Genomic DNA, 115343 nt, shown 5'->3' on the forward strand with positions numbered 1-115343 from the left:
GTTCAGTTGGTTAGAATACCGGCCTGTCACGCCGGGGGTCGCGGGTTCGAGTCCCGTCCGCTCCGCCAACATTTCGATAAGCCCTAACAGCAATGTTAGGGCTTTTTCGTATCTGGAATTTATCTATTTCAATCGTCGCGGAACAGCATCCCTGCTTAACAGCCCAGTTCGGCATCGCTACCTCACATTCGTCGGCGTAAAATTTAAATCTCAGCCTACTTTTGTCTAAGTTTGTCCCACTTATTTCATATTATGTCTTTCTCGCACAGAATGGCGCTTGTGCGCGACTTGGCAGTATTGACCTGTGACACTGATCTCGGACAAATTAAACGGTATAATGCCTTATGTCTTTCATGAGTAACGAAAATGAATTGTCGTCTTGGGTGTGGTGCTTGCTGTATTGCGCCTTCAATTAGCAGCTGTATTCCTGGTATGCCAAATGGTAAGGCTGCGGGTGAGCGTTGTGTGCAGCTGAGTGATGCCAATTTATGTTTGATCTTCGGCTCGTCCGATCGTCCCGCGGTTTGTAGTGATTTCGATGCATCGGAAGATGTATGCGGTCATTCGAACGAAGAGGCGCTTTGGTTGATTACCCAACTCGAAGCTCAAACCTCTCATTAAGTTTATCGCTGACAGGTGAAATATGCAGTTAACTCGTTATACCGATTTTGGCGTTCGAACCTTGATGTATTTGGCGGTTCAGCCAGACAGAACCACTTTATTTAGAATTGCTGAAATTACTCAGGTATTTAATCTGTCTCCAAATCATGTCTCTAAGATAGTGCATCATTTAGGCAAGATGGGTTACCTCGAAACCATTCGCGGTAAGATGGGCGGTTTCCGTTTGGGTAAGCCTGCGAGTGAGATTAACTTAGGTCAGTTAGTTCGGGTGTTAGAAAACTCGTTGGCGCCGATTGATTGCAGCAAACCTTACTGCCGATTCACGCCTGCCTGTAAGTTGAAAGGCGTGTTAGCACAAGCAGTTGAAGCCTATTTGAATGTGCTTGATCAATATACCCTACTGGACATTGTGAGTAATCGTGATGAGTTACTTGCCTTGCTGCCTGACATGTCTATCTCAGTGTTACAGCTGGATTAGTTCCATTTTTGTGTGCAATGCCGATGGGGAGCAAGCTTGATGCAGGTACTAGATCAATCCCCTCGGTTTTTAGTCTTTGTAGATTGGCCTTTAAGAAGCGCATTGTTTCTGGATAAGGATGGGCAATCGCCACTAGGTTACCTTGAGTATGTGCCTGACTTATCATTAAGCTAAATTGTCTTTCGAGTGCTTTAGCACTGATATCATTGTCTAGAAACAGTTGGCGTTTTAATAACGGCACGCCTAACTGATCCGCTGTCTCTCCCGCCTTAGTGAACCTTGTTGTCATACTATCGATAAAATACAGATGCTTTTGTTTGAGGGTTTCCATCACCCACAGCATAGGATCATCGAGTTGAGTCAGTAAGCTCCCCATGTGGTTATTGGCACCTTTAGCAAAAGGAACGCTGTTAATCGCATCGATAACACTGGCACGAATTTGTGCCTCAGTCATAGTATTGGTCAATCCACCGAGCCCTAACGCCTTACCATTAAGCGCTTGCATAGGCAGATGCAGCATGATTTCGTGGCCCTTTTTATGGCCAGCATTGGCGAGTTCTTTGCCAAGAGGTGTATGAGGCAACACTGAGAGTGTCACTGTGCTGGGCAGTGCCAGCACGGCTTGATCGGTATGACGATAACCTATGTCATCAATAATGAGGGCAATCTGAGCAGCATGACTTTGAGAAATGCTTAGGGCCAATAGGGCCAAGGAATAAAGTAAGCGCACAGTTTCTTCTTATTAGTCATGATGCTGTATCCATGCAATGGCTGAGGTCACTTGATGATCTTGGGCCAGAGATGCATGGGCGGATAGGGCGTCGATTATAGCCAAATTACCCGCGCCGGAACCAGTTTCTGCGGCAATTTTTATGTCTGGGACGATTCCTATGTTGTGAATGTTTTCACCTCTGGGGGTATTGTACTGAGCAATGGTGAGTTTTATCGCGTTACCATCTTCTAAGATGGGGATCAGGCTTTGGACTGTGCCTTTACCGAAACTGGTCTCACCTAAGAGCTTAGCCCGACCATTTTCCTGCAATGCGGCGGCGAGCACTTCGGATGCAGAGGCCGAGCCTTTGTTGATCAACACTAGCATGGGCACGTTAGTCAGCATGGTTTGTGGTGAGGCATAGTAGTCAGAGTTGGCATCGAAGAAGCGGCCAGAGGTTGAGACTATTCGGCCCTTGGCGAGGAATAGGTCAGCAATTTTAACGGCTTGGTCGAGCAGGCCGCCGGGATTATTACGTAAATCTAAGATGAGCCCGGCGAGCGGTTTGTTTTGCCATTGGCTGAGTGAGCGCACCATATCTTCGGTCGAGTTTTCTTGGAAGCTACTTAATCTGACATAACCAATATTGCCATCAAGCAGTTGAGTGGTGACAGATTTGATAGTGATAGTGCTCGGCTTGAGTGACACTTCGAAGGTCGCATCGTCATTGCTGTGCTTAAGCACTAACTTAATGCTTTGATTGGTGAGGCTATGTTTTTTTATCTCGGCAAGGATATTGGCGAGGTTAGTCTCGGTCGCCAGTGTGTCGTTGAACTTAACAATAATGTCGCCTGCGCGTATTCCCGCTTGTTCTGCGGGGGAATGGGCGAAGGGGGCGATGATGTTGATGTGGTCATTTTGGGTTGCGACTTCGAAGCCGAAACCAAAATATTCGCCGCGATTGGAGTCTTTGAGATCGAGTAATTCTTGGTGATTCAAAAAGCTAGAATAGGGATCTAAATGCTCAAAAATACCTTTGATTGCCGCTTGCACTAACTCTTCTTTTGAAACGGTTTTTACGTAATAAGTTTCAACGGTTTCAAGCACATCTTGCAGTAACGGATAGTCAAAATCACTGCGATAGGACTTAGCGTTCTCTTGACTAGAGAGGCTGATGGATAGGCCCAAAGTCAGGCCTAATCCAACGCAACTGATATAGCGGATCATGTGTTTCATAGCCGTCCCCTGTGATGAGGGGACCGTTATGATTAGCGACAGTATTTCGCTGGATCGACGGCTTGCCCCTTGTGCCTTATTTCAAAGTATAGGCCAGCCTCGCTCTGTCCACCCGAACGTCCGACTAAAGCTATCGCTTCGCCGCTTTTTACCATGTCGCCAGGGCTTTTTAATAGGGTTTGAGCATGGCCGTAAAGGCTCATATAACCTTTGCCATGATCGATAACCATCACTAAACCAAAACCGCGTAACCAGTCGGCATAAATAACCTTACCACCTGAAACGGCTCGAATATTTTGCCCTTCTGGTGCGGATAACATAGTGCCTTTCCACACCACTTGGCCGGAACGTTGGCTGCCAAAGCTGGCACTGACGCGACCTTTCGTCGGCCATTTGAGTTTGCCACTTTGTTTACCAAAACCTTCCATCGAAGGATTGTCTTTCATGGCTCGCAGCGCTTGTTCGACCACGCGCTTTAAGCTGGCCTCTTCAATTTGCAATTGCTCCAGCTCAGCGCCCTTAGAATTTAAGGTGCGCTGTAGCTCTTTGATGGTCAGTTGACGCTGATCTTGCTCTTGGCTCAAACGTTTGGCTTGGACCTGTTGTTCGGCCACGAGTTTGGTTAATTGCTTTTGCTTACTCGTTTGCGACACCTTGATCTCATCTAGCTCGGTCAAGGTTTGCTTTAATTCGTTGATCGACTTCATCCGCGCTTTATTGAGGTATTGGTAATAGGCCAACATACGCTCGATAGTCGCAGGACTTTGCTGATTGAGCATCATCTTAGTGTAATCGTGATTACCGGCAAGATAGGCGCTCGACAGCTGTTTTGACAGTGTTTGTTGCTGACTCACTTTAAGCGTTTCTAACACATCTTGACGTTGTTTCAGCTCGGTCAGCTTAGTATCGATTTGCGCTAAGCTATTTTTGGTGCTGTTGACTTTTTTGGCCGCTGACGCAATCGCTTCTTCATCGCTACGCAGCAATGACAGCAATTTTTCTCTTTGTTTACTGGTGTTTTTTAACGCGCTTTGTTGTTGATTTATTTGCGATTGGATTGATTTCAACTCGGACTGACGCTTCTCCAAATCAGAAGCGTTGGCCGAGAAAGATAACATCATAAAGCCAGCAATAATGCTGGCTTTAACAAGGAGTCGAGTGCTCACTAGGTAACGGTTACTCTTTAATGTGGATTAAGGGCTTGCCCGTCATCTCTGCTGGAATGGCTTCGCCAATCAAGGTCAAGATAGTCGGTGCGACATCGCTGAGTTTACCACCTTCATCTATGGTCGCATTGCGGCCCACAAAGACGAAAGGTACCAGTTCACTGGTGTGGGCTGTGTGCGCCTGACCTGTAGTTTCGTCCGTCATTTGCTCGGCGTTGCCGTGGTCGGCGGTAATAATGCACTCACCACCCACTTTCGCCAGCGCATCCACTACACGGCCGATACAAGCGTCAACCGCTTCACAGGCTTTAACGGCGGCATCGAAATTACCCGTGTGGCCAACCATGTCGCCATTCGGATAGTTACAGATGATCACGTCGTACTTGGTCGATTCAATTGCCGCCACTAACTTGTCGGTCAGCTCGGCTGAACTCATCTCAGGCTGTAGATCGTAAGTCGCCACTTTAGGTGAGTTGATTAGGATGCGATCTTCACCTTCGAATGGCTCTTCTTTGCCGCCGTTGAAGAAGAAAGTCACATGGGCATATTTCTCAGTTTCAGAGATACGCAGTTGAGTGCGACCTTGTTTCTGCAGCACTTCACCTAAGGTATTCACCAAGTTTTCAGATGGATACGCGATAGGTGCTTTGATGTCGCCGGCGTACTCAGTCAGAGTGACAAAGTGCATTTTCGGCACCACAGCGCGTTCGAAACCATCGAAGTCTGGGTTGATAAAGCTACGGGTGATTTGGCGGGCACGGTCGGCACGGAAATTCATAAATATCAGTGCATCGCCATCTTGCAAGGTGGCAACTTGGCCGTCTGCATCAGTAATCGCCGATGAAGAGACGAACTCGTCGTTCTCGTTACGCTCGTAAGCCGCTTCTAATGCAGTAACCGCATTGTCGTATTGGAATTTTGACTTGCCTTGGGTGATTAAATCGTAGGCTTGCGAGACGCGATCCCAACGATTATCCCTGTCCATTGCAAAGTAACGACCAATCATCGAGGCGATACGGCCATGGCCTAATGTAGTAAACAGATCATCAAAATGACTCAAGCTGCTCTTAGCGCTGCGCGGTGGTGTATCGCGGCCGTCGAGGAAAGCGTGCAAGTAAACCTTAGTTGCGCCACGGGCAACGGCCATACGGCACATCGCTTCGATATGCTCTTCATGGCTGTGAACACCACCGGCAGAAAGCAGACCCATAATGTGCACTGCGCCGCCGGCTTTAATGGCCGAGTCAACCGCATCACACAGGGCTGGATTTTGTTCAAACTCATGATCTGAAATGGCTTTACTGATGCGAGTGAGTTCTTGATACACCACACGGCCAGAGCCTAAGTTAATGTGGCCAACTTCAGAATTTCCCATCTGGCCATCAGGTAAGCCTACATCTAAGCCAGAACCTGAAATCAAACTATGGGGATATTGAGCGTTGAGACGGTCGAGTACCGGAGTATTGGCGTGGAAAATCGCATTGTTATGCGTGTTTTCACGGTAGCCCCAGCCATCGAGGATCAACAACGCGAGCGGACGTTTAGCTGTCGTCATAGTGATACCTTTAAGTTTTATAGAAGCGATAGAAATCTGAAATTGGTCAAATATTACTACGTTAGCGGGGTATGAAAAAGCGCTTTACCCCGATTAAGGTCATCGAATCACTAATTCGTCCGATTCTGTGGCTGGCTTGTAACAAGCACCTAGGCAATTGCGCTAAAAGTGCGATCTCGAACTGTGACTAAACTGCTGCAATCTGCCAAGGCAATCGGTATACTCTGTGCCCTTATCGAATTTTCGCCATTTATGCGGGCAATCATCATGCAAGAATATATCGAATTTTTTAAAGCTCACTCAATGTTAAGTCTGGCCTGGGTGGGATTATTTGTTGTGCTTGTCGCGAGTATCATCAAATCGAGCATGTCAAAAATCAAAAGTATTTCTCACCAAGAACTGACAATTATGGTGAACAGACAGGACGCTAAAGTCGTTGATGTGCGCTCTAATGACGAGTTCCGCAAGGGGCATATTGTTGATGCAATTAACGTTACGCTAGCAGATATTAAAAATAATCAGATATCTGCCCTTGAAAAGTTTAAAGCCAGTCCCATTATATTGGTATGCAATGCTGGCATGACCTCGTCTCAAGCCGCTCAGCTTTTAGGTCAACAAGGTTTCGAAAACCTGTATAACTTGAAAGGTGGTATGGGTGAATGGCAGGCAGCAAATATGCCTGTTTCAAAAAGCAAAAGATAAGTTGTCGGCGGCAGTTATGATTTAAGCTGCACCCTATCCTTTAGGCAGTGCAGCAATACAGTCATCATTGTTTGGCATACTGATCCTGCGGTCGCTAAGGGCTTAATGTAAGTTTTTAGACTGGTTCGATCTATACCCGAATATGGGTGCAAGTTGGGATGATACCGAGATCTGATACAGGCCTTGAGTAACATAAGCCCCGAGCCAATTTACGTTCAAAGATGAATTGGCTTTCAAATAATAATTGGCTTTCAACGAAAAGCCGATACAACATTGATAGGATAGGTAGGAAATTATGGCTGAAGTAGCAAACAACGAACAACAAGCCCCACAATTCAACATCCAACGTGTTTACACTAAAGATGTGTCTTTCGAAACGCCTAACAGCCCAGCTGTATTCCAAAAAGAATGGAACCCAGAAGTTAAGTTAGATTTAGACACGCGCAGCGCTAAATTAGCTGACGATGTGTATGAAGTTGTCCTGTCTTTAACTGTGACTGCACAAAACGGTGGCGATACCGCTTTCCTATGTGAAGTACAACAAGCTGGTATCTTCTCTATCACTGGTCTGACTGAGCCACAACTGGCCCATTCATTAGGTGCATACTGCCCTAACATCCTATTCCCATATGCTCGCGAAACCGTGGGCAGCTTAGTCGGTCGTGGTACTTTCCCACAACTGAACCTAGCACCAGTTAACTTCGACGCGCTGTTTGCCCAATACGTGCAACAACGTCAAGCTGCTGCGACTGCACCAGCTGCCGAAGAAGCTAACGCTTAATTACATGAAAAACTCTGCCGATATCACGGTATTAGGGGCGGGCTCTTATGGCACCGCCCTTGCCATTTCTTTAGCCAGCAACGGTCATAAGACCTTGTTATGGGGACACGATCCTGTCCACATGCAAACGCTCGCTCAAGACAAGTGCAACCAAGCATTTTTGCCTGGTATTGCGTTTCCTGATTGTTTACAGATCGAAGCCGATTTAGCCAAAGCCTTAGCTGCCAGTAACAATGTGTTAGTGGTAGTGCCAAGCCATGTGTTTGGAACTGTGCTTGAGCAAGCTAAACCGTTACTCCGTAGCGATGCGCGCATCGTATGGGCAACGAAAGGGCTCGAGCCTGAAACCGGACGTTTGCTGCAAGATGTGGCCCGTGATGTGTTAGGTGAGCAATATCCGCTGGCGGTGTTATCTGGGCCGACCTTCGCGAAAGAATTAGCCATGGGTTTACCTACGGCCATTTCGGTCGCGGGGACTTGTCCTACGTTCACCAACGATCTCGTCGAGCTGTTACACAGCCCTAAACGTTTGCGGGTTTACGCCAACGACGACTTTACCGGACTGCAACTTGGCGGCGCGGTAAAGAACGTGATCGCGATAGGTGCGGGCATGTCCGACGGTATCGGCTTTGGCGCCAATGCCAGAACAGCCTTGATTACCCGTGGTTTAGTTGAGTTAACTCGTTTAGGCGAAGCCTTAGGTGCTAATGCGGCCACTTTTATGGGCATGGCGGGGTTAGGCGACTTAGTGTTGACCTGTACCGACAACCAATCCCGTAACCGTCGTTTCGGTTTAGCCTTAGGTAAAGGCTGTGATGTGATGACAGCACAGGCTGAAATCGGCCAAGTGGTTGAAGGTTATCGCAATACCAAGGAAGTGTTTACGCTTGCGAAACGCCTTGGGGTTGAAATGCCAATCACCGAGCAGATTTACCAAGTCTTGTACCAAGGTAAATCGCCCGTCGATGCTGCGAAAGAATTGCTCAGCAGAGAAAAGAAATCAGAAACGCCCGCGCAATAAACCGCGAGCCGTGATGATGCTGAATAAAGGAAAGGGTGCTAAAATAGCGCCCTTTTTTGTGCCTAACGTTTGAGCTTATCTTTGCTCCGTTTAGCGGTTGCTGACTTGCCTGCTAAAGGTTCGCGAGTCCGCAAACTGCCTGTTGGCAGCCAATACCAATCAATTTATCTGTGTGGAGTAAGAGCGTGAAACATCATGATGTCATTATTATCGGAGCCGGCGCCGCGGGATTGATGTGTGCAGCGACTGCAGGTTACCGAGGCCGTGATGTACTCGTACTCGACAATGCCAAGCAAGCTGGGCGTAAAATCCTCATCAGCGGCGGCGGGCGTTGTAACTTCACCAACCTTAAAGTCGAGCCCGCTAACTTCCTCTGTGGTAATCCCCACTTTGTTAAGTCGGCACTCGCGCGTTATCCGTCGCAGCAGTTTATTGAACTGGTCGAGCGCCACGGCATTGAATACCACGAGCGCGATCACGGCCAACTGTTTTGCAATGACTCGGCTAAAGAAATAGTCACTATGCTACTGACCGAGTGTGAATGGGCGGGCGTGACCATTAAGCTGCGCACCGATATTCTGGCCGTTAAAAAGACCGAGGCAGGGCGCTTTGAGCTCAATACTTCTAACGGCGAACTGAGCTGCGACTCACTGGTTATCGCCACGGGCGGTTTATCCATGCCTAAACTCGGCGCCACGCCTTACGGTTATCAACTGGCCGAGCAGTTTGGTCTCAAAGTATTACCCACTCACGCAGGTCTGGTGCCTTTTACATGGCACAGTGAAGATAAAATTCGTTTCGAACCTTTGTCGGGCATAGCCGTGCCGAGCCGCATTACCGCCAAAGATGGCGCTGCATTTAGCGAAGCGCTGCTATTCACTCACCGTGGCTTATCTGGCCCTGCTATTTTACAGATTTCTAACTATTGGAAAGCGGGCGAAACCATAGAAATCGATCTCTTGCCCAATATGGATTTGGCGCAATTGCTAGAGCAGCAGCTCACTGCCCATCCTAAGCAAAGCCTGCGCAACACCCTCTGCCAATGGTTGCCTAAACGTTTGGTCGAAGTGCTATTTGATGAAGCTCTGTTGAATAAAGCCTTAAATCAGCTAGTGCACGCCGAGCGCGCAAAACTTGTGGATGATATACACCGCTGGACAATATTGATGAACGGCACTGAAGGCTACCGCACCGCAGAAGTGACCTTAGGTGGTATTGATAGTAATGAGCTGTCATCCAAAACCATGGAAGCCAGCAAAGTCGCAGGACTCTACTTTATCGGTGAAGTCATGGACGTAAGTGGTTGGTTAGGCGGGTTTAATTTTCAATGGGCCTGAGCATCCGGCGTCGCCGCAGGACAAGCGGTTTAGTGTAGATACCCACAATCGTTAATGCGCTATTTATTAAAATAAAAATATAGGGGGTCATTTTGTATGAGCCAGTGGATTAAGGTTTCACTCGTTAACTTAAAATCGCTAACTTAGTATGGGGCAACAATGAGTTAGGCGCTTAGCTCTAATTCGTGAGCCTCGCATTAATATTTGTATGGGACTAACATTTTAATTCACCAGCGCCGCGCGGCCTTATCGCGCAGCATCTGATGGGTAGACCGATGGGGCGTAAATTAAACAAGTGAAACTGCTCGAGCAAATTGAGTGCCAAACGCTGTGCGCTCCAATATGCCATGAGTGATAGTGAGCTTCTGCGTCTCTTTCTCGTAAGTTTGACGAAGCCGCATGACTTCAGGTCGTTGGTCTGCCCATTTATATGCAGCGACATCCATTAACTCTGTAGTGTAGTTAACATTGACAAGCCCTAGCCGGACCCAGTTGTCCACCATAGCTGGAAGAGCGGGAATTTCCACAGGATCTTTTGTTGTGCTGCTGGATAGATTCAGCAAGTGGCGGACTAGAATACTGTAGCCCTTTTGACCGACTGTAGTGAGTCTGACTTCGACTATTGCTATGGGGACCGAGGATTGAAGTGAGCCACGTATTAGTTGTGCATCTTCAGAGCTAAGTTGACGGATAATCTCAACGAAAGCAGGATGTGCGTCGGCTGCTACACGAGCATCCATAGCTGTCGCGAGGAGATTAAGATACATGTCTTTGAGGTTGGGTTCTTCATGGGTAAAAGCGAGTCCTTGGAGTGCTGGGCCTGCAATTGAGGCTTTTGGTTCTACAATCTGTTCAGGAGGAATTGTCGAGGTTTTTGCAGAAATATCTTGCTGAAAACTTTCTGAGAAATAGGCTCTCGCTTTGTCGAAGGCGAAATTGACGGCGGCAAGAGGTAACAGGGCATTGTTTATCGTCTTAGTGATGGTCAGTGCCGTTTGCCCGAGATGCTGTCCAGCTTCTTTTACATTTGGGTTGTCCCCAGCAGCCTTCAATATTTCGCTTACCAAAGCTACTCCATCGCGTGCGGTTTTGATTGCGTCATCGGTTGTCATCGTTTCTCCGTGAAATATCAGGCTGAGATGGGCAGAAGGATCTAACGTCTTAGTATTTAGAGCAGCGCTGTTTTCCTCATTAGACCAGTAAAAATGCGCATGAGCACAAATCCAGACATCCAAAATAAAGCAATAACATAATGCGCTTTCGGTTTGCCTTCAAGCAACAATGATGGAAGTTGCTTTAACGATAGTCATTAAAAGCAGCTGTATAGCAGATCAAGCACTAAATCGAGTTATTTCCTTAAAAATTGATGTATTTAAGTGATAATTAGCTCATTCGGCTTAGATTAAGCTTTTATCGTCATAAATTAAGAAGGTACAGTGATTTAATTGCGATAGCCCTGCGAAAAGTTACTGATTTTGAAGAGTTAGTCGTTATTTGACATTCTTGTCATTGAGTTGAACGAGTTAGGTGTAATGTATATAAAACTTGAAAAACTATACATGTTTTCTCTATCATGTATAATTTTTGAGTAAAACTATACATATTGAATCTCTTCAGTATAAAAAAGAGTGAAATTTATCTATGTTAGACTCGCTTGCCTTGCTTCCTCTTCCCAACATTGAGCTGTGGGAAACTCGTTCGGTGCTAAAAAAAACCGCCGAAGCGCATCGCTATTTGGCAGAACTTAAAGGTGTCGCTGCCAGCATTCCAAACGAAGCTATTTTAATCAATACGTTGGCACTACAAGAGGCAAAAGACAGTTCAGAGGTTGAGAATATCGTCACTACGCACGATGAGCTTTATAAGGCCAATTTATTTGAAGAGGCCATTACTAACCCTTCCACCAAAGAAGTCCAAGATTATGCCTTTGCTTTAAAGCAAGGGTTTCATATTGCACGGCAAAACAAAGTAATTCGTCTCAGCGATATTCTTTCGATACAACAAAATCTAGAGCACAACAACGCAGGGCTGCGCAAGTTACCGGGCACTGATCTTAAGAATGCTCGAACGGGTGAAGTTATTTATATACCGCCACAGCATGCTGATGACATTGCTGAGCTCATGGGCAATCTTATTCTGTTTATAAACAATGACGACCAGTGTGATGCCGATCCGTTAGTAAAAATGGCCATTATTCATCATCAATTTGAAAGTATTCACCCCTTCTATGACGGTAATGGTCGAACGGGGCGGATATTGAATATTCTGTATTTGGTCATTAAAGATTTACTTAACTTACCAGTATTGTATTTAAGCCGTTTTATTATTCAGCATAAGGCTGACTATTACGCAAACTTGCAAGCGGTAAGAGATACAGGTAACTGGGAGCCGTGGCTGCTGTTTATGCTTGATGGCATTATTGGCACTGCGCAAAATACCATTTCACTGATCACCGAAATGAAAACGCTCATGACTAACGTCAAACAAGGTATCCGTGAACAGCTGCCCAAAATCTATAGCCAAGATTTACTCAACAATTTGTTTAATCATCCCTATACCAAAATTGACTTTTTAGTCGAAGAATTAGGGGTGACGCGTATTACTGCCACTAAATATTTAGAGCAACTGGTCGAGTGCGGTTTTTTAACGAAACAAAAAGTGGGGCGCGCTAATTATTACATTAACGCCCCGCTGTGCCAGTTGTTGATCGCCCACAGCTAAGCTGAGTTGAACCAATAGCAGCACTGACTATTTTTCAGTGCCTGCCTTCCAACTAATTAATTTAACCAATCGCCAGTTTGGTTTCTGCGTAGCGAAGTTTTTTCACTCTTGGATTCGCGAGGAAATAGGCGAGCATGAGTGGGCCGAGGCGACCCATGAACATCATAAAGATGATGATGGCTTGGCCTAGAGTGGTTAAGTTACCTGTTAAACCTCGGGACAAACCGACAGTGCCCAGTGCGGATATGGCCTCGAAGACGATATCGATTAACGGCGCTTTCTCGCTTAATACCAATATGAAAATGGCCAGCCAAGATACGACCAGAGAGATAATGGTCAGTGCTAAGGCTTTGCTGACGGTGTCTTTGGGGATTTCCCGTTTAAACACATAGATGGCTTCATCGCGACGTAAATAACCATAAGTGGCCAAAATCAGCACCATAAATGTAACGACTTTAATGCCGCTGGCGGTACTTAATGAGCCGCCGCCGATAAACATCAGCACGAGTATGAGCAAGGTACTGGCGTCTTCGAGTTGGTCAATCGCTAGGGTATTAAAACCTGCGGTGCGTGGTGTAACGGCTTGAAACCATGAGGCTAACCATTTGCCGAGTTCGCTTAAGGGCGCCAAGGTGTTGGGGTTGTTGTACTCAATAAAGTAAATCGCAATCACGGCGACCGCGTTGATGACAATAGTGCCGGTGATCATCATGCGGCTGTAAACGCTGAGTTTTGACCAACGTTTGTTCCTACGCAGATCTATCCACACCGAAAATCCTAAACCACCAATGATAAACAAACCTGTGATAGTTAGGTTGATCACGGGATCGGCCACATAGGGCATTAGGCTGTCGGCACTGAGGGCAAAACCTGCGTTATTAAAGGCGCTAATCGTATAGAAAAAACCGTGGAATAAGCTGGTTTGCCAGCCGAGTTCATGGCTCCAATGCACTGATAAAATCAGCATGCCTACGGCTTCAACCAGTAGCGAAAACACAAATACGGCTTTGGCGGTCGAGACTAATGTCGATGTATCGGTTTGATTAAACGCCTCTTTTGCGACGGTTTGCTGTAGAAAGCCAATCTTACCGCCAAGGGCGATAAGGGTGACAATCGCAAAAGTCATCAGCCCCAGCCCGCCGCATTGGATTAGCAGCGCAATGACAATTTGGCCAAAGGGCGTAAAAACCGTGCCAGTATCGACAACAACCAACCCAGTTACAGTAACCGCTGACGTTGCAGTGAACAGGCTTTGCAGCCAAGTAATAGAAGATTCGGTCGCTATCGGCAGTTTGAGTAAGCAAGTGCCTAGGATGATCAGCAGTGCAAAGCTGACGCTGAGGATAAAAGGCGGCGCACCAATAAGCTTTTTACCGGGATTCGCTTTGTGCTCAATTGCCGTGACTGAGGGATGCCATTGAACCACCTTACACCAACCTTGGTGCGAGATATTGTAACTCGGTGCGGCTGCCACATAGCAGCAAAGCATCGTTGGTTTGCAGCACAAAACTGCTATCCAGCTTACTGATCACCGTCAGATCCCGCTTCACCATAATGGCCGCGACTTTGCCCTTGGGATTACGCTCCACATTGGTTAAGGTTGCATCCTTGTCGTCGAGTGCCGAGCCCAGCAACTTAGAAAGTACGGTTTGATCTAAATGCGCTTTAATATGGATTTCAACCACATACATACCATCGCCGATCGGTAAGAAATTACTCACCATAGGATAATTGAGCGACTGGGCGACGCGAATGCCCATTTCTTCCTCTGGATGTATGATGCGGGCAACGCCGAGTTTAGACACTATCGTGTGGTGCGCCTTAGTGCTGGCCTTGACCCAAATCACCTTCACGCCCAGATTCTTGAGTGCCAAGGTGCACAGCAAGCTAGATTGCATGTCTTCGCCGATGGCGACTAACACCACTTCACTGCTGGCAAGGTCTAACTCCCGCAGCGCCGTTTCGTCTGAGCAGTCGCAAATTACCGCTTCGGTGAGGCTTTCTACGTATTTCTCCACCATTTTGGGGTCGCTATCCACGCCTGTAACTGTGTGACCTAAGTGGATTAGCTCAAGGCTGGCGGCGATGCCAAATCGCCCTAAGCCAATAACGGTAAAATGCGCCATACAAACATCCTTTTACGATTTTTTTGAAAGTGTTGTTGATGATAAAAACGTTATTTTTGACTCATGTCAGTCAAGCGATAGCCGAGTCCCGCTTCTGTCTTGATCAGCTGTTGCTCTGTGCTGCCGTTGAGCTTTTTGCGTAACTGACTGACCAAGATCCGCAGATAATGACTGTCATCGGTATGGGTTTCGCCCCAAATATCCCGCAGTAATTCAGTTTGTTTCACTAACTGACCGGGGTGAGACATTAAGGTCTCAATCAGGGCGAATTCCTTTTTAGTTAAGGCGATTTCTTGCTGGTCGAGCCAAAGCTGGTGGGTACTTTTTTGCAGCTTAAGTGCGCCAAACTGCAGCACATCACTCAAGGCGGGTTCATCCACTAAGTCGCGGACTAATACCTTAATGCGCGCGATTAACTCCCTGATCCCAAATGGCTTGCTGAGATAATCATTTGCGCCTGCTTCCAATAGGCGGATTTTCTCTTCCTCTTGATCGCGGGCGGTTAAGATAAGCACGGGCACTTTGTCATGCTGCCGTAGGGTTTGCAGCAAGCTGATGCCATCGCCGTCGGGTAAGCCAAGGTCGAGCACTAACACGTGTGGCTTCTGGGCTTGATATTGGGCGAGGGCAGAGGCAATCGAGGCGGCACCATGATATTCAAAGCCTTCCGCTTCTAACGATATCCGCATAAAAGTATGAATTTGCGCTTCGTCATCGACAACCAGTACCTTGTAAGCCATTTATTGCTCTCCCTTTTTAATCGGCAAAGCGATACGAATAAGGCTGCCCTTAGCCACAGGTTCGGCGCTGATCTGGCCGCCATGGGCGGTAATAATGCCCTTAGCAACGGCAAGCCCAAGGCCTGCGCCGCCATCAGTTGAGGGATGCTGACGATAAAAGAGTTCAAAAATAGCCTGCGCTTCTGCGGAGGTGATGCCTACGCCCTCATCTTGAATATCTAACCGCAGCATATCGCCTTGTTGGTAAGCTTTTACTGTGACGGGTTTATCTAAGGGCGAATAGCGCAGCGCATTATCCAGCACATTAAAAATGGCCTGTTCAATCAAAGAACTGCTGATCATTAGTGGCGGCAGTTCAGCCTCGCTGTCGATAACAATTCGCGGCTGCGCGGCGGGAAAACGGCCGATAGCTTGGTGCAAAACATTCATCATGGCGTCTTCACTCAGGCTGAACTTGAGGGCGCCGTGTTGTAACTTAGTGGCCTGTAACAGGTTTTCGATATATTGATGCAGGCGATGGCTCTCGGCAGCCGCGCTATCAATCAGCTCAGTCTTTTGCGACGCACTGAGCTTAGGCATGTATTCCTTCAGGGTCGTCAGGGTGCCTATGATGGTTGAGAGCGGGGTGCGTAAGTCATGGGAAACCGACAATAAGATGCTGTTACGTAACTGAGCCTGTTCGAGTGCTGCTTGTTGGCGGCGATAAAGTTCGGCCAATTTGCTGGTGGTCAGGGCGACAAGTAAAAACACAGTTAGATTGAGAATGTCCTCAAGATTGAACATCTGTAGCGAATAGCGCGGCGTGGTAAACAGAAAATTAAAGCTGGTCGCCTCAAACACAGCCGCAAAATAGGCAAAGTTAGCGTTGCATTGTAGGGCCACAGCAACCACGGCCAATTGTAAGATCAGCAGCACGGCTATGGTGGAGCCTGCAAAATAATCGATAAAAGCACTGCTAAAAATCGCTATCACCAGCACTATGCCGGTAAAAAATGTTGGGTGCGAACGCCAGTATTGAGTCATGGGAGCCGCTATGGATGAAGTCATGGATAGAAAGACGCATATAAATAAAGTGTCTGTACTCTAGCAAAGCCATTTTAAGATAGCGCGTAAAAAATCCGTAAAATTTATAGCCCTGTGAGTGGCTTAGCGTGCAGTTTGCTCGGGCTGTTCTCGCGCACTCATATCAAGCTGCGAGCTAATAATCAGGCTTCCCCCATAGACTCATGGGGTAAGCCATTCTAGGCGTGGGCCGTTATCGGATTGATGCTAATGGGCTAGCTATCAAGTATTTGCCCATCGATTTATCTGCCTAAAGATCACCAAGGTATCGGCGGTGGCACTAAGCGCTTGCCGTCATAGCCGGGCACAGTATCAAAACGTGTCGAGTGGGCTTCCCAATCGGCTTGGGCCTTAGCAATTTCGTCTTTGCTGTGGCCGACAAAGTTCCACCAAATACTGACAGGGTCGGCCAGTGGTGCGCCGCCGATTAGCAATATGCGGCAACCCGCGTCGAGTTCGACAGTGACGCTTTCGCGTAACATCCCCAGATAGGCGAGATCGTTGTTGTTGAAGCTTTGGTCATCGATACGGAAAAAGCCTTCGAGTGGCATGAGGGCATATTCAAAACTCGGGTCGAGAGTCAGAGTGAGCTCAGTGTTTTCGGCGGCAAACAAATCCATCGCCACAATCGGCGAGAAGTGCAATGTGGGCGCCTGTTGATGCTGCCAACTGCCGATTAGGAGTGTGAAATCAACGCCCGCATCGTGCCAACTGGGGAGTTCGGGATAGTGATCGAATCTCGGCGCTGTATCTTTATGCTCAAGCGGCAGGGCAATCCACAGCTGCGCCGCGTGCATAGTGCTATGGCCTGCGACGGATTCTTCGGTGTGGGCGATACCGTGTCCGGCGGTCATCAAGTTAACTTGTTTAGGGCGGATCACTTGGGCGCTGCCGAGACTGTCCTTGTGCATGATTTCGCCTTCGAGCATCCAAGTAAAAGTTTGCAGCCCAATGTGCGGATGCTGGCCAACGTTTAGCTCAGGGCCGTCGGTGACTGGGCCAATATGGTCGAGGAAACACCAAGGGCCGATAAGACGCCGCTCTTTTTGTGGGATCGCCCGTGCGACGGGAATGCCGCCGACATCACTGATTTTGGGGGAAATTCGTTGAACTTGAATGCGGCCATTTTCAATAGGGCATTCCTTAGGGCCACCATAAAACTGTGCTTGAACTTCACTCATGTTCGCTCCTTATTCCTTTGCGAGGACACACTTAGTTAGTGTTAGTCTGGCATGCTGAACTGGTTTCAGATCCCATCTTGCATTCGAGCCGAAGGTTTTAGCTTCGGGTATTCCCGTGGATTTTGCAAATAGACGCTGTCATATGGCTGGGTAATTGAGCTGTTAAAATCGCCCTTCGATAACTCTGTTAACCCAATTCAAACGTGAATCTGTGACTGAGCCCGCGTGTATGGGAGTTTTTGCTGTCCTTTACTTTAGCAAGCCTGTATTTATGTGGGGCATTAGCGTTTGATGTTTTACTCGAGCCGTAAATAGCGGACGAGTTCAGGGTTAGTCTCGGTGATTTTTATCCTTCACGCGTTAAGTCAGATCTGCAAAATCGAGTCTATCTTTTATCGGTACAGGTGTTGGCGGCGACATTGCCAGCCTAAGCCGTAATCCATTCAGCATACTGCTTAACACTAACACAGATAGAATTCACATATAGAATTAGGCTGTCACTCAGCGTGATTGATTAAGGGGAAAGCGTGCTCGAAAATCAAATGATGTTACTGGCGGTATTTGAACGGGCGGCATTAATGCTGATGACCTTGTTCTTTTTAACCCGCACTCGACCGTTCCAGCGTTTATTCCAAAAGCGTAATCACACTCCCGCAGAGCTGGTCTCTGTGGCGGCGATATTTTGCTTATTTGCGGTGTTTAGTACTTATACCGGTATTGAGGTTGAAGGCGCGCTGGTTAACGTGCGCATTATCGCGATTATTTCCGGTGGAATTTTATTTGGCCCTTGGGTTGGTATTCCTGCGGGCGTATTGTCGGGGCTGCATAGATATCTGATTGATATGGATGGCGATACTTCTATCCCGTGTTTAATCGCCAGCATTATTGCCGGTCTAATGGCGACCTGGATTTACTACAAATGCCCCAAATCTAAGTTATGGATTTATGGCATTGTGGCGGGCATGTTGTGCGAAACACTGACCATGTTGTTGATTTGGCTGCTGACAGAGCCGCACCAAGTGGGTGTAGAGATTGTGAGCCATATTGCCTATCCCATGATTGCGGGCACTGTGTGTATCGGACTGATTATCAAACTAGTGCAAGACCTCGACGATGAGAAAGAGCTTATTGCCGCCAAGCAGGCCAAGCTCGCGCTGGATATTGCCAACAAAACCTTACCTTTCTTCCGCAAAATTGATCGCCATGCCTTAGAGCAAGTGTGCGGCGTGATCCGTAATGAAATCCATGCCGATGCCGTGGCGATTACCGATACTCGCGATGTATTAGCCTATATGGGCGTTGGCAAAGATTACTATGAGGTCGATGGTCATCAAGCGATTAGCGAGATGACTCAAAGGGCGATAGAGCTAGATCAAAACATTATTAACAACGACTTACGCCAATATCATTTATCGGATTTTCATTCGGTCATCATAATCCCGCTGCGTGAAAACGGCACTGTGAGCGGTACGCTGAAGATTTATTATCGCAATAACTATCGGATTACCAGCTCGCTGCGAGAGATGGCGGTGGGCTTGTCGCAGTTGATTTCGACCCAGATGGAAGTGTCGCGCATTGAGCAACTGCAAGAGATGACCCGCAAGGCGGAATTTACTGCGCTGCAGAGCAAGATTAATCCGCACTTTTTGTTTAATGCCCTCAATGCGATTTCTTCTTTGATCCGTATTCGGCCACAGCAGGCGCGGGAGTTGATTGCCAATCTGGCCGATTATCTGCGCTATAACCTAGCCAAGGGCGATGAGCTTATTGATATCCAAGAGGAAGTCAAACAAGTACGCGATTATGTGGCGATCGAGCAGGCGCGCTTTGGCGACAAGCTTGAAGTGGTGTTCGATGTCGACGATGTGCATTTTTGCGTGCCTTGCCTCTTGTTGCAGCCGCTGGTGGAAAACGCCATTTTGCACGGCATTCAGCCGCGCAGTGCACCGGGCAGAGTGACCATAGAAGTGAAAAAACTCGATTCTGGCATTCGCGTGGCCGTGCGTGACACAGGTTATGGCATCAGCCAAGAGGTGATAGATGGCGTCGCCGCGGGTCGCATAGAAAGCAGCAGTATTGGGCTAATGAATGTGCACCAGAGGGTGAAGTTATTGTACGGCGAAGGTTTACAGCTTAAACGGCTAGAACCGGGGACTGAAGTCAGCTTTTATTTACCGGAAAATGAGGCGCAAGTATGTTAAAAGCCATCATAGTTGAAGATGAATATCTGGCCCGTGAGGAGCTGGAGTATTTAGTAAAGAGCCACAGTGAGATAGACATAGTGGCAAGCTTTGAGGATGGCTTGGAGGCCTTTAAATATCTGCAGGATCATGAGGTTGATGTGGTGTTTTTGGATATCCAAATTCCATCCATCGATGGCCTACTGTTGGCGAAGAATCTGCATAAATCGACCCATCCACCCCATGTGGTGTTTGTGACTGCCTATAAAGAATTTGCGGTAGAAGCGTTCGAGCTCGAAGCCTTCGATTATATTCTCAAGCCCTACAATGAGCCGCGGATCATCAGCTTATTGCAGAAGATTGAACAGGTGGGACGACAAGCGCCAAAGCCGCAACATGAAGCCGCGAGTAATGCGAGTCGTACCGTGAACTTAGTCAAAGGTGAGCGGATTATCGTTACGCCCTGCGAGCAAATTTATTACGCCGAGGCTGATGAAAAACTCACCTATGTCTATACCCGCACCGACCGTTATGTGATGCAGATGACCATTAGCGAGTTTGTCAGCCGCTTGCCCGCCGAGGGCTTTTTCCGCTGCCACCGTTCCTATTGCGTCAATATCAACAAGATCCGCGAAATCGTGCCTTGGTTCAATAGTACTTACCTGATCCGCTTGCATGATTTGTCGTTCGAGGTGCCCGTTAGCCGTAGTAATATTAAGGCTTTTCGACAGCTGATGAGGCTGTAATTGTCATTCATTCCTGCAGATCTGTATTTCATGCCTTAATTGATCGGCGCGAATGGCATCTCTCTTATAGTGGACTCAATTCCTGATCCCCTAAAGCGAGATGCATCATGACTAAAGAGATGAACCGTACTCGGTACCTGACCTTAGTTGGTACTATTATCACCCAGTTTGCACTCGGCTCAGTTTACACTTGGAGCCTGTTCAATGCGCAGTTGGCCGCTAAGCTCGACGAGCCTGTCAGCCAAGTGGCGTTTGTATTTGGTTTGCTGAGTTTGTCTTTGGCCGTGGCATCTTCCATGGCGGGCAAATTACAGGAACGCTTCGGTGTGCGTAATGTCACCTTAGGCGCAGGCCTATTACTCGGGCTGGGATTCTTACTCACAGCCCAAGCCAGTAACTTGATGATGCTTTACCTGTGTGCTGGGATTTTAGTGGGCTTTGCCGATGGCACTGGCTACTTAATGACTTTATCTAACTGCGTGAAGTGGTTCCCCGAACGCAAAGGGCTGATTTCGGCGTTAGCGATTGGCGCCTATGGTCTAGGTAGCCTTGGATTTAAGTACATCAACGTGCTGTTACTCGAAAATACTGGCCTTGAAACTACCTTCCAACTTTGGGGCTTAATCGCCATGGCGCTGGTGTTGTGTGGCGGCATGTTGATGAAAGATGCCCCAGCACAATCAGCCGCAAGTCAGCTGGCCGAGAGCCGCGACTTCACCCTCGCAGAAGCCATGCGTAAACCACAATACTGGATGTTGGCATTGATGTTCCTGTCGGCCTGTATGAGTGGTTTGTATGTGATTGGTGTAGCGAAAGATATCGGCGAGAAGATGGTCGACTTGCCAGTATTGGTCGCTGCTAATGCGGTTGCGGTAATTGCCATGGCGAACCTCAGTGGTCGTTTGGTGCTGGGTATCCTGTCGGACAAAATTCCTCGCATTCGGGTTATTTCGCTGGCGCAGATCATCACTTTAGTCGGTATGGTGTTACTGCTGTTTGTACCTTTGAATGCTAATCTGTTCTTCGTCGCCGTAGCCTGCGTTGCCTTTAGTTTTGGTGGCACAATTACTGTTTATCCCTCACTGGTGAGCGACTTCTTCGGCCTGAATAACCTAACTAAAAACTATGGGGTTATCTACTTAGGTTTTGGTGTCGGCAGCATTATCGGTTCGATTGTCGCCTCGTTATTCGGTGGCTTTATTGCGACCTTCAACGTGATTTTAGTGCTGCTGGTGGTGGCGTTAGTGATGTCATTAACCATACGTATGCCAGAGCCTAAAACCCCAGTGTCAGCCAAGAAAGCGACTAAGAGTACACCGCGCTTAGTGAACATGACGGCAGAATCGGCTTAAGCACAAACACTTAGTCCGGCTTAGCCAAAAGCTAAAACAAAAATCCGCAGCTAAATGGCTGCGGATTTTTTGCTTTTTTATCACCTCAACAACAGGTAACTTGATAGCCATAAAGCGTTATTCAGGATGTGTTGATGTTAACGGACCCTCTTTTTTGGTTAGTGGCGATACCCGCAGTCTTGATTACGGGGATTTCTAAATCCGGTTTTGCGGGTGGTGTGGGCGGCTTAACTGTCCCGCTATTGGCGCTGGCCATTAGCCCTACCACAGCGGCGGCGCTTATGTTGCCGCTGCTGATTTATATGGATTTTTTAAGTGTGCGTTCTTGGTGGGGGCAACATAATCCGCGTCATTTATGGATATTACTGCCCGCGGCAATAGTGGGTATTTTTATCGCTTATCTGTTGTTTGATAGGTTGAATGAAGAATATCTACGGGCGATTTTAGGCTGTGTGTCCCTCGGTTTTGGTTTGTATGGTTTGATTCTGGGGGATAAAACCCAAGCATCACCTTCACCTCTAGTAGGACGCTTGTGTGGCTTAACAGCAGGATTTACTAGCTTTGTTGCCCATGCGGGCGGGCCGCCACTCAACGCTTATTTGTTACCGCTGCGTTTGGCTAAGGCAGAATTTTTAGCCACGGCTGTGGTATTTTTTGCTGTGGTAAATCTGGTCAAGCTTATCCCCTACAGTTTGCTTGGGCAGATTAACCAAGAGAATATTTTAGTTTCTCTGTTACTGGTGCCGCTGGCATGGCTAGGGGTAAAGCTAGGTTTGTTTATTCAAGATAAAATTAACGACAGGTTATTTAAACGCATCATCTTGATTTTAATGGTGCTGGTGGGCGTGCGTTTATTGTCGACGGCGTTATAGTTTTAAGCTTTGGGTTACATTAGTCTGCTAGAGTGCGCGGGTGTTGGGGCATTTTGATCCCCAGCCGCCCTGAATTTACCTGATAAAAACTCAAAATTACGTTACTGTGAAATCTGCCTGCAATGAGTTTGAAGCTATGAAACGATTATTGATAGTTATCTTAGCCTTAGGCCTTGGCGCTTGTGCTAGCGCGCCAGAACCTAACCCTGTGGTAAAGCAAGTTGAACCCGCCACGGTTTGGAACGATAGCAATATCTCCGAACTGCATTCTGAGTGGCGCGGTGTGCCCTATCGTTTAGGCGGTGGCACTAAGCGGGGCATAGATTGCTCGGCCTTTGTGTCGGTTGCCTATCAGAAGATGTTGGGTATGACCTTGCCGCGCACGGTTGAAGAACAGCAAGCCCTAGGGAAACCTGTGCCGAGAAATCAACTGCGCAAGGGCGACTTGGTATTTTTCAAGACAGGTTGGAGCACGCACCATGTCGGCATTTATGTGGGAGACGATAATTTCCTCCATGTTTCCACTAGCCAAGGGGTGAAGATTTCGAGCCTGCATAACAGTTATTGGGCGTCTAAGTATTGGAATGCACGGCGAATTTAGCACATCTTCTTTATGCACTTTCTTTTATGCACTTGGGCTGATGAGTTAGCGGAGACAATATGTCCTTAGAGCCTGCGTTATCCCAGAGTGACCCTTTACCGACTTCTGTTTTTCTCGCCATTTTCTCGGCCGTATTCTTGCCCATGTTTTTGGCGGCGGTCGATCAAACCTTACTCGCAACGGCGACGCCAGCCATAGTTGAAGATCTTGGCGGCCTGCGCCAAGCCTCGTGGATCACTATCGGTTATATGCTGGCGATGGCCGCTTCTGTGCCGATTTATGGCTGGTTAGGGGATAACTTCGGTCGCGCGAAAATCCTGATGATCGCCATAGTGATTTTTGCACTGGGATCCATCGTTTCGGCGAGTGCGGGCACTATGGATCACATGATCGCCGGACGTATTTTGCAGGGCATGGGCGGTGGCGGCTTGATGAGTTTGTCTCAATCTTTGATTGGCGAGTTAGTCCCCATTCGGCAGCGGGCGCGTTTCCAAGGGTATTTTGCCGCAATGTTTACCCTCGCGAGTGTTGGCGGCCCTGTCATTGGCGGTATTGTGGTGCACGCTTATTCGTGGCATTGGCTATTTTGGGCGAATATTCCACTGGCTATGCTAGCGGTATGGCGACTCAATGGGCTGCATAAGCGCAGCGTTAAACCCGTACGCCAAGGCAAGTTTGATTTAGTGGGCGTGGTCTTGTTTCCGACCATTATCACCGCACTGTTATATTGGTTATCTGTGGCGGGGCAAGAGTTTGCTTGGCTTTCTGCGACCAGCTTAGGCTTTGCCGTCTTTGTGGTGTTCGGCATTTTAGGCTTGTTATTGTGGGAGCGGCGATTGGCGAGCCCGTTTCTGCCGTTAGATTTACTGGCGAAGAAGGCCGTGTATATGCCACTGCTGACGGCGGCGTTGTTTGCGGCCTGTTTGTTTGCGATGATCTTCTTCCTGCCGATTTATCTGCAAGTGGGTTTACACACTAATCCCGCCAAAACCGGCTTGCTGCTCTTGCCTATGACCTTTGGTATTGTCACTGGCTCGACGATTGCGGGCCGACTGTTAAGCAAAGATGTCGCGCCTAAGTGGTTGCCGACCTTTGGTATGGGCTTAGCTTTCATCGGCTTGTTATTGATTAGCTTTGTGCCGCCTAATGCCAATGTGATCGGCGGCTTAGGTGTGTTGGTCGGAATAGGATTAGGCACTGTGATGCCAAGCGTGCAGCTTGTGGTGCAGAGCGTGTCTGGCAAAGCGCGACTCAGCCAGATCACGGCCATGGTGTCGCTGTGTCGTTCTATGGGTGCTGCTATTGGTACTGCGCTGTTTAGTGTGCTGCTTTATAGTCTGTTGCCACTCACGGGTTCAGAGCTTGGCATCGCCGCCATTAAAACACTGCCGACAGAGGTAGTGCATCACGCCTTCCAATATGGATTTATGGCCGCTGCGGGTGTGGCATTGTGTGCCGCGATAGTCGGTTTTCTATCCCCTGCAACGGCATTAAAAGATCACGATAGCGAAACTGCGCATTAAGCCTAGATTTGCAGGTGCACGACCCATTTAAGCCGTGTACTATTTGCGCTGAGCCGTATTTTTGTGGCCTTATTCGATTCCAGGACATAAGCATGACAACAACAAAACACTGGACCCTAAAGAGCATAGCCAACGAGTTGGGTGTCTCTAATGCCACTGTTTCTAACGCGTTTAATCGCCCCGACCAATTATCGGAAAAACGTCGTAACGACATTTTAGCTGCCTGCACTAAGTTGGGATATTTCGGGCCAAATAAAGCGGCTCAATCCCTACGCAAGGGCAAGTTCGATACTGTCGCCTTGGTATTGTCGGACAGCGTGGAATACATGGTGTCTGATCCCGTCGCCAGTAAATTTATGAAGGGCGTAGCCTCTGTCTTGGAGCAAGAGAAACTCAATTTGCTACTGTTTTCGGGCAGCTCAGACAGCGTGAATGCGGTGGCCGACTTTGTGGATGGTTTTATTTGTTATGGTCGCCCGCGCAATGCCCTGTTGGCCGAGCAATTAAAGCAGGTAAAGAAAAAGGTCGTCACGGTCGATTTTGATATCCACCGCAATGCATCTGTGAGCATAGACAATAAGTTAGCTGCCTATGAAGTAGCGAAACTGGCATTGCAGTCGCCCGCGGACAATGTGGCCATTTTGGGGCTACGTTTGCTTGATACCCACTTAACTTGCCGCGTTTATGATTTGAATTTGTTAGAAATCGACACCTCTGTTGCCCATCAAAGATTACAGGGTTACTTGCAAGCGATTGAAGAAGTGGGCGTTGTACTGGGGCAGGACCGCATTTGGAATATCCCCGAGAGCAATGCCGACTATGCGGCGATAGCGGCAAAAGAAGCATTGAACTCGACTCCACGGCCGAATGTGTTTTTATGCATGAGTGACTTAATCGCCTTGAGTGTGCTCGGTGAGGCGCAGGCCATGGGGCTGAATGTTCCCGAAGATGTGCGAGTCGTGGGCTTTGATGGCATAGATGAAGGCACACGTTCAAATCCGCCGTTAACGACTGTCTATCAATACTCTGAGCAGAAGGGCCGAAAAGCGGCGCAAATGTTTGTTAGTGACGCCGTGCATGCGGAAGTTTTGGGTTATGAATTACGTCTCGGTAAGAGCTGCTAATCGCTACATCTTTTAACTAAAAAAGGCGCATTCAATGCGCCTTTTTGCTATCTCAAAACTATACCGCTTAGCTTGAACTTAAACTCAAGCCCGAACAGGAACGCAAGCTTATGCTTGAGCCAACAGTTTTGATAACGACACTTGTGTCTCTTTACCTTGCTTATCTAAAAGGATAATTAGGCCATCTTTATTGGCAAAGTCGAGGGTGAGACTTGCCTGCGAATCGGCCGCTGTCCAAGATAAGGTTAACGTGCGTTCTGCTGATGCCATCGTAAAGCGGCCATCGAAGGCTGGGCTGCTATTACGCAGTTTAATCAGCTGAGTCAGCGCCTTAACGACAGGTTTCTGCATGGCTTGCTGCACTTTTTCACGGTTCAAGTAAGGACGATTAATATCGCGACCGACATGGGTGTTGTTGAGCAGCTCCATATCGTTTGGAATCGCCAGCAGACCCGCGTAATACACCTGCGGAATACCCGGTGCGAAAAACTGAATCGCCCGCGCCATCAAGTAATCTAGGTCATTCTGACCGAGGGCATCGTAATAGGTGCAGTTGATTTGATACAAATCGACGTTGCTGGCGGCCGCGCCTGTGGCTTGTAGACTCTCGCCCTTACTGTTGCCATGTATGGTTTCAACCAGATTATCGATTTGATTTTCGGTCAATAATCCGCGCAAGCCATCCATAGGGCCGACGTCGATAATACCGATGCCGTCGTGGGTGTCGAGTACGGTAATGCAGTTGCGTGGCGCCATTTCCAGCCAGTGGGTCAAGGCTTGGCAATCTTGGCTAAACAGCGTGTGCAAGATGAGCGGTGGGAGGGCGAAGTCGTACACCATGTCGACCCGCTTGGCGATTTCGACCTGAGTCATGTGGTGCGAATGGATTTCGGCCAGCGTTGTCATACCTAACGCATTGGCTTGCTTAGCTAACTTATCCACGAACTCGAAGGACTCTTCAATCATAAAGCAGCTAGTGCCGGGCTTTTTAATTGCATAACCCGCAGCATCTAAGCGGATCAGATTCACTTTACTGTGGTCGAAACGCGCCAGCACTCGGTTTAAATAATCTTTACCCGCGGCGGAATGAACGTCGATATCGATTTGATTGCGGGTAAAGGTGGTCCAAAACTCTTCGGTCGAGCCATCGGCTAAGGTGTAAGTGCTAAAACAACTGCCCGGACGCGGACGATAGATAGCGGCTTGATCTTGCTCGCTTAACCCCTCAGGAAATACCTTGTCTTTGGTTAAAAATAAATCCCAGTAAGCCGATTGTTTGCCGTGCTTGAGCACGTCTTTAAATTCTGGCGATTCGGCGGACATGTGGTTAACGATAAGGTCGGCCATGATGTCGTAGTCGTCACCAATGCGTTTAACGTCATCCCAATTGCCTAAGCGTGAATCGACTTGCACATGGTCTATCGGATCGAAACCCGCATCGCTGCCGTCAATGGGGAAATAGAAAGGCAAAAGATGTACGCCGCCGAATAGACCTTGCAACTCGTCATCGAGTAGCGCTTTGAGCTCCTTGAGCCCTGCATTGGTAATTCTGTCGACATAGGTGATCAGTTGCACTTGGTTTTTCATACTTTGCCCACGCTTGAGTTGTCTTTTTAGAGTAAAGGTTTATGGCAATCCTTTAATTGATTGCACAACTAAACTTAATCGATTAAGTTATATATTTAACCAATATGAAACATTATTCAAGTGGTTTGTTGGATTTTTGAGTTAGTCTCAAGTTTTGGGGGAGGCTGGCTCACTGCTGTACACAAAAGCCTAAACCCTTTCAGCATGCTGTTACTGAGCTGATGAGAGCGAGTAGGTATAATAACGATAAGGTGAAATGGTATGGTAAGTGATTCAAAAGGTTGCGATAACCGCAATCACACCCGTATTCGGGTACTCACATATTTAATGTTTTTCATGTTCGCTATGACCTCAGATGCCGTGGGCGTCATTATTCCTGAGTTGATATCCCAGTTTGGTTTGTCCATGTCGCAGGCCAGTGCTTTCCATTATATGCCGATGATTTTTATCGCGATGAGTGGACTGTTTTTAGGCTTCTTAGCAGATAAGATTGGGCGTAAGTTAACCATTCTATTGGGGTTATTATTATTCGCGCTCGCCTGTTTTATGTTCGCGCTGGGGGAGTCGTTTTACTATTTCTTGTTCCTACTCGCCTTTGTCGGCACGGCGATTGGCGTCTTTAAAACCGGCGCACTCGGGCTTATTGGCGATATCTCGACTTCCTCAAAACAGCATTCGAGCACTATGAATACGGTGGAGGGCTACTTTGGTGTGGGTGCCATGATAGGGCCGGCCATCGTCAGTTATTTACTGATCAGCGGCGTCTCTTGGAAATATTTGTATTTTGGCGCGGGTTGCTTCTGTTTAGTGCTGTGCTGGTTAGCTTACCGGGCGGATTATCCACAAATTAAACGTTCCTCGACGGATGCCATTAACCTTGGCAGCACCTTTAAGATGATGAAAAACCCTTATGCATTAGGGTTTTCACTCGCGATAGGTTTATACGTTGCCACCGAAGTGGCGATTTACGTGTGGATGCCGACCTTGCTGCAAAGCTATCAAGGTGATTACACCACCTTGGCCGCTTATGCCTTGACGATCTTCTTTACCCTGCGTGCGGGTGGGCGCTTTTTAGGGGGGTGGGTGCTCGATCGCTTTCCGTGGCAGCAAGTGATGTTCTGGTTTAGCTTCGCGATAAGTGCTTGTTATCTTGGGTCTATGATCTACGGCATTGAGGCCGCTGTTATCTTGTTGCCCTTGTCCGGGCTGTTTATGTCGATGATGTATCCCACGCTCAATTCTAAGGGGATTAGTTGTTTTCCCGTAGATCAGCATGGCTCTGTGGCTGGGGTGATTCTGTTTTTTACTGCCGTGTCCGCTGCCGTTGGGCCCTTGTTGATGGGGTTAGTGGGCGATATTTTCGGCCATGTTAAATATGGCTTCTACCTCGCCACTGGTTTTGCCATTTTGTTATGCCTCCTGAGCGGATTTAATCTCGTTAAAGATCCTGCTCGTCATTTGTTAACGGCTGAAGCGCACTAATTGGGGTTGTGACAGAAAATATTTTTCTGTCACATTTCTTTAATTAATCAATACTTTGACCTAATTCATCCAGAGTGCGAACCAAAACTGTGCAAAAAACGCACTTGCTTTTTGTTGTTAAGTTGCTAACTTGTTAACTTAATCGATTAAGTTAATTCGAGGTTAAGTTCGATATGGCCTTGAGCAATCACTAAGATGGTTCTTCGATTAATCACAATTCGGTAGATGCAGCCATGGGGAGATAGGGCTGCATCTCAAATATGGGTGGGGACATAAAAATGATAAAAAGCACATCACAGAAATTCTTGTTAAGTACATTGGCCGTGTTGGTGAGTTCTCACCTTTGGGCAGCCGAAGCACCACAACAGGAAGAAGCCAAGAAAGACGCGTTAGGTTTAGAAAGAATTACCGTGACTGGGGTTGCCCGCGGCACTCGTGTTATGGACTCGAGTGTGTCAGTCAGCAGCGTGTCACTGGCTGAGCTGGAAGTGAGCTCACCACGTTCATCGGCCGAGGCATTTCGTATTATTCCGGGGATGAAGGTTGAGTCTACTGGTGGCGAAGGTAACGCTAACATTGCCGTGCGTGGTTTACCTGTGGCGTCTGGTGGTGCTAAGTTCCTACAAATTCAAGAAGATGGATTGCCAATCCTACAGTTTGGCGATATCGCCTTCGGTAACGCAGACATCTTTTTACGCTTAGATTCAACAGTGCAAACCATTGAATCTATCCGTGGTGGCTCGGCATCGACTGCAGCCAGTAATGCGCCCGGCGGCATTATCAACGTGATCAGTAAAACGGGCACCTCGGATTCGGGCAGTGTTGCTACCACTCTAGGGCTGGATTACGACACTTTCCGTACCGACTTTGAATACGGCACTAGCATCAACGACAGCCTGCGTTTCCATGTGGGCGGTTTTGTGCGCACGGGCGAAGGCCCACGCGACGCTGGCTATAACGCCAACAAAGGCGGCCAGATCAAAGCTAACTTAACCAAAGAATTCGATAAGGGTTATGTTCGTCTGTATTTCAAACATTTAGACGATAAAAGCATTGGTTACTTACCTATGCCTATGTACTCGGATGGCAGTTCAATCCCAGGTTTTGATGCTAAATCCGATGCGATTCAATCCGCTTATTTCCAATCAACCTTGAGCTTAGGTGCCGATGGCGAACGTCGCCGTGGCGATATGCGCGATGGCATGAATCCTGTGGTTAATTCTGTCGGCTTAGAAGCCTCCTTTGATTTAGGTAACGATTGGCAGGTCGAAAACCGTTTCCGTTTCTCCGATGTGAGCGGTAACTTCATCGCGCCATTCCCAGCCGAAGTGGCAAACGGTAGCGACATCGCGACCAGTATTGCAGGCACTGGCGCTAAGTTGATTTACGCCAATGGACCTAATTCTGGTAGTCAGATGGACGGTTTAGCCATGCGTATCAATACCTTTGATGTGCAGATGAATGACTTTGGCTCAATCGTAAACGACTTCAAATTGACTAAAACCTTCGACGATACCAGCGTGACCTTAGGTTATTACAATGCGGTGCAAAATATCAGCATGACCTGGATGTGGAACTCTTATCTGATGGAAGTAAAAGGCGATAATGCCGCGCTATTAGATGTGGTTGCCGCCGATGGTACGGCATATTCTGACAACGGCCTCTATGGTTATGGCGTGCCTTACTGGGGAAATTGTTGCCAACGTAATTACGATACCGACTACACCATTAAAGCGCCTTACCTCGCGTTAGCCTCGAGTTTTGGTGACTTATCGCTCGATGCCAGTGTGCGTTATGACAGTGGTGATGCGAGCGGTAACTACGCAGGTAGCGTGCAATCGCAAGTGGATATGAATCTCGATGGGGTGATTTCAATCCCTGAGCAGAGCGTGTCTTCCATCGATAATGCGAATCCTCAGCCAGTGAACTACGATTGGAGCTACACCTCTTACTCATTAGGTGCTAACTATCAGTTTGCCAGTGACTTAGCTGCTTTTGCACGCTTGAGTCATGGTGGCCGCGCCAATGCCGACCGTCTGTTATTTGGTAAGGTGCGTGCCGATGGTTCAGTGGCGAAGGAAGATGCGGTTGATATCGTTGACCAGTATGAATTAGGTGTTAAGTACCGTTACGATGATCTGTCTGTGTTTGCGACGGCGTTCTACTCAGAAACCGAAGAGCAAAACTTTGAGGCCACCAGCCAACGTTTCTTCGACCGTAAGTACAAAGCCAAAGGTATCGAAATCGAGTCGGCCTATTTTATCGGTGACTTCGACTTTAGAGGCAACCTGACCTGGACCGATGCTGAGATTGCTAAAGATGCATTAACGCCAGAAGTGGTGGGTAACACCCCAAGAAGACAGGCTGACTTTATCTACTCTTTGATGGGCCGTTACAACTTTGACCAAGGTTCAGTGGGCGTTAATTTAATCGGTACCACGGATTCTTATGCTCAAGATAATAACGACTTAAGTTTCGACGGCTACAACCAAGTGAATGCCTTTGCGACTTACAATCTGACCGAAGCCATGAGTGTGTCTTTAAACGTCAACAACTTGTTTAATGTCACGGGTATTACTGAGGCGGAAGAAGGCTCAATCCCTGATAACAATATCATCCGTGCCCGTACCATTAATGGCCGCACCACGAGTGCGACGCTTAAATACGAGTTCTAAGCGGATCTTGCTACAGAAACTGTTTTTACAGAAAAAATGCTAAGCCCAAAACAGCCCATGAAAGTGGGCTTTTTGCCTGCTACAAAGTGCAGAATATAGAAAACAAAGTTGGAGTGAAAATGACGGTATTACTCAGTTTCGGTGAGGTGTTAGTGGACTTGCTGCCAACCGATGCCACGGGCAAACATCATCAGCCGATTGCGGGTGGCGCGCCCGCCAATGTGGCGGTGGGTTACGCTAAACTCGGCGGTAAGAGTTACTTTGCCGGCGGCATCAGTGCAGATCATTATGGTGTTATGTTAAAGCAAGCCCTTGCAGAGCAGGGCGTGGCGATCGATTATTTGGCCGAAGTGCCGGGCGCCGCTACCGCGACTGTGTTGGTCAATTTAGATGAACAGGGTGAGCGCACCTTTGAGTTCAACCGAAATGGCACAGCCGACATGCGCTACAGCAATCAGCATTTTGACAATATCCCATGGCAGGGAATTGATATCTTTCATCTTTGCTCGAATACCTTTACCGAAACCGCCATCTTTAACACTAGCCTTTATGGTGCGCGTTGTGCCAATGCATTCGCGACCTTAGTGAGTTTCGATGTGAACCTGCGTTTATCCCTGTGGCAGGATACGTCCTTGCTGGCCGAGCGTGTTGAGCAGTGTTTTCGCTACACTCAAGTGCTGAAAATGAGCCGTGAAGAAGCGGACTATTTAGCGCTGGCGCGGGATAAGAGCTTTGAAGATTATCTGCAGTTCTGCCTCGCCCAAGGGGTTGAGGTGATTTTGGTCACCGATGGCGCCAACCCAGTGCAATGCATCACAGCGCAGCAAAGGTTTAGCGTTCCCGTCCCCAAAATCTCAGCCGTCGATACCACGGCCGCGGGCGACAGTTTTATCTCAGGCTTCCTGTTCGCCTTAGGCTTAGAGCTGGAATACGATTTAGGCAATTTGACCTTGAAACAAAGGCTCGAAAGCAAAGCGCACTTAGAGGCGGCGGTGGGGTTTGCAACTCGCTGTGGCGCAATTACCTGCGGGCAAAAAGGCGCGTTTCCCTCCTTACCTACGTTGGCGCAGGTTAGCTAAACCTGACTGCATTAACGATAAAATCCAAGGCGAGCCTGTTGAGTTTGCCTTGGATTTTTTGTCTTTTAGTTTTTCCGCCCACCATTTTTCAATAGCATAGCGCGAACCCAATCACGTTTTAGTCGCCCCCTTTTCCGAGCATTTATGCTATTTTAGCTGCGACTTAAGGTCGAAGCTGCAGCGGCTTCTTCCATGCTAGATGTCGACATTTTTTATTTCGGCAGGGTTTTATTTCAACATCATTGGGGATTTCCTATGAGCAAAGCAAAAATCGGTATTGTGACGGTAAGCGATCGCGCCAGCGCGGGGATTTATGAAGATATCTCAGGCAAGGCGATTATCGACACGCTCAACGACTACCTCACCAGCGAGTGGGAGCCGATTTATCAAGTGATCCCCGATGAGCAGGATGTGATTGAAGCGACGCTGATCAAAATGGCCGACGAGCAAGATTGCTGTTTGATTGTCACCACTGGCGGCACTGGCCCAGCGAAACGCGATGTCACCCCAGAAGCCACAGAAGCCGTATGCGATCGCATGATGCCAGGCTTTGGTGAGTTGATGCGCGCTGAGTCATTAAAATTTGTCCCCACTGCCATTTTATCGCGCCAAACCGCAGGCTTACGGGGTGATTCATTGATCGTGAACTTGCCCGGCAAGCCAAAATCGATTCGCGAATGTTTAGATGCCGTGTTCCCCGCCATTCCGTACTGTATCGACTTGATGGAAGGCCCGTATTTAGAGTGCAACGAAGCCGTGATCAAGCCATTCAGGCCTAAGGCTAAGTAATCTTGCAATTGAGTATGTAAAAAATAAAGCCACTGAAAATTCAGTGGCTTTATTTTTTTGTGAGCTGAGGGCTCATAACTGATTAATCTGTTGCTTTAGATCGTACTCTGGCTCTGTCACTATTTTTTCAAGCACTTGCACTCGCTCGATTAGCGCTTGGTTTTGTAGGCTGAGTTGAGTCACTTTATCCATAAGGTGGCTATCGTCTGTGGCGCCTACTCCAAGTTGGCGCGCCTTTAGATAGTGTTTAAACATCTCAGTGGCACTGATTCCTATGATGAAGGTGACCATAATCACCATTAAGACATATTCGTTTTCCATAACAAACTCCCATTACTGTTGAGGTTTTCAACTTGGGAACGACATGATAGTCGTTCCCAAGTTTGTCGGTTAAAGTTTATTGCCCCAAGTTTATCAATCGAAGCATCCTACAAACCGAAGATCACTTTTTCACTCTTGAGCGACCTTTCCATGCCAAAGGCGAGTAGTACCGCGATGGCGAGTGTGCCTAAGGTCGAAACGAATAACTGCAACATGGGCAAGTCTTTACCTTTGATAAAGTCCATTAATGCCTGTTGCTGACCCGAGACCGGCAGCCACTGCAGCATATCTGGCGCTATGTTGTAGCTGGCGGCCATCGACAAGGCTAAGGGTACAAACAGCACCATAGTCAGATAGGACTGTGCTTCCTTAAAGGTTTTCGCCATAAAAGACACAAACAATTGCAGGCAAGCGGCCATTAACGCAACAGGGATACCGACCACTAACATCAGCGCCATAAATTCTGTGGTGATGTTGACGCTAAAGCCTAACTCCTGCCAAGGTACAAAGGTGTAGGCGACTTTAGACACCAGCAAAATCAGCACTAAGCCTAAGAGGGCAAACAGACTCACGGCGATGATTTTCGACAGCACTAACTGGCGTGTGGTCAATGGATGACTGAGTAACAGAGCTAGCGAGTTACGTTCGCGCTCACCCGCGCTAGTATCTATGGCGAGGTTCATGCCCGAGATAAATACCGAGTAAATCATAGTGAAAATCGCGATACCTAAGATCATCCCGCCCTTCGAATCTGTGGTCGCTTGGTCGTGGACACTGACCTTCAGTGGCTGCATCACGCGGGGATCGATACCGCGGGCAATCAGCCGTAGGCTGCCCATTTCTGTGCTGTAGGACTGCAGTTGCTTCTCGAGTCTGCGAATCGAGTTTTGCAGTTTTTCATCGGAATTATCGGCAACAATAGTGATCTCGGCGCCTTTGCCCTGATTCATCTGCGCGGCATAGTCGGGACTGATGATAAGCTCTATGGCTTTAAGCTCACTGTCCTTCGCTTCACCACTGCTGATGCCTTTATTAGATAAAAAGCGCACTAAATCCGGCGCTTTATCGGGATTGGTGATAGTGATTTTTAGATCGTCTGGACTTGTCAGCTGACCAATTAACACCATAAACAGGCCGCACATGATCAGCGGCGTGCCGATGGCGTAATAAAGCCCCGCCATCACAGAGCGCTTATCGCGGGCGGCATCGATGAGTTCTTTACGAACCATAGCCATTATTTTATTCATGCTGTCATTCCTTTAACCATGTTCTTAAATGCCACGCCTTTACATATCAAGCTCTTAAAGGTTAAAACCTGCGGGCGTAATCTTTGCTGAGTCATCATGCCGCTATCCCTTCATCTGTACCGATCAGTTGAATAAAGGCTTCTTCGAGTGTGTCTTTGCCCGTTTGGGTGCACAGTTCAGTTGGGCTACCAATGGCGACGACTCTGCCCTGGGCCATGACGATCACTTGGTCACATAGCGCGGCGACTTCTTGCATCACATGGCTAGAGAACAGCACGCAATGTCCTTGATTCTTAAGGTCGATAAGAATGTCACGCAGCAGGCGAGTGCTCATCACATCGAGTCCACGGGTTGGTTCGTCGAGGATAATATTACTCGGGCTGTGGACTATGGCTTGTGCGAGGGCGGTTTTCATCCTTTGGCCTTGGGAGAAGCCTTTGCAGCGGCGATCGCTAATGTCTTCTAAACGTAATTTAGCAATCACTAGGCTGGTGGCCTCCTTAGCATCCTTGGATGATAAGCCGCTTAGCTCGGCAAAATAACGAATGTATTCGCGTGGGGTTAAGCGTTCGTACAGACCAAAAGGGTCGGGGAATAATCCGAGTTGCTGCTTAGCGCCGATAGGGTCGAGGGCGACATCTATGCCTTCGATTTCTGCTTTGCCGTTATCGGGTTTCAGCAAGCCAAAAATCGTGCGTAAGCAGGTAGTTTTACCCGCGCCGTTGGGGCCGAGTAATCCTGTTATTTGGCCGTTTTGTGCGACGAAGCTTAAGTCATTGAGCGCCTGCACGTCACCGATGCGCTTGGAAAGATTGGATACTTTGATCATGGCTTACTCCTTGGCCCCAGTGCTGGCGTTATCATCTGCGGTGGTTTTTGTGCTGGTCGCATCAAGCGGTTCTACCGAGCTGGCATTTAAATAAAAGCTGCGGCGCACATCTTTCTTTAAACATTCGCCGTCGAGATCGTTCACGGAACCCGAGCGAACGAGATCGGCGATAAGGTTATTAGCGCAGGATTGATAGGCCACGCCGTGGGTCGCATAGGGGGCGACAAAGTGCTTGGCATTGGTGAGTTTTTCCATCGCTAATTCGCCCCAACTCGGTGGTGTCGCAGGGTCGATTTCGCCGGATAACAACAAGGTCGGAATATCGCTGCTGATGGGCTCGCTAAAGCTGTCATCGACCGCGGGGACTTTCCATACTTCACACGTGGCTTCTAAGCCTTCGAGCATAGTTTTGCCCATAAAGGAATGCTGAGCCTGCTCGCGCATAGCTGGGGTAATACGGTGCATATCTTCGCCACAGACCACGGATGCGTGCATACCCATCGCCATGCCAGCATTGTCGATAGTGAGGGAATACAAACCGAGTATGGGTTGGAAGTTGTGTTTCGCGGCTTGATGAATCGCATGGGGCACTAAGGCGCGCACATTGGCTTGATACAGCGCCATGCGGATGGAGCCGTAGAACTTACCGCGCGTCATTGTCAGCATGGTCTTTTCACCTGTGACAGGATCGTAGACGTTTTCCATCACAGGCGCTTTGGCGAGTGAGGCCGCGACTTGGTCGAATTCGGCTTTCAGCTCAGGGAATTGCGTATGACAAGTGGCGGTTTCTTGGCAATCTTTAAAGAGTAAATCAAAGCCCCGATCAATCGACGCGCCGATTTCTAATACGCTTTGTTGCATCGGCACTATGCCGTCTAAGGTCACTGTGGCTAAGTGTGCCGGGTATAAACGCATGTAAAGCTGCGCCATACGCGTGCCGTAGGAGATGCCGTAAACATGCAGTTTTTTGTAGCCTAAATGCTGGCGCACAGCTTCGAAGTCTTTGATCGCGTTGAGGCTACCGTATTGGGTGACGTCGGCATCGATTTTGGCTAAGCATTTTTGGGTTTCGGCTAAAGTGTCGGCATTGTCATCATCGAATGACAGTGGAGATTGCGCGCCTTCATCACAGGTCAGCAGATTCGAGCGGCCTGTGCCCCTTTGGTCGATCAGCAAGATATCCCGCTGTTGGCGGACTTTGCTCAGCATGGCATCGAAACCCGCGGCATTGTCTATGGCCGATTGTCCTGGGCCTCCGGCAATGGCGAGCAAGGCTTCTTCATGGTTGACGTTTTTCACCGCGGGCAAGACGACGTAATGCACTTGGATCTGTTTGCCATCGGGTTTGTTAGGGTTTTCTGGCACAGTCACAAAACCGCATTTTAGGCGATCGGATACGCCTTCCACATAACAAGTGTCTGTGTTATTCGCCATGTTCCTAGCGATATCAGCCGCCGCTAGTATCTGTTGGCTTTTCACATCACTCGCCCACGTCGTCGTACTTGCCATCGCCAGCATAAGTGCGCTCATGCTTAACATGCGCCATGTGGCATTAGCGCCATGCCGTGACCGAGTTGGCGAAGGGCGTTGAGCGGTTTTGCTTAACTTCCTGTGTGTCATGCTATCTATCATGCGCGCTTTCCTTTTTGCATTTCAGGACGAGTGTGTTAATTTAACTACCAGTGTATCGGTGTATCAATGTATTAATACAGTGTGTAGAGGCTAATGTTAGAACTTTTAAATGTCAACCCCAGTAGTGGTGAACCAATTTACAAGCAATTACACGAACAAGTCGTGCGTTTAATTGTGGGCGGTCAACTGCAAGTGGATGATGTCTTGCCCTCTGTGCGCCAGATTGCCGAGTATCTTGCGGTGAATCCTATGACTGTCTCCCGTGCGATTCAGCAGCTTGTCGATCAGGGGTGGCTCGAGCGCCGCCGCGGCCAAGCGACAAAAGTCGCGCTGCGCACTGAGACTATGGCATCGGGGGTGAGCATGCTCGAACCCCAACTCGATGCTTTGTTGTCGCAGGCTAAACAGTTAGGCGTCAGCCTGTCCGAGTTAATGCAATTGATAAATGAACGCTGGCAAGACTAGCGTTAACCTACTGTCAATTATCGATAAAATAGAATAAAAAAGGATGATATTCGATGGACCAAGCGTGCACACCAATACTTGAATTTAGCCAAGTGAATAAAGTCTTTCGCGGTAAAGGCGCAGGTGAAAAGTGGGCGCTTAAGGATTTATCGTTAACCTTGTCGGCGGGCATGGTGGTTGGGCTATTGGGGCAAAATGGGGCGGGTAAATCGACCCTAATGCGCTGCGCTTTGGGTGTGCTCACGCCGGATTCTGGCAGTATTGTTACCTTAGGCGAAACGCCCGAAAACTTAACCTCAAAGGCAAAGGAGCGCTTAGGTTATGTGCCGCAGCAACCTTTTGGTTATGAAGGTTTTACCATCGAACGGGCTCTCGATTTACACCGCAGTTTTTATCCCAATTGGGACATGCAATTAGAGCAAGATTGGCTAGTACGGTTCGAGTTAGATGTGACCCAACAGGTGCAACGTTTATCTGTGGGGCAAAGGCAATCATTGGCCTTGATTATGGCGATGGCCTATCGCCCTGAGCTATTGATCCTCGATGAACCGGTCGCCAGTCTCGACCCGATTGTGCGGCGCAAATTTATGGTCGATTTGTTCGATCTCGCCCTCGAATCGGGTTCCGCTGTACTGTTTTCATCCCATATCACCTCAGATATCGAGCGGGTTGCCAGTCATGTGGCGCTGATTAAACAGGGTGAATTAGTGCTGTTTAAAGAAATCGATGCCCTACGGGAACAAGTGCGTCTACTCACACTCGCACCCGAAACGGTTTTGCCTGAGTCGGTCACTGTGTTGAGTCGTATCGGTGATTCAGTGCTGGTGGATTTGGGCGAACACAGTGCGCCAATATCGGGCGTGTTAAAGAACGAAGCGCTTAATCTGGAACAGCTTTTTATGGAGCTACACAGATGAGTGCGCCAGAACTAAACATCACGCCGACGGCTAAAATGAAAGGCGCGCGGTTGATGAATCCTTTTAGGGGGATGCTGCGTCTTTGGTGTTTTGACGTCGGCAGTGTGAGCTTTTTAGGTGCTGGCTTACTGGGAATGGTCTTAGGTTGCATTACAGCGTTGCAGGGCAAAAGCGACAGTGCTGAACTGTTGTTTTGTATGGGAATCGTTTCAAGCTCGGCGGCAGTGGCTTGGCAACTCATACGTTTGATGGCGAGCGAATGCGCCCAGTTAATTCCCCATTATCGCCGCCATATTTATATCCAAAGTGCAGTGGTGTTAACCAGCGTATTTGGCGTAAGCGTGTTATTTTGTTTGGCTCTGGGTTCAACGTCTAGCCTACCCACCTTAGTGTTGGCCTTGGTGATGAGTTTTGCCTTTATTTACCTGTGTTTACTCAGCACTCAGTGGTTTTACGCCTCCTTTTTATTGTTTGTTTTAGTGCCGTTTATCTCCTTGATTACAGGTTATATCCCCCTATGGTTAAGCGCGATTGCACTGGTGGCGTTAGGTGCTTTCATTATCCGTATCTGCCGCGCTTTACCTTGGCGTGCTGAGGCGAGAACTGTGTACCTCAATGGCCTCGAAATGGGCTGGTTCTGGCTGCCCAATTTGCAATCGATGCGTATCTTAAGCCGTTTTGAGCGTTATCTGCATCCCACCAATTTTTTTATCGGCCCTATGCTGACGATTTTACTGCTGCTCATACCGGCAGTCTGCTTAGTGCTTGGGGTGTTATCGCACCAATTCCTTCAGAATTTCCCCGTGTTACTGCTGTTGGCACAGTTCAGCGTGATTATGTGTTCGCTGGTGCATTGGAGCCGAGTGCAACGCTCGCGCTCGACAGAAACCTTATTGCTGATGCCAGGATTTGATGGTCGAAAAGGACTCATAGCGGCTTTTTGCCGTGGGCAGCAACGACTGCTGAATGTGGTCGTCGGCATTATGCTGGCGTGTAGTCTGCTGCTGGGTTGGCTCAGTGGTGATTTGAATATGCAGTTAGTAGGTCATCTGGTGCTCAGCACTTACTGGGCCTGCGCTTTGACCTTAGGTTTTGGCTGTATGTGTCGCCGAGTGTTGCATGTCACGCTCACTATGACGGTTGTTGCGGGGCATTCCCTGTGGGTGTCCATCAGCCTTGCATCGTTACGCGATGGCGGCAATCTAGGCGATTGGATTATCTGGGATATGCTCTTAATGATACTTGGGAGCATAGTACTGATTTGGGGCAAGAAAACCCTCTGGAAGGGAGATGTCATTAGCGGCTAAACGGATATAGATTGCAATATTGGGACTCAGCTTGCACAAGATTAGAGCAAAAACTCTTAGTTTTTGACTGGCCTTCAGGTAGAATGGCCAAAAAGCGGTACACTTGTAAGCTAAAAGGTGAGTCTCTTATGTCTCTCGATCAATATCATGTTATTCGACTATTACAGCTGCAGAGCGAGTCTTTAAAAGACGCGATAGCGCTGGAAGGTTTTGAAATGGCCGCTCCTTGGTATCAGGTGAGCTGGCAAGCCTTTGACCAAATTAGCAGTAAAATTGCACAAGTGTTGATCGAACTTGGCGTACAAGTGCAAGACCGTTGCGTTATTTTGGCGCAAAACTGCCCACAGTGGACCTGTGCCGATGTCGGGACGCTTAAAAGTCGCGCCGTTGTGGTGCCGATTTACCCCACCAGTACCGTCGAGCAGGCGAGCTTTATCGTTAACGATGCGGCGGCGAAAGTCATTTTTGTCGACGATGCTAAGCAATACGCTATGGCCTGCGAGCTTCAAAGCTTATGCCCAAGCCTAGAGCATGTGATTGTTTTTGATGCCAGCGTGGCACTTGCAGCTGACAAAGCTGAGCAGCATTGGCATTTAGATGCGCTGCTAGCGGGCGATGCTAAAGCGATTAAGCAAGAAATTGAGCTTAACCAGCGTTTACAAGCGGCCAATCTCGATGATTTACTGACCCTCATTTATACCTCTGGCACCACGGGCGATCCTAAAGGCGTGATGCTGGATTACCGCAATATGGCCTCGACCATACGTCAACACGATCAAAAACTGGCATTCCATTCTGGCGATGTGTCTTTGGCATTCTTGCCCTTGAGTCATGTATTTGAGCGCAGTTGGAGTTTTTACGTCTTGTGCCGTGGCGGTCATAACGTCTATTTGCAAAATACCCAAAGAGTGAAAGAGGCGATTAGCGCCGTGCGTCCGCATACCTTGTGTGTAGTGCCGCGTTTCCTCGAAAAAGTGTACAGCGCCGTACAAGATAAAGTCGCCAAGTCAGCCGACGGTCGTAAGAAGTTGTTTGCGTGGGCAATGCGCGTTGGTCAACGCCAGTTCGAAGTCGGCCAAGGTCGTGCTAAGGGCGGATTATGGTTGTCGCTGCAATGGCGTTTGGCCCACAAACTTGTGTATAGCAAGCTGCAAGCCGTGCTTGGCGGGCGTTTGAAGTTTATGCCCTGCGGTGGCGCGGCGTTAGATGTGAATGTCGGCAGCTTCTTCCATGCGATTAATATTCCTGTGCTGTGTGGTTACGGCATGACGGAAACCAACGCGACCGTGACTTGCAATACCTTAGGTAATCGAGTGCCGGGCTCTAATGGTCAACCTCTGCTGGAAACCGAAATCAAGCTAGGCAAGGACGATGAGATTTTAGTCCGCGGCGCGACTGTGATGCGTGGCTATTACAATCGACCAGAAGATACCGCCGCCGCCTTCGAAGACGGTTGGTTAAAAACCGGTGATGCGGGACGTTTCGATGCGAAGGGTAACTTATTTATTACTGATCGTATCAAAGAGTTAATGAAAACCTCTAACGGCAAATATATCGCGCCGCAACGGGTTGAGGGTGCTGTGGGCTGTTGTCCTTTTATCGAGCAAGTGGCGATTATTGCCGATGCGCGTAACTATGTGACCGCCTTAATTGTGCCAGCGTTTGAATCACTGGAAGCGTGGGCGAAGGACAAAGGGCTGAAGTATGAGTCGCCTTTAGAATTGCTACGCCATAGCCATGTGGTGGAGCATTTTGAACAACGTCTCAAGCAGTTGCAGCATGAATTGGCGGGCTTTGAACAGATTAAAAAGTTCACACTGTTGCCAGAAGCCTTCTCGATGGAAGCGGGTTTAATCACCCCAACGCTCAAGTTGCGCCGCAAGATGATTTATCATAAATACGCCCACGAAATTAATGCTATGTACAACAACTGATTGTTAAGTCATTGTTACTAAAGGCCGCTATTGCGGCCTTTTTTGTTTCTGCTACTTCCTGAAGCGCTTAACTTAGCTTAAAATTCGCTCCGTTTACTGGTGCGCACGAGGCGCAAGTTATCGGTATAAAGGGCGTAGTTTAAATGGAACTTTCGATTCGTAGTCTTTTCGCAGCCACTGCGGTGTTGTTGTCTGCTTTTTCTGTCACTCCTGCTGCTATCGCTGCGGATTACGACAAAATCGTCCACGGACCTGTGGATTTACCCCATGGCCAATGGCTTAATTTCTATCAAAAAGATCAGCAAGTGTGGGGCGAAATGCTCTACGGCGATGCGCCCGGCGTGCGTATTGACGATTATGGCCGCGCCGAAATTGTGGCGGTTTTTTACTATGACTTTGATAAAGGCGGCACTAAAGAAGTGATCGTCATGCTCAAGGATGCCGATGGTCAGCACCTGCGCGGCTATGGTTTTGATGGGGAAGAGCTGACTAAACTACCGCGCCTACAAGTTATGCTCGATGAAGTGGCCCCAACCTTAACCACGTTTACCGTGGGCGGCGTCCGTAAAGTGCTAAGCCAGATTCCGCCACAACAGTACCGTATGACCTATGATGTTGAAGCAATTGAAGATCCTGCCATTAAAGCGATTGTCGATGGCTCAACTAAGCTCAGGCCAACCTTAGTGGGTTATCGAAATTCCGAAGGTTCACCCGTCGATGTAAAAACCGCCGTCGAGTATAAATTACGTTATCCACTGACTCGCAAAGATAAAGATGCTCAAGGCATTGAGCGCCAATACAGCTTAGTGACCACCTTTGATCGCAGTGGTTATAGCGAAGAAGACGGCAGTTTTGTATTGGTGAGTGTGGCCTTTGAGGCCGATAACTTCGACTGGCTTAAAAGCGGCGGCGCTGAAATCCCCCGCACAGGCCCATTCTACAATTTTATGAGCATGGGCATGGGTAGCACTTGGGCAGGGCTTGCGAGTGAAAGTCATTATGCTCAAGGTCAGCTCGATGGTGCCTATGTTGCTTACGATGGCCGCAATGGCAATGTGATGTATTCGGGCGATTACAAGCAGGGTAAAAAAGTCGGTAAGTGGATGGAAGCCGATAGCCGAGAAACCTATTGGGAAGGCGAATACCTTGACGGTAAAAAACAAGGTAAATGGATTGCACAGTCGATATTCGATGAGGCCGATAACTTCGGTTTTGCCCACTACAATCAGGATGTGCTCGACGGCCCCTACGAAATTTATGCACTAGATTATGGCTCCAGCACCGAAGGCGCTAAGCAATTAATGGAAAAAGGCATTTATCGCAACGGAGTCAAAGACGGTGAATGGTTAGAGCAAGATGGGACGAAAGGCCGCTATGAACAAGGTGTAAAACAAGGGCCTTGGACTGAAAAGATATCGGTTGGCCATTACCGCGATAGTCTAGGTCAAGGGAGTTACCTTGGGGGGAAACGCACTGGCCCTTGGCTGTTTACTTTTGCTGGGGGTAGTAAAGCCGAGGTGAGTTATCTGAATGGCTTGCGCCAAGGCGAGGCTAAGTCATTCAATAAAGATAATGTGCTGCTTGTTACCAGCCATTATGAACAGGGCAGGCTCGATGGTCAGAGTATTTGGTACTCAAGCCCTAACGTAGTGAGTAGTATCTCAAATTATCGCCAAGGTGAGCTAGATGGCCCGCAAATGCATTTTGATACTAAGGGTGAACTGACAGGGTTAATGAGTTTTAAATTAAATGAAACTGTGGCACTTAAGCCCTCGCAAGACGAATGCATTATGCGTAAAAATCCCTACGCAGCGGATTGTGCAGGGATAATCAATCAAAAAAATACCGAGACCTCATCGATAAAGCACGGTGAACAGCGTGAGTATCATAGCAACGGCAGCTTGTACAAATTGGCTTACTACAGCAATGGCTTGCTAGATAAAACATACCAATTTGATGCCAATGGCCGTTTGTTAGAGATGACAAGTTACCAAGCGGGTAAGGAATACGGTCCAAGTCTGCGTTATTCGACCACGGGCGGTTATGCTCTGCGTATTTATGCTCACAATGTCAATAATCGCCTCTCAGGCCCACGTTACAGTTTCTATGCTAACGGCCAATTAGATAATCTGTGGAACTATTGCCAGCAAGAAGGGGAAACCTGGAATGGCGCGCCTTACTACTGGGATAACGCCATTGCGCGCTGCGGTATACAGCGGGAGTATTTTGATAATGGTGCAGTGAATTGCATCGAAGAGTTAGATAGCAATTATGCCGTGGATAAAGTGTGTTACGACATCAATGGCAAGTTATCGAGTGAAATGCTGCGCATCGATGAACAACATGTGGTCCATAAGCGCTATATCAATGGGGTGATTTATCAGGAAGAGCCGGGTTTTTCCGATTATTCGCATGTGACCAAAGGGCGCAAAATTTATCACTTAGAAAACCCTAAAAGCCATGGTGTGTTTAAGTCCTACCGTAGTGGCAAGTTAGAATATGAAAAAATTTATGATATGGGTAAGGCAGGATGCTTTAAAAAGTATGATGCCAATGGCAAGCAAGCGGCAGAAACCGCCAGTTGCCAATTCTAAGATCTAGGTTTGTTTAGCCTTTAGGGTCTGGTAGGCTTGGGATAAAGGATGAATTTGGTGCGGGTAGCTCAATCGCGATAATCATTAAATTCATCAGCTTATAGAATAACAATAAAAGGGAAGTCCGAATGTCAGTTACCGAATACAGCCTCGAAATCCACCCAAGATTCACAGAAACCGATGGTCTAGGCCATATCAACAACACAGTGATCCCCGTATGGTGCGAAGCCGCGCGCACGCCAATTTTCGAGATTTTTAATCCAGAGTTGGATTTGCAGCAATGGAACTTAATTGTCGCGGGCTTTACCGTGGCGTTTATCGCGCCAACCTATTACGGCAAAAGCGTGACAGTGAAAACCTTTGTCAGCCGCATCGGCAACAGCAGTTTCGAACTGACTCAAACCTGTTGGCAAGCCGGCAATAAAACCGCTGAAGTGAAAACTACACTGGTACATTACGACTACAGCTGCGAAAAAAGTCGCCCTATCCCTGAAGATATCCGCGAAATGCTCGCCAAGCTGAATGGTGAAAGCGCTTAATCTGTCCTGTCTCTCGGTCAGCGCAATTGCAATTGCGCTGCTGAAGCGTTAATTTGTCGACCCGCTAACTGTGATGCAGATCACTTACCTGTATCGCCTAATTTTTATCGGTTCGGATTAATCATGAGATTCTATTTTACCCGCATGCGCTCGAAGGATATTTGTCCACCAAGACAGCCACTTAAAAAGATTGTGTGGTCATGGGTTGGGGCTTTCTGTGGCATTTACTTAGTCGCGAGTCTCGCAAATTATATGAGCGAAAACCTCGTCGGTACTATGTTTGTGATTGGCTCATTCGGCGCTTCTGCTGTACTGGTATACGGCGCACCGCTGGCGGAGTTTTCTCAACCGCGCAACTTGATTGGTGGTAGTGTGTTATCGGCCTTAATTGGGGTCGCCGTTTACCAAGTGTGTGGCGATTATGTGGTGCTGGCCAGCGCCTTAGCGGTATCCCTGTCTATCGCATTTATGTACTTGACCCGTACTCTGCATCCACCGGGCGGCGCCACGGCATTGATCGCTGTGATTGGCGGTGAAAACGTGCATCAACTCGGCTTTCTCTACGCGCTAATGCCAGTATTTCTCGGCTCAGTATTACTCTTACTAGTCGCGCTGGTGGTCAATAACCTCTCCACCGATCCCAAGCGCCATTACCCTGTGTATTGGATTTAGCTAACTGGTTGTGAAATAGGCTATTTCAAAAACTTCTGCACATACCAGCAGCTGGCTTGGATTGTAAAATCTTGGGTTTTGGCCCACTTTAGGCCATGGCGAACTAAGCGTTCGGCAAGGCCTTTACCGCGCAGTTCGTTGGGGACAAAGGTGCGGCTAAAATCGATATCTTTGCCTGATAGTTGGTATTCCAACACGGCTTCATAGCCATCGACAGGGATAATAAAACGCTGTCTATCCTGTTGATGTTCAATGGCTATCTCGATATTTTCGTTATCTGACATACATGCTTCCCTCAAGGAGTGGCTTAAAGTGTGCTGGCAATTTAGCTATCGATTTGGTTAGCTTAGGCGACTTCGTGTTGTTTGGGAATCGCCAGCAGTTCTGCCGGTAAGTCGGCCTTTTTGCCGGTTTTAAAGTTAAACATCACCGCGACTGAAGTACCTAAGGTGGTTACTGCCTGCTGCTGTTTACTAAAAGCCTGATAATGCATGGTAAATCTATCGCTGTGAATATCGCTAATGCTGACACTCACTAATAGAGTATCGGGGAAGGTCACTGGGCGTTTATAGCGGGCCTGATTTTCGCTGATCACCGGGCCAATACCTGATTTATACAGGGTATCTAGCGGGAAAAGGCGATTGAAAAAGTCGATACGTGCTGTCTCAAAATAACGGAAATAGACGACGTTATTGACGTGCTGCAACGCATCCATTTCGCCCCAAGCCACGGGGATTTCGGTCACTATAGGGTGCTGTGCGAGAAACTTTTCCATTGTGTTTTCCAGTGTGTTTGGCATTGAATTGCCGATCTAAAAATGCGAGTTGAAACGCTCGTTTAAGATGGTCAGACTAGCAGCATAAAGAACAAGCGACAAGCCATGGCGTTATAGGCATTTAGCGATAACATTAAGCGAAACAAGGAGCAGTGTATGATTAAACGAGTCGGAAACACCCATATTCAAGCTGAACACCAAGCGTCTTGCCACTGTGGCGCTGTGGTGTTGCAATTATCGCTGCCCAATGGCATCGAAAATCCGCGCCGCTGCGATTGTTCTATCTGCCGCCGTAAGGGCGCGATTGTCGGCTCTGTACCGCTGGCGGGGATCAAGATCCTCAAGGGTGAAGATGTGCTGAAATGCTATGAATTCAATACCAAAACCGCTAAGCATTACTTCTGCTCCAACTGCGGCATTTACACCCATCACCAGCGGCGTTCCAATCCCCATGAATATGGTTACAACATTGGTTGCCTCGAAGGGGTCAATCCATTCGATTTAGACAATGTGCCCACGAATGATGGCGTTAACCATCCTGCGGATCGTTAGATTATGAACATAGGTCAGTTTGCTGCACTTACTGGATTGTCGGCGCACACGCTCAGGTATTACGAGAAAATTGGCTTGCTGCAGTCTGTGGTGCGAAATGCGAGCGGGCACCGCGACTATGCGGAAAAAGAGGCGCAATGGATTGAGTTTATCAATCGCTTAAAAGAAACGGGCATGCCGCTAAAGCAGATTTTGACCTATGCCGAACTGCGTGCTCAAGGCGATACAACCGCAGGTGAGCGACAGCAATTGCTTGAGCAACATGCCTCACAATTGGCCGAGCGTATTCGCCAAGAGCAGGCGCACCTGATCGCCCTCGAGCAAAAAATCCGCTATTACCAAACGCATTTCAGTGATGAAGCTTAGCGATTCGGTTCAGTTGCTCAGTTCTGCATTTAAATCCTAATCGATTAATATTATTCGCTTTTATCTTTAGTAGCTGTCTTTCTTCTTCAATCACAGGGCTACCTGCATTATTCATCAATCAGCCGTTGACTTAGAGTTAACTCTAAGGCGTAAGCTGACTTCTGTGGTCCAATCCAACAGGTGTCAAAATGGGTAATCAAAGGTATGTGCAGGGCTTAGCTAAGCTAACTGAAATCGACGGCGAAGCGGGCGAGAAAGTGATCAGCAGTCTGGCAAATATTTGCCCCGACTTGGGTAAGTACATTATCGAATATCCTTTTGGGGATATTTATCAACGTGAAGGACTCGATCTTAAGACGCGGGAGCTAGTCACGGTCGCGGCGCTCACGGCGTTGGGTCATTGTCAGCCGCAGCTTAACGTCCATATTAACGGCGCGTTGAATGTCGGTTGTGCACCGCAGGAAATCGTCGAAGTGATACTGCAAATGTCTGTTTATGCTGGCTTCCCCGCAGCACTGAATGGCATGTTCGTCGCGAAAGCAGTCTTTGCCGAGCGGGAGTTAAATGTCGTTTGAGTCTATTCTGGGTTAGGTTCATAACACTTCATTGAGGCGATCTTAAGGTCGCTTTAATTTTACTCATAGGTATTACTTTCAAATCTATTTAAACGGTATTTCTGTTCCACATCATAGACATAGAATCTCGCGGGAGATTCATTTCGCCGCTAAAGGACGATTCGGCAAGTTTTGTTAGTGGATTGCCAAAGTTAGTCGCTACACTGGCATAGGTGACGCGAGTGTCGCCATAGATTTTGCAGCTTACATCGGCAACTCAAGCGTGTCTTAATCGTAACCGGAATTTAAAATTATAATGAATTTAGGTCGTTACACTGAATCTGCCCGCCAGCACTTACGGCAAGTCATTAAGCCTTTGCCTAGCGAGCTCCAGCTAGGGTTGAGCAAGTTGTGGCGCTACTTAAGCCAAGGTTTTGCTAAGTTATCCTTTGCGCAAAAGCTGTATCTTATTGCCTTGATATTGGCCTTTAGTACCGACTTGATGGGTGTGGTCGCCGTGATTGCGGTTATTGCTATGGCCATCGAGTTTTGGCCCGTGTTCGAGCGGGTCTGGCACAGTTTGGCGGGCAAGGCTGTGTTGTTGCTGTTTTACGCTATTATTGCCAACTTTGCCTTAGGTTGGTCTGGCGCCATAGTCAATGAAGTGGTTGGGGTGTCGGCAAGTCATCTGGATTACACCCATAACTTAGCGATTTTACTCTATATGCCCGCTTGGTTTTTAATGGTGAGCGCAATTGTGCTGCTGGCATTGCAGTTGATTATCCCCATCTATTTAGTCTTAATTTTTTTGCTTAAACCTTTGGGTGTCAAATCGTTACGGATCACCTCACATACATCATTTCGTAAAACGACCTTTACGATCCGTATCGTGTTGGCGGCTGTGGTCTTGTATCACTTGAGCTTACTGATTGATTTAGAAACCCGCCTTCAAACCTCGTTCGCAGACTTTATTACAACAACTCAAGAAGCCTCTGAACATAATCCCGTCGAGCCAGCACTAGGGCTTATGCCGCATACGACCGATGTGCTGACGGCTCCGATTGCTGAGTTAGCTAAGATTAAGCCCAAGCTTGAAGCCGACAAACCGGCTGATAAACAAACCGCCGATGAGCGCGAAGAAGCGGAACGCAAGCAAACCTATGCGTCGGTGCGGGCGCAATATCAGTATCTCGTGCGGCAATGGTTAGCGACGTTTGCCTTTGCGCTTGAAGCCAATAGCCGTTCGCGTTGTGAGAAGCCCGCCGAATCGAATGTGATCGAGTTAAATGACTATGAGATTTTGCAGATCACGCCGGATAAGAAAGCGGATTATGGTTATCGTTTTGAAGTGAAAAAGTGTATCTCGGCCGCGTTTCCGCTGACAGAAAAGGGTAAATAAGCTGCCTAATAAAAAAAGCGACCACAAGGTCGCTTTCATTTTTTGCTAAATCAGTTTGGCTGAGTTAGTCGACTATTGCGTTCTTCAACAATCACGTTATTCAATCAGCAACTCATCGAAGCTGCTGATTTTACGGAACTCACCAGTGCGCTGTGTGCTATCGCGTACCATTTGACAGGTCATCATGCCTGCAGCTTCGGCAGCCTTTAATTCTTCAATCACATCAGACACAAACAGCACTTGCTTAGGGCTTAAGCTGATAGTGTTGAGGATATTGCAGTAAGCCTGTTTATCTAATTTATTGCCTGTACGGGTATCAAAATGACCGTTGAACATCTCGGTTAAATCGCCGCCGTCACTGTGGCTGAATAACAGTTTTTGCGCATCAACAGAGCCCGATGAAAAACTGTAAATACGCAAATTTTGCGCGCTAAAACGTTTCACCGCTTCAATAAAGTCAGGGAAGATATGGCCCTTAAATTCGCCATGGGCGTAGCCTTGCTTCCAGATCAAGCCTTGCAGGGTTTTGAGTGGTGTCGCTTTACGATCTTCGCTGACCCACTGCTGCAAAATTTCAGTCACGCGTGCTAAGTCCGCATCTGGCTCTAGGGCGATATCTCGGGTGTCGCAAATACAGTTTTCAACCAATACATTGTGTTGGTTCTGTTCTAAAAAGTCTGGCAAGGCTTTGACAGAATAGGGGAATAGTACATCTTGGATAAAGTTTAGGTCTGTCGTGGTGCCTGCTGTGTCTACGACTATGGCTCTGATACCCATAATGTTTTGATACTCCACAATATGTTGGCTTAAAAATGCAACTCCGATCCTAAGCGTTATTGGTGAAATTGGCTAGTCTATTTCGCCCAAACACATGGGCAAATTGTGGTCGATATCACTAAGCTGATAGATTGAAATTTGATTAATCTAGTAATTTTAAAAGCTTATCCGCTGATTGTCGGAGAAAACACTGGCTTGATACTGGCTTTCATCTCGTTTATTGCGCTTAAGTTTGTGGCTACCATAAGACTATGGTCTTAATAGCTAAGGGAAATTTAGCCTGCTATTGTAGCTTAAGTCTCTTTTCTACCTTATGCCTCACATGCAGTGGTTTTCGGGAAGTGAGACGGCATATTTTCAGCTGCGAATAGAGAGACCTTAAATGAAATATTTACCCGCACTTGGCTTTGGTATCTTATTAGCTTTATTGAGTTTTATCAGTTTCTCATTAGTCGCGAGCGCGGGTTATATGCTGGATATGTTAAGTGCAGTGCCCAAGATTACGCCAAACAGTGTGGAGTACCTGTTGTTAGGGGCTCACGATGCGAGTTTGCTGATATTGCTAGCAGGTTTAGTGCTTTACGCTTATCACAGGATCTTTCCTAAACTTCCCTTCGATTGGTTCACCGCTGTGTTCATCCAAATGCCACTGGGTTTGGCTGTGCTGGCGTTAGATGGTGTTAGCTTAAACCTATTGTCATTCAAAGGTTTTGCGCTGACGCTGACCACCTTCGCCGCTTCCTTTGGCGTATTAGTCATCTTCTGGTTACTGCAGCGTCGAGCACGTCGTTTGTCTTTAGCCACGGTTAACGATTAGTTCAGCATATACCGCAGGATGCTTAACTGTTTTTCGGTAACTAAATTATGTAAAATCATTGGCCTAAATGGATTTGAATCGTAAGAGTAGGAGCCAATGAGTTCGATTGAATTTGATATTCCCGAAGATCACCGTATTGCCTTTCAGAAGTATTACAAACAAAAAATCGCCCCTAAATGCGGTCCGTTTGAAGCAAAACGTGAAGGCGTGAACCAAAGGCGGCGTGAAAATGCCAAGTTCACTACCCCAATCTGCTACATATGCATCACGGTGATTTTGGGTGCATTCGCCGGGCTGCTCGGGGTCCAGTTTATGCTGGTGCCTATGGATTATTTTGTGCCTTTGATGATTGTCGCGTTCCTGCCCGCTCCCGTGATAGCGTTAGCGGTCATTGCCTCGGGTAAGGAAAGCGATGAACTCTATAATGCCGCCTTTGAAAAACTCTATCCCATTAGCCTTAAGTATTTTGGCGATGACTTTGCGCTAACGAGGGCGCCTAAGGTCGATTTTTCGACCTTTATTGAGTTGGGGCTACTCCCTAAAACGGATAAGCAGTACGCGCAAAATTGCCTTAAGGGAACCTATAACAAGGTGCCGTTCCAGTTTTATGAGGTCGATGCTTACAACACTAAATCGAACGATAATGGCTCGGTTCAGCGGGAGACCATCTTCAATGGTGTGCTGCTGGTTTGCAATATTCCTAAGAAATTCAATAGTACTACGCTGTTAGTCACTGATAAGGGCAGTTTAAAAAATCGCCTTGAGGGTTTTAAGACTAAGCTGTTGCGCGTCAAGCTTGAGGACGTAAGGTTCGAGCGGAGTTTTGAGGTTTATAGTAGCGATCAAGTCGAGGCGCGCTACTTACTCAATCCCTTGATGATGGAAAATCTGTTGGCTTTGAGCCGCGAGTTAAATGCCGAAGTTGAAGCCTGTTTCTATCAAAAACAGTTGCTGATCAAGATACCGACAAAACACCACTTCTTTATCAATCAACTCGACTTAGATCGCCCCATCAATTTTAAGCGTAATATCGAGCAGATGTTTACCGAGTTAGGTTATACCTTCTCAATAATCGATACTTTAAAACTTGATAAGCATACCGGGCTCTAGAGTGTTAGGTTATTAACGAATAAGTGCATGGTATCTATTGGTCCTAGTGTTCTACGGCGATTTAGCGTCGGTACAACTTTGGTGCGGTAGGTATATTCAGCGCCTACTGTGAGCGGTGAGTCAAATTGCATAGGCATAGAAGCTGGCACTCAAGTTACTGAACACGCTGTTGATCGCTAATGGGTTGGGTCTTTGCTAGCCGAGCTTTTCCTTCGCTTGAATCATATCAATCACAATCTTCAATATAGCCTGTCGAAGCTTTCTACAGGCTTGAGACACCATAACAATGAATCCCGAAACTCCCCTTCGATTGGTTCACCGCTGTGTCCATCCAAATGCCACTGGGTTTAGCTGTGCTGGCGTTAGATGGTGTTAGCTTAAACCTATTGTCATTCAAAGGTTTTGCGCTGACGCTGACTACCTTCGCCGCTTCCTTTGGAGTATTAGTCATCTTCTGGTTACTGCAGCGAAGCGTTAAGCGCCTTGAGGCTATGCCCAGCTAATCGTTGCGGCATTTACAGTACATAACGTAGGCGCAGTGCCGTCTGCTCAACGGGTGACAGTGCGAGCCATTGTTCTCGTATTTCCACCGCTTCCTGTGGATAGTCGGTGATCAATACATCGGCTCCCAGTGCTAACATGCGTAGCATTTGCCGTGGATTGTTCACAGTCCACACATGCACTTGCTTGCCGCCCTTATGGGCTCTGGCGATAAACTTCTCATTAGTAATCGACTGATTTATCGCTAAGAATTGTGCATTCGACTTAATCGGGTCGCCGATAGATTGGGTGACAATCAGCCCTGTTTGGATTGAAGGGTTTAGTCGTTGCACTTCTTCAATAGCTCTCGCTTCGAGCGAGGTAATCACTACTTGTTGTGTCATTTTCTGTTGTTGCAGCAGGGCAACAACAGCCTGCGCTAAGCTGGGATCGGCTTGATTATATTTGAGCTCAATATTCAAACCAATTTTGTTGCGCGCCTCATTGAGCATTTGTAGTAGCGTCGGCACGGATTCACCTGTAAAGGCGGCACTGTGCCAGCGACCCGCATCGAGTTGTTGTATTTCACTGGCGCTGAGATTGGCTACTCGCCGTGGATCGCCCGCGATACGCATTAAATCCGCATCGTGCAGCACCATTAAGGTGCCGTCAGCGGCGGTTTGCACATCTATTTCAGCATAATCTGCCTTTTCTGCAATCGCTAAACGCAAAGCCGCAAGGGTATTTTCTGGTGCCCTAGCTGCCCCCGCTCGGTGGGCTGAAATGAGGATTTCATCCCTTTGTGGCTCACTGCTTAGGGCATACACTCCAAATCCCAGCATGATTAAAAAAGTCGTGACCAAGACGCCACTTAGAGTGTAAATCGACAGCTCTGAAGTCTTTTTAACTGTCTCTCGTCCAAGACGTTCTAATCCTGCAGGTTTCTCTCCCAGTTGGCGGTATAACAACAAGATGATAAAGGCTTCGCCAAACATGCCGAGCAAGGACCACGTCGCACTTAACATAAAAATCAGCGCAGAGACGAGGGCCAACATGGCTAATTCTGCCGAAAGTGTCAGTGAAACTCGGTCGAGTAAGCTATCGGCCCCCCATGAGATCAACAGCATTAAGGGATACAGCAAAGCCCAGATCCTCAACCACCAACCAGCCGCATGCCACATAATCGCGCGTTCATTACCCGCACTTAACTGCCAACTGCGTTTGAGTGCCGTTAATGCATCGGTTGTTTCACTGACAATTATCGTTAGGGAAAAGGCCGCTTTGGCCCACAGATATAAGCTAATAAGCAGATAGAGTAACGCTAAGAAGGCCATGCTAAATAAAGCTAAATACCATTCTATTGGCTTGAAATACAGGTAGTAATTGATGTCATGCCCCTGTAGAAACACGCTGAAAATAAGATACCCTAATCCCATAAAAGGTACGCTGAGCAACAGTAAGCAAGCCGCATATATGCTACCAAGGCGAATGAATACGGGTAAGCGCGCCGTGGCGAAAATCAATGCCCGCACTGGGCCGATGGGAATATCGTATAGCCCAGATGCGGCCAGAATCGTGACCCCAGCACGCTGGGTGAAAAACACGGTAAAGCTGCTGAATAGGGTAATGATCATAAATAGCAAGCCATAGGGAGACATGGCGAAGGCGATCAAGTCGTAATTGGTTATGGTGACATTGCCCGTTTTGGCAATCAGGTGGCGCAGTAGCCAGCCAAAAGACGGGACGATAATACCCGCCGACACTAAGGTAAATAGCAGTTCAAATTCAATGAGTTTTCTACCGCAACGACGAATGGCTTTAAGCGTGTCATGCCAGTAACTGTGTTCAGGATTCAGCATGCAGCTTCCTTATTCGTGCGAGTTAGGACTGTAATTTAGCAGCGTTTCCGGTTGACGGTTAGTCATTGGTGCAATGTTTTGATATGGGCAGGCCGTTAAAGTCTTCTTCACAATGATTAACAGTGCTGCGTGACTGTGAGTGGCTAATCAAAGTATTGGCTCAGCGGCATGGGCTCAGCCATTACCTTTGCCAATATCTCGTTGATTCATATAGTGGGCTAATTGCGCTGCATCGGCATGGGGGCTGGCACTTAAGCCGCTGAACACACCCTGTTGATCGCTAATGGATCTATGCTGGCCGAGCTTTTCCTTTGCTTGAATCTCATCAATCACAATTTTAAAGCCGACGATAGCTTGGCGCAGTTTCTGCTGATACTCATCTGGCATAATTTGTTTATCTTGCAATAGCTTGGGTTCGTACTTTGTGACTAGCTTGTCCAACATGTCTTGGGTTTCGGTATCACTCAACAGACTTGCGACACCATAACAATGCACCGCCGCATAATTCCATGTAGGCACCGCAGGTTTAGCATCATACCAAGTTGGGGAAATGTAAGCGTGTGCGCCGCTGAAAACCACTAATACCCGCTGACTTTCAAGCTCTTGCCAATGTGCGTTTGCTCGCGAAACATGGCCATACAAGACGCCTTTCTCTCCCACAGTTGCATCGAGTACAAAGGGAATATGGGTCGCATTCAGTGAGCTCGAAACCAGCAAACCAAAGCTGTTTTGCGTGATAAAACCTGTGATGGCCTGCTGATCTGTCATCGCCATATTCTTAGGGGTATACATTATCGTCCTTGGGTTTCAACATGAGTGAAAGCGTTATATTACAAGGAAAAAGTCGGGAGTCGATAGGGGATTTAGAATGTTAGTTTGTGGCTTATTAAAATCAAAATCGTAGAGGCTTGAACTCTGACTCGGAGATTAAACACTCGCATTACTGTGACTCGCAGCAAGTACATCCGTGTATGCTCGAACGTGGCATCCATGCCACGGACGGTCACATCCATGCGAGTGCTTAATCTAGTTAAGACCTGCGTATACATCTAGCCTCGTTAAAATCCGTGAATCAGACTTGCCTAGTTTGGTTCACGCGCAGAACTCAGCCATTTGGCATTCGTTGTTAACTAACGCGTTTTTGCCCCAAAGTGAGCTAAACCCATCTAGGATAGATCTTCCCCGTTGACCAAATTTTAGTCATGATACAAAGTGACCAATATTACTGGCTCAGAGCAATGCGCTGTTAGCCACCACAATGGACTTCAGATGAATACAGAAATGAAAGAAGCTCTAGTTAAAGTCCCACAGATTACGCTTGGCTTTTGGGTAATTAAAATTCTCGCAACTACCTTAGGTGAAACAGGCGGCGATGCCGTTTCCATGTCAATGGATCTAGGTTACTTGATTGGAACAGTCATTTTTATGGCTTTTTTCATTCTTGCGGTTGTGTTCCAAATCCGTGCGAAGAAATTCAATCCGTTTGTTTATTGGGTCGCAATCGTCGCATCAACTACTGTAGGTACGACGCTCGCTGATTTTGCAGACCGTTCCTTAGGTATTGGCTATCTGGGCGGCTCAACACTCCTCGCAGTGTTTTTAGCAAGTACGTTGTTTATTTGGTATAGAACACTAGGCAGTATTAGTGTTTCGTCAATTCACACACCTAAAGCAGAAGCGTTCTACTGGCTTACCATAATGTTTTCTCAGACGCTCGGTACAGCGCTAGGTGACTGGACCGCAGGTTCAGCTGATTTGGGTTATGTCGGCGCAGCTTACATTTTCAGCGGCGGGTTAGCATTAATCGTCGCAGCTTACTTCTTCACAAAAGTATCTCGAACAATTTTATTCTGGTCAGCGTTTATTCTTACCCGTCCACTTGGAGCCGTGGTTGGTGACTTTTTGGATAAACCTATCGCTCAGGGTGGTCTAGAATTCAGCCGCTATACGGCTACAGGTGTACTTTTGGTCGCCATAGTAATTCTGGTTATTGTACTGCCACAGCGCGCAGCCAGTAAATCACACTAATGTGTTGGTGGTGCTTAACAACTTGTTCAAGTTGTTCGCGTCGCTCAACGGGACGGGCTAAAGTCCATTCTCCTAAACCAAACGTTAATCATAAATTTCTCATGATCGTTTAGTTAGCAATCGTGCCAGTGAATCACTCTACACCAGACTGATTCACGCTCCCCACTAAAACCCGCTCTCACGGCCTGTTTGTGGCTATTGGAGGGTATTTTTTTACCCTAAAATGAATCAAATCTCTTAAGAACGGATTCAAGCAACTTTGATGACGGCACATTATCAACATAACGAGTTTGTGATGGTGGCGCAGTTTCCTGTAACGCAAATTGCATCAGGCTAATGGCTAAATTAGGTCGTCAATATGCGCCGGAGTTGATGAGATTAAGCACTGGTTTGTAAGTGACCGTTCGTGACAGGGATGTCACGGCCGAGCCCTCAAGGATGAGTTTATGGCGTGTCACTGGAAAGCCAGTGCTTAATCATTTTCTGATTATTTACACATTGCCGCACACTCAGTACATGGTTGCTTAGTTGACACAATCAACCAATCTCGATATTGTTGATACAGTCAACTATATCGAGAATCTTCTATGCCTTCATTGTCACTCAGTGAAACTTTGCACAGATTAGTGCATGCCTACAAAAAGCAATTGCGTAGCGATATTGCTGCACAAGAGATTGATTTACCTGTCACTCATATCCGTGCCTTGAAGGGCGTGTGTCGCAATCCTGAATCGACAGCTCAGTCTATCGCCCTGCGAATGCAGCGGGATAAAGCGCAAATTACCCGTGTTCTAAATGAGTTACAGCAGGGTGGGTTGATCACTAAAATCGATAACCCAAAGGATGGCCGCAGCCAGTTACTGCGACCCACGGCAGAGGGGGAAAAGATCATGACCCAGATCAGTGCCTCAGAACGTAAAACAGTGGCGCGTATGACGCAGGCGCTGAGCTCAGCCGAAGTCGACACCTTTATTAAACTTGCCAATCGAATCAGCAAAAGTGTGGATGAGGCCGCTGCCGCTAAAAGCGGTGCGGATTGCCATGCTCAAAAAAGACCATCTAGTAAGCCAAAAGACCCGATTGGCAAAGGAGCCGTTGAGGCACGCTTAATGGAAGAACACGCCATAGGAGAAAATCATAATGAATAAACCTGCACCACGTGAGCTGGAAGTGATCCGCTCGACTTATATCACCCCGCATATGTTACGTATGACCTTAGGCGGTGCGGGATTCGCTGGTTTTCCTATCGATCAAGAGAGTGCCTATATCAAGTTGTTATTCCCACAGGCGGGTGAACGTCCATTGATGCGAACCTACACGATTCGCCAGCAACGTGCTGATGAAATAGATGTGGATTTTGTACTGCACGATACCGACGGCCTCGCATCGAGCTGGGCGAAAACGGCGCAGGTAGGCGATATCATTCAAATTGGCGGACCCGGGCTTAAAAAACTGATCAACTTTGAGGCGGATTGGTTTTTACTCGCAGGTGATATGACAGCCTTGCCCGCAATTAGCGTGAATCTGGCACAATTACCAAACAATGCAGTGGGTTACGCTGTGATTGAAGTATTGAGCGAAGCCGACATTCAGCCTCTTGTGCATCCCGAAAATGTTGAGCTGCATTGGGTGATCAATCCTGAGGCTGATCCCGAAGGTCGCCCTTTGGTTGAGCGAATAGCCCAATTACCTTGGCTTACTGGCGAGCCAGCCGTGTGGATTGCCTGTGAATTCAACAGTATGCGCGCGCTAAGACGACACTTCAAGCAAGCGCATTCACTGCCCAAGAGCCATTTTTACACGTCGAGCTATTGGAAAATTGGTTGTAATGAGGGCGAGCATAAGCTGGTTAAACAAGAAGATGAACAGTTAGAAAATGGTGCCAGTGTTTAAATCCAGATAAGGCCGCATCTTTGATTTAGCGACCTTATCTAGCTAGCCTAGCGTGCTGCTTATCCTGCATTTGCGGCGAGTACGCGCATTCTATTGGTGTACTAACTTGCCATTCTTCACCACATCTTTGCAGGGATTGACGCCGTAGGAATAGGCTAATTGTGCTGGAGTGGCGATATCCCACAGACAAAAATCGGCTTGTTTGCCGACCACTAAACTGCCGACGTTATCTTCAATCCCGAGTGCTTTGGCGGCATTTAAGGTGAGGCCTTTTAAGGCTTCCTCTGGTGTTAAGCGGAACAAGGTGCAGCCCATATTCAGCATCAACAAGGTTGAGCAAATCGGGGATGAACCTGGGTTGAAATCGCTGGCGAGCACCATAGGTACGCCGTATTGGCGCAGTAAATCGATAGGTGGTTTTTGGGTTTCCCGCAAAAAGTAAAACGCGCCCGGCAGCAGTACGGCGCAGGTGCCGCTTTCACTTAAGGCTTTAACGCCTGCTTCATCTAAGTATTCAATATGATCCACAGACTTAGCGCCAAGACGTGCGGCCAGTGCGCTGCCGCCCATATTGGTTAGCTGCTCGGCGTGGAGTTTAATCTCTAAGCCCGCTGCTTTGGCAGCACTAAGTACCCGTTCGGTTTGCTCAAGATTAAAGGCGATATTCTCGCAGAACACATCCACCGCATCGGCAAGATTTTCGGCGATCACTGCGGGCAGCATCTTATTGATAATTAAGTCGACATAGCAGTCGCTATTGTCTTTATATTCTGGCGGAATAGCATGGGCGCCAAGGAATGTGGTCTTCACATCTACGTGGTGATGCTTGCCGAGCTCGCGGGCGACACGCAGGATTTTCAATTCAGTTTCAGTATCTAAGCCGTAGCCTGATTTGATCTCAACCGTAGTCACCCCTTCTTTGGCTAGGGCGTTTAAGCGCTGGCGGCCGAGTTCAAATAATTCTGCTTCATCCGCTTCGCGGCAGGCTTCAACGGTTGAAATAATGCCGCCACCTGAGCGGGCAATTTCTTCGTAACTCGCGCCTTGTAGGCGTAACTCAAATTCATTGGCGCGATTACCGGCAAAGATTAAGTGGGTGTGGGCATCAATCAATCCTGGAGTGATCCAGCCGCCTTTGCCTCTGTAAACGGGAATGGACAACACATCAAAGGCGGGCAGTTCGCTGCGGGGGCCAAGCCAAGCAATTTTGCCATCTTTAACTGCGATGGCCGCATTGGTGATCGCGCCATAAGGTGCTGATATGGAAGGGTCCATTGTGGCTAAGTTAACGTCTATCCAAACCTGATCCCAAGACATGTATTCCCCTCGCTGTGCTGGCAGATGTTAACCAAGTGATTAACGGTTTATTAAATTTATGTGAGCTGGCTTGTATTTACTTGTATATACAAGCTAGGATTGTAGCCGCTATTTTCACCGTTTGAAAGTGGCATGACAGACCCGTGTCTTTGTCGCCTGCGTCAGTGCCACTTTAGCAAGCATGACTTTCGCAAGGGCACAGGAACAAGAAGCTGAATTTAAGAGGAAGTGTTTTGGCTATTCCTAAGTTTGCAGAAATTAAGCAATACATTATCTCCTCTATCGAATCTGGCGAGTGGGAAGAAAACGCCCGCGTGCCTTCCGAGAATCAACTTGCTGACTTGTTTACCTGCAGCCGAATGACGGCGCGACGTGCATTAACTGAGCTGACGGATAGCGGCGTACTCGAACGCTCCCAAGGGCTTGGCACCTTTGTGGCTGGGCGAAAATCCCAGTCATCTATGTTGGCGATTCGCAATATTGCCGATGAGATTAAAGACCGCGGCCACGGCTATAGCGTACAGCAATGGGTGTTAGAACAAACCGTTGCCAGTACAACTATCGCAATTTCCCTTGGGCTTGAGCGCGGTGCAAAGGTATTCCATTCGATCTTAGTGCATTGCGAGCAGGGTTTACCGCTGCAAGTCGAGGAGCGTTACGTGAACCCCGAGTTGGTGCCCGACTATTTATTGCAGGATTTTACCTTGCAGACGCCCCACGAATATTTATCACAAGTGGCACCGTTGACCGAGGCGCATCACACGATTGAAGCGATTATCGCCAGTGAAGAATTACAGCAAAGGCTCGAAATCCCCGCCACTGAGCCCTGTTTACAGATTTTACGCCGCACTTGGTCACGCCAAGGCGTCGTGAGTTTTGCCAAGTTAGTTCACCCCGGCAGCCGCTTTAAACTCGGCGGCCACTTAACTTTTAGCAAGTAGCGCCAGTGGCGTTATTTACCGATGTAAATCAGTCACTCCAATAGCTGTACCCTTATAAGTTAAAAGATAAAAACACAATAAAAACAATAGTGCTGACCCGTATTAGCGACTTAGCAAATACGAGTTAGCACCACAGGTTGAAAGAGGAAAATTCAATGGACAAGCGCCACGACCCAAGCCGCCGCATTATTGCACCGCACGGCACCCAATTAAGCTGCAAAAGTTGGTTAACTGAAGCGCCAATGCGCATGTTAATGAACAACTTGCACCCAGATGTGGCCGAGCGCCCAGAAGACTTAGTCGTCTACGGCGGTATCGGCCGTGCCGCCCGCGATTGGGATTGCTACGACAAAATTATCGAAGTCTTACAACGCCTCGAAGATGACGAAACCTTATTAGTGCAATCGGGCAAACCTGTGGGCGTATTTCGCACCCACTCCGATGCACCTCGCGTGTTAATCGCTAACTCAAATCTAGTGCCGCATTGGGCGAACTGGGAGCATTTCAACGAGTTAGATAAGCTAGGTTTGGCCATGTACGGTCAGATGACCGCAGGTTCGTGGATCTACATTGGTACTCAAGGCATAGTTCAAGGTACCTACGAGACATTCGTTTCTGTAGCGAAACAGCACTTTGATGGCATATCCAAAGGCAAATGGATCCTTACCGGCGGATTAGGCGGCATGGGCGGCGCGCAAACGCTGGCGGGCACTATGGCGGGCTTCTCTGTGTTAGCCTGTGAAGTCGACGAGACCCGCATCGATTTCCGTTTGCGCACTCGTTATGTCGACAAAAAAGCCACTTCGCTCGATGAAGCATTGGCGATGATTGAAGAGGCAAACCAAGCTGGCAAGCCAGTATCAGTGGGCTTATTAGCGAATGCCGCCGATGTGTTTGCCGAACTGGTTAAGCGCGGCGTTACCCCTGATGTCGTGACCGACCAAACCTCCGCCCACGATCCATTAAACGGTTATCTGCCGCAGGGGTGGACTATGGCAGAGGCCGCAGCCATGCGTAAAACCGACGAAGCGGGCGTAGTGAAAGCCGCAAAAGCCTCGATGGCGGTGCAAGTACAAGCCATGCTCGATTTGCAAACTGCAGGCGCAGCTACCTTAGATTACGGAAACAACATTCGCCAAATGGCGTTTGAGATGGGCGTTGAAAACGCCTTTGATTTCCCAGGCTTTGTACCTGCTTATATTCGTCCGTTGTTCTGTGAAGGTATTGGTCCATTCCGCTGGGTGGCGCTTTCTGGCGATCCAGAAGATATCTACAAAACCGACGCCAAAGTGAAAGAACTTATTCCTGATAATCCACACCTACACAATTGGTTAGACATGGCGCGTGAGCGTATCGCCTTCCAAGGTCTGCCTGCGCGTATCTGCTGGGTCGGTTTGAAAGATCGCGCCCGTTTAGCGTTAGCCTTTAATGAAATGGTCAAAAATGGTGAGTTGTCGGCGCCTGTGGTGATTGGCCGCGATCACTTAGATTCTGGCTCTGTTGCCAGCCCGAACCGCGAAACCGAATCTATGCTGGACGGCTCAGATGCAGTATCCGATTGGCCATTATTGAATGCACTACTCAACACCGCCAGTGGCGCAACTTGGGTGTCTTTGCACCACGGCGGCGGCGTCGGCATGGGCTTTAGCCAACATTCTGGTGTGGTGATTGTGTGTGACGGTACCGATGCGGCGGCAAAACGAGTTGGCCGTGTGCTGTGGAATGACCCAGCGACAGGCGTGATGCGCCATGCCGATGCGGGCTACGAGATTGCGAAAAACTGCGCCAAAGAGCAGGGGCTCGACTTACCTATGCAAGACTAGCCGATGCTAACGACTCAATAACAATAATAACTAAAAGCTTGGAGCTAAAAATATGAAATCTGTGAATCACTTAGTGTTAACGCCGGGTAGCTTGAGCCTAGCGCAATTACGCGAAATCAGCCGCCATAAGCTGACACTCGAACTCGCGCCAGAGGCCATTACCGACATCAACACCAGTGCGCAAATCGTGCAAAAAGTGCTGGATGAAGGCCGTACCGTTTACGGCATCAACACGGGTTTTGGCTTGTTGGCCAATACCAAGATAGCGCCCGAAGATCTGCAATTGCTGCAACGCTCAATCGTGTTGTCGCACGCCGCAGGTACGGGCCAATACATGCAAGACGCCACAGTACGTTTGATGATGGTGTTAAAAATCAATTCATTAAGCCGTGGCTTCTCGGGCATTCGTTTAGAAGTGATTAACTTCTTAATCAGTTTAGTGAACGCCGAAGTCTATCCCTGCGTGCCAGAAAAAGGCTCAGTGGGCGCATCGGGCGATTTAGCGCCACTGGCGCACATGTGTCTGCCTATGCTGGGCGAAGGCGAGATGAGCTATCGAGGTGAGTTAATTTCTGCCGCCGAAGGTTTAGAAATCGCCGGCCTTAAGCCAATCGATTTAGCGGCTAAAGAAGGGCTCGCTTTGCTTAACGGCACACAAGCCTCGACTGCGCTAGCGCTGGAAGGGTTATTCCACGCCGAAGACTTGTTCGCAGCAAGTTCAGTGATCGGCGCCATGAGCGTCGAAGCGGCGATGGGCAGTCGTAGCCCGTTCGATCCACGTATCCATGCGGCCCGTGGTCAGAAAGGTCAAATCGATTCGGCCATGATTTTCCGTCATCTATTGGGCGAAGAGTCTGAGATCAGCGTGAGCCATGCAAACTGTGAAAAGGTGCAAGATCCTTACTCACTACGCTGTCAGCCACAGGTACTTGGCGCTTGTTTAACGCAAATTCGTCACGCGGCCGATGTGTTAGGCACTGAAGCCAATGGCGTAACCGATAACCCACTGGTGTTCCAAGACACGGGCGATATCATTTCGGGCGGTAACTTCCACGCTGAGCCTGTGGCTATGGCGGCGGATAATCTGGCGATTGCGATTGCCGAACTGGGTTCTATTGCCGAGCGTCGTATCGCACTGTTAATCGATTCTAGCCTGTCGAAACTGCCGCCTTTCCTAGTGAAAAACGGCGGCGTGAACTCAGGCTTTATGATCGCTCAAGTGACAGCGGCAGCTTTAGCGTCTGAGAACAAAACCTACGCCCATCCAGCATCGGTAGATAGTTTACCAACATCGGCTAACCAAGAAGATCACGTCTCTATGGCGACTTTTGCGGCCCGTCGTTTACGCGATATGAGTGAAAACACTCGTGGTGTACTGGCAATTGAATTGTTAGCGGCGGCGCAGGGTTTAGATTTCCGCGCACCTTTAGCGCCAAGTACTGCGGTGGCTAAGGCCAAAACTGAATTGCGTGAAGTCGTCGCCTATTACGATAAAGACAGGTACTTCGCACCAGATATCGAAGCCGCGACAGACCTGTTATATACAGCGAGTTTTAACGCTTATCTGCCAGCAGGAACGCTAGCGAGCTTTTAAGCGCTTTAGTTCTTAGTGTGTAACGACTAAGCCGTTGTTGACTCGGTTGAGTTGGGTGTATTGGGGCGCTTTTGCTGAAATACTCAGGATTAACTCCCCAACTTGCTAAACATTACTGCTGAAATAAAACAAAATGCAGGCATAAGTGGATTACTTATGCCTTTTTCTTGAGTGTTTCCCCTTTTTAGCTCGATCCTCATCTTTGCTCTTTTGGTGTGTTTAACACCGCAGACTCTGCACTTTTTGCGCTGATCTTTACATTGTCAAATTCAGTGGCTGCTTACCCCTCAATAAACCGTCACTTTTGTGTTTTTATCCGCCATCGTTATACACATTTTAATATATAAAACTATTTTTAATAACCATATAGTTATGTTGTGAGACAATATGGACCTGCTTTGATGGACAAATTGTCCTTTTGGTATTTTTGGGCTTTAACTCCTTAAATAGGTGTTTTTTACATTATTTAAAGTTTTTAATTTCAATATTATTTATTTATTTGGATTTAAGTTTTGTGATTGGTTATTTGCGATCTCGATCTCATGTCATTATTTGTTATCTATTTCCTCTTTAAGGATAATCTTAAATTAAGTGTGGTCTTTAAGTGGGCCCACTCGATCGGTTGCAATTTTCACCACAGCAACCACTAGACTCATAACGACAAGAGTGTGAGAGGACGCAATGAACAGACGCCAGTTTTTTCGACTGTGTGCTGCCGGAGCTGCCACCTCAGCAATTTCTGCGTTGGGATTGATGTCCGAAAAGGCCTATGCGGCCGTTCGGGAATTCAAACTCATTAGCGCGAAAGAAACCCGCAATAACTGCTGCTATTGCTCAGTGGGTTGCGGATTGCTGATGTACAGCAAAGGAAGTAATGGCAAGAATGCCGAACAGAGTATTTTCCATATCGAAGGGGATGCAGACCATCCAGTCAACCGTGGGGCCTTGTGTCCTAAAGGCGCTGGTTTAGTGGACTATGTAAACAGCCCTAATCGGCTTAAATACCCAGAGTACCGTGCGCCAGGCAGCAATGAATGGACGCGTATCAGCTGGAGCGAAGCTTACCAACGCATCGCCCGCCTGATGAAAGATGATCGTGATGCTAACTTAATTGAAAAGAATTCTGCCGGGACGACGGTTAACCGTTGGCTTAGCACTGGGATGATGACCTCGTCGGCGATGCCGAACGAAGGCGGCTATATCACTCAGAAATTTGCACGGGCACTGGGCCTAGTTGCAATCGATACTATTGCGCGTAACTGACACTCTCCAACGGTAGCAAGTCTTGCTCCGACATTTGGACGTGGTGCCATGACCAACCACTGGATCGATATTAAAAATTCTAATTTGATCATTATCATGGGCGGTAATGCTGCAGAGGCTCACCCTGTCGGATTCGGCTGGGTTACAGAAGCGATGCAACATAACAACGCTAAACTTTTGGTGGTCGATCCTCGCTTCACCCGTAGCGCCGCTGTGGCCGATTATTATGCGCCGATCCGTTCGGGCACAGATATCGCCTTCCTGCTCGGGGTGATCCGCTATCTTATTGAAACCAAACAAGTGAACTACGACTATGTGAAGGCTTATACCAATGCCAGTTACATAGTGCGCGAAGACTTCTCTTTTAGTGAAGGTCTGTTCAGTGGTTTCGATGAAGAAACAGATAGCTACGATAAAGAGTCTTGGTACTACGAGTTAGACGAACAGGGTTACGCGAAAGTCGATCCTAGCTTCGAGCATCCACGCTGCGTGTGGAACTTAATGAAGCAACATGTAGATCGCTATGACTTTGAAACAGTAAGCAATATTACCGGTACGCCGATTCCGGACTATGAGATGGTTTGCCAGCAAATTGGCAGCACTCATACCCACGATAGAGCCGCCACTTTTATGTATGCCTTAGGTTGGACTCACCATACTAAAGGGGCGCAGAACATTCGCTCTATGGCTATGGTGCAGTTGCTGCTGGGTAACATTGGGGTGTTGGGCGGTGGCGTTAACGCACTGCGTGGTCACTCTAACGTGCAAGGCGCGACCGATATGGGTTTATTGTGCCAAAGCTTGCCTGGTTACTTGAAGTTACCGAGTGAAAAAGACACTGATCTTAAGACCTATCTCGATCGTTACACGCCTGTCGCCTTGCGTCCAGGTCAAACCAACTATTGGCAGAATTACCCTAAATTCTTTATTTCGCAAATGAAGAGCTTTTGGGGCGATAACGCCACGGTTGAAAATGACTTTGGTTATGACTGGGTGCCTAAGTGGGATAAACAGTACGACTTTACTAAGCACTTAGACATGGCTTTCCACGGTGAAGTGAATGGCTACATTATCCAAGGGGTTAACGCCATTAACTCTATGCCGAACCGCAATAAGGTACTCAAAGCTCTGAGTAATCTTAAGTACATGGTGGTGCTGGATGCCTTGGCAACGGAAACCGCAACCTTCTGGCAAAATGCCGATGGCTTCAACGAGGTGAATCCCGCTGAAATCATGACGGAAGTGTTCCGCTTACCGACGACGTGTTTTGCCGAGGAAGAAGGTTCCATCGTCAACTCTGGACGTTGGATGCAGTGGCATTGGAAGGGCGCGAACCCGCCGGGTGAAGCCAAGCCAGATGCTGAGATTCTCTCCGGTGTCTTAATGGCAATGCGTGAACTGTACAAGCAAGAGGGCGGTAAGTTGCCTGAGCCAGTGCAAGCGATAAGTTGGGATTACCACAATCCTTACTCGCCGCATGCCGAAGAAGTTGCTCGCGAGCTTAACGGTAAGGATCTCGTGACTCAGCGTCAGCTCAGTAGTTTTGCTGAACTCAAAGCCGATGGTAGTACTGCTAGCGCCTGCTGGATTTATGCCGGTTCTTGGACCGAAGAAGGCAACCTGATGGCTCGCCGCGACAACCATGATCCTTCGGGTAAAGGTGTCACTCCGGGCTGGGCATTCGCATGGCCAGCAAACCGTCGTGTGCTGTATAACCGCGCCTCTTGCGATATCAACGGTAAACCTTGGGATCCTAAACGTACTATCGTCGAGTGGGTTGATGGTAAGTGGCATGGTATCGATGTGGGCGACTTCAATATGAAGTTAACCCCACAGGAATCCGCAGGTCCCTTCATCATGCAACCTGAAGGTGTGGGTCGCTTCTTTGCCCTTAAGTTGTTGGCCGAAGGTCCGTTCCCTGAGCACTACGAGCCTATGGAGTCGCCTATTGGGGTGAACCCGTTACACAAGGTCACCAGTAACCCTGCGGTACGTATGCTACCGGGTGTGAAGGAAACCTTAGGTTCCCATAAGGACTTCCCTTATGTGGCAACCACTTACTGTGTGACTGAACACTTTAATTTTTGGTCTACTCATGCCCGTTTGGCAGCGATTTCTATGCCGGAAACCTTCGTCGAAATCGATGAAATGTTGGCGGCAGAAAAAGGTATCGCCAATGGGGATTGGGTCACTGTCAGCTCTAAACGTGGCAGCATTGAAACCAAAGCCTTAGTGACTAAACGTCTGCAGCCGTTAAAGGTGAATGGTCAGTTAGTTCATACCGTCGGGTTACCCCGTCACGGCAGCCATAATGCGCTCACTCGTAAGAGTTACTCCTGTAACGTGCTCACCACGGAAGTGGGGGATGCAAATACACAGGTGCCTGAGTTCAAAGCATTTTTGGTTAACATCACTAAAGCTAAGGGGCTCTGATTATGGCATCACAAGACATTATCCGCCGCTCCGGTACTTCAGCGGTGACGCCTGCGGCAAAGGGGCGTAATTCGTCAGAAAAGGTCGCCAAGCTGTTCGACGCCACTAAGTGTAATGGCTGTAAAGCCTGCCAAGTGGCGTGTTCTGAGTGGAATGATTTACGGGAAGAAGTGGGCACGTTCCAAGGTAGTTATCAAAACCCCATGTCGCTATCGGGCCAATGTTGGACCCTGATGGAGTTCCATGAGGTGATGGAAAGCAACAAGCTGCGTTGGCAATTTACCCACTCGGCCTGTATGCACTGTGCCGACCCTGCCTGCTTAACTGCCTGTTCGACCTCGGGTGCGATTATCCAGCACGCCAATGGTGTGGTGGACTTCGATTCGGACAAGTGTATCGGCTGCGGTTATTGCGCCAGTGCTTGTCCCTTCGATGTGCCCAAAATCGATCCTAAGGACAACAAGGCCTACAAGTGCACTATGTGCTCTGACCGTTTGGCCGTGGGATTGGAACCTTCCTGTGTTAAGTCCTGTACCACAGGGGCGCTGCGTTTTGGCACCCGTGAGGACATGTTGTTTTACTCGCAAAAACGGGTCGAAGAACTGAAGGAAAGGGGCTTTGCTAAGGCAGGACTTTATAACCCTGAGGGCGTAGGTGGTACGGGTATGATGATGATATTGCACGATATCAATCAGCCCGAAAGCTACAACATGCCTGATAACCCGCAGATCCCGCTGTCACTGACTCTGTGGCAAGACTGGGTCAAACCTTTAGGCACTATGGGCATTCTTGCCACTGCCGCTGTCGCTTGTCTGCATAAGATCACCGTCGGTCGCAACATAGTGGAAGAGGACCAGCCGGGTTATCAACCGCCAGAGGAAGAGGCTAAGCAGGAAGAGGAGGGCGACAAATGAGCAAGCATGATAAGCAAGAAATGATAGTGCGTCACAAGCTGTTCGATCGCATCTGTCATTGGTTCATTGTGGCGGTTGGTCTAGTGACCTTTCTCACTGGCTTTTCCTTCTTTTATCCGTCGTTTCAATGGTTGGGGGCGATAGCGGGCACACCGCAATTGGCGAAGTTCATTCATCCCATTGCGGGCTTGATGATGTGCTTACCTTTGATGTTGATGTTGGTGCGTTACTACAAACACAACAAATGGGAAAAGCACGACCTCGCTTGGATGCTCGCCATTAAGGATGTGATGTTCGAGAACGAGGAGAAAATCCCGCCTATCGGCCATTACAACCCTGGGCAAAAGGTATTGTTTCGCGCCTTCGTGCTGACATCTATCACTTTAACGGTGACGGGAATCATCATGTGGCAGCCTTACTTTGCGCCCTATTTCTCAGCCACTGTGGTGGGTTGGGCCATTCTGTTGCACGCCATTTGTGCGCTCATCATGTTGATTTTTGTGATGGTGCATTTCTGGATGGCGACATGGGTGGAAGGGTCGGTTACAGGCATGCTTTACGGCAAAGTCTCTAAGGCTTGGTGCCGCAAACATCACCCTGTGATGTTGGATGAACATTCGGACGTGGAGAAACATTAATGAGTCATACAGCCGAGATACCTCTGGTCCCCGGCAGCGAATCGCCGCTGGAACTAAAACCGTTAAAAGCGGCAGATCCCCAAATTGTGTATCACAGAAGGGTGCATCGTTTGCTGTCATTGGCCAAGGACTCGCCGCTGGCTGACTACTTTGAGCTGTGCCGCCGTCTGGTCTCTATACAGGCCAAATTGGCGGAGGAGGCTGACTTCGGTCAGCTGCTCGCTTGGGGGAAAGATGAGGCGACTCCGCTTTCTCTGTTGGGCTCAGAGGCAGATAGCTATTGGCAAGGACTGCTACAGCAACTGTTAAGTGATTTGTTGCCGCAAGTGGATGAATCCATTGCTCGGGTAGTGCGTTTGCTGATGCAGCAATCTCCCGAGCAGCTGAGTTCGTGGGGGCGTTCACTGCGCCAAGGACATGTCAGTGAAGTACCGGCCCATTTTAGCTTATTCATCTGGGCGGCGATGGGCGTCTACTGGTCGCATTGGGCACCTATGGTCATCAAGCGGATGGATCAACGTAAGGTGGCGCAACAGAGTATGTGTCCCGTTTGTGGATGTCATCCCGTGGCTAGCGTGATTGTCGATCAGCCCCGTGCTGGTTTGCGCTATCTGCATTGCAGTTTGTGTGAAAGCGAGTGGCATTACATTCGCGCCCATTGCACCAGTTGCGGTCAGGACAAAGAGATGACGATTTGGTCGCTAGATAATGCTCAGGCTCAAGTGCGGATCGAAAGCTGCGATGAATGTCATGGCTACACCAAGATGATGTTTGTTGAAATGTCACCTTCTATGGATGTGGCGGCTGACGATCTCGCGACCTTGATGTTAGACAGTGAGCTAAATGCCAAAGGCTTTGGGGCGACAACATTGAACCCACTGCTAATGGCCCACGAAACCACGTAAGCCAAATAGCTTAAGTCAATGCAGGAGGGAGTCGGGTTGCTGATCCCTTCCTGCTTTTTATCCAACAGATGACAATAACTTAAACAAGATGACACAGATGATGACCCAAGCACCCGAAACGCCACAAGCCTTGTACCGCGCTTTGCCCTCAATGGACAGCTTACTGGCGGAGCCTAGCTTTGTGGTATTGCAGCAGTCTTACGGCAAAGTGGCAGTAAAGACGGCGCTGGATAGCCAGTTAAAGGCGGCGCGAAGCTTAATTAGCAGTGAGCGCCGTTTGCCGACATGGTGTGGCGAGCTTGCGCAATTGCACGGATGTTTGGTTGATCAACTGTCTAAAGATTACAGCCACAGCTTAATACCTGTGTGGAATCTTACTGGCACCATACTGCATACCAACCTTGGCCGAGCGCAGCAGTCAGAAGCGGCAATTCGAGCCGTGACTTCTGTTATGCGCTATCCCACACCGCTGGAGTTTGAGCTTGCAGCCGGTGAACGTGGCCATAGGGATAATGCGATCAGCGCCTTGATCCAACGTTTAACCGGTGCCGAGGCTTGTTGTGTTGTGAATAACAATGCCGCTGCGGTTTTGTTGATGCTGTCAGCTGTGACTGCGGGGAAAGAAGTCATAGTCTCCCGTGGTGAACTGGTGGAAATTGGCGGCGCGTTTCGCATCCCTGACATTATGCGCCAAGCGGGCTGCACCTTAGTCGAGGTCGGCAGCACTAATCGGACTCATCTTAAGGATTATGAGCAGGCGATTACTGAAAATACCGCTGCAATAATGAAGGTTCACACTAGTAATTATCATATCAGTGGTTTTACTGCCGCAGTGGAGGAGGCAAGGCTGGGTCAGTTATGTCGTGAACGTGGCATATCACTCATTTCGGATCTTGGTAGTGGCTCACTGACGGACCTGCGCCGCTTTGGCCTAAAACAAGAACCTACGCCCCAAGCCATGCTGGCCGATGGGGTCGATCTAGTGAGTTTTTCCGGCGACAAACTATTGGGTGGCCCTCAGTCTGGTTTGATCGTTGGCAAACAGTCGCTGATTAAGCAGTTACAGAGTCATCCACTAAAGCGCGTCCTGCGTTGCGATAAGCTGATTTTGGCGGCGTTAGAAGCGACATTGATCCACTATCTTAACCCTGAAACCTTAGACATTGAGCTGCCTATTATGGCGAAATTTGCCCGTAGCCAAGAGGTGTTATGGCAGATTGGTCGTCGCTTACAGCAAGCTTTGGTTCCACACTTTGAACCTTGTTATCGCATTGAGTTAGTCGAGTGCCAAACACAGGTCGGCAGTGGCTCTCAGCCCGATACTTTTTTACCTTCAGTGGCGTTGTGTTTTACCGCACAGAATGGCGGCAGTTTAAGCCTATTAGAGCAACATTTTAAGCAGGCGGCACGGCCTATCATCGGTCGCATGAGTAACGATCAACTCAGATTGGATTTACGCGGTCTTGATAGCGAAGCCGAGCTACTCGCCGAGCTGAGCACATTAGGTGTGCAGTTGTGATCATTGTGACTGCGGGTCATGTCGATCATGGCAAGAGTACGCTTATTCGTGCTTTGACTGGGATGAATACCGATCGTCTGCCGGAGGAGAAACGCCGCGGTATGACGATTGATCTCGGCTATGCGTTTATGCCGCTTAGGGATGGTTCGCGCCTCGCTTTTATTGATGTGCCTGGGCATGAAAAATTTATCAACAACATGCTGGTGGGCGTGAGTCATGCTCGCCATGCCTTACTCGTGCTGGCCTGTGATGATGGCGTTATGCCGCAAACCCGCGAACATCTGCAAATCCTAGCGCTCTTACCACTTCACAGTTTGACTTTAGTACTGACTAAGCGGGATCTGGTTGATAGTGATATGGCTGAGCAGCTTGTCGCCGATGGACTCACTTTGCTGGCCGAGTATGGCATTGAGTCCAGTGGTGTTTTTCAGGTGTCAGCGAGTGAAACTGCTGACTTAGCATCGAATAGTGTGGCCGCACTTAAGGCGCATATTCTTGATTTAGCTGAGCAGGAGTCTAAACGAGCTGAGGATGCCAGCAGTTTTAGGATGACGCTCGATCGCGCCTTTAGTGTGAAGGGCGCAGGTTGTGTGGTTACGGGCACAGTGATCAGCGGCAATGTGTGCGTGGGTGATAGTCTTTTTAGCTCAGGGCAAAAGGCCAAGTTGAGAGTACGAGGCATCCATTGTCAGGGACAAGAAGCCCAAAGGGCCGTCACGGGGACACGTGTCGCACTCAATTTAACTGGTGTTGATAACCATAGGTCGCCCGAACGCGGCGATTGGCTGAGCAGCTTGCCTCAAGCTGAGCTCTGTAGCCGCCCTGTGGTGCATATTCGAGTCTTCGATTTATTAGGTATTGAGCCCTTGGTACATTGGCAAAATGTCCACTGTCACCATGGCGCTGATCATACTTTAGGGCGAGTTTCGCTGTTAAATGAAGCTGATGCAGAAGGTTGTTATCTAGCGGAGTTGGTACTCGAAAAGCCGCTACTTTTATGTCAAGACGACCGCATCGTCCTGCGACACATTGGCGGCAAACAGACTTTAGGTGCAGGGCGAGTGTTAGCACTTAAAGTCCCCAATCGTAAGAAGCGTACGCCTGAACGAGTCGCGAGATTACAGCAATTAGCGCGCTTGGATAATCCTGCCCATGTGGTGGCTTTACTCAGCCAAACTCAGGCGCTAGAACTTGCTGAAATTGCGTGGCGTTGGCAATTAACCGACGAAGGGCTCGCTATGCTCTTAGCCCAAGCGGGTTTAGTCCGTCTTGGCGAGTTTGCCGTGGCCACACGTTTACTTGAGCAAGAAAAACAACAGTTTATTACTTTACTGAGCGAGTTCCATCAACAACATCCCGACCAACTTGGGCTGGGGCGTAATCGCCTGCAACGCATAAGCCACAGCGCTTTGCCGCCCGAATTAGCCAATAAAGTGCTCGATACGCTGTGCCAAGCGGGACGCATGGTATTGCGTGGCGCCCTGTTGCAATTGGCCGAGCACAGAATAGTGCTCGATGCTGAGGCGCAGCATTGTTGGCAGGCGCTTGCGCCTTGGCTGGCACAGCAAACTGCCCCCGTATGGGTCACCCAAATGGGCGAATACCTTGCGCTAGAACCTGCCAAATTAAGGCTGTTGTGTTTCCAGCTGGTGCAGCAGGGATTTATTACAGCTGTGGTGAAGGACAGGTATTTGCTCAGCGAACAAATCTGTTACTACGCCAGCTTAGTGCGTACTCATATTGCAGAACACGGCAAGCTTGAAACGGCAGAATTTAAAGACATGGTTGGGCTTGGGCGTAAGGTGAGTATTCAACTGCTTGAGTTCTTTGACAGAAGTGGTTTTACCCGTAGGAAGTATCGCAGTAATAGCCGAGAAGTTCGGGATGCCGAGTTGTTTTTTTCCCATGAGAATTGGCGGAAGAACATAGGAGTCGAACCTACCCAGGACTGCTGGCAGCCCTACCCGGATTTGAAATCCGGACGCCTCACCGGAGACGACGTTCTTCCAATAGAAGACCTAGGGATAGTAGAAAATGCGTAAAGATGATTCAAGGCGATTCTTATTTAGTTTATGGGTTTGTGATACAAGTCTTAAATTGTCATCAAACTAATTGTTTTTATTTGATTTTATAGTTTTAGAGGGGCGCTATGGAATATCATTCACATGAAGTGGTTACTGAAAGAAACGTGGTCCTGTTAGAGCATGGACACGCATCTGAGCTGACTGATTACTTAGCCAATGAAGTACGGGTTGCGCTGGTCTATAACGGCATCGCCCATACCGTTATGTTGGCGAGCCCCCAAGATTTAGAAGCCTTTGCCATAGGTTTTACGCTGTCTGAACGTATCGTTTCTCATATCAATGACATCAAAGGGATTGAACTCGAATTTACCCGTGAAGGCGTGTTGATCCAAGTGGAAATCAACCAACGATGCTTTATGGAACTCAAACAACAAAGGCGCAATATGGCGGGGCGCACGGGTTGTGGACTGTGCGGTGTCGCCCAGCTCGAAGAGGCGGTCAAGCCTGTTATGCGGGTGGACTCAGATGCCAGATTCGACATCAGCCACTTACAAGTCGCACTTGGGCAAATTAAAGACAATCAACAGCATTTTAAGCTGACGGGCGCGACGCATGCTGCCATGGGGCTTAACCATCATGGACAGATCATCGCCGCCTATGAAGATATAGGCAGGCATATCGCACTCGACAAGTTAATTGGCGCCTTTTCCGCTCACAATGTGGAACGTCCAGTGGCCGTATTGCTCACCAGCCGTGCGAGTTTTGAAATGGTGCAAAAGGCCGCCAGTGCAAATATCCAAATTCTGTTTGCTATGTCCGCCGTGACTTCACTGGCGTTGGAATTAGCAGAGAAAAGCAATATCACGCTTATCGGTTTTTGCCGCAATGGCAGGGCAACGCTTTACACCCACGGTTATCGACTGTTGGGACAGCACTGCGCTAGCTTAGCCAAAGCCATTTAAGCGTGAGGCCACTTAAGATTGGCGTTGTATATAACAACCTCAATCGCTGTGGCATAAAGGTTATAAGCGCATTGTGCTTATTTTTTTATAGTCTCGTTCATTAGGGTAATGACATGACATGGCAACAATTTAAACAAGAATACTTAGTTCGTTTTTGGGCTCCTATGCCAGCTGTGATCGCTGCGGGTATCCTTTCTACTTACTATTTTGGTCTGACTGGAACCTTCTGGGCCGTTACTGGGGAATTCACTCGTTGGGGCGGGCACTTGATGCAGCTTTTTGGCGCAGAGCCTGAAACCTGGGGATATTTCAAAGTGATAGGTCTGCAGGGGTCTCCTTTAGATCGTATCGACGGCATGATGATTATCGGTATGTTTGGTGGTTGTATTGCTGCTGCGCTCTGGGCCAATAACGTCAAACTGCGTATGCCACAGAGCCGTATCCGTATTGCTCAGGCGCTGATCGGCGGCATTATTGCTGGCTTTGGTGCCCGCTTGGCTATGGGCTGTAACTTAGCGGCCTTCTTCACGGGTATTCCGCAGTTCTCTTTGCATGCTTGGTTCTTTGCTCTGGCGACCGCTGCGGGCTCTTACTTTGGTGCAAGATTTACCTTACTGCCTATGTTCCGTATTCCGGTTAAGCTGAAGAAGGTAAATAAAGCGACTTCGATTAAGCAGGATGAAAATCAGGCTCGACGTCGTTTCCGCATCGGTATGTTAGTGTTTGTCGGCATCGTCGGTTGGGGCTTATTGACTATGTTCAATGCGCCTAAACTCGGCATAGCTATGCTTTGCGGAGTCGGATTTGGTCTGTTAATTGAACGGGCGCAAATCTGCTTTACCTCAGCGTTCCGCGATATGTGGATTACTGGCCGTACTCATATGGCGAAGGCCATTATCTTAGGTATGGCGGTCAGTGCGATAGGCATTTACAGCTATGTGCAACTGGGTGTGCCACCTAAAATTATGTGGGCTGGTCCTAATGCGGTGATCGGTGGCTTGCTGTTTGGTTTTGGTATTGTGCTGGCTGGTGGTTGTGAAACGGGCTGGATGTACCGTGCAGTTGAAGGCCAAGTGCATTTCTGGTGGGTCGGTTTAGGCAATGTGTTAGGTTCGACTTTACTGGCGTATTACTGGGATGACCTAGCTCAACCCTTAGCGACTAACTGGGACAAAGTGAATTTATTGACCAGCTTTGGTGATCGAGGCGGCTTATTGCTGACCTATGTGCTGCTGGGACTTTCCTTTGGCGCTATGTTGCTATGGGAAAAACGTTTCTTTGCTCGTAAGGCGAAGCGTGATGAACAATTGCTAGCGGAGGCGGCGTAATGAATCAATATGTTCCAGATTATCAACTCGATATGGTCGGTGAACCTTGCCCTTATCCTGCAGTGGCCACCCTTGAAGCTATGCCTAAGTTAAAGCCCGGTGAAATCCTCGAGGTGATCAGTGACTGTCCGCAGTCCATCAACAATATTCCCCTCGACGCTAAAAATCATGGTTATAAAGTGTTGGAAATTGAGCAGAATGGACCAACGATCCGTTATCTGATCCAGCGTTAGTGACTGATTTTCGCTAAGGCGTAAAACTGAAAAAGGCACAAACTTATGTTTGTGCCTTTTTACTATTTCCTTTGGAAATACAATTAACTTCCTCAGGAAAAGCTTCTTTCAGTTGATATCTAACCGAGTTAACGCAGGCTTAGCCTTGGCAATCTAGCGGCAGATATTCGTCGGGAATGTCGCTACTGCTACACACCCAAGTGATATTGCTTTGCTCGTCGACTTGTGGCGATAGATAGACTTCGTAGCCTTGATAATCACCGAGCGCTTCGCCTCCAACAAATCCGACTATGCCATCGGAATAGAGATTGAAGGTCGACAACTGCTCGTCGGTAAACCCGAGCACTTCTAACTCAGTTGGCCAAGCTTTATTACCTTGGTAGTAATGTGTTAGTACTTCCGTTATCGGAGCTAATGACTGATGCAACTGGTCAATATGTTCAATGGCGAGTGCGGCATCGGGGACTGTGGCAGGCCCTGTGTTCATTTGCGGCGCCATGATAACTGGATCGGTATAACTGCTGGCTGCACTCATCTTTTCTTGATATTGCTTGTATGCTGGCAACGCAACTGCGGCGGCAACACCAATAATCGCAGCAAAAATAATGAGTCCACCGCCTGCTGTGCCCATGCGTGGCATAAAGAGGCTAAATACAAATGCCCACGCACTGCGTGATGGCGGCGTGTATTCAGTTCCCTGCGCTTTGGCGTCTACTCTTGCCATACGCTTAGTCAGCCAAGGATAGCTGCCGTTAAGCTCGTGCAGTGACATCCAAAAACCACTCGATTCGCGAGCTTGGCGGATATATTGATCTACATTCATACGTTTCCATTGCTCTACGCCAGCGGCTAAAACGGCAACGGCATTGGTGGCAGAGCGTAAGCTGTTGCAGCAACGTAACCCGTGGAGATCACAGGTATATTCGCAGGCGCGAGAATAAGCCGCGCCCACTAAAGGCAACCAAGTGGCGAAGACTAAAAAGGGTGCTTTGCCAATATGATTGCGGCGAATATGGCCTAATTCGTGGCCGATATAGAAGTTAAGTGCATCTTTATCGGACTCAAGCGCATCCACAATCGATGAAAACAACACGATATAGTTACGGCCGAGGAAGCGGGTCGCCAGCGCGTTGAGCATGCCATCGGCGGCCAATAAGTAAGCCCGTGGTGGCTCTTTCATTTCTAAACGATCGCAGCATGCTAAATATTGTTTATGTAATTCAGGGAATTGCTCTGCATTGATTTCGACAGCTGTACCTTTTAGGTAGCTGATAAAAGCGGAGTGGCTGAAAAGATAAATAATGAAAAACATCAACACATAGAGCAGGGCCATGCCCAAAGTGCCTATGATCAATGCAGCCCAAACGATTCCAGAGATAATCGCTAACAGAGTGAACAGCGATTTTTCCTTCGAATAGACAATTTCTGTCATTTGAATCGGATTATCGTTCCCTGCGGTTGGGGTAATAACTTGTTCCATGTTGATCCTTTTCCTAGTGAAGTGACAAGCGGCGTGAAAATAGTCAATTTCGCTCGAAAATTCAACCACTATCACGCGTAATGCCAAAATTAGCCCTTTTGCGATTCGGTTAAATTAGCATTAAGCGCAACTGACGTAGGAAGCTTGCGTCAGGATCTTGTGGCTTTTTTGCCTGTTGGCAAATGCGCTGGCTGTTTTCCAAGGGCGGTTAAGGTGCCTTTATCGCAGCGCCCGCTTTAATGGCTGCTTGAGCGAGGCTGACAATTTGCTTCTCTGCGGTATTGGAAAGGCTTTCATGAACTTTGCCTAGCTCATTCATTTGTTGATCCAGCAAGTCCATCGATGCGCTCAGGCTGTCGATCTCCGCCTGTATCTTAGGATCTTCATTCTCGGTCGCAACATTGAGTAAAAGTTGCTGAGTTTGGCTGTTGATCGCGTTGCCTTTTTGCTGCAGCTGTTCACCTATTGCCTGCATTTTTTCTCCCTGTTGTTGCATAGGCATGATGGCGGTTTTGATTTGCGCCACTATGGCGGGATCTGTGATCACGTAAGGCGTTCCTGCGGTTTTCACCCACAGATAATCGGCATGATAAGGATTGCCTTGGCGTTCAAGTTGCTCCCAATCGTCACTGTGACCAGCGCCGATAGTCATTTCGCCATCTTGCTGAACATAAATCCATGAGAAATCTGGCTGACTTTGGCTGAGCACTGATTGGCTGATGACTGATATGCCTCCATCGGCACTGTTGCTCGTTGTTTGGCCCTTTGTTTGGGTCGCCCAAATGGCGGTTGGGATCAGAGCGAGAATAAACAGACCGCCCATCAGTTTAGAGTGCGTATTCATAGTGCTTCCTTGTATGGCTGTGTGGATCGGCGGGTTATGCCAGAGTTGCATTAGTCTGCCACAGCAGAATCTGTGCCATAAAAATTTAATCTTCATTATCAATGTAATAATTGTTTAAGTGTCCGTGCACTGTTGCCGAGAAGGCGTAAGAGTGTCCGCTAATGTGTCCGATCAGGTTGGTGGACACGAGCTGGTTATGTAGGGATAAGCCAAAGGCTTTTTCTCACTGAGTCGTTTTTACGCTCGCTCGTCAATGCTTGTTCAACCCAGTGGCAGTTGCACTAGGTATTAAGGTCGTAATGAAAGCTTTTGGGGGTATCAAGGCGAAGCAAAAGTGATTTGGGGCTACGAAGCGCCAGAAATGACCTGTAAACTAATGACCAAATAGTGTTAATTGAAGGTCGCCATGAAACAAGCTCTTGTGCATATCGCCTTGGTCGTAAGAGATTACGACGAGGCGATTGATTTTTATGTGAATAAATTAAAATTTGAACTGGTTGAAGACACTTATCAAGCCGATCAAGATAAGCGCTGGGTCGTCGTTGCCCCTCCGGGTTCTAAGGGCGCGTCTATTTTGTTAGCGCGGGCTTCTAAGCCAGAGCAGTTCGATTTTATTGGTAATCAGGCGGGTGGGCGGGTGTTCTTATTCTTGAATACCGATGATTTTTGGCGTGATTATCGCCGTATGGTCGCCGATGGGGTCGAGTTTGCGCGCGAGCCGCAAGAACAAGACTACGGCACAGTCGCCGTGTTTAAAGATCTCTACGGCAACTTATGGGATTTACTGCAATTGAATCCGAATCATGTCATGGCTAAGCGTATGAGTTAAGATTCAGTATTTCGTATGAATTACCGTGCAAGTTATTTAATGGGGTCAAATGCTGAGAATACTCTTTGTCTATGACCTCTGTTAAATTCATCGACAATTCTCAGTTATTGATTATTTTTAGTGGGGATTTACTGTAAATTTCAATTTATCCGTTGTGGAACGGATAGGTTTTATAATGGATTGTTCAATGCCATTATGTTTTTATTTAAAACTCAATGCCTATCGGATAAATTACTCTTTTGTTTTTATCATTACCCATTCACTTTTTACGTACTTTAGTATTTAACTCACATTTAAATTAATTAACGTCAGCTTTTGTTGACAGTTTTATTCTTCACTTATTTGCATAGGCGATTATTGTCACTTAGCTTATTTAATGTTCTTTAGCTATAAATCTATAGCTATAAAATTAGTCGTGAATATCATTACGTCTAAAGCAAGCTGGCGTTTAAAAATAATATTTAATCTGAGTAACTTACTAAAGGAATTTGATAAGTATGAATATTTTTAAAATACGTAGTGCGGCATTATGGATAGGCCGCGCGTTAAGTGTCTCTGCGATAATAGCGTTACCATCGATGGCATCTGACATGCCAACTAGTCAGTATCATATTGATTCAGATGAAATAAAAATGGTAGATATGCCTAGTGTGTTACTGCCATTTAATAATCTGATGTTTTTATATGGCGTAGATGCATCGCAGTTTGATTTAGCTGACTTTATTTACGTTAATGCCCCTGACTTAATTGATAAAGAAGAGGCGATTACGCATTGGGCTGGATATTATAGTATTAACCCCAAAGTCATACTGACTTTGATGGAAATGCAATCTCAGTTAATTTCGTCTCCGACAGAGGAAGCGCTTAACCGACCTTTGGGAGCCTTATCGGATAAGCAGGGCTTCGAGGAACAACTTCAAGATGTATTGGCTCAGCTATCACAACGTTTTTATGCCTATGAAGAGTCTCAATTAAAGGGCCTATACCCGCCAAGTACCGACGCAGTTAATGCATCGAGTTTCGCATTATTGGCTTTGTTAAACGGTCGTAGGATAGAGCAGCATGCCGTTATGTCGGGTGAGCACGCTTTGGGATTGGACCCATTTATTGAGCAGTTTAGATTATTATTTGGCAATACTGACCGTGAGTTGTTAATGAGTTCCGCTGCTCAAAATCCGCCAGTAGCTGATTCGACTCAGTCGATGCAACAAGTCGTCCCATTGGCGAATATCACCGCGAGCAGTCTGCCACCCAGTAACATGCTGCAAATGCCTTGGCGACAGGGCTATTCATGGCAATCCAATGGTGCCCATTCGCATACTGGGTCTGGCTATCCGCTATCATCAATCGATGTCTCCTACGATTGGCCGCAATGGGGCAGTCCGACGTATTCGGTTGCTTCCGCACATGGCGGGACTGTCAATGTGTTGTCTCGCTGCCAAGTACGGGTGACAAATGCTAATGGTTGGGCGACTAACTATTATCATATGGATCAAATTACAGTGCGTAATGGTCAATATGTAAACCAAAATACCGTGATGGGCATTTATGCAAATAATAAAAATGCAGCCTTGTGTGAAGGTGGGAGTTCAACTGGGCCCCATTTGCATTTTTCTTTATTAAAGGATGGCCGCCATGTGTCGTTGCAGGATGTACATTTGGGGCAATATAGAGTCAACATTGGTAGTTACAACTATGACAGTAACTGTAGTCGTTTCAATCTGTTTGATGTAAGTAACAATCGTACAATGTGCGCTTGGGCGCCGCTGTATAATGCGGGAAGTCTCTAATCAATGATAGAAAGCCCCTCAATCGAGGGGCTGATATTATGCGGGGACACCGTTGATCGATAAGCTAGCTAGACCCTCAAATTATTTGGATATCCCCCCAGTTTTAATTACAACTAACGTGAGTTAATTTCGGTGATCTTGAGGTTGATTAACTGCTTCTGCCATTGAGCTTTATCTATGCCTTCGACCCAAATCACGCTGCTTTTGCGCTGCTCGCCCTTGCGCAGATAGGTTTCAGGCATGCGGAAAATGGCTTCCCATACTTCGAGTTTTTCGGTTTTGAGCAAAGTGCCATTATCGGCGAAGAAGCTGGCTTCCACTTCGACTAAGGTCACGTGTTCATTGCTGGTACTGGCAAGATCGAAACTGAGTCCAAGTTTATCGCCTTTCCATTGACCTTCGGCAAAGCTGACTTTGATGCCGTCTTTGGCGGTCGAGCCTAATAATTCAGGCTGGGCAATCGCAGTGGCAGTCAAGGTGGTAATAGGCGCAGCCACAGTTTGAGTGGCGAGAGCAACACTTGGGACGCTGGCAATATTGCTTGAGGTGCTCACTGCCGTCGCTGCTAAGGCATTGGGCGCAGCTTTGGTTTCTGTGATCACATATTCCCAGGTAAAGTCGTCTTTGAGTCTGACTTGGGCGCCATTTTCTAGGGTGATTTGAGCTACGTCGGCGGCCATAACCGATGATGTTAGCAATAACAATGAGCTAAGTGCGCTAAGGCGTAATGAAGTTTGCATTAATTTTCTGGCTCCGATATCCGTCTGAGTCAATATTCTGCCCTAACATAAACAATTTGCCGCATATTAGTCACTGTCTAAGTCGTGTTTTGACGAATAAAGTGGATTTAGCTGGAAGATACTGACTCGAATACAGATTGAGTTCACTGAGTGTGGCACTATATTGATAGCGCGGTGACAGGACACAGTCAGATAGCGGCAATGATCAATGAATTAAGCGTGAGGAGATTAATATGCAGATTAAACATGGAATTTATGGCGTCGTTATTAGCTTGGCATTGAGCGCGACAGCATGGGCCGATGAAACCCCTAAAGTGGGCTGCGCGGCGAAGTTAGAAGCCATCAGTGCCGAACTTGCCCAAGCGAAAGCGGCGGGCAATAAGCATAAAGTTGACGGGCTCGAAAAGGCCTATTACGAAGTCTCAACCCATTGTGATGACGACAGCTTATATGCCGAGCGCGTTGCCAAAGTTTCGGCCTTAGAAGAAAAACTGACTGAGCGCCAAAACGAGTTGGCTAAAGCCATAGAAGAAGGTCGTTCTATGGATAAAATCAATAAGAAACGCAATAAGGTTGCCGAAGCGGAATTGGAGCTTGCTAAGGCGCGAGCCGAGCTAACCCAATAAATCGCTCAAGCCCAGTCGCTAGGAGCTTAGCCCGCGTAACCTATGCTCAAAACTGTGGATTCTGTACTGGAGTTATAGCCCGCGCTCAGGATGAAATGTTCTGTAATGCGGTATCTTAGCCCTGCTTCTGCGCCCCAACGGGTGGTTTTATCTTCTTCCCATGTGGGTTTGCCATCGACAATTTTGGGTGAAATGTTATTCGTGTAAGACACAGTGCTGATATAGCCGCTGCCGCCCGCATAAAAGCTTAAGTCGGCAGTGAGGCTGTAGCTTAACCCTAAGCGAAAGAGGCTTTCTTGGCGATATGACAGCGCGGGTTCTGGCACTATTACATCGGTTTCTCGGCTGCGGGCATAGCCTAGGTAATAGCCCCATTGCTGGTAATTATTATCGAAATGATAGGGTGCTAATGTAATGCCGTAGAGATTGTCTGCGGCGGGAACATAATCCAGCATGAGGGCGATATAAGAAGGATTGGCGGTTTTCTCTGATTTATCTGACATCACCAATGGCTTCGAAGTGCTATATTCGGCAGCTTGAAGTGGTTGGCTTAGGCTCAATAGTCCAAAGCTAAGACAGGCTAGCGTAGATGAATAACGACTCATGGGATGATTTCCTTGGGAACAGGTTGAAGATTGTTCATTTTCCTTTGTGCTCGGTCAATTCAAAATGCTAAAATCTCTTTTAAAATAAGTGTTTGTAAATTTATTGTGTTTGGATATCAGTATTTTCTAGGGTGACATTAACCGAGGTCAACTCGGCGGTTACCTTTGTATGGGTTTGTTGCGCTAGCGCCTACGTTGGAGTGGAATTGTGGATCAGGAAATAAGGCTCGAAATTTCGGCATGGCTAGCGGGCTTTGGGATTGATAGCCAACCCTCGGACGGCATATCAACCAGCATCATGATCATTGCCTGCTTACTGCTCGCGGGCATTGCTTATTTCATTGTTCGACGCGTGGTCATACGTGCGGTCAACATGGTGATCCTGCGCTCCAAAGTTACCTGGGACGACGTGTTCATGCGTTACAAGGTGCTCGAAAAGCTGGCCATGCTAGTGCCTGCAATCGTGCTCAATCTATTAGTGCCTATCGCCTTAACCGAACATCAAATCTTAAGTAATTTAGTCGATCGGCTGCTGAGTATTTGGCTGGTGGCGCTGATGATCCGCGCTATTTATGCGGGTTTAGATGCGGTCGATGAAATTTCAGATGTGAATCTGGTGAGCCGGCGTTTACCCGTTAAAAGCTTTGTGCAGTTAACTAAGCTGTTTTTATTCTTTGTCGGTATTATCGTTTCTATCTCCATCTTGGCCGATCAGTCGCCTGTGTACTTCCTCAGCGGCTTAGGTGTGGCGACGGGTTTTGTAATGTTAGTGTTCCGCGACACTATCTTAGGTTTCGTGGCGGGCATTCAGTTAGCGGCTAACCGTATGGTGAGCAAGGGCGACTGGATCCAGATGGACAAATACGGCGCCGACGGTGCGGTAGAAGAAGTCTCGCTGACCACGGTCAAAGTGCGCAACTGGGACAAAACCATCACTATGATCCCAGCCTATGCCTTAGTGTCGGATGCGTTTCGCAACTGGCGGGGTATGTCTGAGTCGGGTGGTCGTAGGATCAAACGCGCCATCAATATCGATATCAACAGCATTAAGTTTTTGAGCGAGGAAGAGCGCGAGCGTCTGAGTAAGATCAATTGCTTAAAAGAATATTTCCCCGCCAAAATCAACGAAATCCGTGAGTCGAACGCCAGAGTGTCTGACCTCGACATGAAAGTGAACGGTCGCCATTTGACCAACGTCGGTACCTTCCGTGCTTACCTGCAGGAATACCTACAGCGTCACGATAAAATCCATAAGGAAATGACCTTAATGGTGCGCCAATTAGCGCCGACCACTGAGGGATTGCCGATCGAGGTTTATATCTTCACCAACGATACTCGCTGGGCATTTTATGAAGCGATACAAGCGGATATCTTCGACCATATTTTTGCGATATTGCCTGAGTTTGGTCTGCAGGCATTCCAAGCGCCAACGGGCAACGATATTCGTAGCTTAAAGTCGGTTAAGGTTGACTAGTGTTAATGACTGTCGACGATTATTGATTTAATTTCGAGAGATAAGAATCGCGGCTAAGGTAAGAAAGACACCGCCGCTGGTTCTGTCAAACCAATGCAGCTTGTTGCTCGCCTTTAGGCTGGGCGCAAGCACATTGGCCATGCTGGCGTAAATCATCACAAAGCTAAAATCCACCACGGCCCAAGTGGCTGCTAGTATCATAAGTTGCGGTAATTGCGGCGCGGCAAGATCGATAAATTGCGGAAACAGCGCGGCAAAAAACAGTAAATCCTTGGGATTACTGATCCCCACCAGAAACGCCTGCTGATAAAGTTGCCTTGGCGTGCCTTTGCCCTTTAATTGGCGAACCTCAATGGTTTGACCTTGGTTTTTGGTCAACAGCAGCTTGATCCCTAAAAATACTAAATAGGCCGCACCGCACCATTTTAGCAGGGTAAAACCGTATTCTGAGGCGCTGATAATGGCTCCTAATCCCGCTGCTGACGCCATCATCAAGACTAAAGCGGCACTCACACTGCCAAGGCCGGTGGCCATGCTGCGCATCTTGCCGAAATGGATCCCGTGGGACATAGACAACATCGCGATGGGGCCTGGTGAGATCCCAATCAATACAATGGCGAAGAGATAGAGTAACCAAGTTTCGGGTTGCATGTGTGCCGCTCTAAATAGGGGAAATATTAATGCTTCGCACTCGCCACAAAATCAGGGATCACCTTAGGATGACGACCTTTAATGGTGCGATAAAAGCTTAAAATCTCGTGCATGTCGGTCGCGATATCACCACTGGGTTGCAGTGGCGTACGGATAACGACAGTGCGGCGGCTAAAGTCTAAGCCAGCGGGAGTGATAGGCACGTGAGCCTTGCAGGCAATATGGTAGAAGCCGCACTTCCAGCGTGTTACTGGGCTGCGAGTGCCTTCGGGCGCCAACGCTAGCTTATAATCGGCTTTCGACTCAAACAGCTGTACGGCAGCATCGACTAAGTTATTGTTTTTGCGCCTATCCACTGGGCTGCCGCCAATCGCGCGGAAGAACCAGCCCCAAGGCGGGATAAAGAGTTGGTGTTTACCGAGAAAGTGAATTCGAGTGCCAAGCGCCCCACGAGCTAAGATACCCACTATGAAGTCCCAGTTACTGGTATGCGGCGCGACTATGATGATGTATTTAGCGCAGTCGGGCAGTTGGCCTTCTATCTGCCAGCCTGAAAGCTTAAGTAGCCAACGGCAAAGTGGTGTAAACATAGTTCGGTGCCCAGAGTCGAAAAATTAATAATATCATCAGCTTTTTTAGATTTTAAATTGGCTTAAGCAAGATAGTCTGTGCTGAATTCGCGATATACCCAAACAACCTCAAGATGCAGGATTCAGCGGCTGATGTTCATAGTAAGGTAACGCATTTTAGACAAGACTATTCGCGGATCTAAATAGCCAACACGGCATAAAATGCGTTGCCACATTATTAACATCAGCCGCCGGGACGGAGCGCCTAGGGCACCCCACTTCCGTGTTGCATCAATTCAAAAGGTGGTCGACATTCTTTCATTGAAGCGCCTTGAATTGGTGTACCCTAGACGCTCTGAAACTCGTATCTTGAGGTAGCTTGGGTATAATACAGTTTAACCTGATTGTGGGGGAACAATACTATGTTGAAAAATGGACTATTAAACAAGGTTAGCTGGCAGCGTGTTTTTGCGGCACTTTTACTCTTAGTGACTTGCCATGTGAGTGCGGTGCCGACGGATGAAATTACGCAGATGCTTAAAGGCCAAGAAGACGCCTGGAATCGCGGCGATCTCGATGCTTATATGCAAGGCTACTGGAAGAGCGAGCAATTGCGCTTTGTCTCTAACGGTAAGTTCCGTTTCGGTTGGGAGGATACACTTGCCGCCTATAAGAAAAATTATCCCAATAAAGAAGCGCTTGGTGAGCTGAAGTTCACGATCAAAGAAATCAAAATGCTCAGTAATTACGCTGCTATGGTCGTTGGGCGCTGGGATTTGCGCCGGATAAAAGATGCTCCAACGGGCGTGTTTACCCTGTTGATTGAGAAAATTGACGATCGCTGGGTGATCACTATGGATCACAGTTCGGACTAAGCTACTGCTTTAATTGAACAACAGCGCAGACTAAAGTGCGCCGTTTCAATACAAGGCTGCACAGTTGTTCAGTTTAGATTTGCGTTAATAAACAGTCTGGCTTAGCGGGTGGCTCGGCGGGCAGGGTTAAATGGAAATCCTGCTGTCCGAGCTGTCTACCTTTGCCGTCGTATCTCACTTCGGTGAAATGCATGCCGCCCTCAGCATCTTCAAGCAGAATGCTGGTGGAGCGCGTGCCATAGTCGGGGTGACGAATATAAATCGCGGCTAAGCGCCGTTCCCACTCGATCCCCACTCCCGTGTTAGGCAATTCATTATCTTGTGGTTGTGAATCGTCTTTCATCAGCTGTAACAGCGCTTGCACTTCTAGGTTGTCGGACTGATTGATCACGGCTTCTAGCGCTTGCTGTCCCTTCGCCATTTTCGGCCAAATATCATCGAGCGCCCCATTGCTAATGGCATGAAACCCATCGGCGAGTTTAACTGTGTCTTTATTGATGCTGTTAAAACAATATAAGTCAGTACCTTGGCCGAAGACGAGATTGAATGGCTGATAATTGTCACTGTGCTCAATGAGCCAATTTGGGCAAATGAGCGAGCCTGAACTTAGGGTCATAGTGATGAGTTCGCCACGGCTACGCATGGCTTCTGGGTTCTTTTGCGGTACGCGCAGATTCGTCACAGCGGCGACTTGTCCCTGTTTATTCACCCCAAACCAAGTGCCGCCCGCCTGCAGATCTTTACCTGCAAGTATATTTTCTTCTGGTGGCCAAAAGTGCGCTGGCGCGGTCGGTCTATGGTGAAACTCATCGCGGTTGGCACAGATGATTAAGGGATACTTAGGATGGGCATTAATGGCGACAAAGAGTATGCACATAGCAGGCTAAATTAATCCAAAGGTAGATTAACTTAGCCTGTCTGCTCATAAATGAACAGTGTTAGTGGTGCGAGTGCTTATCCGCTTTTACTTTATCGTGTGTATGTTCATCGGAATGATCATGGGCACTAGGCGTTTCAGCAGTGCTCTGCACAGATGCGTGCGAAGCGCTAGGTTCATGGCTATGCGCATGTTCGTGGGAATGGCCATGCGCATGAGCTGCTGGTTTGCTCAGCATTAAGCGGCGTAGAAATTTACGTGGGCCTAAGCGCAGTAAGCTGGCGGCAAATAATCCCGACAGGATCAGTAGCGCGACTAAGTTCACCACTTCTGGCAAAGTGAATAGGGAGAACCACAGTGGCAAACGTAGTGCTGCGACTAAACTCAGCGCAATAATACTCAGTAATATTGCCCTTTGCGGCCATGTCATTAACTTAAGCTGCGCTATGTTAAGCACAGGTGCGGCAATCAGCGGCATCATAATTGCGATAGGGCTCCAGCCACTATAGGCCAGTGCAAGAGCCAGTACCGCAGCGCCTAAGTTGCAGAAACGCATAGGTAAAAACACGAGCAACAGCACTATAACCTGCAGCAGCGGATTGCTTAATGGCACTGAAGGATGGCCGATTAAATTCACTAGTACTAGGCTGAGTAAAATCCACGGTGCGCTGCGATCGACTAAATGTGCAAAGCCGAAACGTAGGGAATTACTGGGTAATTTAGTATGCGGATCGGTAATAGTAACGTTAGCGTGGCTTAAATAAGCGCTAAGAATAAAAACCACAAGTAACTGGAATAACGCTAGCCAAGGACCGAGTAACAGGGCGGTGATGACGAGAGCTTCGGGCCCCGCTAAGCGTTGGAACCAGCGACGGGCTAAGCTGCTATCCTGCGGTGTCAGACCTAATTTAAAGCGCAGCGCCGCCGCACCATAGCTAAGCAGTAATATGGGCGCGAGTGTCAGTAGCCAAGTCATTAATTGTTCTGTGCTGTGATCATGGTGGGCATGTTCGTGGCCGCCAGAATCCATCAAGAGCAGCATAACGAGCAAGCCTATGCCGAGCAAACTGCCGATACCCGCTTGGTACTCGTATTTGCCTTGCTTGTCAGTATCGTGCTGACCGTGGGGTTGATGCAGCACCACATGCAAAATAGAACCGGTAACAAAGGCTTGTAAATAAACGGTATTTTCTAAACTGAGCTGAGTGATTAATTGCTCGCCTGCAAAGTAACCTACACCTGTAAGCAGCATCATAGCGACCAGCACTAAGCTAGCCCAGCGGGTGCCGACTTGAGGTTTGAGTAACCACCAAATGGCGAGGCCGACGGGGAGGCGATGCATAATGACCCCGAGGGCAAGTAAGATCGAACTGCCGTCTTGCTGCGCCAATACCATAGCGCCACCGTCGGTGATGGTGTGCAGTAGCAAGCCGCCAATCCCTAGGGACAAGGTGAGATTATGGGTGATTTCTGAATAACGGTGGAAAAGGCGTTCGCTGGCGGTCGGTCCCCAGATGCCTAGGAATACAAAGACTACGGCTAACAAACCGCCATGCTGCAGTAGCTCTGGCAAGATGTGGATCAGCACTAATCCGCCTAATGAGACGAATATAAAGCCATCGAGCCCCTTCTGTAATCCGCTGCCCGATGAAAAGTAGCGATAAAACAGTGGCCCAATTAAGAGTGCGATACAGCTAGCAAGAAGATAGAGCATGGATTCCACGGAAAATTTGCTGAAAAAACGCCATAGTATACCAGCTGTAAGGCAAAGTGAGCAGTGACTTGCTGGCAATTTACCAAACTGACATTTTGCGCTGGGGTTTTCGGGGGCGAATTTTATTCACTTTGGCCATTTTGCGGAGAAATTTTCAGATCAACATTGAGAAAAGGTTATACAATATGGGCTTATGTTGGCTTGGGTGTTGATACGTTAAATGGATATATTTTCTGCTGCGGTAATGTTGTTTTTGATCATGGACCCCCTGGGGAATTTGCCGATTTTTGCGTCGATTCTACGGCATATCGATCCCAAGAAACGTCGTAAGGTATTGATCCGCGAGTTACTCTTCGCCTTAGTGATCATGCTGTCTTTCCTTTATGCGGGTGAGGCTATCTTAAGTTTCTTAAATCTTCGCTCTGAATCTGTGAGTATCGCGGGCGGGATTATTCTGTTTCTTATCGCGATTAAAATGATTTTCCCCCAACCCGGTGGTGTCGTTGGATTAGCCGCGGGAGAAGAGCCATTTATCGTGCCTATGGCCATTCCCTTGATGGCAGGTCCATCGATTCTTGCCGCTTTGATTCTACTGGCGCATACCGATAGCTCACGCATGGGCGATTGGACCATAGCATTAGTGTCTGCTTGGGGGGCAAGCGCAGTGATCTTAATGTTTTATAAACTCTTCACCCGTGTGCTGGGTGAAAAAGGCCTCACTGCGGTTGAGCGTTTGATGGGCATGGTATTGGTCATGATTTCAGTACAAATGTTCCTCGACGGTATTTCAAATTATCTAAAAACCGCCGGCTAAATTTATCTCGCTCGCTTAAAACGAAACCGCATTAACGCTGTTAATGCGGTTTTTTTATGGCTGGGATTTGGCTGGAATGCCCTCAGCACAGAGGTTTGCTGAATAAACGCTGACAAAATTGTAAATCTTTCTGGTGAAGTAATGTATCAAGTTGTTACTTCAGCGCAGTGCTGATAATGTCAAAAACTCCGTCTCTATCTTGAGATAGATAAACCCTGAGTAGATGACTCATAAAGGCAAATTTGTCTTAATACAAAGAGACACTAGTCTTAATAAATCGAATGGCGTAGACGGCGTTGGCTGTTACAGTAAGGATGTTAAAAATGCGAAGTGCAAAAGGCGTGACAGCGTTTGGACTGATGTTGGCATTGATTAGCGGCGCGAGTATTGCGGCTCCGAATCATACGCCTGCTGATGCGGGTGTGATTAATAAAGATCGAATTTTATATTGGTTGATTAAACGTGGCGAAGTGGCCGCCGATGCCAGTGATAGCGTAAAGCAGGAAGCGATAGAAGCGTATATTCATCGTGCCACTTTGACTCAACCTAAGGCGCCGCGCATCGAAGTTGAAGCTGAACATCAGCGTCTGCAAAGAGCTAAGTCATCGCAAATGATGCGCTCACCCGCACAGCGTTTACTGGTTGATGCGGATGTAAAAAAAACCGTTAAAGTACTCTCTATATTAGTGGATTTTCCTGATCTAAAACATGATAACAATGACTTAAGTGCGGGCGATACGGCCATGTATTACCCAAGTTATCCTGCGTCCCACTACAAGGCATTACTCTTTTCGACGACTGGCTTTAATGGTCCACAGGGGCAGACGCTAGATTCGGCTTATCAATATTATCAAGCGGTTTCAGGGCAAACTTTCTCCTTCACTGGGGACGTAAAGGGTTGGTATACCGCTAATCAAAATGCTGAATACTATGGTGCTAATGATCCAGATACTCGTAGTGATTCACAGGTCGAACAATTGGTAAAAGAAGCCGTATCTCAAGCCGTCGCGAATATGTCTCCTGCAGAGTTGGCTAGCTATGATGTTGAAGACCAAAATGATTTGAACAACAACGGTAATTACAACGAGCCCGATGGCATTATCGACCATGTGATGATTTTCCACTCTAGCGTAGGCGAAGAGGTCGGCGGCGGAAAATTAGGTGCGAGTGCAATTTGGTCGCATCGATTTTTTGTCGACCAAGCAACCAATGGCTATGCGCTTCCTGGTACGGATAAAAAAGTATTCGGTTATACCATTCAGCCTATCGATGCGGCCACGGGCGTGTGTACCCACGAGTTTGGCCATGATTTAGGTCTGCCAGATGAATACGATACCACTGAAAATGATAATAAAGACGGCTCGCCTGTAGGGTTATGGTCTTTGATGTCTGGTGGAAGTTGGGCTGGCGCTATCGCTGGTGCCCAGCCGAGTGGCTTTAGTCCCTATGCGCGCTCTTACCTACAGGAAAGATATAAAGGTAAGTGGTTGAATGAACGTGAAATCACCTTAGATAGTATTCCAAAATCTGGCATGGATGTGACCTTGAATGAGGCGGTTAATCATCAGGCGGTTAACCAGATCTCCATTCCACTTCCTCCAACGCCAATCCCCTTTAAAGCACCTTATCAGGGCAGTTATCAGTATTATTCTGGTCAAGGGGATATGCTGAATAACAGCATGAATTTCAATGTTACTTTGCCCGCAGTCACGACAGATAAACTGATCCTGAGTATGAAGGCCAGTTGGAGTATTGAACGTGACTATGACTACATGCAAGTGAAAGTGGATGGTGAGGCTATTGCGGGTAATCACACTAAGTTTAACAATGGGGTAAATAGCGCTCGTCATATTATTACTGGCGAGTCGTCTGCGATTGCTCAGGCGGAGGGCAATGATGCTTGGGTAACGTTAGAGTATGATTTATCTGCCTATTCAGGGAAAACGATTGCGGTCGAGATCAATTATGTCACCGATGACTATACCGGAGGGTCAGGTATCACTCTCGATAACATCAGCGTTAAACAAAATACCACTGAGTTCTATAGTGATAACGCCGAAGTTGCGGATAAAGTGACGTTCTATGGTTATAGTCGGATTAAGGACTCACGTTCTGGGCCAGCATCTCGCTATCTTATCCAACTGCGTAGCCATAACGGTGTCGATGCTGGCTTAAACGTGGCAAGTTTTGATCCTGGTGTATTAGTCTGGTTAGAAGATTTTGGTTACAGTGACAATAATGTCTCGGATCATGCGGGCCATGGCTTGATTGGCGTGATTGATGCTGACCAAAACCTGATTGGCACTCGCTCTACCGAGGTACAAATCCGCGATGCAGCCTTTAGCACAGTAAAACAAACCTTCTATGCAGGTGACAATAATCGCGATGCTGTCAGCCTGTTTGATGACAGTCTAGATTACAGTGCGCCGCTACAACCCCAGTCAGGTATGGTATTGCAGCAGTTAGGTTTGACGATGCAGGTACTATCGCAAGCCGGCAATAACAGCACAGCTGTGATTCGGTTAGCAAATGCAAATTCTGATGCTGTAGCGCCGTTAAAAGTCAGTTTTACTAATACGGTCAATCAATTAGTTGTAAGCTTCACCAGTAATATTAATGGTGGTATGGGGGCATTAACCTACGCTTGGGATTTTGGTGATGGCACCACAAGTACAGTGGCTTCGCCAACCCATACCTATGCGAAGGCGGGCACTTATACTGTGACGCTTACAGTAACTGATGCGCAAAATACTAAGGATATTAGCAGTTTGACAGTGACTGTTACTGCACCAGTTACGCCCCCTGTCACACCTCCTGTGACTCCGCCGGCGAATGAGAGTTCTGGCGGTGGTAGTCTAGGTTGGTTGAGCCTTGCTTTTCTTGGCTTATTGACTTGGCGTCGCCAGTTAAATATTCGCTAAGTTAATCGCGTGATAGTAGAAAAAAATGCCTCTAATTTAGAGGCATTTTTATTTGTCATCAGTCATTAAAGCAAGCTTTGGCTAAAGCTCGGATTCATAACTTACGGATAGCTTGTTCGGCCGCAGGCAGAAAGATTTCACTGACGATCATTTCGTGTTCACCGTGATGAAAATAGCGGCGGCGTCCCCAGAGTTCATGTTCGACACTCTGATCTAAACTTTCGGCTAAATGAGCGAGGCGGCTACAGGTCTCAAAACTGGCGACTTCAATTCTGCCAGGGATAAAATGATCTTGGCTAAACAGCAGTTCACCTAAGGGGCGGGTGCCCAGACCAAGGAAATCCGCTTGGCGCTCGGCCATTAACTTTTCGGGGATCAAAGTTCTGGCAAATACCCAAGGGATTGAGTCGAGGCAAAGTAACACTTCGCGGATCCATACTGAGCCTTGCTGGGGGTATTCGCCATCTAAGGGCGCATGCAGTCCTTCGCCAAGGACTTTGACTTCAAATTGAGTGCAGCAAGTTTTGAGTTTTTGCGTTAGGCTGCCAGTGGCAAGTAACCATTCTTTCAAGGGCGATTTGGGGAGTTTGTTAGCGCTTTCGGCACAAAACCACTGAATAGATTCACCATAGGGGAAGCTTAAGCTAGTCACATTCATTAAATACTCGTTACAATATAGGCAAACGTCGGCAGTCTAGCATGTCGCGACGCGAGCAGATAGATTGGGAAGTTTCTTCCATTACCATTATTGTTTTTAGGGAGCCGTAAGCCGCTATGAAAAAATTACTCTCAGTCTGTCTGATCCTGTTTACCACTGTTTTCAGTGTTTATGCGGCCGATGAAAAAGAAGCTGCACCTGCAGCGACGCCTACGGGTGAGTACGCCTACTATGGTTTTGAGCCCGAAATCGTCACTAACTACATTTCTAACCGCAAGAAATTAGGTTTTGTGAAGATCAGCGTCGAGTTAATGGTTAAGAGCCCAGATGATTTGGTCACAGTTGAGCGTCACGATCCGCTATTGCGCGCCGCGATTGTTGAAGTGTTAGGTAATCAATCAGAAGAAAAGATTAAGTCACTCACTGGCCGTGAAGAAATCCGTCGTGAGTGCTTCGATATGGTCAATAATCTGCTCACCAAAGAAGCGGGCAAGGCCTTGATTGTAAACTTACTCTTTACCTCTTATCTGTACGATTAATTCATTGTCTTATTCTATGGGCTGACTTATTTCGGCCCATTGCGTTACAAGAGCTGCTATGTCAAAACCTGCCGTGAAATCCGTTCCATCAGCGACTGCGAAAACCGCAACCCGTGCAGTTAACATCCGCCAAAAAGTTAAAGCACCCAAGCAGGCTAAACCTGAAGGTAAAGGCAGCAGCAAGCCGAGTAAAGACAGATCCAGAGTAGAAATCAAAAAAGCCCTGCATCCGCGTAACGCCCACTTGAATGGCTATGATTTTCCGGCGCTAATCAGTGCATTGCCTCAGCTGAAAACCTTTGTGCGGCCCACGCCCTATGGCGCGCTATCGATAGATTTTGCCGACCCCTTGGCAGTCAAAACCCTCAATGCGGCGCTACTCAAACATCACTATGGAATTGGTTCTTGGAATATTCCTGAAGGAGCGTTATGTCCTCCGAGCCCCGGTCGCGTCGATTATGTGCATTACGTGGCAGATCTGTTAGCCGAAGGCGATAAGTCATGTGCCATGGATAAGGCGAGGGTGCTGGATATTGGCACAGGCGCGAACGGCATTTATCCCATATTGGGCTGCCAAGTGTACGGCTGGCAATATGTTGCCTCGGATATCAATGCCCATTCACTCACCAATGTGCAGAGTATTATCGAGCAAAACCCAGTGCTGCAAGGGCGGATAAGCTTAAGATTACAGCCAGATGACAAGGCGGTATTCAAGGGAGTTATTCAAGCCGAAGAACGTTTTGAGTTAACCCTGTGTAATCCTCCGTTTCATGCCTCTATGGCCGAAGCGAGCGAAGGTACAAAGCGTAAGGTGAATAATCTACAGCTTAATCGGGGGAACTCAGTAAAGGCTGCACCTAAGCTGAATTTCGGCGGCCAAGCGGCAGAACTTTGGTGCCAAGGTGGAGAGCGACAGTTCTTGGCGACCATGATCCGTGAGAGTCAGATGTTTGCAGACCAATGCTTGTGGTTTACTAGCCTAGTATCGAAGCAAGAAAACCTGAAACCTTGTTATCAAGCCTTAGCACAGTTGAACGTCGATACCGTAAAGACGATTGAAATGCAGCAAGGCAATAAAATTACGCGGGTCTTAGCGTGGAGCTTTCAGTCGGCCGCTAAGCGCAAAATCTGGCGCGCTGAACACTTAGCCAATTAAGATTTTCAGTTTACTTAATAACAAAACAGGCGCCAATGGCGCCTGTTTTGATTAAAGGTAAAAATAACCACTGTTACTGCGGCTTTTCTTCCTGATGATCTCGGCGGAATAACGCCCACTCTTCCATGGCTTCACCGTTTGGCAAGGTACAGATGCCATGCTCACCTTCGGCGGTTTTCTCTATTGCCAAGCTACCACCGAGGGAGATGCAATACTCAGAGGCGGGATTAGCAATCTTAACTTGCGCAGCAGGCTTTTCAGCTTCGCCGCAACCCACGAGTGCCACAGTTGCCAGCAGTAAAGCTGCAGCAAGCGGTAATAGGATTTTCATAGACACTCCTTGGTGACTTATTTACGCCCTAGAATCCGCAGAATGCGTAGGAATAAGTTGATGATATCCATATACAAAGCGGCTGCGCTATCGATGGCATTATCTATGGTTTTCGGAATTTGATTCGCCCGTCCCCAGTCGTAACCTATATATCCGCAGAAAATTAGCACGACGATCCAATCTAAAATCCCGTGGTGGGTATTAAAGATAAACACTTCAATCAGTTCGACGACGATGACGAGCACCAAAGCAATCGTGAGTGCGCCGGAAATTTTTTGGAAAAAGGCGGGGAAGAGTGTGCCTAAACACATCATGGCAATGGTCACTAGGCCTGTGATTCGAATGGCTTCCGTCACTAACTCAGGGTCGTATTGACTGACTACCATATTGATAATTAAGCCGAAGGGGACGACTACAAAGTTGTAGCCAATAAAGCTGACGACGGGATTGCTCGATTTTTGAAACAAATAAATCCCGAAGAAACAGGAGGCAAAATAGCCGATAAAGAAAATCCAAGGATTCACGCTGGCAATCGCTTCTGGGTCGATATTGGTGACCATCCAATAGTTAACCGCAAAACCCCAAATCAGCGTGAGGCCGATAACGAGGTTGTACATACCTGCGCCAACGATGGGATCGTCTGTGGTCATGCGATCAAATACACTGTTTTCCGAATCCATATGTTTTCCTTGTGATTTCCTTATGTTAACTGGTCGTTCAGCCTCACCAGCGTCGGGCTAAGTTAAGGCAAGTAAAGCCGTTTTTCAAGCGAGAATATCTTAAGCCTGAGTACCACAGACACTGCAGTTGGCGTGTTTCGGTAGTTTCATCTCACGAAACTCCATCGTCATCGCATCGATCATCAAAATGCGGCCCGCTAAGGTTTTACCCATACCAGTAATGACCTTGATGGCTTCAACCGCCTGCAAGCAACCTATCATGCCGACCACAGGGGCTAGGATGCCCGACTCGACACAGCTGAGTTGTTGCTCGCCAAATAGGGCGCTAAAGCAATGATAACAAGGTGTTTTGCTGTGATAATCGAACACAGTGACCATGCCTTCCATGCGAATTGCCGCCGCGGACACTAAGGGCACTTTATGCTTAAAACAGCTGAGGTTGAGTTGTTCGCGCACACTGACATTATCGGTGCAGTCGAGCACTAGACTGTGATCGGCGACAAGGGCGTCGATCTCATGATCATCTAATACGGCATTGATAATATTGATCTTAATAAAGGGATTGAGCTGACTCAGGCTCTGTTTGGCCGATTCGACTTTTGGCTGGCCGACATTGGCATCTTGATGCAGCACTTGGCGCTGCAGGTTAGAGAGTTCAACGTGATCAAAATCGACCAAGGTCAGCTCGCCAATCCCTGCAACTGTGAGGTATTGGCTGGCGGCGCAGCCTAATCCGCCTGCACCTATCATTAACACTTTCGCTTGTTTTAGGTGTTCTTGGCCGTCTATATCCATGGCTTTGATGGAGATCTGACGGCTGTATCTTAAGAGTTCGCTGTCGCTGAGAATATCGTCAGGCACATTCATTGAGATTTTCCTAGCAGAGCACGCTGTTAAAGGGCTCGACCGTCACTTGGGTGCCAGCGGGTGTATCCCCTTGGAATTGTTCCAATAAAACGAAACAGTTCGCTAGGCTCATTGAAGTCAACATGCCAGAACCTTGGCTACCAGTAATGGCTACCTCGAGTTTGCCCTGTGCATTACGGCTTAAAATGCCCCGTTGATATTCGACGCGGCCCGGTTGTTTACGTACCGGCGTGGTGAGAGTGGCGTCTAACATCAAAGGTTCTACTGGGGTTAAACCTTGCATCTTGTTCAGTATTGGCCAAACGAGTTTGTAAAACGTCACCATAGAAGACACTGGATTCCCCGGTAAACCACAGAATACCGCCTTGCCAATTTTTCCCATGGCGAAGGGCTTGCCTGGTTTGATGGCGAGTTTCCAGAAGGTGATTTTGCCTTCTTCATCGAGAATTTGTTTCGTGAAATCCGCTTCGCCGACCGACACGCCGCCCGAAGTTAGCACCATATCTGCTTGGCTGGCGGCTTGGCGAAATGCCTGACGTATGGCTTCAGGATCATCGGCTATTACGCCTAAATCGAGCCATTCAACATTAGCGCGGCTGAGTAAACCTTGAATCGAGTAACGGTTTGAATCGTAAATTTGCCCTGGCGCGAGTTCGCTGCCAACAGGACGCAGTTCGTCACCCGTGGAGAAAAACGCCACCTTAAGTTGACGATAGACTCGCACTTGGCTGATACCAATAGTGGCTAATACGCCGAGCTCGGCGGCGCCAATTTGAATACCAGCAGTAAGTACTTTAGTGCCTTGGGTCAGCTCTTCGCCACGACAACGCACATTGGCACCTTGCGCCTTAGGATGGCGAATATGAATAATCTCACCTTCAACTTTGGCTTCTTCCTGCATTTGTACTGTGTCATAACCCGCAGGCACGGGCGCGCCCGTCATGATCCGTATGCAAGTATTAGGTTTGGCTTCACCTTCAAAACCATGGCCGGCGAACGAAGTGCCGATAAGGCGCAATGAGGTGTGATTAGTTTGCGTATTCAAGTCGACAAAACGGAAGGCGTAACCGTCCATGGAGGAGTTGTCGAAGGGGGGCAGGTCGATGCAGGAAGCGAGATCTTCTGCAAGGACGCGGCCAAGGGCATGGGGAAGCAATACGACTTCGGTGTCTGACACTGGGCTAACTTGTTCGAGCAAAAGGGGAATAGCTTGATCTGGATGCATTAAGCTAGGTTGCGAACAAGGATCGGCTTTTACGGACATGAGGGTCTGCCTTATATGCAATGGGTCGTGATGACGCTGAATGAATTTCCACCTGACTATGATTGGCTATTATGCCACGGTGATCGGCGATGGCTATGATTTGCATGTGAGTTTCTGTGATAGGCCAGTCAGTTTTTCCTGCCACTTTGGATGATAACCTAGCAAGAAGTAACGCAATTTGGGCTGCTAAGTCGAAGGCTGAACGCGAGTCGCTGGACAAATGAAAATCATTTTTATCAATGAATCATTAACTTAGCTAAAAATCTAAAGGTAAATTTTGTTGCTTTTGTCGACCCCCTTGATGACAATGTGCCCCATGATTCAGTTCGAATGCAAAAGAGGATTTACTATGCTGTCAGCCACTATGATCGAAAAGTTGAATGAACAAATTAATATGGAGTTCTTCTCCTCAAATTTATACCTGCAAATGAGTGCATGGTGTGAAGATCAGGGATTTGAAGGTGCAGCTAAGTTTATGCGTGAGCATGCGGACGAAGAAATGGGCCATATGCGTCGTCTGTTCACTTATGTGAGTGAAACCGGTGGCTTACCTTTGTTAGGGGCGATCGAAGCACCGCAGTCACAGTTTAGTTCTTTACTGGCTCTGTTCGAACTTACCTACGAGCATGAGCAGTTGATCACCAGTCAGATCAATGCCTTGGCCCATGCTGCCTTTTCGAACCAAGACTACTCAACCTTCAACTTCCTGCAATGGTATGTGGCCGAGCAGCACGAAGAGGAAAAGCTGTTCAAGTCGATTGTCGATAAGATACGTTTAGTGGGTGAAGATGGTAAGGCACTGTTCTTTATCGATAAAGATTTAGCTAAGTTAGCCTCTAAGGGCGGCGAAAGCATAATGAACGGTCAAGGCCAACCACAGGCTTAAGCTGCTTTTAATAACAAAAAGGGGCAAAGCCCCTTTTTGTTTGGTTTACGCTTAGAATTGATAACGTAAATTGAGCTGATAACTGAGGAAGTCATTCGGCTCAATATCCACATATTGATACCCCAAGCCAACTGACCAAGCGTCGCTCACTTGATAGCTAAACCGCACACCGGCATACCAATCAGTGCCATCGAGTTCTGTGGTTAAACGGTTATTGCCCATAGTGCTACTGATATCCGCTTGCCACCGAAACAATCCGATAGGCACTTCAAAGCGCCAAGCATCATGTTGCAGTAAGGTAAAACGCAATCCCAGCATCACGCCATCGGCCAATACGGGAGTCACGGCTTTTACCTGCTCATGGTATTGCGCCGGAGTCAGACTCGCGCCTTCAATCCGCGCACTCCCATTACCAAAGTCAGCATAGCCTAATTCGATTGCCACCATGGGAGTCACTTGATAACCAACACTGAGGCCAAATGCGGTATCTTTGGTCACGATGCCCGCGGCTGCGTTTGGCTGTAAATCTCGTCTGCTGCTATCAACCTGAGCTTCCCCGATAAAGCCCTCGATGTACCAATCATCCCAGTCCGCCGCATTGGCTTGACTGACGGTACCGGCGAGCAACACTGCACCCAAGACCACTTTATGTAATTTACGGCGACGGATTAAACCCGTCGTAATGAGCAATCCTAATACCCACAAGGACAGACTGCCGCCACCCGATTTGTTATCAATCACCACCTCTTGATAGGCCTTAACGGTAATGAGCACTTGCCCGGTTGCCTCACCGCCTAGCCCATCGCTAATCTGATAACTCACAGTATCGACGCCATCGAATCCCGCTTTAGGGATATAACGCAGCTTGTTAGACTCCACTGACACAGCCCCTTGCTGCGCGGTAGCGCTAACTAAGGTTAAAACATTTCCGTCTGGGTCGCTGTCGTTAATCAGTACATCGAGTAGCAAGCTCGTTCTATCGTCGGTTGCGGCGCTGTCGTTGACTGTCGTGGGTGCGGTATTGCCACTCACTATCACAGTCAACTCACTACTTGCAGTACCACCTTTACCATCAGTAATGCTATACACCAGCACATCCGTACCGATGAAATCGGTTGCTGGCGTGTAACTCAGCTGCTGATTAGCCAAGATGACGGCGGTGCCGAACTCACTGGTCACTTGCGTGACGGTCAGCGTATCACCATCGCTATCGGTATCATTGGCAAGTACATCGACATCGATACTTTGGTTCCAGAATAAAGCGGCTGTATCTGGGTTCGCCACAGGCAAACTATTCCCATTGAGCATGACTGACACACCACCTGGATCGACAATTGCGCGGTTAGCGACGCCATCGTCATCGTTTGGACCGCCATCCTCTAGGGTTAACTGCACACACCAATGACCTTCAGTCAATCCCGCCGTCCAACGACTGTCTCCCGGTGGCGGACAGAAACCTCGCTCGCCTTCACTACTGGCGACACTGTTGCGCTCATTCAAGACAAAATCTTTCCAACCGTTTTGTGCCTGATACTTACGATAAACCGCATTCGCTGGAATAGGTGCACGTTGTGGCATCACCAGACTGTAACTCTGCCCTTGTTGTGGCAATCCCGTCGCAACGAAGTCAAAAATACCGCCAACATTGGCCGCGATACTGTCTTCAGGCACCAAAGTAGGTAACAGTTGCATGCCTGTTTGTGCTTGCGTTAGTGCAATATTACCTAAACGTAAGCAGCCACCAGCTTGACCCTCAGCCAAGAAAATCTGAGATTGTAATTCCCCTTCAGGCATCACGTTGCAGTCGTTAATTGCATCCAAGTAATCAGGAATACCGTCTCTATCGGTATCGGTAAAGCCTTCAATATCATCGGGAATTAAATCACCATCAGCATCTGCGCCTGTCAGTACCGGCAAAGTACGACGCACCACAATAGAAACACCTTCTGTCGTTGAGAGTGCCGGTAAGCCATTGTCTGTCACCGTCAGACTCACCGGATAAATGCCCGGTAGAACCGTTGCTGGGGAGAAGAACATCCCCGCATCATCGGATTGTAAGTTCAACGAACCACTTGCCCATGTTGAGGTTAAGCTGTCTTGCTTATTGGCATCACTGATATCAGCATTAATACGAACATCACCGCCATTTTGCGCCACGATAAATTGGTGCGCTCCCGCTTGCGTCACATCCAACGTCACCTTAGGCGCAATATTCGCTTCAGTGATGAGCACCTGAGTTTGCTGCTTACTGCCCAAGTTCAAGCTAGGATCTAGACTAATCAGCACCTCCTCATCCCCTTCGACCTCACCATCTTCAAAGGTGCTAAAGCGGATTTGAGCCTGCTGACCAGAGGTGATCTCAACCACGCCATCGACTAAGTCATGATCACTACTATTTGCAGAGCCCGACACGGTATAAAGCACCGAAAGTGGATATACGGGTGCGGCGCCATTAAGGTGTACACTCACCACTACCTCATTACCCTCACTCACAAGTTGATCTTTACTCAACGAAACCAACGGATGGACTGTCACTTTCTGAGCCTTAATCGCTTTATTACCATCACTGTCTACAGCTTGCCAGTAAGCTAAGTAGCTCCCAGGTGCGAAGAATAGACTCTTATTCACCAGAGAAACTGGCAATGGATGACCATTACGATCGACCGCTTTAGCAAAGCCCAATTTCACTCGCGTAAATAGGCCCGTCGCATTGACATCGACATCGTCTGGCAACGTGATCACTGGCTGATTTTCCGACTCAGCGCCTTCAATCAGTACATTCACTTTAGCGCTTGCACGCCCTTTATTGCCATCACTGAGGGTATAGCGCAGTGCCACAGGCCCGACATATGCTTCAGGGGCTGTAAAGCTCAAGCCCTCACTGGTGATTTGCACACTGCCGATATCCGCTGCGGCACCATCAATCGTTAAGGTATCACCATCGACATCAACATCGTTCGCGAGCACCGCAAGTGCATACACATCATTGGCAGTACTCGTTAAGGTGTAGTCGTCATCAACCGCCTGCGGATCATCATTCACTGGCGTGACGTTAATCGTGACAGTTGCAGGCTCTGAACTCAGCTCGGCATCCTTAGCAATAAAGCTAAACACGTCTGTTCCATTGAAATCCTTCTCAGGGGTATACAACCAAACAGTGCCATGTTGCTCTAAGGTGCCAGACGCTGGCAGACTCACCACTTCATAGCTAAGAGGGTCGTTATCTGCATCCTCAGCTGCAAGGGTTATCATCACAGAACTATCTTCCTCTAACGTCACAGTCGAACTTGTTGCTACAGGTGCGTCATTGACATTAGTCACAGTGATAGTAAAGGACTGTTCAGCGGTTAAGCCATCCGTATCTGTCACCCGCAGTGTCACTTGGTGCGCGCCCAAATCGGCATTGCCTGGCGTGCCGCTTAACACGCCGGTAGCAGCATTAAAGCTTAACCAACTTGGTTTAGTCACTGCACTGAAGGTCAGTACATCGCCTTCATCGGTATCCTCGGCCATGAATGTGTAGCTGTACGCTGTATCTTGCGTTGCTGTGGTAACCGCCGTTGAACTAATGGTCGGCGCGTCGTTGGCGTTGGTAACTGTAATACTGAAGGACTGTTCTGCTGTTAAGCCGTCAGTGTCTGTCACTCGCAGTAACACGGCATGGCTACCCACATCGGCATTGCCTGGCGTGCCACTTAACACGCCAGTAGCAGCATTGAAGCTTAACCAACTCGGTTTAGTCACTGCGCTGAAGGTCAGTACATCACCAACATCAGTATCCGCAGCCACAACGGTGTAGCTGTACGCGGTATCTTGCGTTGCTACTGTGATGGCAGTCGAGCTGATAGTAGGCGCGTCGTTAACGTTCGTCACACTTAAATTAAATGCAGGTAAACTCGCAGACAAAGTACCATCAGAAACGCTGATAACAATACTGTTAGTTATACCCACATCTTGATTCGAGGGCGTACCTGACAGCGTGCCTGTTGTTGGGTTAAATGTTGCCCAAACTGGTTTATTAACGATGCTGAAAGTGAGCGTGTCACCATTTACATCCGAAGCCGTTGGCGTGAATTGATACAGCACACCTTGGTTAATGGTTAATGTGGGTGAACCATTAATCGTGGGGGCAGAATTGGACGGTTGAGGTGTCACACTGTTTGATACCGCAGAAACAACACTTGTCCCTGCTGCATTAGTTGCTGTAACGGTAAAGGTGTAGGCTGTGCCATTCGTCAAGCCTGAAAACGTGATAGGCGAAGCAGTACCATTCACCGTTGCGCCCCCAGGACTCGCGATCACGGCATAGCTCGTAATTGCAGAACCGCCGGTAGAAATTGGAGCCGTAAACGAAACCAATGCTGAATTTTCACCTGCGACCGCAGTAACGGCAGTGGGCGCGCCGGGCAATAGCGAAGCTGTTAAAGTAAAATCATTACCCGTACCCGCAATATAACTTGCCAATAAGTTGGTGGAATTACCACCAGCGGTTAACAAACCACCCTCAGCCAACCCTGCGAAGTTACCAACAATCGCATCAGTACTATCTTTGGTGATAACACTATAGCTATCACCATTGGCGGCACCATAACTGTGGGTTACCACAATATTGGCACCCGTTACATCAAGTGAACCGACTACATTTAGCTGATCATATTGAGTACCTGCTGTTGTCCCAGCAATATCCAGTCGTAGATTACCACCAGTATTAATAACCAAACCATTGGTAAAATTCAGTATACCGTTGCCTGCATCTCCGGGTGATAAGTTTGCTCCACTCGCTACTGTGACGCTAGGCAGACTACCTGTACCCCCCAATGTGCCACCCGACGCGACCGAGACGCCTGAACTCGCACTAATAGACCCATTTACTATCAAGGAACCCGCTAAGATGCTAGTCGAACCGCTATAAGTATTGGTGCCGGTGAGCTTAAAGGTGCCAGTACCCGTTTTAGTTATGCCACTACCATTGCCCGATATAATCCCCGAAAAAGTGCTACTGCTATTGTCGCCGCCCAAGGTCAGGCGATAACCCAACACGACATTACCCCCCCCAGCCAAGGAACCAATGGTTTCGTTGCCACCAGCCAAGGTCAAGGTTGCGCCAGAAGCAACAGAAACTGCAGCTGTATCGCCAAGAGAACTACCACTGGAGATCGTCAACCCACCAGCCTCAATCGAGGTTGCGCCCGTGGCCGTATTTGTACCCGTGAGAGACAAAATACCTGCACCGCTTTTTGTCAGAGATCCTGAGCCACTGATTACACCCGATAGCGTTATAGGGTTAGCATTGCTGATAGATGCATCACCCGACATTACAATATCATTAGCAATAGTTTGACCTGTACCGGTAAGCGTCAGCACACTCGGTGCACTGATGGTAATTGCACCCGAGCCTAAATTAGCGCCGCTATCCGCGCTAACGCCGTTTGTCCCACGTACCGCCAAACCACCAGAAAAGCTATTGTTCGCCGTTAAAATTAACTTTCCACCGTTGATTTTAATGAGTGCACCGCTGCCGCTTACAATGCCCGACAGAGTCAAGTTATTAGCTGCGCCCGGCAAATTGATAGTGCCATCTCCCGCACCTAGTACTATGGGATTATCTAAATCAAAACTGGAATAATTATTCGAAAGCATACCGCCATTCAACGTCAGCGTACCGGAAGAAAATACGCTATCACTGCCTATCGACAGTTCACCGCCAGACACAGTGACACCACCGCTATAACCGGTCGAATTATCAGTACTCGTAAGGGTTAATTTTCCTGCACCAGCTTTAGTCAGGGCACCCGTACCTACCAGCGTACTCGCCAAGGTCAGGGTATCAGTAGTACCATTGGTTAAGATCAGATTTCCCGCTAAATTAAGTGTACTGCCCGTAATGGTAACAATTCCCGGTGCATCTGCATCCAGCGTAATACCTGCCGGAATAGTGACGTTAGAACCCAAGGTAATCGTTACACCGCTCAAACCGACAGCGAAATCAATCGTGCCGCCCGTTGCGATATAGTGCATTGCCTCGCGTAGCGATAACCCCCCACCGTCTGCCTCATCGGTAGCAAAGTCAGTATCGATAGTCGCGTCAGCCCCAACGTCCGAATTGGTCGTAACAGTTGCCAACGTCACTGCGGTATCAATCGTCATAGTCAATGCCGATGAAGCCACACTGATATTTCCTGCAGCATCGGTAACGGTAGCCGTTATATTGTGCACACCCTCAGACAAGACACCACTGGTATAAGTCCAATTACCTGAGCCATCCGCTGTCGTAGTACCCAAAGTGCCATCAACCGAAGATATGACCGTCACTGTCGAATTGGCCTCGGCGGTGCCAGTGAAGGTAGGAGTTGCATCGCTGGTGACATTGTCAGTATTCGACGCACCCGTATCTGAGCCAGCATCCAAATCCGGGGTGGAAGGTGCTGCCGGGATTTCAGAATCTATCGCGTAGTTGTTGGAATCGGTTGTACCTGTACCGGCGTTACCAACGGCATCCGCCACACCAGAGTTGTCCAGCGTGATCAGATTGGTAGCATCTGTCAAACCGCCGGCTGGCGTGAAGGTGGCCGTCCAGGTAAGGCCGCCATCGCCGGAACTCACTGCACTTAATGCTCCATTTTCAATCGTCAAATCCGTATTGCTAAAGCCGGTAACCGCCTCACTAAAGGTGAAGGTCACCAGCGAGGTTTCGCCGACCGCTAAGGCAGTATCCGCGACCAGAATTGTGACGGTTGGGCGGACAGTATCTACTGCATAGTTGCCGCTGGTGGCGGTGCTGGTACCGGCGTTGCCGGCGACATCTGCGATACCGGTGTAATCCAGCGAGATCACGTTGCTGGCTGCAGTACTACTGGCGCTTGGGGTCAGGGTTGCCGTCCAGGTAATGCCACCGTCACTGCTGCTTAGGCTGGACAAGGAACTGTTGGGTGAATTCAGGTCGGCGATGGTAAAACCCGTTACCGCCTCAGTAAACGTGAAAGTAACAGTTGCGGTATCGCCAATCCGAAGTGCCGTATCACTAATGGTGATGGCGGAAGCCAGCGTCGGCCGCGCAGTGTCAATTGCGTAATTGCCGCTGGTGGCGGTACCGGTACCAGCGTTGCCAGCGGCATCGGATACACCGGTATAATCCAGCGTGATCACGTTGCTTGCTGCAGTGGTGCTGGCGCTGGGTGTCAGCGTGGCGGTCCAGGTGATGCCACCATCACTGCTGCTCAGGCTGGACAGGGAACCGTTGGGTGAATTCAGGTCGGCAGTGGTGAAGCCTGTGACTGCCTCAATAAAAGTGAAGGTGACAGTTGCGGTATCACCAATCCGAAGTGCCGTATCACTAATGGTGATGGCGGAAGCCAGCGCCGGCCGTACAGTATCAATTGCGTAGTTGTTTGAGTTGCTCGTTCCTACACCAGGATTACCTGCTGCGTCGGACACACCTGTTTTATTGACGGTAATTACATTGGTTGCTTCGGTAATACTGGCTGTTGGAGTAAAAGTCGCCGTCCAGGTAATGCCGCCATCACCAGAACTGACCGCACTTAGCGTTCCGTTTGCAATAGTCAGATCTGCGTTAGTAAAACCCGTTACAGCCTCGCTAAACGTAAAAGTTACCAAAGAGGTGTCACCAATCTTCAGCGAGGTATCATCCACAACAATAGAGACAGTTGGCGGAGTGGTATCAGCGGCAGATTTAATCTGGGTAAAACTAAAATTATCCAGCGTCAAATAGTAGATCAAATTGCTATTGGTGGATGCGGTCATCACCAAATAACTAATGTCGGTCATGCCACTGAAGGTGATTGTAGTTGAATTGACACCTAAACCAGTGCCGCTGGAGGTATTGGTGTTCACCAATATATTGCTGGCATCATATCCTTTGAACACCAGTGTCTGACTTGGAAAGTTACCTTCGTAATTATTAAGAGTCAGTTGACTGGGGGTAAATTTATTTCCCGCTGAAAAATTAATGGTCACGGATGATTCATTATTTGCTATCGGGTCAACAATTACATAACCAGCGCCGTAACTCATCACGCCTTGATCTGCACCATCAATTTTCAGCTCGTAATTGGCGCTACTATTAACTTTGTAGCTGATATTGTCAGAAGGGGTTGTACCGCCCAGGGAGGTGAAGTTGCTTGCATTATTAAAGGTGACTGTTTGATTGATCACATCTAACACATTTAGGTACAGCTTAGAAAATTCGGTACTGATATGTGCTGTGGTTTCAATATTGCCTGCCACCACTTCCAACGTCCAATCGCCCCCCATGGCGTCGCTACCTGTGAGGTTGTTGGATGCCGCAACATCGGCGCCAGTGATAACGGCAAGTTGGTCGATGAACTGTTGCCCAGCCCCCGCAGCAACATTACAGCCGTAAAGCAAAATATCAGCATCTGGATTGAGACTGTGGCCGATGTGTTGCAAAACTGCCTGATGGTTTGAGAGATTCTCTTGATCCAGTAACAAAGCGCCTAGGTTCAGTTCCCCCTCGCTCCCGTGAGAAACCAAGTGCAAGGCATCTATACCTTTGCGCCCTTGCAGGATGGTGGCAATTTGTTGCAACCCGTCCTGATTTGCGTCCAGCAGGTGCACTTCTTTGCCAGCACCAAGACCATCACGCAACAAATCAATATTACTGACATTGCTTTCAATGAATACAATTTCCTGCCGTGGCGGTGTACCTTGCGCTTCAGGTAAGCTTTGTCCGAGTAAAGGATCAAATAACACAACTAATCGAGCCGCTTCATCCATGTCGGCTTTTGCAGAGGCACGAGGCTCCTGCATACCAGTAGTTAACATCAGCTCTAGCTGACTATTTGGATCTGCTAGGTTGCTGCCCGCAGAAGATGCTGCGATGAGGGAAGAACCGCGCGCGCCCTCAGTCCAACTGGCTAAGGCGGATTGAGTCTGCTCAACCGGTTTGACTGCAGGTATTACCGGCTGCACCATTGGGAAAGCCATCACTTCTGCCGTAGCAAATACGGTAGCGACTGCTGTACATAATATAGTCCGCGTACCTGGCCCTGCTCTGGGTTGATGAGCCTGTTGACCCAAGTCTGCCACTACACTTGCAGCTCCTTCTCTTTGTACTCCGCTACTGCGTTTACCCCGCCTAAGCGTCAGTTCACTTACAGCAACAAAAGCGCCTGATGTTTCATTCCAAACTAGATTAAATATACGGTTCATAGTAAAAGTTCCGAAAAATATGCCTATAGAGAAGCACTATCAGGTTAGTTGTCTGTAAGTTATGGTGTTTTTTTGGGTGGTACAGGAGCGACCACATGAGCTGCACTGCCAGCAGTATCTTCCCAAAAAGACATTAAGGAATACTTGTCGAACAGGTCTGGTGGCAATACCGTGCGCCTCGATTCAAAGCTCACTTTGCTGCGCACTCGGTGCAAACCCGGTACGCCTAACTGGCTGTCAAATTCATGGGCGTCGTACTGCACATTATTGTAGTCGTGCTCAAACAATGGCTCGCCAATAAATTGGTAAATGATGGGAATAGCTTTGTGTGGGAATTTGGCCAACAGCTCATAGTCCAACACCAATAGCGATTTAGCGTGTTCGCCATAGAAGGCTTCTCTTAAAGCCGCCCAGGCAAAACCCACTAATTGCTCATGTTGTGTTAAGTTTTCGGCCCTGCTGTGTACAGTGCTACGAGCCATGTTGCCACTAAAAAGCTTGGTATTTTCAAAAGGATTAGCGCGGTAAAGTCGTTCAATGCTGTCCACCACCCAAGCCACATTCCGCACACAGGCGATAATTTTGGCATCAGGGTACAGCGACAACAGGGTCCCCAGTTTCGCTGTCCACATGCGGTTGGTGTCAAAAATGACCTCCTTGTCGCATTCCCGAAAGTAGTAAGCGTCAAATATACCGCGTGCGAGCATCTGGCGTTGCTCCGTATCCACCTGAGATGCAAACTCAGTGCCCGCACTGACCTGGGCAATCATACCCGCCACCAAGCCACCCACGGGACTACTCATGCCGGCCGAAAATCGGGGATTTTGGCGTAAAATAGCAGATAGAAGTGTTGACCCAGAGCGAGGTAAACCAGAGATAAAATGATACTTAGCAGGCATGCAAACCCCAGTTGTACTAAATTCATAAAAATAGTGCTTTTTCTGCCTATGTGTCATCACAGGAATTACAAGTCAGCACAGAACCATATTGCGCTTAAATCAGAAAAAGTTTATATACCACGAATGTTAATTGAGTGTTTATGATAGGTTGGATTCGGGTTTTATTAAAGAAAAGATGATATTCATATTTTTAGATCGCAAGTGACACCTTTCTTCCTTTTATTTTAATGGCTTATACGATACCAAAACATCTATCAGCGGCTTGCGTTGTTCTAAGTAAAGCCTTCGATATCTATGGGGTTTGATTTTAGCTCCCGCATGTGAACGCATCAGGCGCACGGATTTCACTGGGCAAGCTCAAGATTGCAGAAAAACATAACGTTGAGCTCGATTCGAGACAGATCTTGCTGGTGATCTGGTGTAGAGATTGAGAAAGCTAACAGGATGATATGGGTTGTTTTATACTCGGAAGCGCAGCGCAAAGTAAAGGCAACGCATTATACTGGCAATAATCCATAACAAAAAGCAGCCTAGGCTGCTTTTTTGCTATTTATTACTAGCTTTCAGCATCTTAGATATTCACGCATCTATCTTGGTAATCGTGGTTGAGCAGTGCTGTGTGCTTGATGTGCAGCAAGGGGGTGATCTCGTCGAAGGGCAGCGGTTTAGAGATCAAATATCCTTGGGCGAAGTGGCAACCTAAATCCCGCAGGAAGTGCCACTGGGCCTCGGTTTCTATGCCTTCGGCCACTAACTCCATTTCGAGGCTTTGCCCCATCATGACGATAGCTTTGACTAAGTTAGCATTAGCGTTACTTTCGAGGGCATTTTCCACAAAGCTACGATCGATTTTAATCACTGAAATAGGGAATTTTTTCAAATAACTCAGGGAAGAATAACCCGTACCAAAGTCATCGATATAGATTTGCGAGCCTAAATGGCGAATAGATTCGAGCGTGCTCAAGCAGTGGCTGGCATCGCCCATCAGCATGCTTTCTGTGATCTCAATATGCACATTGCGCGGGTTCACATGGTGGCGGTTAAAGCATTCCTGCAGTACTTGGTCGAATCCCATGCCGCGGGTGTTGATACATTGGCGACCGGAAACATTAATCGCAACATTGATTTTTAAGCCACTTTTCTGCCACTGTCTCAAATCATGCATGGCTTGGTTGAGCACCCATTCGCCCATAGGTTCTATCAGTCCGGTTTCTTCGGCCAGCGGGATAAATTGATCCGGTGGGATCAGGCCAAAGTCAGGGTCTTGCCAGCGGATAAGGGCTTCGACGCTGCAGACGACTCCAGTTTGCATATCTACTATGGGTTGATAATGCAGGGCAAATTCATTTTGTGCTACGGCGCGGCGCAGGCGTTGCTCTAACTCCATCCGAGCGAACATGGCTTCATTCATGCCCGCGGTAAAGTATTTGAAATTGTTCCGTCCCGCATCTTTAGCTTGATACATGGCGGTTTCGGTATTGCGGGTGAGTGAGCTGACATCGAGGCCATCTTCGGGATAGACGCCGATACCAAAGCTGGCTGAAATCTGGATCTCACGGTCATTTAAGTCAAACGGCATGCTTAAGGTTTCGATAATACGCGTTGCCATGTGTTCGATGGCGAGTTCGTTGGTCAGTCGCGGCAGAATAAGTACAAATTCATCACCCCCGATGCGGGCGATAAAGTCGGTTTTACCCGCAATGCCTTCTAAGCGTTTGGCCACATCTTTAAGTAATAAGTCGCCCGTGGCATGGCCTTGTACATCGTTGATGTATTTGAATTGGTCTAAATCTATCAGCAGAATCGCCAGTTTGCGTGAGTCATGCTGCGCCACATGGATTTCGTGCTGTAGGCGCTCATTAAACAACTTACGATTGGGTAGTCCCGTTAACGCATCGAAGTTGGCTTGATACCAAAGATCTTGCTCATATTGCTTACGCTTACTGATATCCATAAATAAACCAATGTGTTGGATTATTTGTCCTTGCTCATTTCGCACCACTGTAATGGCTAGATACTCGGGATACACTTGGCCATTTTTACGCTTATTCCAAACCTCGCCCTCCCATTTTCCTTCCGTTTGCAGCGACTCCCACATGGTGGTGTAAAAGTGCTGCGAATGACGGCTAGAACTGAGGATGGATGGACTGCGGCCTTTCACTTCTTCCAATGTATAGCCAGTAATATTGCAGAAAGCCGGATTGACCAGTTCGATATGGTTATCGGCATCTGTCACCATTATGCCCTCGGCAGAATAGTCAAATACCGCAGCGGCGCGGGTGAGTGCATGGTTCGCCTTCTGCCGTTCGCTGATCATCCGGTTCATGGCGCGGGCCATGCGAGCGAGTTCATCAGTACCTGAGACGCGGATATTGATATTGAGCTTGGGATCTTCCGCCATTTGCTGCATGTCATTAGCAATCTTAGTGATTTTATCCATAAAGTTGCGAATGATCTTCTGTCCGAGCCAGAGTGTAACGGTTGCGGTGAACAGGGCTGATAACAAGTACAGGCCGAGGAAGGTCAGGGCTTGGTTTTGTTGATACTCGCTCTGTTGCGCCATGGTTTGGGTGATGTCTTTGGCGAGTTGATGCAGTTGTTCAATACGCTGGGTGGTGAGCGCCCACCATTTTTGGCTGTCAATCGGATGTGGCGGCATTAACAGCTGTGTCATCGCTTGGCTTAACTTGTCCTCACTGGCTGGGACTTGCGCGATGGCGTTGATCTCCGCCATCGGCAAGCCTTGCTGCTTCAGTTGCTGCAGCTTGGCCATGCTGAATTGGTATTGATCTATGCTGTTCTCAATGGTTTTCAGCGCTGGCTTAAATTTGGGAAGAAAGCGGGTCTCGTGATTGAGTTCATCTAAGTTGAGATGAATCGTCGCCAGCGCGCTATTAAATTTTTGCAGTGAAACGTCATCGCCCTTCAGCAGATAATCCTGAAAACTCCCCATTAAGCCACCGTAACCTAAGTTGGCATTAATATTCTGTGCCAGTGCGCTAATGCGGGTTTGCTGCTCAATTTGTTGGCTTATCTGCAGAATACGTTGATTCTCTGGCGAATCTTGTAGGTTTTGCAGTAACGATTTTCTATCGGAAATCGCTGCATTGCTTGCGTGCATTACGGCTCGGCCATATTCATACATGAAGGAGCCTATGGTGCGATAGTCATTCAGATTGAGTGAGTCGCTGAGCAGCAAATGATTAATTGCGCTACGTTCTTTTACGGCGAGTTCCTGCACCATTAGCAGGTTTAATAAGTCGGTATAGGCGCGGGATTGGCTGATTTCGTTGGTCTGTAACTGCAATTGTTGAATGAGCTGCAACAGCTGAGTGTGTAGTTGACTATAGAGGTCAGTAAACGGGCTTTGTGTTTCGCTCGCAAGGGTTTGGCGTGCGTTGGCGAGTCTGTGGCCTGTGAGTGTGATGGCATCTAATAATGCGTTCATCTGACTTGCTTCAATACTGTTAGGATCGAGCGCCTCACTGAGGTGGGCTAAAGGTTCGCTATTAAGTAACGTATTGAATGCGTTGGAGGTCGCCTGTTGTTGCGCGACTAGCGCGTTATCGGCGGGCAGTTGATTGGTGCTCAGGCCATATTCGTTTTGCAACTGATACAGTAATTCAGTGATTTGTACCGTCGTCTGCACCGCAAGATGGTTGTGCTTGGCCGAGTGTGATTCATTTATTAAGCCATGCATGCGAGTCAGAATAAAAAAACTCATCATCAACAAGGGGACAAGCGAAAACAGAATGAGCTTTTGCTTCAAACTGAGGTGGTGTAGCGCTGACGGCATTAAAGATCACTCCACTCGTTCGCCTAGCTAAAAAAGAAATTCAACGTAGTCACGTTGAACTTGAGTTGAAAATGGAACTAGGCACAGGGTGAGAATATTTAACATAGGCGGCCAGTCACGGCGACCTTTAGTTTATGGATATCTAATCTAGGTCACGAAATTAAGCAGATTGTTATATATCGAGCTAAGCAACTATTTTTATTAGTGTATTTTTTGCCTATCAAACAAACATTTCATTTGTCTGTGATGTGAGACAGTATTTTGTCATTCGAAAGAATGGCTTTATTTATTGCCCTTATGGGCGTTGATTCAGGGAGTGGTATAACCGGTGGGATAAGCGATGTTGGGTTGCAAATAATGCTCAATAAAAAGGACGTTTGCCGCAGCGAAACGTCCCTTCGTCTTAAATTAATGACCTAAGTTTAGGCCATTGAAGTCTGACTTAACCGACCTTAGCCAATAGCGATTTACGGTAGACCACTATGTCTTCAATCGTCAGCACAGGCATATTGTGCTGTGCGCCGAAGGCGATAATTTCGGGTAAACGCGCCATAGTACCGTCGGGATTGGTGACTTCACACAATACGCCAGCGGGCTTTAAGCCTGCGAGTTGCACTAAATCGATCGTGCCTTCGGTGTGGCCGCGGCGGGTTAACACGCCGCCCGGTTGGGCGCGAAGTGGATACACATGGCCAGGGCGAGCGAGATCGCTTGGCTTAGCGCCATCGGCAATCGCGGCTTTAATGGTGGTCACGCGGTCAGCGGCAGAAACCCCAGTCGTTACACCGACAGTCGCTTCAATGCTCACAGTAAATGCCGTGCCGTATTGGCTCGAGTTGTGCTCGACCATAGCAGGCAGTTCGAGGGCTTTGATTTTTTCATCGGGTAAACACAGGCAAACAATACCGCTACATTCGCGGATGAGCATGGCCATTTGGGCGTTCGTCAACGTCTCGGCAGCGAAAATTAAATCGCCTTCGTTTTCTCTATCTTCGTCATCGACAACTAACACACCTTGGCCTTGACGCAGGGCATTAAGACCCGCTTCAACGCGTTCGATAGCAGTACCAAAAGGAGCAAGTAAAGACTGATTCATGGTTAATATCCTTAAAAAATACGACATTGGAATATCCAGAATCAGGGCGTGCAGAAATACAACCTAATCAAACCTAATGGCTCGATTTTGCTGTAGCAATATCACCTCACTTTGGGGTGAAGTTATTGCAAAACATGAGGCTAACACTGCAATACATAAGCGCGTTGCACTTAAATACCACAAGGTGTTGTCTTACATTCTCTTCCATCCGGACTCAGCACTGTCGCCATTAAAGCAAACAGTCCATTACCGTCGGCTCTGGAATAGTCAGTTTTGCACTAGGCAAAATCTAAGGCACCAGATCTGCTGACCCCGAAAGTGATTTCGGGCGCTCGCGGGCTTTGGGGATGCTCAGTTAAATAATCACTTAGCGTTACCCATTTACCGCCGGTGGGGAGTTTCACCCCGCCCTGAGAATTTGCTTTTGAACCGTTTGCGCTCAAAAACGCCGTTATGTTGCTCTTATTTACCGCGAATGGCAACTTCTCGCGTTCAATGTTTGCGCTAGTGCACACCTGACCACTATCATATTGAACACATAAGCTTATTGACTTGCCGTTGCATTCTGCGACGGTCGTTATGGACGTCACAAGGACGTATAAATGCGATCTCTGCTGCTAACTTTAGGTATTGCCATGTTGTTATCCGGTTGTTCGACCTCAAAAGGGCAAGTACCCGCCCCAGTTGCTGAAAAAATTCCCCATGTGATGACCTTGCATGGCGTAACGCGCACCGATGATTACTATTGGCTGCGTGACGATGA

94 protein-coding genes, 1 tRNA gene, 4 pseudogenes and 1 riboswitch (1 of these 100 running past the window's edge) are annotated in these 115343 nt (G+C 48.1%); of the genes and pseudogenes, 59 read left to right on the forward strand and 40 right to left on the reverse strand.

The features are described from left to right. The first annotated feature begins 366 nt into the window (after nucleotides 1-366). Nucleotides 367-621 carry a YkgJ family cysteine cluster protein gene (locus KV201_RS14340; protein ID WP_226059726.1) on the forward strand — a complete coding sequence of 85 codons (255 nt, stop codon included), beginning with the start codon at nucleotides 367-369 and terminating at the stop codon, nucleotides 619-621. Nucleotides 622-643: 22 nt separating this feature from the next. Further along, a complete protein-coding gene (locus KV201_RS14345) occupies nucleotides 644-1099 on the forward strand; it encodes an Rrf2 family transcriptional regulator (protein WP_226059727.1) in 456 nt (151 codons plus the stop codon). Here KV201_RS14345 and KV201_RS14350 read toward each other — a convergent pair. Genes KV201_RS14350 through gpmM form a run of 4 tightly spaced genes read right to left on the reverse strand, consistent with a single transcriptional unit; the run spans nucleotide 1074 to nucleotide 5768 of the window. Next, on the reverse strand, nucleotides 1074-1829 hold the full coding sequence (locus tag KV201_RS14350; RefSeq protein ID WP_226059728.1) for a divergent polysaccharide deacetylase family protein: 756 nt from the start codon (nucleotides 1827-1829) through the stop codon (nucleotides 1074-1076). The two genes, KV201_RS14345 and KV201_RS14350, sit on opposite strands and share 26 nt — an antisense overlap. A 12-nt stretch (nucleotides 1830-1841) precedes the next feature. Continuing rightward, nucleotides 1842-3047, reverse strand: coding sequence for a S41 family peptidase (locus KV201_RS14355; protein ID WP_226059729.1), 1206 nt, complete (start codon nucleotides 3045-3047; stop codon nucleotides 1842-1844). Nucleotides 3048-3079: 32 nt separating this feature from the next. Continuing rightward, complete coding sequence (locus KV201_RS14360) at nucleotides 3080-4213, reverse strand: murein hydrolase activator EnvC (protein ID WP_226059730.1); 1134 nt, start codon at nucleotides 4211-4213, stop codon at nucleotides 3080-3082. A gap of 10 nt (nucleotides 4214-4223) precedes the next feature. Then, a complete protein-coding gene (gene gpmM / locus KV201_RS14365; RefSeq protein ID WP_226059731.1) occupies nucleotides 4224-5768 on the reverse strand; it encodes a 2,3-bisphosphoglycerate-independent phosphoglycerate mutase in 1545 nt (514 codons plus the stop codon). Nucleotides 5769-6035: 267 nt separating this feature from the next. Between gpmM and KV201_RS14370 the strand changes: the two genes are divergently transcribed. The 4 genes from KV201_RS14370 (at nucleotide 6036) to KV201_RS14385 (ending at nucleotide 9609) form a co-directional block, all read left to right on the forward strand. Continuing rightward, nucleotides 6036-6470, forward strand: coding sequence for a rhodanese-like domain-containing protein (locus KV201_RS14370; RefSeq protein WP_226059791.1), 435 nt, complete (start codon nucleotides 6036-6038; stop codon nucleotides 6468-6470). Nucleotides 6471-6765: 295 nt separating this feature from the next. Next, nucleotides 6766-7251 (forward strand): protein-export chaperone SecB, encoded by a 486-nt coding sequence (secB, locus tag KV201_RS14375; protein WP_006083777.1) that lies wholly within the window; start codon nucleotides 6766-6768, stop codon nucleotides 7249-7251. Nucleotides 7252-7255: 4 nt separating this feature from the next. Beyond that, nucleotides 7256-8272: an NAD(P)H-dependent glycerol-3-phosphate dehydrogenase gene (gene gpsA / locus KV201_RS14380; RefSeq protein WP_006083776.1), complete on the forward strand. Its 1017-nt coding sequence runs from the start codon at nucleotides 7256-7258 to the stop codon at nucleotides 8270-8272. A gap of 185 nt (nucleotides 8273-8457) precedes the next feature. Continuing rightward, nucleotides 8458-9609: an NAD(P)/FAD-dependent oxidoreductase gene (locus KV201_RS14385; protein WP_226059732.1), complete on the forward strand. Its 1152-nt coding sequence runs from the start codon at nucleotides 8458-8460 to the stop codon at nucleotides 9607-9609. 287 nt (nucleotides 9610-9896) lie between these two features. On the opposite strand, the gene KV201_RS14390 is transcribed toward KV201_RS14385, so the two are convergent. Continuing rightward, the gene (locus KV201_RS14390; protein ID WP_226059733.1) at nucleotides 9897-10721 is read right to left on the reverse strand and encodes a DUF4393 domain-containing protein; all 825 of its coding nucleotides are present in this window, start codon (nucleotides 10719-10721) and stop codon (nucleotides 9897-9899) included. A gap of 529 nt (nucleotides 10722-11250) precedes the next feature. Here KV201_RS14390 and KV201_RS14395 point away from each other — a divergent pair. Continuing rightward, a complete protein-coding gene (locus tag KV201_RS14395) occupies nucleotides 11251-12330 on the forward strand; it encodes a Fic family protein (RefSeq protein ID WP_226059734.1) in 1080 nt (359 codons plus the stop codon). 61 nt (nucleotides 12331-12391) lie between these two features. On the opposite strand, the gene KV201_RS14400 is transcribed toward KV201_RS14395, so the two are convergent. The 5 genes from KV201_RS14400 to KV201_RS14420 all read right to left on the reverse strand — a co-directional run bounded on the left by KV201_RS14400 (nucleotide 12392) and on the right by KV201_RS14420 (nucleotide 17439). Further along, nucleotides 12392-13756 (reverse strand): TrkH family potassium uptake protein, encoded by a 1365-nt coding sequence (locus tag KV201_RS14400; RefSeq protein ID WP_226059735.1) that lies wholly within the window; start codon nucleotides 13754-13756, stop codon nucleotides 12392-12394. A gap of 1 nt (nucleotide 13757) precedes the next feature. Beyond that, nucleotides 13758-14456, reverse strand: a complete 699-nt coding sequence (locus KV201_RS14405) for a TrkA family potassium uptake protein (protein ID WP_226059736.1) — start codon at nucleotides 14454-14456, stop codon at nucleotides 13758-13760. Nucleotides 14457-14506: 50 nt separating this feature from the next. After that, on the reverse strand, nucleotides 14507-15196 hold the full coding sequence (locus KV201_RS14410) for a response regulator transcription factor (RefSeq protein ID WP_226059737.1): 690 nt from the start codon (nucleotides 15194-15196) through the stop codon (nucleotides 14507-14509). Beyond that, a complete protein-coding gene (locus KV201_RS14415) occupies nucleotides 15197-16243 on the reverse strand; it encodes an ATP-binding protein (RefSeq protein WP_226059738.1) in 1047 nt (348 codons plus the stop codon). It lies immediately after the preceding gene. Between the two features lie 272 nt (nucleotides 16244-16515). Continuing rightward, on the reverse strand, nucleotides 16516-17439 hold the full coding sequence (locus KV201_RS14420; RefSeq protein WP_226059739.1) for a pirin family protein: 924 nt from the start codon (nucleotides 17437-17439) through the stop codon (nucleotides 16516-16518). Between the two features lie 527 nt (nucleotides 17440-17966). Here KV201_RS14420 and KV201_RS14425 point away from each other — a divergent pair. The 7 genes from KV201_RS14425 to KV201_RS14455 all read left to right on the forward strand — a co-directional run bounded on the left by KV201_RS14425 (nucleotide 17967) and on the right by KV201_RS14455 (nucleotide 25837). Beyond that, nucleotides 17967-19640: a sensor histidine kinase gene (locus KV201_RS14425; RefSeq protein WP_006083765.1), complete on the forward strand. Its 1674-nt coding sequence runs from the start codon at nucleotides 17967-17969 to the stop codon at nucleotides 19638-19640. Further along, complete coding sequence (locus KV201_RS14430) at nucleotides 19634-20365, forward strand: LytTR family DNA-binding domain-containing protein (protein WP_012586364.1); 732 nt, start codon at nucleotides 19634-19636, stop codon at nucleotides 20363-20365. Before KV201_RS14425 ends, KV201_RS14430 begins: the two co-directional genes overlap by 7 nt. A gap of 107 nt (nucleotides 20366-20472) precedes the next feature. Next, nucleotides 20473-21717, forward strand: coding sequence for an MFS transporter (locus KV201_RS14435; protein WP_226059740.1), 1245 nt, complete (start codon nucleotides 20473-20475; stop codon nucleotides 21715-21717). 134 nt (nucleotides 21718-21851) lie between these two features. Next, a complete protein-coding gene (locus KV201_RS14440; RefSeq protein ID WP_006083762.1) occupies nucleotides 21852-22589 on the forward strand; it encodes a sulfite exporter TauE/SafE family protein in 738 nt (245 codons plus the stop codon). Between the two features lie 136 nt (nucleotides 22590-22725). Further along, on the forward strand, nucleotides 22726-23190 hold the full coding sequence (locus KV201_RS14445; RefSeq protein ID WP_226059741.1) for an NlpC/P60 family protein: 465 nt from the start codon (nucleotides 22726-22728) through the stop codon (nucleotides 23188-23190). A gap of 59 nt (nucleotides 23191-23249) precedes the next feature. Further along, on the forward strand, nucleotides 23250-24713 hold the full coding sequence (locus KV201_RS14450; RefSeq protein WP_006084820.1) for an MFS transporter: 1464 nt from the start codon (nucleotides 23250-23252) through the stop codon (nucleotides 24711-24713). Between the two features lie 92 nt (nucleotides 24714-24805). Further along, entirely contained in the window at nucleotides 24806-25837 is a 1032-nt protein-coding gene (locus KV201_RS14455; protein ID WP_012196489.1) for a LacI family DNA-binding transcriptional regulator, read from the forward strand. Nucleotides 25838-25945: 108 nt separating this feature from the next. On the opposite strand, the gene gtfA is transcribed toward KV201_RS14455, so the two are convergent. Continuing rightward, nucleotides 25946-27424: a sucrose phosphorylase gene (gene gtfA / locus KV201_RS14460; protein ID WP_226059742.1), complete on the reverse strand. Its 1479-nt coding sequence runs from the start codon at nucleotides 27422-27424 to the stop codon at nucleotides 25946-25948. A gap of 261 nt (nucleotides 27425-27685) precedes the next feature. Between gtfA and KV201_RS14465 the strand changes: the two genes are divergently transcribed. From KV201_RS14465 to mog, 4 genes are all read left to right on the forward strand, one after another. Then, nucleotides 27686-28906 carry a sugar MFS transporter gene (locus KV201_RS14465; RefSeq protein ID WP_226059743.1) on the forward strand — a complete coding sequence of 407 codons (1221 nt, stop codon included), beginning with the start codon at nucleotides 27686-27688 and terminating at the stop codon, nucleotides 28904-28906. A gap of 278 nt (nucleotides 28907-29184) precedes the next feature. Continuing rightward, nucleotides 29185-31581 carry a TonB-dependent receptor gene (locus KV201_RS14470; RefSeq protein WP_012586370.1) on the forward strand — a complete coding sequence of 799 codons (2397 nt, stop codon included), beginning with the start codon at nucleotides 29185-29187 and terminating at the stop codon, nucleotides 31579-31581. Between the two features lie 119 nt (nucleotides 31582-31700). Next, a complete protein-coding gene (locus KV201_RS14475) occupies nucleotides 31701-32660 on the forward strand; it encodes a carbohydrate kinase (RefSeq protein ID WP_226059744.1) in 960 nt (319 codons plus the stop codon). A 255-nt stretch (nucleotides 32661-32915) separates the two neighbouring features. Beyond that, nucleotides 32916-33449, forward strand: a complete 534-nt coding sequence (mog, locus tag KV201_RS14480) for a molybdopterin adenylyltransferase (RefSeq protein ID WP_006083754.1) — start codon at nucleotides 32916-32918, stop codon at nucleotides 33447-33449. 72 nt (nucleotides 33450-33521) lie between these two features. On the opposite strand, the gene KV201_RS14485 is transcribed toward mog, so the two are convergent. The 4 genes from KV201_RS14485 to KV201_RS14500 all read right to left on the reverse strand — a co-directional run bounded on the left by KV201_RS14485 (nucleotide 33522) and on the right by KV201_RS14500 (nucleotide 37478). Continuing rightward, nucleotides 33522-33770 carry a hypothetical protein gene (locus KV201_RS14485; RefSeq protein ID WP_226059745.1) on the reverse strand — a complete coding sequence of 83 codons (249 nt, stop codon included), beginning with the start codon at nucleotides 33768-33770 and terminating at the stop codon, nucleotides 33522-33524. Nucleotides 33771-33877: 107 nt separating this feature from the next. Then, nucleotides 33878-35017 carry an ABC transporter permease gene (locus KV201_RS14490; RefSeq protein WP_226059746.1) on the reverse strand — a complete coding sequence of 380 codons (1140 nt, stop codon included), beginning with the start codon at nucleotides 35015-35017 and terminating at the stop codon, nucleotides 33878-33880. 94 nt (nucleotides 35018-35111) lie between these two features. Beyond that, nucleotides 35112-35846: an ATP-binding cassette domain-containing protein gene (locus KV201_RS14495; protein WP_226059747.1), complete on the reverse strand. Its 735-nt coding sequence runs from the start codon at nucleotides 35844-35846 to the stop codon at nucleotides 35112-35114. Between the two features lie 3 nt (nucleotides 35847-35849). Then, the gene (locus KV201_RS14500) at nucleotides 35850-37478 is read right to left on the reverse strand and encodes an alpha/beta hydrolase (protein ID WP_226059748.1); all 1629 of its coding nucleotides are present in this window, start codon (nucleotides 37476-37478) and stop codon (nucleotides 35850-35852) included. A 93-nt stretch (nucleotides 37479-37571) separates the two neighbouring features. On the opposite strand from KV201_RS14500, the gene KV201_RS14505 reads away from it, so the two are divergent. The 7 genes from KV201_RS14505 to KV201_RS14535 all read left to right on the forward strand — a co-directional run bounded on the left by KV201_RS14505 (nucleotide 37572) and on the right by KV201_RS14535 (nucleotide 45906). Continuing rightward, on the forward strand, nucleotides 37572-37943 hold the full coding sequence (locus KV201_RS14505; RefSeq protein ID WP_226059749.1) for a GntR family transcriptional regulator: 372 nt from the start codon (nucleotides 37572-37574) through the stop codon (nucleotides 37941-37943). Between the two features lie 53 nt (nucleotides 37944-37996). Next, on the forward strand, nucleotides 37997-38860 hold the full coding sequence (locus KV201_RS14510; RefSeq protein WP_107403142.1) for an ABC transporter ATP-binding protein: 864 nt from the start codon (nucleotides 37997-37999) through the stop codon (nucleotides 38858-38860). After that, nucleotides 38857-40167, forward strand: a complete 1311-nt coding sequence (locus KV201_RS14515) for an ABC transporter permease (RefSeq protein WP_226059750.1) — start codon at nucleotides 38857-38859, stop codon at nucleotides 40165-40167. The genes KV201_RS14510 and KV201_RS14515 overlap by 4 nt, the downstream gene beginning before the upstream one ends. Nucleotides 40168-40295: 128 nt before the next feature. Continuing rightward, complete coding sequence (locus KV201_RS14520; protein ID WP_226059751.1) at nucleotides 40296-42101, forward strand: long-chain fatty acid--CoA ligase; 1806 nt, start codon at nucleotides 40296-40298, stop codon at nucleotides 42099-42101. Nucleotides 42102-42244: 143 nt separating this feature from the next. After that, a complete protein-coding gene (locus KV201_RS14525) occupies nucleotides 42245-44695 on the forward strand; it encodes a toxin-antitoxin system YwqK family antitoxin (protein WP_226059752.1) in 2451 nt (816 codons plus the stop codon). A 128-nt stretch (nucleotides 44696-44823) separates the two neighbouring features. Beyond that, entirely contained in the window at nucleotides 44824-45234 is a 411-nt protein-coding gene (locus KV201_RS14530) for a thioesterase family protein (RefSeq protein WP_012586381.1), read from the forward strand. A gap of 123 nt (nucleotides 45235-45357) precedes the next feature. Continuing rightward, complete coding sequence (locus KV201_RS14535; RefSeq protein ID WP_006083741.1) at nucleotides 45358-45906, forward strand: HPP family protein; 549 nt, start codon at nucleotides 45358-45360, stop codon at nucleotides 45904-45906. A 20-nt stretch (nucleotides 45907-45926) separates the two neighbouring features. Here KV201_RS14535 and KV201_RS14540 read toward each other — a convergent pair whose 3' ends face one another. Both KV201_RS14540 and KV201_RS14545 read right to left on the reverse strand, forming a co-directional pair. Continuing rightward, entirely contained in the window at nucleotides 45927-46190 is a 264-nt protein-coding gene (locus KV201_RS14540) for a GNAT family N-acetyltransferase (RefSeq protein ID WP_226059753.1), read from the reverse strand. 62 nt (nucleotides 46191-46252) lie between these two features. After that, entirely contained in the window at nucleotides 46253-46681 is a 429-nt protein-coding gene (locus KV201_RS14545) for a thioesterase family protein (RefSeq protein WP_226059754.1), read from the reverse strand. Between the two features lie 156 nt (nucleotides 46682-46837). Between KV201_RS14545 and KV201_RS14550 the strand changes: the two genes are divergently transcribed. The 4 genes from KV201_RS14550 (at nucleotide 46838) to KV201_RS14565 (ending at nucleotide 49552) form a co-directional block, all read left to right on the forward strand. Then, nucleotides 46838-47233 (forward strand): GFA family protein, encoded by a 396-nt coding sequence (locus tag KV201_RS14550; RefSeq protein WP_006083738.1) that lies wholly within the window; start codon nucleotides 46838-46840, stop codon nucleotides 47231-47233. A 3-nt stretch (nucleotides 47234-47236) separates the two neighbouring features. Further along, a complete protein-coding gene (locus tag KV201_RS14555) occupies nucleotides 47237-47599 on the forward strand; it encodes a MerR family transcriptional regulator (protein ID WP_226059755.1) in 363 nt (120 codons plus the stop codon). A 188-nt stretch (nucleotides 47600-47787) separates the two neighbouring features. Then, nucleotides 47788-48174, forward strand: a complete 387-nt coding sequence (locus KV201_RS14560; protein WP_226059756.1) for a carboxymuconolactone decarboxylase family protein — start codon at nucleotides 47788-47790, stop codon at nucleotides 48172-48174. A 295-nt stretch (nucleotides 48175-48469) separates the two neighbouring features. Continuing rightward, nucleotides 48470-49552 carry a hypothetical protein gene (locus KV201_RS14565; RefSeq protein ID WP_226059757.1) on the forward strand — a complete coding sequence of 361 codons (1083 nt, stop codon included), beginning with the start codon at nucleotides 48470-48472 and terminating at the stop codon, nucleotides 49550-49552. Between the two features lie 96 nt (nucleotides 49553-49648). On the opposite strand, the gene mtnC is transcribed toward KV201_RS14565, so the two are convergent. Continuing rightward, nucleotides 49649-50329 carry an acireductone synthase gene (mtnC, locus tag KV201_RS14570; RefSeq protein WP_006083735.1) on the reverse strand — a complete coding sequence of 227 codons (681 nt, stop codon included), beginning with the start codon at nucleotides 50327-50329 and terminating at the stop codon, nucleotides 49649-49651. A gap of 382 nt (nucleotides 50330-50711) precedes the next feature. Between mtnC and KV201_RS14575 the strand changes: the two genes are divergently transcribed. The 3 genes and pseudogenes from KV201_RS14575 to KV201_RS14585 all read left to right on the forward strand — a co-directional run. Next, nucleotides 50712-51146 carry a hypothetical protein gene (locus tag KV201_RS14575; RefSeq protein ID WP_011848222.1) on the forward strand — a complete coding sequence of 145 codons (435 nt, stop codon included), beginning with the start codon at nucleotides 50712-50714 and terminating at the stop codon, nucleotides 51144-51146. A gap of 96 nt (nucleotides 51147-51242) precedes the next feature. Next, complete coding sequence (locus KV201_RS14580; RefSeq protein ID WP_226059758.1) at nucleotides 51243-52256, forward strand: DUF3137 domain-containing protein; 1014 nt, start codon at nucleotides 51243-51245, stop codon at nucleotides 52254-52256. 293 nt (nucleotides 52257-52549) lie between these two features. Further along, nucleotides 52550-52759 (forward strand): annotated as a pseudogene (locus KV201_RS14585) (hypothetical protein); the annotation flags it as partial. A 12-nt stretch (nucleotides 52760-52771) separates the two neighbouring features. On the opposite strand, the gene KV201_RS14590 reads toward KV201_RS14585, so the two are convergent. Together KV201_RS14590 and KV201_RS14595 are read right to left on the reverse strand one after the other, a co-directional pair. Next, nucleotides 52772-54595: a glycerophosphodiester phosphodiesterase gene (locus tag KV201_RS14590; protein ID WP_226059760.1), complete on the reverse strand. Its 1824-nt coding sequence runs from the start codon at nucleotides 54593-54595 to the stop codon at nucleotides 52772-52774. Nucleotides 54596-54769: 174 nt separating this feature from the next. Further along, the gene (locus tag KV201_RS14595) at nucleotides 54770-55387 is read right to left on the reverse strand and encodes an FMN-binding negative transcriptional regulator (protein WP_226059761.1); all 618 of its coding nucleotides are present in this window, start codon (nucleotides 55385-55387) and stop codon (nucleotides 54770-54772) included. A 477-nt stretch (nucleotides 55388-55864) separates the two neighbouring features. Here KV201_RS14595 and KV201_RS14600 point away from each other — a divergent pair, with 477 nt between their 5' ends. The 3 genes from KV201_RS14600 (at nucleotide 55865) to KV201_RS14610 (ending at nucleotide 58516) form a co-directional block, all read left to right on the forward strand. Then, nucleotides 55865-56623, forward strand: a complete 759-nt coding sequence (locus KV201_RS14600; protein WP_012586393.1) for a membrane protein — start codon at nucleotides 55865-55867, stop codon at nucleotides 56621-56623. Between the two features lie 587 nt (nucleotides 56624-57210). Beyond that, nucleotides 57211-57771 carry a MarR family winged helix-turn-helix transcriptional regulator gene (locus KV201_RS14605; protein WP_011982046.1) on the forward strand — a complete coding sequence of 187 codons (561 nt, stop codon included), beginning with the start codon at nucleotides 57211-57213 and terminating at the stop codon, nucleotides 57769-57771. After that, a complete protein-coding gene (locus KV201_RS14610) occupies nucleotides 57764-58516 on the forward strand; it encodes a siderophore-interacting protein (protein ID WP_226059762.1) in 753 nt (250 codons plus the stop codon). The genes KV201_RS14605 and KV201_RS14610 overlap by 8 nt, the downstream gene beginning before the upstream one ends. Nucleotides 58517-58606: 90 nt before the next feature. Here the strand turns inward: KV201_RS14610 and hutI are convergent, their stop codons facing one another. After that, nucleotides 58607-59833, reverse strand: coding sequence for an imidazolonepropionase (gene hutI, locus KV201_RS14615; protein ID WP_226059763.1), 1227 nt, complete (start codon nucleotides 59831-59833; stop codon nucleotides 58607-58609). Nucleotides 59834-60066: 233 nt separating this feature from the next. On the opposite strand from hutI, the gene hutC reads away from it, so the two are divergent. From hutC to selB, 9 genes and pseudogenes are all read left to right on the forward strand, one after another. Next, complete coding sequence (gene hutC, locus KV201_RS14620; protein WP_226059764.1) at nucleotides 60067-60774, forward strand: histidine utilization repressor; 708 nt, start codon at nucleotides 60067-60069, stop codon at nucleotides 60772-60774. Between the two features lie 155 nt (nucleotides 60775-60929). Further along, entirely contained in the window at nucleotides 60930-62597 is a 1668-nt protein-coding gene (gene hutU / locus KV201_RS14625) for a urocanate hydratase (protein ID WP_226059765.1), read from the forward strand. A 52-nt stretch (nucleotides 62598-62649) separates the two neighbouring features. After that, the gene (gene hutH, locus KV201_RS14630; RefSeq protein ID WP_012586398.1) at nucleotides 62650-64191 is read left to right on the forward strand and encodes a histidine ammonia-lyase; all 1542 of its coding nucleotides are present in this window, start codon (nucleotides 62650-62652) and stop codon (nucleotides 64189-64191) included. A 681-nt stretch (nucleotides 64192-64872) separates the two neighbouring features. Further along, nucleotides 64873-67887: a formate dehydrogenase-N subunit alpha gene (fdnG, locus tag KV201_RS14635; protein ID WP_226059766.1), complete on the forward strand. Its 3015-nt coding sequence runs from the start codon at nucleotides 64873-64875 to the stop codon at nucleotides 67885-67887. Between the two features lie 2 nt (nucleotides 67888-67889). Then, nucleotides 67890-68801: a formate dehydrogenase subunit beta gene (fdxH, locus tag KV201_RS14640; protein WP_011982053.1), complete on the forward strand. Its 912-nt coding sequence runs from the start codon at nucleotides 67890-67892 to the stop codon at nucleotides 68799-68801. After that, nucleotides 68798-69439 carry a formate dehydrogenase subunit gamma gene (locus tag KV201_RS14645; RefSeq protein WP_011982054.1) on the forward strand — a complete coding sequence of 214 codons (642 nt, stop codon included), beginning with the start codon at nucleotides 68798-68800 and terminating at the stop codon, nucleotides 69437-69439. The genes fdxH and KV201_RS14645 overlap by 4 nt, the downstream gene beginning before the upstream one ends. Next, complete coding sequence (gene fdhE / locus KV201_RS14650; protein WP_226059767.1) at nucleotides 69439-70344, forward strand: formate dehydrogenase accessory protein FdhE; 906 nt, start codon at nucleotides 69439-69441, stop codon at nucleotides 70342-70344. Before KV201_RS14645 ends, fdhE begins: the two co-directional genes overlap by 1 nt. Before the next feature lie 97 nt (nucleotides 70345-70441). Next, on the forward strand, nucleotides 70442-71863 hold the full coding sequence (selA, locus tag KV201_RS14655) for an L-seryl-tRNA(Sec) selenium transferase (RefSeq protein WP_226059768.1): 1422 nt from the start codon (nucleotides 70442-70444) through the stop codon (nucleotides 71861-71863). A 5-nt stretch (nucleotides 71864-71868) separates the two neighbouring features. Beyond that, nucleotides 71869-73707 (forward strand): annotated as a pseudogene (gene selB / locus KV201_RS22640) (selenocysteine-specific translation elongation factor); the annotation flags it as partial. Between the two features lie 69 nt (nucleotides 73708-73776). Here the strand turns inward: selB and KV201_RS14665 are convergent. Beyond that, nucleotides 73777-73871 (reverse strand) — tRNA-Sec (locus tag KV201_RS14665). 141 nt (nucleotides 73872-74012) lie between these two features. Here KV201_RS14665 and fdhD point away from each other — a divergent pair. From fdhD to yedF, 3 genes are all read left to right on the forward strand, one after another. Beyond that, on the forward strand, nucleotides 74013-74849 hold the full coding sequence (gene fdhD, locus KV201_RS14670; protein WP_226059769.1) for a formate dehydrogenase accessory sulfurtransferase FdhD: 837 nt from the start codon (nucleotides 74013-74015) through the stop codon (nucleotides 74847-74849). 113 nt (nucleotides 74850-74962) lie between these two features. Then, nucleotides 74963-76177: a selenium metabolism membrane protein YedE/FdhT gene (gene yedE, locus KV201_RS14675; RefSeq protein WP_006084881.1), complete on the forward strand. Its 1215-nt coding sequence runs from the start codon at nucleotides 74963-74965 to the stop codon at nucleotides 76175-76177. Then, the gene (gene yedF / locus KV201_RS14680; protein WP_006084883.1) at nucleotides 76177-76410 is read left to right on the forward strand and encodes a sulfurtransferase-like selenium metabolism protein YedF; all 234 of its coding nucleotides are present in this window, start codon (nucleotides 76177-76179) and stop codon (nucleotides 76408-76410) included. Before yedE ends, yedF begins: the two co-directional genes overlap by 1 nt. Before the next feature lie 139 nt (nucleotides 76411-76549). On the opposite strand, the gene KV201_RS14685 is transcribed toward yedF, so the two are convergent. Further along, nucleotides 76550-77890 (reverse strand): M48 family metallopeptidase, encoded by a 1341-nt coding sequence (locus KV201_RS14685; protein WP_226059770.1) that lies wholly within the window; start codon nucleotides 77888-77890, stop codon nucleotides 76550-76552. A gap of 208 nt (nucleotides 77891-78098) precedes the next feature. After that, nucleotides 78099-78734 carry a hypothetical protein gene (locus tag KV201_RS14690; protein ID WP_226059771.1) on the reverse strand — a complete coding sequence of 212 codons (636 nt, stop codon included), beginning with the start codon at nucleotides 78732-78734 and terminating at the stop codon, nucleotides 78099-78101. Between the two features lie 241 nt (nucleotides 78735-78975). Between KV201_RS14690 and KV201_RS22645 the strand changes: the two are divergent. The 3 genes and pseudogenes from KV201_RS22645 to KV201_RS14705 form a co-directional block, all read left to right on the forward strand. Beyond that, nucleotides 78976-79122, forward strand: a pseudogene (locus KV201_RS22645) (MliC family protein); the annotation flags it as partial. A gap of 18 nt (nucleotides 79123-79140) precedes the next feature. Next, on the forward strand, nucleotides 79141-79563 hold the full coding sequence (locus tag KV201_RS14700; RefSeq protein WP_226059772.1) for a VOC family protein: 423 nt from the start codon (nucleotides 79141-79143) through the stop codon (nucleotides 79561-79563). A 497-nt stretch (nucleotides 79564-80060) separates the two neighbouring features. Beyond that, nucleotides 80061-81353, forward strand: coding sequence for a M23 family metallopeptidase (locus KV201_RS14705; protein ID WP_226059773.1), 1293 nt, complete (start codon nucleotides 80061-80063; stop codon nucleotides 81351-81353). 113 nt (nucleotides 81354-81466) lie between these two features. On the opposite strand, the gene KV201_RS14710 is transcribed toward KV201_RS14705, so the two are convergent. After that, complete coding sequence (locus KV201_RS14710; RefSeq protein ID WP_006084892.1) at nucleotides 81467-82093, reverse strand: DUF3157 family protein; 627 nt, start codon at nucleotides 82091-82093, stop codon at nucleotides 81467-81469. Between the two features lie 233 nt (nucleotides 82094-82326). Here KV201_RS14710 and KV201_RS14715 point away from each other — a divergent pair, with 233 nt between their 5' ends. After that, nucleotides 82327-82719, forward strand: coding sequence for a DUF1090 domain-containing protein (locus KV201_RS14715; protein ID WP_226059774.1), 393 nt, complete (start codon nucleotides 82327-82329; stop codon nucleotides 82717-82719). A 26-nt stretch (nucleotides 82720-82745) separates the two neighbouring features. On the opposite strand, the gene KV201_RS14720 is transcribed toward KV201_RS14715, so the two are convergent. Then, nucleotides 82746-83324 carry a TonB-dependent receptor gene (locus KV201_RS14720; protein WP_226059775.1) on the reverse strand — a complete coding sequence of 193 codons (579 nt, stop codon included), beginning with the start codon at nucleotides 83322-83324 and terminating at the stop codon, nucleotides 82746-82748. A gap of 208 nt (nucleotides 83325-83532) precedes the next feature. Between KV201_RS14720 and KV201_RS14725 the strand changes: the two genes are divergently transcribed. Next, entirely contained in the window at nucleotides 83533-84798 is a 1266-nt protein-coding gene (locus KV201_RS14725) for a mechanosensitive ion channel family protein (protein WP_226059776.1), read from the forward strand. A gap of 27 nt (nucleotides 84799-84825) precedes the next feature. On the opposite strand, the gene KV201_RS14730 is transcribed toward KV201_RS14725, so the two are convergent. After that, on the reverse strand, nucleotides 84826-85449 hold the full coding sequence (locus KV201_RS14730; RefSeq protein ID WP_226059777.1) for a LysE family translocator: 624 nt from the start codon (nucleotides 85447-85449) through the stop codon (nucleotides 84826-84828). Between the two features lie 26 nt (nucleotides 85450-85475). Further along, entirely contained in the window at nucleotides 85476-86039 is a 564-nt protein-coding gene (locus KV201_RS14735; RefSeq protein ID WP_226059778.1) for a lysophospholipid acyltransferase family protein, read from the reverse strand. 401 nt (nucleotides 86040-86440) lie between these two features. Between KV201_RS14735 and KV201_RS14740 the strand changes: the two genes are divergently transcribed. Beyond that, complete coding sequence (locus KV201_RS14740) at nucleotides 86441-86893, forward strand: DUF4440 domain-containing protein (protein WP_006083706.1); 453 nt, start codon at nucleotides 86441-86443, stop codon at nucleotides 86891-86893. Between the two features lie 73 nt (nucleotides 86894-86966). On the opposite strand, the gene KV201_RS14745 is transcribed toward KV201_RS14740, so the two are convergent. Beyond that, complete coding sequence (locus KV201_RS14745) at nucleotides 86967-87770, reverse strand: NRDE family protein (RefSeq protein WP_107403196.1); 804 nt, start codon at nucleotides 87768-87770, stop codon at nucleotides 86967-86969. 61 nt (nucleotides 87771-87831) lie between these two features. After that, complete coding sequence (locus tag KV201_RS14750; protein WP_226059792.1) at nucleotides 87832-89484, reverse strand: metal transporter; 1653 nt, start codon at nucleotides 89482-89484, stop codon at nucleotides 87832-87834. 220 nt (nucleotides 89485-89704) lie between these two features. On the opposite strand from KV201_RS14750, the gene KV201_RS14755 reads away from it, so the two are divergent. Continuing rightward, entirely contained in the window at nucleotides 89705-90298 is a 594-nt protein-coding gene (locus KV201_RS14755) for a YhgN family NAAT transporter (RefSeq protein WP_011848195.1), read from the forward strand. Between the two features lie 323 nt (nucleotides 90299-90621). Next, on the forward strand, nucleotides 90622-93219 hold the full coding sequence (locus KV201_RS14760; RefSeq protein ID WP_226059779.1) for an immune inhibitor A domain-containing protein: 2598 nt from the start codon (nucleotides 90622-90624) through the stop codon (nucleotides 93217-93219). Nucleotides 93220-93313: 94 nt separating this feature from the next. On the opposite strand, the gene KV201_RS14765 is transcribed toward KV201_RS14760, so the two are convergent. Next, nucleotides 93314-93877, reverse strand: coding sequence for a chorismate lyase (locus KV201_RS14765; protein WP_006083671.1), 564 nt, complete (start codon nucleotides 93875-93877; stop codon nucleotides 93314-93316). 116 nt (nucleotides 93878-93993) lie between these two features. Between KV201_RS14765 and KV201_RS14770 the strand changes: the two genes are divergently transcribed. After that, the gene (locus tag KV201_RS14770; RefSeq protein WP_011982074.1) at nucleotides 93994-94416 is read left to right on the forward strand and encodes a flagellar basal body-associated protein FliL; all 423 of its coding nucleotides are present in this window, start codon (nucleotides 93994-93996) and stop codon (nucleotides 94414-94416) included. Between the two features lie 58 nt (nucleotides 94417-94474). Then, a complete protein-coding gene (gene rlmF, locus KV201_RS14775) occupies nucleotides 94475-95572 on the forward strand; it encodes a 23S rRNA (adenine(1618)-N(6))-methyltransferase RlmF (protein WP_226059780.1) in 1098 nt (365 codons plus the stop codon). Between the two features lie 73 nt (nucleotides 95573-95645). Here rlmF and KV201_RS14780 read toward each other — a convergent pair whose 3' ends face one another. From KV201_RS14780 to moeA, 4 genes are all read right to left on the reverse strand, one after another. After that, entirely contained in the window at nucleotides 95646-95903 is a 258-nt protein-coding gene (locus tag KV201_RS14780; protein ID WP_226059781.1) for a DUF333 domain-containing protein, read from the reverse strand. Nucleotides 95904-95920: 17 nt separating this feature from the next. Then, nucleotides 95921-96583: a Bax inhibitor-1 family protein gene (locus tag KV201_RS14785; protein WP_006084906.1), complete on the reverse strand. Its 663-nt coding sequence runs from the start codon at nucleotides 96581-96583 to the stop codon at nucleotides 95921-95923. A 99-nt stretch (nucleotides 96584-96682) separates the two neighbouring features. Then, entirely contained in the window at nucleotides 96683-97450 is a 768-nt protein-coding gene (moeB, locus tag KV201_RS14790; RefSeq protein ID WP_226059782.1) for a molybdopterin-synthase adenylyltransferase MoeB, read from the reverse strand. Nucleotides 97451-97460: 10 nt separating this feature from the next. Then, nucleotides 97461-98714 (reverse strand): molybdopterin molybdotransferase MoeA, encoded by a 1254-nt coding sequence (gene moeA, locus KV201_RS14795; protein ID WP_226059783.1) that lies wholly within the window; start codon nucleotides 98712-98714, stop codon nucleotides 97461-97463. Between the two features lie 349 nt (nucleotides 98715-99063). On the opposite strand from moeA, the gene ftnA reads away from it, so the two are divergent. Further along, on the forward strand, nucleotides 99064-99600 hold the full coding sequence (gene ftnA, locus KV201_RS14800; protein WP_006083664.1) for a non-heme ferritin: 537 nt from the start codon (nucleotides 99064-99066) through the stop codon (nucleotides 99598-99600). A 51-nt stretch (nucleotides 99601-99651) separates the two neighbouring features. On the opposite strand, the gene KV201_RS14805 is transcribed toward ftnA, so the two are convergent. The 5 genes and pseudogenes from KV201_RS14805 to ribB all read right to left on the reverse strand — a co-directional run bounded on the left by KV201_RS14805 (nucleotide 99652) and on the right by ribB (nucleotide 114580). Further along, the gene (locus tag KV201_RS14805) at nucleotides 99652-108666 is read right to left on the reverse strand and encodes an Ig-like domain-containing protein (RefSeq protein WP_319000222.1); all 9015 of its coding nucleotides are present in this window, start codon (nucleotides 108664-108666) and stop codon (nucleotides 99652-99654) included. Nucleotides 108667-108684: 18 nt separating this feature from the next. Then, nucleotides 108685-108789: pseudogene (locus KV201_RS22650) on the reverse strand (ESPR domain-containing protein); the annotation flags it as partial. 59 nt (nucleotides 108790-108848) lie between these two features. After that, the gene (locus tag KV201_RS14810) at nucleotides 108849-109688 is read right to left on the reverse strand and encodes a sulfotransferase (RefSeq protein WP_226059785.1); all 840 of its coding nucleotides are present in this window, start codon (nucleotides 109686-109688) and stop codon (nucleotides 108849-108851) included. Between the two features lie 571 nt (nucleotides 109689-110259). Beyond that, nucleotides 110260-113484 (reverse strand): EAL domain-containing protein, encoded by a 3225-nt coding sequence (locus KV201_RS14815; protein WP_226059786.1) that lies wholly within the window; start codon nucleotides 113482-113484, stop codon nucleotides 110260-110262. 442 nt (nucleotides 113485-113926) lie between these two features. Next, nucleotides 113927-114580 (reverse strand): 3,4-dihydroxy-2-butanone-4-phosphate synthase, encoded by a 654-nt coding sequence (ribB, locus tag KV201_RS14820; RefSeq protein ID WP_226059787.1) that lies wholly within the window; start codon nucleotides 114578-114580, stop codon nucleotides 113927-113929. A 192-nt stretch (nucleotides 114581-114772) separates the two neighbouring features. Beyond that, nucleotides 114773-115002, reverse strand: a riboswitch (FMN riboswitch). 180 nt (nucleotides 115003-115182) lie between these two features. On the opposite strand from ribB, the gene KV201_RS14825 reads away from it, so the two are divergent. Beyond that, nucleotides 115183-115343 carry the start of a S9 family peptidase gene (locus KV201_RS14825; RefSeq protein WP_226059788.1) on the forward strand. 1975 nt of this gene lie beyond the right edge of the window, so 161 of the gene's 2136 nt are visible here — the first part of the coding sequence; the start codon lies at nucleotides 115183-115185; its stop codon lies off the right edge, out of view.

The sequence above is a fragment of the Shewanella sp. SR1 genome (assembly GCF_020447145.1).
GTDB classification, from domain to species: Bacteria; Pseudomonadota; Gammaproteobacteria; order Enterobacterales; family Shewanellaceae; genus Shewanella; species Shewanella baltica.

Coding starts and splice junctions, on each gene's coding strand:
- mtnC (WP_006083735.1), bottom strand. CDS start 50,329: ATGGGTATCAGAGCCATAGTCGTAGACACAGCAGGCACCACGACAGAC.
- gtfA (WP_226059742.1), bottom strand. CDS start 27,424: ATGAAAAACCAAGTGCAACTGATCACCTATGTCGACAGAATTACCAAT.
- KV201_RS14420 (WP_226059739.1), bottom strand. CDS start 17,439: ATGAGTGAAGTTCAAGCACAGTTTTATGGTGGCCCTAAGGAATGCCCT.
- ribB (WP_226059787.1), bottom strand. CDS start 114,580: ATGAATCAGTCTTTACTTGCTCCTTTTGGTACTGCTATCGAACGCGTT.
- KV201_RS14590 (WP_226059760.1), bottom strand. CDS start 54,595: ATGCTGAATCCTGAACACAGTTACTGGCATGACACGCTTAAAGCCATT.
- KV201_RS14470 (WP_012586370.1), top strand. CDS start 29,185: ATGATAAAAAGCACATCACAGAAATTCTTGTTAAGTACATTGGCCGTG.
- KV201_RS14510 (WP_107403142.1), top strand. CDS start 37,997: ATGGACCAAGCGTGCACACCAATACTTGAATTTAGCCAAGTGAATAAA.
- yedE (WP_006084881.1), top strand. CDS start 74,963: ATGACATGGCAACAATTTAAACAAGAATACTTAGTTCGTTTTTGGGCT.
- KV201_RS14465 (WP_226059743.1), top strand. CDS start 27,686: ATGGTAAGTGATTCAAAAGGTTGCGATAACCGCAATCACACCCGTATT.
- KV201_RS14555 (WP_226059755.1), top strand. CDS start 47,237: ATGAACATAGGTCAGTTTGCTGCACTTACTGGATTGTCGGCGCACACG.
- KV201_RS14580 (WP_226059758.1), top strand. CDS start 51,243: ATGAGTTCGATTGAATTTGATATTCCCGAAGATCACCGTATTGCCTTT.
- KV201_RS14595 (WP_226059761.1), bottom strand. CDS start 55,387: ATGTATACCCCTAAGAATATGGCGATGACAGATCAGCAGGCCATCACA.
- KV201_RS14440 (WP_006083762.1), top strand. CDS start 21,852: ATGTTAACGGACCCTCTTTTTTGGTTAGTGGCGATACCCGCAGTCTTG.
- KV201_RS14450 (WP_006084820.1), top strand. CDS start 23,250: ATGTCCTTAGAGCCTGCGTTATCCCAGAGTGACCCTTTACCGACTTCT.
- KV201_RS14645 (WP_011982054.1), top strand. CDS start 68,798: ATGAGCAAGCATGATAAGCAAGAAATGATAGTGCGTCACAAGCTGTTC.
- KV201_RS14815 (WP_226059786.1), bottom strand. CDS start 113,484: ATGCCGTCAGCGCTACACCACCTCAGTTTGAAGCAAAAGCTCATTCTG.
- gpmM (WP_226059731.1), bottom strand. CDS start 5,768: ATGACGACAGCTAAACGTCCGCTCGCGTTGTTGATCCTCGATGGCTGG.
- KV201_RS14735 (WP_226059778.1), bottom strand. CDS start 86,039: ATGTTTACACCACTTTGCCGTTGGCTACTTAAGCTTTCAGGCTGGCAG.
- selA (WP_226059768.1), top strand. CDS start 70,442: ATGATGACCCAAGCACCCGAAACGCCACAAGCCTTGTACCGCGCTTTG.
- mog (WP_006083754.1), top strand. CDS start 32,916: ATGAGCAAAGCAAAAATCGGTATTGTGACGGTAAGCGATCGCGCCAGC.
- moeA (WP_226059783.1), bottom strand. CDS start 98,714: ATGTCCGTAAAAGCCGATCCTTGTTCGCAACCTAGCTTAATGCATCCA.
- KV201_RS14435 (WP_226059740.1), top strand. CDS start 20,473: ATGACTAAAGAGATGAACCGTACTCGGTACCTGACCTTAGTTGGTACT.
- KV201_RS14690 (WP_226059771.1), bottom strand. CDS start 78,734: ATGAATACGCACTCTAAACTGATGGGCGGTCTGTTTATTCTCGCTCTG.
- KV201_RS14750 (WP_226059792.1), bottom strand. CDS start 89,484: ATGCTCTATCTTCTTGCTAGCTGTATCGCACTCTTAATTGGGCCACTG.
- KV201_RS14720 (WP_226059775.1), bottom strand. CDS start 83,324: ATGAGTCGTTATTCATCTACGCTAGCCTGTCTTAGCTTTGGACTATTG.
- fdhD (WP_226059769.1), top strand. CDS start 74,013: ATGGAATATCATTCACATGAAGTGGTTACTGAAAGAAACGTGGTCCTG.
- secB (WP_006083777.1), top strand. CDS start 6,766: ATGGCTGAAGTAGCAAACAACGAACAACAAGCCCCACAATTCAACATC.
- KV201_RS14730 (WP_226059777.1), bottom strand. CDS start 85,449: ATGCAACCCGAAACTTGGTTACTCTATCTCTTCGCCATTGTATTGATT.
- KV201_RS14610 (WP_226059762.1), top strand. CDS start 57,764: ATGAATAAACCTGCACCACGTGAGCTGGAAGTGATCCGCTCGACTTAT.
- KV201_RS14715 (WP_226059774.1), top strand. CDS start 82,327: ATGCAGATTAAACATGGAATTTATGGCGTCGTTATTAGCTTGGCATTG.
- ftnA (WP_006083664.1), top strand. CDS start 99,064: ATGCTGTCAGCCACTATGATCGAAAAGTTGAATGAACAAATTAATATG.
- KV201_RS14545 (WP_226059754.1), bottom strand. CDS start 46,681: ATGGAAAAGTTTCTCGCACAGCACCCTATAGTGACCGAAATCCCCGTG.
- KV201_RS14765 (WP_006083671.1), bottom strand. CDS start 93,877: ATGAATGTGACTAGCTTAAGCTTCCCCTATGGTGAATCTATTCAGTGG.
- KV201_RS14550 (WP_006083738.1), top strand. CDS start 46,838: ATGATTAAACGAGTCGGAAACACCCATATTCAAGCTGAACACCAAGCG.
- KV201_RS14810 (WP_226059785.1), bottom strand. CDS start 109,688: ATGCCTGCTAAGTATCATTTTATCTCTGGTTTACCTCGCTCTGGGTCA.
- KV201_RS14755 (WP_011848195.1), top strand. CDS start 89,705: ATGGATATATTTTCTGCTGCGGTAATGTTGTTTTTGATCATGGACCCC.
- KV201_RS14370 (WP_226059791.1), top strand. CDS start 6,036: ATGCAAGAATATATCGAATTTTTTAAAGCTCACTCAATGTTAAGTCTG.
- KV201_RS14685 (WP_226059770.1), bottom strand. CDS start 77,890: ATGGAACAAGTTATTACCCCAACCGCAGGGAACGATAATCCGATTCAA.
- rlmF (WP_226059780.1), top strand. CDS start 94,475: ATGTCAAAACCTGCCGTGAAATCCGTTCCATCAGCGACTGCGAAAACC.
- fdhE (WP_226059767.1), top strand. CDS start 69,439: ATGAGTCATACAGCCGAGATACCTCTGGTCCCCGGCAGCGAATCGCCG.
- hutU (WP_226059765.1), top strand. CDS start 60,930: ATGGACAAGCGCCACGACCCAAGCCGCCGCATTATTGCACCGCACGGC.
- KV201_RS14740 (WP_006083706.1), top strand. CDS start 86,441: ATGTTGAAAAATGGACTATTAAACAAGGTTAGCTGGCAGCGTGTTTTT.
- KV201_RS14520 (WP_226059751.1), top strand. CDS start 40,296: ATGTCTCTCGATCAATATCATGTTATTCGACTATTACAGCTGCAGAGC.
- KV201_RS14495 (WP_226059747.1), bottom strand. CDS start 35,846: ATGATCAAAGTATCCAATCTTTCCAAGCGCATCGGTGACGTGCAGGCG.
- KV201_RS14455 (WP_012196489.1), top strand. CDS start 24,806: ATGACAACAACAAAACACTGGACCCTAAAGAGCATAGCCAACGAGTTG.
- KV201_RS14710 (WP_006084892.1), bottom strand. CDS start 82,093: ATGCAAACTTCATTACGCCTTAGCGCACTTAGCTCATTGTTATTGCTA.
- KV201_RS14390 (WP_226059733.1), bottom strand. CDS start 10,721: ATGACAACCGATGACGCAATCAAAACCGCACGCGATGGAGTAGCTTTG.
- KV201_RS14525 (WP_226059752.1), top strand. CDS start 42,245: ATGGAACTTTCGATTCGTAGTCTTTTCGCAGCCACTGCGGTGTTGTTG.
- KV201_RS14430 (WP_012586364.1), top strand. CDS start 19,634: ATGTTAAAAGCCATCATAGTTGAAGATGAATATCTGGCCCGTGAGGAG.
- KV201_RS14395 (WP_226059734.1), top strand. CDS start 11,251: ATGTTAGACTCGCTTGCCTTGCTTCCTCTTCCCAACATTGAGCTGTGG.
- hutH (WP_012586398.1), top strand. CDS start 62,650: ATGAAATCTGTGAATCACTTAGTGTTAACGCCGGGTAGCTTGAGCCTA.
- KV201_RS14770 (WP_011982074.1), top strand. CDS start 93,994: ATGAAAAAATTACTCTCAGTCTGTCTGATCCTGTTTACCACTGTTTTC.
- KV201_RS14540 (WP_226059753.1), bottom strand. CDS start 46,190: ATGTCAGATAACGAAAATATCGAGATAGCCATTGAACATCAACAGGAT.
- KV201_RS14505 (WP_226059749.1), top strand. CDS start 37,572: ATGTTAGAACTTTTAAATGTCAACCCCAGTAGTGGTGAACCAATTTAC.
- KV201_RS14745 (WP_107403196.1), bottom strand. CDS start 87,770: ATGTGCATACTCTTTGTCGCCATTAATGCCCATCCTAAGTATCCCTTA.
- KV201_RS14345 (WP_226059727.1), top strand. CDS start 644: ATGCAGTTAACTCGTTATACCGATTTTGGCGTTCGAACCTTGATGTAT.
- KV201_RS14340 (WP_226059726.1), top strand. CDS start 367: ATGAATTGTCGTCTTGGGTGTGGTGCTTGCTGTATTGCGCCTTCAATT.
- KV201_RS14605 (WP_011982046.1), top strand. CDS start 57,211: ATGCCTTCATTGTCACTCAGTGAAACTTTGCACAGATTAGTGCATGCC.
- KV201_RS14700 (WP_226059772.1), top strand. CDS start 79,141: ATGAAACAAGCTCTTGTGCATATCGCCTTGGTCGTAAGAGATTACGAC.
- KV201_RS14760 (WP_226059779.1), top strand. CDS start 90,622: ATGCGAAGTGCAAAAGGCGTGACAGCGTTTGGACTGATGTTGGCATTG.
- hutI (WP_226059763.1), bottom strand. CDS start 59,833: ATGTCTTGGGATCAGGTTTGGATAGACGTTAACTTAGCCACAATGGAC.
- fdxH (WP_011982053.1), top strand. CDS start 67,890: ATGGCATCACAAGACATTATCCGCCGCTCCGGTACTTCAGCGGTGACG.
- KV201_RS14535 (WP_006083741.1), top strand. CDS start 45,358: ATGAGATTCTATTTTACCCGCATGCGCTCGAAGGATATTTGTCCACCA.
- gpsA (WP_006083776.1), top strand. CDS start 7,256: ATGAAAAACTCTGCCGATATCACGGTATTAGGGGCGGGCTCTTATGGC.
- KV201_RS14515 (WP_226059750.1), top strand. CDS start 38,857: ATGAGTGCGCCAGAACTAAACATCACGCCGACGGCTAAAATGAAAGGC.
- KV201_RS14355 (WP_226059729.1), bottom strand. CDS start 3,047: ATGAAACACATGATCCGCTATATCAGTTGCGTTGGATTAGGCCTGACT.
- KV201_RS14530 (WP_012586381.1), top strand. CDS start 44,824: ATGTCAGTTACCGAATACAGCCTCGAAATCCACCCAAGATTCACAGAA.
- KV201_RS14565 (WP_226059757.1), top strand. CDS start 48,470: ATGAATTTAGGTCGTTACACTGAATCTGCCCGCCAGCACTTACGGCAA.
- KV201_RS14445 (WP_226059741.1), top strand. CDS start 22,726: ATGAAACGATTATTGATAGTTATCTTAGCCTTAGGCCTTGGCGCTTGT.
- KV201_RS14405 (WP_226059736.1), bottom strand. CDS start 14,456: ATGGCGCATTTTACCGTTATTGGCTTAGGGCGATTTGGCATCGCCGCC.
- KV201_RS14485 (WP_226059745.1), bottom strand. CDS start 33,770: ATGGAAAACGAATATGTCTTAATGGTGATTATGGTCACCTTCATCATA.
- KV201_RS14575 (WP_011848222.1), top strand. CDS start 50,712: ATGAAATATTTACCCGCACTTGGCTTTGGTATCTTATTAGCTTTATTG.
- KV201_RS14500 (WP_226059748.1), bottom strand. CDS start 37,478: ATGATAGATAGCATGACACACAGGAAGTTAAGCAAAACCGCTCAACGC.
- KV201_RS14415 (WP_226059738.1), bottom strand. CDS start 16,243: ATGACTTCATCCATAGCGGCTCCCATGACTCAATACTGGCGTTCGCAC.
- KV201_RS14475 (WP_226059744.1), top strand. CDS start 31,701: ATGACGGTATTACTCAGTTTCGGTGAGGTGTTAGTGGACTTGCTGCCA.
- yedF (WP_006084883.1), top strand. CDS start 76,177: ATGAATCAATATGTTCCAGATTATCAACTCGATATGGTCGGTGAACCT.
- KV201_RS14410 (WP_226059737.1), bottom strand. CDS start 15,196: ATGGCTTACAAGGTACTGGTTGTCGATGACGAAGCGCAAATTCATACT.
- KV201_RS14600 (WP_012586393.1), top strand. CDS start 55,865: ATGAATACAGAAATGAAAGAAGCTCTAGTTAAAGTCCCACAGATTACG.
- KV201_RS14490 (WP_226059746.1), bottom strand. CDS start 35,017: ATGAATAAAATAATGGCTATGGTTCGTAAAGAACTCATCGATGCCGCC.
- KV201_RS14785 (WP_006084906.1), bottom strand. CDS start 96,583: ATGGATTCGGAAAACAGTGTATTTGATCGCATGACCACAGACGATCCC.
- KV201_RS14780 (WP_226059781.1), bottom strand. CDS start 95,903: ATGAAAATCCTATTACCGCTTGCTGCAGCTTTACTGCTGGCAACTGTG.
- KV201_RS14705 (WP_226059773.1), top strand. CDS start 80,061: ATGAATATTTTTAAAATACGTAGTGCGGCATTATGGATAGGCCGCGCG.
- KV201_RS14560 (WP_226059756.1), top strand. CDS start 47,788: ATGGGTAATCAAAGGTATGTGCAGGGCTTAGCTAAGCTAACTGAAATC.
- moeB (WP_226059782.1), bottom strand. CDS start 97,450: ATGAATGTGCCTGACGATATTCTCAGCGACAGCGAACTCTTAAGATAC.